The following is a 115,343-nucleotide window of genomic DNA, read 5'->3' as shown; positions in this document are numbered from 1 at the left end:
AGAAAAATTTGGAACAGCGGCTCTCAATAAACCGCTGTAAGTGGATATCTAGAAAGCTGCGCGTGGCATATTTTGCCAGTGGGCTGCTCTAAACTTTTGGTTGTGAGTGCGAACCAGGATTTAGAGGCCCAGTTGGCCGCCGCCCGCGCGGAGGCGGCAGCGGCGAAGGCTAAGGCGGAGGCAGCTGCGGCAAGGCTAGCCGCGCTGGAAGCTCAGGCAAAGAACGCCGAAAAAGGCTCGTCTGACGTCGAGGCGTCAAAACAAGAGGCGCCAGCAGAAGCGCAGAACCCGGCAAAACCCGCCGAGGACGTCAGAGAGTTCGCCTCGCAGATTGCCTCGGCATACGAATTCGATGGTGCTTCGATACCATTCGGAACTCTCTTGGAAGACGGCAAACAGGTGCCTGGTGTAAACGCGAAGATCCCGCTGGCCACGCTGAATCGTCACATGCTGGTTGCCGGCGCAACCGGCAGCGGTAAGACCCGCACGCTGCAGCTGCTGGCAGAGGGGCTTTCCGCGGTTGGCACGCCGACCGTGCTGGTGGACGTCAAGGGCGATCTGACTGGCCTGGCCGAGTCGGGGCCGTCGTCAGAAAAGCTACTCAAGCGCACGAGCGCGAACGGCCAGAATTGGCAGCCAGGGCAGTTTCCGGTCGAGTTGCTCACTCCGGCGGGCGCCGACGCCCCCGTCCCTGGCGCATTCGTGCGAACCAGGATTTCGAGTTTCGGGCCGCTGCTTTTGGCCCGCGCATTGGGGCTCAACTCGACGCAGGAGCAGGCTCTGCAGCTGATCTTCTCATGGGCGGATAAGAACGGGCTCGAATTGGTCGACCTAGGCGATCTGCGTTCCGTGGTTGCCTTTTTGACCTCACCTGAGGGCAAGTCCGAATTGGCGACGCTGGGCGGCGTCGGCCCGGCGACAGCTGGGGTAATCCAGCGGGCGTTGACCGCACTCGAATCGCAGGGCGCCGACAAGTTCTTCGGCGAGCCGAGCTTCGAGACCGCGCAGTTCCTGCGCACGGCACCGGACGGCAAGGGCGTCATCTCCCTGCTTGAGGTGGGCGACATGTCCAGCCGTCCCGCGCTCATTTCCGCGCTGATCATGTGGCTGTTGGCCGAGCTCTTCCAAGATCTGCCGGAGGTAGGCGATCTGGAGCAGCCGAAACTGGCGTTCGTCTTCGACGAGGCCCACCTGCTCTTCACCGACGCCACGAAGGAGTTCGTGCGCCAGGTCGTGCACACCGTCCGGCTGATCCGCTCGAAGGGCGTGAGCGTAATCTTCGTCACCCAGACGCCGAACGACATTCCATCCGAGGTGCTCGCTCAATTGGGCGGCCGCATCCAGCACGCGCTTCGCGCAGTAACACCGCAGGATCAACGGAACCTGAAGGAGGCCGTCAAGACGTTCCCTGCCACCGACCTCGACTTGGCTGAGATACTGACGAACCTAGGCACTGGCGAGGCGGTCATCACCGTGTTGGGTAAGAAGGACCGTCCCACTCCGGTAGCGCCCTTCAGTATCTGGGCGCCCGCATCGGTGATGGGTGCCGCTGACTCGGCGAAAATCGACCAACTCATCAATTCTTCCCAGCTGTACGCCCGCTTCAAAGATCCGGTAGACCCGCGTTCGGCGACGGAGGTGCTCGCGGAACGGGCAGAACAGGCGAAGGCGCAGGCCGAAGCGGCGGAGCGTGCTGCCCAGGAAGCCAAGGAGGCTGAGAAGGCGGCGAAGGAGCAGGCTGCCGAAGAGGCGAGGCTTCGCAAAGAGGCAGAGCGTGCTCAAAAGCGCGAACAGGCGGAGAAGGAACGTCGCGCAAGGCAGGCCGAATCCGTCGTCACGAACGTGTTGCGTTCTGCCGGCAGGACGCTAGGCCGCGAGATCACTCGCTCGCTGTTCGGCACGCGCAGGCGATAGTCCCGCCAGTTTGGAAGCTGAATTTTTTGTCAGTGGGGCTAGCTAAGCTCTAAGCATGACTTCGAAAAACACTGACCATATTCAGACCACCCACGTCGGTTCGCTGCCGCGTTCCGAGCACCTGCTTGAGCTGAACAAGCGTCAGCAGGACGGCAAGATTGCCTGGGACGATTTCGTCTCCCAGTTGCACGACGAGGTGCGCGACGTCGTCAAGAGGCAGATCGATCTTGGCATCGACATCGTCAACGACGGTGAATATGGCCACGTCATGACCCAAAGCGTCGACTACGGCGGCTGGTGGAACTACTCCTTCTGCAGGCTTTCCGGACTGACCGCGGGCGATTCAGACAGCCGTTGGGGCGCCGAGGAGCCTCTCATCGAGTCGAAGCCCGGGCAGATCAGGCTGGCGTCGTTCGCGCATCGGCGCGATCGCGCCCGCTTCAAAGACGCCTACGAAAACCCGGTAAACGGCGTTCTTGTCGCCCGCAACCCCGTCAAGCAGCCATCTATTACCGGCGAAATCACCTACACCGGTGCCGACGCCGTCAAGGCCGACACCGATGGCCTGCGCACCGCGCTCGACGAGCTTAACGCAAACAACGAGGGCTTCGTCGCTGCGCTCTCTCCGGGGTCCGCGGCAAGGCTGACCAACGAGTTCTACGACAGCGACGAGGACGTGGTCTGGGCCTGCGCCGAGTCGCTCAAGAACGAGTACAAGGCCATCGTCGATGCCGGCTTCGTCGTGCAGATCGACGACCCGTCCATCGCAGAGTCTTGGGACCAGATCGTGCCCGAGCCCAGCGTGGCCGACTACCAGAAGTTCATCCAGATCCGCATCGACGCGCTCAACCACGCGCTCGAAGGGCTGCCGGAGGACAAGGTTCGGTTCCACCTGTGCTGGGGTTCTTGGCACGGCCCGCACACCACAGACCTCGAGTTCAAGTACCTGGTGGATCAGATGCTTACCATCAACGCAGGCAGCTACTCGTTCGAGGCGGGCAACGTGCGTCACGCCCACGAATGGGAGATTTGGGAAGACACCAAGCTGCCCGAAGGCAAGCTGATCGTGCCTGGCGTGGTCTCACACTCCACCAACGTCGTCGAACACCCGGAGCTGGTGGCCCAGCGCATCGAGCGCTTCGCCGGTCTGGTTGGGCGTGAAAACGTCATCGCGTCCACGGACTGCGGTTTCGGCGGGCGAATCCACCCGGATATTGCCTGGGCGAAGCTCGAATCCCTTACCGCCGGCGCGAAGCTGGCAAGCCAGAGGCTGTTTTAACTAGCCGAGGGTCTCGACAGGCGAAGCTCTTGCTCGTCGACGTCGAGGCCCTCAAGCCTCAGTAGCCCCACTTTGTGTTCGACGCCGCTTGCGTACCCGGTGAGCGAACCATCCGAACCGACGACTCGGTGGCAGGGGACGATGATGCTGATCGGGTTGCGCCCGACCGCCCCGCCGACGGCCTGCGCGGACATCGTGGCGCGCCCTGTTTCGGCGCAATAATCCTTCGCGAGCTGGCCGTACGTGATGGTTTCGCCGTACGGAATTTTCCGCAGCAATCTCCACACGGCTAGCTGAAAATCGCTGCCCTTAGGTGCCAGTGGAGGAGCGTCCTGAGGACGTTCGCCGCGAAAGTATTGGTCGAGCCAGTTTGCGGTATGCGCAAAGATATCTAAATCCCGCAGGCCCACGGCATCGTAGTGTGCCTCAGCCCTTTTCTTGGCGGTAGCGCCGTGCGACTTCGTGTGGGTGCCGACCGCGAAATCGAGCTCGGTGAGACAGTGCCCGTCGCTAGCCAAGAAGAGCTCGCCGAGCGAAGAAGAATAACTGGTGGCGTATATCACTGGTTTCTCCCGATCGTCTTTGAAAGGTATCTGCCGGTTATCGAATCCGGGTTCCGCGCCACCTCGTCCGGAGTCCCGGTTGCGACGACCCGGCCGCCCCTTGCGCCGCCGCCTGGGCCCATGTCTATGACGTAGTCGCAGTTTGCAATCAGGTCTAGATCGTGCTCGATGACCACCACCGTCGCGTCATTCTCGATCAGGCGCTGCAGCACCCCGACCAGCACCCGCACGTCCAACGGGTGAAGGCCGACGGACGGCTCGTCCAGGACGAACAGCGTGCCGGCCTGACGCTTAGTGATTTCGCCGGCCAGCTTCAGTCGCTGTGCCTCCCCGCCAGATAGCGCGGGCGTGTCCTCGCCGAGTTTCAGGTAACCGAGCCCGAGCTCGACAAGGTTTTTCAGTTTGCGTTCCATCTTTGTACCGGCGAACGCTGCTGCCGCTTCAGAAACGCTCAGTTCGAGAGCTTGGGGAAGAGAAATCTGGCTGTCGGCAGTCTCAATCGTTATCTCGTTGGCCTCGGGAACGAACCTGCTGCCGTTACAAGAGGGGCAGGAAATAGTGACGTCCGGCAAAAACTGCACGTCGAGGCTGATCTGTCCGGTGCCGTCGCATTCGGGGCAGCGCAGCTTGCCTGTGTTGTAAGAGAACGCACCCGCCTTAAGCCTGCGGCGCTTAGCCTCGTCGGTCTTTGCGTATGCCTTTCGCAGCTCGTCCATCGCGCCCGAATATGTGGCGACGGTGGAACGAACGTTAACGCCGATAGGGGTGGCGTCGACGATGCGAACCTTATTTATAGAACCCGGCTCGATTCCGCTCACGTGGCTGGGTTTGTTGCCATTAATCGCGGGCACCAGTGAATCCAAAATGAGTGTCGTCTTGCCCGAACCGCTGACCCCGGTGACCGCCGTCATCGCCCCGAGGGGGATTCTCACGTCTAGGGCGTGAACGGTGTGGATGGGCTGCGTTTCTAGCCGAAGCCACTCGTCGAATTCGGTGCGCTGGGCCCTGGTGACGATCTCCGCTTCGCCGTTTAAAAACGGCGAAAGTAGGGAATTTTCGTTGGTCGTCACCTGCTCGATGCTACCTTGAGAAACTATGTTGCCGCCCAGGCTTCCCGCCCCCGGCCCGAGCTCGATCAGGTGGTCGGCGGCGCGTAAAATCTGCACGTCGTGGTCGACGAAAACCACCGAGTTTCCGCCCGACTGCAGGTCGCGCATCACACCGATCAGCCCCTCGATGTTCGCCGGGTGCATCCCGATCGACGGCTCGTCAAGTACGTAAAGCACGCCGGTGGTCTCGTTGCGCACTGCTCTGGCAAGCTGCGCGCGCTGGCGCTCGCCGGTGGAAAGCGTAGTGGCGGCTCGATCTAGGCTCAGGTAGCCCAGGCCGAGCTGTATCAGCCGTTTGCCCATCGAGACGAAGGTAGCCGCCAGCGCGTCCGCCATTTGATGCATCTCGTCTGGCAGCGTTGCCGAGACGGTCGGTACCCAATCCATCAGGTCGGCGAGCGTCATGGCTGTGGCATCGGCGAGATTCCTCTCGCCAATTTTCGGCGCCCGGGCCTCCGCGCTGAGCCTGCTGCCGGCGCATGATGGGCAGACCCGCTCGGTCAAAAATCTCGAAACCCTGTTGAGTCGCTTCTCGTCGGTTGCCCGATCGAGCTCCTTGGTGACGGTCAGCCTGGCGTTTCTAAACGTGAAGTCGAGCTCGTGGACGCCTTTCACGCTCGTCACCGTGATGTGCTTCTTTTCTTCGGGGCCAGCGAAAACGATCTCGCGTTCTTCCTGCGTCAACTCGCTGAACGGGACGTCCGTGCGCACCCCGAACTCGCGCACGATATCCGGCTGCACACTCCAACCGAACATCCGCCATGGCACGACTGCGCCCTCGTCGATGCTCAGGCTTTGGTCGGGCACGATGGCGTCGTCGTTCACCTCGCGGACGATCGCCGTTCCCGAACACCTCGGGCACGCGCCGGCGGAATTAAACGCTAGCGATTCCGCGCCCGGCGGCGTCACGGTGCTTCCGCAATCCGGACACTTCATCTCAACTTCGGCGGCCACCTTCATCGACGGCTTCAAATAGTGCCCGTTAGGGCAGCGATGACTAGCCAGCCTGGAAAACATCAGGCGCAAGACATTCAGCAGCTCGGTCATCGTGCCGAACGTCGAACGCACTCCCGGAACTCCCGGCCTCTGACGCAGCGCGAGAGCCGGCGGAATGTGTGTGACTTCGGCTTTCGCCTTCTGAGCTTGAGACATCCGGCGGCGGGTGTACGTCGAGAGCGCCTCCAAATATCTTCTGGAACCCTCCGCGTAAAGCACGCCCAAAGCAAGCGACGACTTGCCAGAACCGGACACACCCGCGATCGCCACCAGGCGGTCGAGCGGGACGTCGACGTCGAGTCCCCGCAGGTTGTTTACCCGTGCCCCACGGACCTCGATCTGCTGCGGATGGTAAGACTCCATGGCCCCAAGTTTAGGCGTTGGCTATCTCGCTAGATGTCGCCTGATGTTTGCGCGGCCCAACGCCTATTAATCTGCCTCTTAGCCAATTAGGAGAAGGTATGAGCGAACGCACAGGTTTAGTACGCCGCCTAACCAGCGGACAGGTAGCCATGATCGGGCTTTCCGGCGCGCTCGGCACCGGGCTGTTTCTCGGCTCGGGTGCGACGATCGCGCTCGCCGGCCCCGCCACGATCATCAGCTATATCCTCGCCGGTTCGCTCGCCCTGGTAATCGTATGGGCGCTCGCCGAAATGGTTTCGGTGCACCCGGTTCCGGGCGGGCACGGTGCTGTCGCGGGCGCTTATCTTGGCCGGCTGGGCGGCTACGTCGGACGCTGGAATTTTGCCATTCAGTCGTTCATTGCGGTCGGCGCGGAGGTGGTCGCCGGTGCAACATATCTGCAGCATTGGTTCCCCGGCCTGAATCTGGGCGTCGGCACGGTGTGCTGTTCGCTGTTCGTCATCGGCCTAAACTTGGCGACGGTGCGTCTCTACGGAACCAGCGAATACTGGTTCTCGATGATCAAAGTGGTAGCCATCTGCGCATTCATTTTGCTCGGGCTCTCGCTGATCTTTTTCGGCTGGCCGAGCCCGAACCCGCCGACGGGGCTGTCCAACCTTACCAGCCACCGCGGTTTCGCCCCCTACGGCTTTGGCGGCATTCTGCTGGCCGCCTGCATGGCTGTGTTCTCGTTCGGCGGCATCGAGAACTCGTCCGCTGGAGCGGCGGAATCCGAGCACCCCGAGCGCGACATCCCGCGCGCAGCACGCGCGATGATCTGGCGCCTACTGATCTTCTACATCCTGGCGGTTGGTGTCATCGTCACCATGCAGCCCTGGACAGAGACGGCCGCAGCCAATGGAACTATAGAGAGTTCGCCGTTCGTGAAGGCCCTCGACGCCGCGGGAATTTCTGCCGCCGGACACATCATGAACTTCGTGTTGATCGTTGCCGCGCTGTCTGCAGCGAACGGTTGCCTGTACGCGTCGAGCCGGATGATTCACTCGCTGGCAATCGACGGCATGGCACCGAAGGCTGCTGCCAAGACGTCGCACAACGGCGCGCCGCGCGGGGCCGTCATGATTGCCGCCATCGGCATGGTCATCGCCAGCCTGCTCTCCATTTTTGCCGCCGAAAGCGCCTTCCAGTACCTGATGGGTGCCGCGATCTTGGGCATCCTGGTGACGTGGACCATCGTCCTTCTCACGCACCTGCGGTTCCGTTCCGTGCGCAAGAAGTTGGGCAAGCCGGCCGCGCCAGCCCGCGTCTTGGGTGCGCCATACGTCAACTACCTCGGAATCGCCGCCTGCGTCTGCGTGTTCATCGCGCTGTGGTGGCAGATCCACGCGGCTTGGGTTGCCGGTATCCCGTACCTGATCTGTCTGTTCGGTTCATACTTTGTGCTCAAACACTTCCGTGATCTCCCCGAGCCGAAGGAACTTCCCGAAGGCCACTGATAATCACATAATCTAAATAAAGCGATGGGTGCCGAGGGTTTATACCTTGGTGCCCATTGTTTTTGCTTGGCTAGTGGTTTCGCCGGTTGCTTCTTGTCTGTGGTTTCTTTGGACGGGTACCGGTCGGTTGTGGGATTCAGGTCTTTGCGTCACTGGCTACGTGTCTCCGCTCCTGATTCAAACGCTTTCGCGTTTGAATGTCGTCGCTCTCGCCACGCCTTGATGTTCCTTCAAAGACCCGAACTCCCACAACCTCAGCTAAATAGGTGCCCACCTTGGCTCATCTGGAGATAGCGAGGAGAAAAAGATTCGACGTCGGACTTTTTCTTCCGCGATGATTTCTGAGGATTTAACGGGAACGATAAGGCTCGACGTCGAACAATTTCCTCCACGTTGATTCGCCAAGATTTAACGGGAACCAAAAAGCTCGACTACGAACATTTTCTTCCTCACTAATCTCGACGACGCCCAACTCGGTGCCCACTTTTAACAGCGAGGATGCTGGGCTGGGTTGGTTTGGAGAGCATCGAGGCGTGGCGAGAGTGAAATCTCGATATCGCGCAAGCGATAAGAGATTAACGTAGACACGGCGACTCGCTCGACAAACTAAGCCAGACCAGCAGCCGCCCAGAAGCAGCCGAACCAGAAACAGAACGATCGGTGAGGAATACGTCGGGTGAAATTGTCAGTGCGCCCTGCAATGATGGAAGGCATGGAAAACATGGCACCATTGGCTAAGCTGCTCGACGATTTGGGGCCCAAGCCTGAAACTGACGCGGTATTCGACGCGTTCAGTAAGTATGCCGAGAGCAAGGGCACGCCGATGTATCAGCATCAGGCGGATGCGCTTCTGGCGACGCTGATGGATGCCAACACCATCATCACCACGCCGACGGGTTCGGGTAAGTCGATGATCGCCACCGCGGCGATGGTCGCAACGCTGGCGGAGCGCGGTCGCGTCTACTACACGGCACCCATCAAGGCGCTGGTGAGCGAGAAGTTCTTCTCTTGGTGCGACGATTTCGGGGCGGACCTGGTTGGCATGGTGACGGGCGACGCGTCCGTCAATCCCGATGCGCCGATCATCTGCTGCACGGCCGAGATCCTGGCGAATATCGCGCTGCGCGAGGGCGAGGACGCCGACATCGACTGCGTCATCATGGACGAGTTCCACTTCATCGCAGACCCAGACAGGGGCTGGGCGTGGCAGGTGGCGCTGACGGAGCTGCCAGCAGCGCAGTTCGTCATCATGAGCGCCACGCTGGGGGACGTGACGGATCTGGCTAAGAAGCTGGAGGAGGTTACGGATTATCCGGTCGAGGTGATTAGCGGCGTCGAGCGTCCGGTTCCGCTGCAATACGAGTGGTCCATGACGCCGCTGCCGGAGAAGCTGGAGGAGCTCGTCGCCACCGGGCAGGCGCCGGTTTACCTGGTTCACCCCAGCCAAAAGATGGCCACTGAGGCGGCCAGCAAGCTGCACACCACAAAGCTAATTTCGACGCAGCAGCGCCGGCAGATCGCCGATGCCATCCGGGACTTCCGCTTCGCTCCCGGTTTCGGCAAGACTCTTCGTTCCATGATTTTGAGCGGGGTCGGCGTCCACCACGCGGGTCTACTGCCTAAGTATCGCAGGCTCGTGGAGAACCTGGCCCAGGCCGGGCTGCTGAAGGTGATCTGCGGCACGGACACGCTCGGCGTCGGCGTGAACGTGCCTATCCGAACTGTGGTTTTCACGCAGTTGAGCAAGTTCGACGGCCGTCGCGATCGGGTGCTTCGCAGCCGCGAATTTCACCAGATTGCCGGCCGAGCGGGACGGGCTGGCTTCGACACCATTGGTTATGTCGTCGCGCAGGCCCCCGAGCATCAGATTGAGAACGCGAAGATCGAGGCGAAGTTTGCTGATAACCCGAAGAAACTGAAGTCCGTGCGCAAGAAGAAGGCGCCCGATGGCTTCATCAACTACACCGAGGACACCTTCAACAAACTGATCAATTCCACCCCGGAAACGCTGCACGCGCGGATGAAGATCACGTACTCGATGCTCATCAATCTGCTGTCGCGCGATCAAGACACGGCCGAGGCCGTCGTCAACCTGGTCAACGACTCCACCGAGAGCATCCAGCATCGCCACCGCTTGTATCGGCGGGCAATCCAGTTGGGTCGTTCGCTCATTCGTGACGGCGTGGTGGTGCAGCGTGACGAGCCGACTCCCGGCGGCAGGAAGTACGATCTGGCTCCGGACTTGCAGGACGATTTCGCGCTCAATCAGCCGCTAGCCGGTTTTGCTATCAACTTCATTGACGCCTTGGACGTCGAAAGCCCGGACTACGCTCTCGATGTGGTGAGCGTGATGGAGGCTACTCTCGAAGACCCTATGCAGATTCTCTACGCCCAGCAGTCCTTCGAGCGTGGCAAGGCGGTCGCCGAAATGAAGGCCGATGGGCTGGATTATTTGGATAGGCAGAAGGAGGCCGAGGAGATCACCTGGCCCCAGCCGCTGGCCGAGGAGCTGGAGGAGGCGCTCATGCCGATTCTGGCTAGGCAGCCTTGGCTGGGCGCTGCGCCGCTTTCGCCGAAGTCGATCGTCAGGGACATGTTTGAGCGCGCGATGACGTTCGGCGAGTTCGTCGCCCATTACAAGATCACCCGCAGCGAGGGACTTCTGCTTCGCTACCTATCGGATGCTTGGCGCGCTCTTCGTCAGACTGTTCCGCCAGAGTCCCGCACCCCCGAACTCGAGGAGATCATCGACTGGTTGGGCGAGACCATCAAGATGACCGACTCCAGCCTGGTGGATGAGTGGGAGGCCATGAATGACCCGACCCGGACTGTCGAGGAGGTGCGCAAGGCCGCCGAGGCGCCGGAGCGCCCGCTCACTGGCAACAAGACCGCGTTCAGGCGGCTAGTGCGAAACGCGATGTTCCGTCGGGTGTTGCTGATGGCGGACGACGACGTCGAGGCGCTGGCAGATCTTGATGGTGAGGATTCGGAGTGGACAATCGACGACTGGGACGACGCCTTGGGCGACTACTGGGACGAGCACGAGGAGATGGGCGCCGGTGCCGAGGCGCGTGGCCCGTCGCTGTTTATCGTCGAGAATCCGGAGGATCGGGTCTGGAAGGTGCGTCAGATCATCGACGACCCGGAGGGCAATCACGACTGGCAGGTGTCTGCGGAGGTCGATCTCGATGCCAGCGACGAAGCGGGCGAGCTGGTTCTAGAAATTTCGGAGTTCGATAGGAAAGATTAGGCGAACAGGTTCTTTCTCGGGCTGCGGGTCATTCCGGACGGGCTAGCTGCTGTTTTTGCCACTTAACTCTTGCGATTTTTATTTTTTATCGCTGCTGTGTAATATCGATCCAGTCGCTTCGCGCGAGTGGCGGAATGGTAGACGCGCTGGCTTCAGGTGCCAGTGCCCTTTACGGGCGTGGAGGTTCAACTCCTCTCTCGCGCACAACAAAACCCCTAGTCAACTGGATGTTTGGCTGGGGGTGTTGCATTTCAGGAGGAGAATAGGAGGATTGCTCTCCTCAACTCATCGCCTATGACAGAGGCATTGATGGCCTTGATAGGCTGGTTTCACCTCTGCCGGAAGTGCTCAATGGTGAAAACCGTCCAAGAAACTGCCCCACGCCCATGATCGAATTCAAGTCCGTCGAGAAGAGATATGGCTCCACCCTCGCGGTGGAGAATTTCTCTCTGCAACTGCCCTCGCATAAAACCACTGTTTTTGTTGGTCCATCCGGCTGCGGAAAGACCACGCTGCTGAGGATGATCAACAGGATGGTCGAGCCCACAAAGGGGGACGTCGAGATCGACGGCACCCCCGTCTCAAGCGGTTCGCCGGTGCAGCTTCGTCGTTCCATCGGTTACGTCCTGCAAAATGGCGGTCTGCTGCCGCACCTGAAAGTCATCGACAACGTAACTTCTGTGTTGCGCCTGCAGAAAACCCCGCGCTCCGGGGCAGCAGAGCGCGCCCGTCAGATGATGGAGCTGGTTGGGTTGGACCCATCGGTGGGCGATCGCTATCCGGCGCAGCTTTCCGGCGGTCAGCAGCAGCGCGTCGGTGTCGCCAGGGCGCTGGCCCCCGACCCGAACATTCTTCTGATGGACGAGCCGTTCGCGGCCGTCGATCCGGTGGTGCGGGCCGAGCTGCAGGCCGAGGTTATCCGGCTGCAGTCGGAACTCTCCAAGACGGTGGTTTTCGTCACCCACGACATCGACGAGGCATTCAAACTGGGCGATCAGATCGTCATCCTGGGTGAGGGAGCCAAGATTCACCAGGCCGGAACCGCCGACGAGATAATCGCCAGTCCTGCAGACAACTTCGTGCGAGACTTCGTCGGCCTTACCAACGGCTCCAGAGAGTTCCGGCTGGAGGGCGGAATCGTCAAGGACGCCACAGGGCGCACCCGCGGAGTGGTCCTCGAATGAATTGGATAACGAACAACCTGAGCTTGATCTTCGAGCTCGCGCTCGCTCATCTGGGGCAGTGCCTGCCTCCGATTGCTGCAGCCCTGCTCGTCTCGATCCCGCTCGGCTGGCTGGCCAACCGCATGAAGGTGGCAGGCGGGGCGCTGCTCAGCTTCATCGGGCTGTTCTACGTCATCCCGTCCCTGGCCCTTTTTGCGCTGCTGCCGCCGCTGCTCGGCATCAGCTTCCTGTCGCCGATCAACCTGATGATCGCGTTGTGCCTGTATGCTTCGGCGCTGCTCACCAGGTATGCGGCCGATGGCTTTCGTTCCATAGACGCCTTGACGCTGAGCGCAGCCAAGGCGGTTGGCTACGGCACGTTTGCCCGGTTCTGGCGGGTCGAGCTGCCGCTGGCCGGCCCGGTCATCCTGGCGGGGTTGCGGGTTGCCACCATGACCACCGTCTCGCTGGCGACGGTCGGTGCCCTGATCGGGGCTACGAACCTGGGCTACCTATTTACTAACGGCTACCAGCGCCAGATACCTGAAGAGATTCTCGCGGGCGTCGTCGCCTGTTTAGTGCTGGCTTTGACGCTCGACCGCCTGCTGGCACTTGCCGGACGCATGTTTTTGCCATGGACGGTGGTCAAATGAATCTTTTTGAGCAGGCATTCCACTGGATGTTCTCTGATCAGCTGGCGCAGAGCGTGCTGCCGATGGGCAAAGCAATATCTACGCATCTCGGATTCTCCCTTCTTTCTCTGCTGATAGCGGCGGCCATCGCCGTCCCGCTGGGCTGGTTCATCGGTCACACTGGACGCGCTCGAAACCTGGTGATTTCGGCGACGGGAGCGGCTCGCGCGCTGCCGTCGTTCGGTCTGGTGCTGTTTTTGGTCGTGCTATTCGGGGTTGACGGCAAAGCCTTAGCCGTCTACGCCGCGTTGACGCTGCTTGCCGTGCCGCCGATCTTGGCTGGCGCCTACTCGGGTGTCGAGGCGGCACCCAAAACGACTGTCGACGGGGCTCGCGCGATAGGCATGTCCGAGGCACAGGTCTTGTTCAAGGTTGAGGCCCCGCTCGGGCTGCCTCTGCTGTTCAACGGGCTGCGCACGGCGTTGCTGCAAATCATCGCTTCGGTAACAATCGCGGGATACGTCGGTGCCTGGGGGCTCGGCTTTTATATCGTTCAGGGCATTGCGTTGCGGCGCTTCGACCAGGTGCTCGGGGCGTCGCTCGTGACGGTCGCGCTGGCGGTCATCGCCGACGTGGCGATGGCGCTGGTCAGGCGCCTGGCTATCCCGAAAGGTGTCCGGCTGCAGCCGGCTAATGAATAGGAAAAAACAATGAAGATCTTTCGCAAACTGGCCGTTTTGGCGTCTGTCGCGGCGCTGTTGCTTACTGGCTGCGGCGCAAACGACGACCCCTTCGAATCGGGTTCCAGCACCGACGCCATAACCGTTGGCTCGTCCGCCTACTATTCCAACGAGATCCTGGCGGAAATTTTTTCCCAGGCGCTTGAGGCTGAGGGATTCGAGGTGAACAGGCGCTTCAACATCGGCAAGCGCGACGCCTACTTGCCGTCACTGCAGAACGGTGACATCACGCTTTTCGCCGAATACACCGGTAACCTGCTGCAGGCCCTCGAGCCGGACACCACGGTGACGGAGCCTCAGGCCGTCTACGATGAATTGGTCAAGGCGCTGCCCGACAACCTCGTGGCCTACGACCGCGCTCCGGCCGCCGATCAGGATTCGTACAACGTCACGGCTGAGTTCGCAGAGAAAAATCAGGTGAAGACAATTGCTGATCTTGCGAAGATCGGCAAGGTGCGTGTTGGCGGCAAGCCGGAGCTGGAGGGGCGCCCCTATGGGCCCCAAGGCTTAAGAAGCGTCTATGGCCTTGATGTCGAGTTCGTCGCAACAGGCGAAACCACCCCCGAGGAACTCGCCGCAGGAAATGTGGACGTCGCCAACATTTTCAGCGCCGAACCGCGTATCAAGACCTACAACCTGGTGACCCTGGAGGATCCCAAGGGCATGTTCCTAGCCTCTAACGTGGTGCCGATCGTGCAGGCAGAAAAGGCCGACGAGCTTCGCGGGATTATCGAACCGATAGTTAAGAAGCTGACCACCGAGGACTTGGTGAACATGAATCTTGCCTCCACCAGAGACAAGCGCTCCAGCGCAGACATTGCCAAAGAGTGGCTGCGAAGCATCAATAAATAGTCTCTGATTGGGGCATATATAAAAAGGTAGGGTAGTGTCTTTCGTGGTAACCGATCACCCACCCCTTCGGTTTGCTAAGAAAGAAATGTAAAAAATTCTTAGAAAAGTTGCCAAAGTTTGAAATTTTCTCAGGATTGCTCTTATATTTATCTCAGCTTCCACTTCGAAGCTGAACTTTCTTAAGTCTTATTCGTACAGGAGAACCAAGTGACCGCACGCCGCGCCCTTATCGACGAAGCCGTTAACGACTTCGATACTTTGCCGGCCCGTGCCGCACGTCGGGCAGCTGCCGACGATAGCGTGCTGAACGTAATGAGCATTGATCTTTCCTCCGTCGAAACCGCACGCCGCGCGGTTGACATGACGGTTCCTGCAGTAGAGCAGACCCTCACCGACCCGATCCGCCTGAGCGCCGACAATACCGGCCTTAGCGGACGCGCCCGCAAGCTGATGGCCACCGCGGCCACCATGGCTGCCGCCGCCGTATTCGTCGTTCCGGGTGCCCTGCAGGTTTCCTCCGCGGCCGATCGCCCCCAGGCGACCACCGCAACCCTTACCGGCGACCGCACCGCCAACAAGGTAACCCGTGCAACCGAGCGCACGCTGTTGGATGTAACCGAGACCACTAGCGACCGCGCAGTTGACGACGACACCGAGACCCGCGTCACCGCGGCTTTCGAGAAGAAGGCGGCAGACGACAAGGCTGCCGAGGAAAAAGCTGCTGAAGAGGCTGCAGCTCAGGATCGCGCTCGCGAAGAGGCCGACGCCCGACGTGCAGAGGCCACCAACAACGCTGCAGCTCCTGCAGCGGCCAGGCCCGTCACCTACTCCTCGGCTCCGGCTAGCGGTGCGGCAGGCGCAGCCGTCGCATTCGCACTGGCCCAGTCCGGCAAGCCCTACATCTGGGGCAGCACCGGTCCTGCCGGATACGACTGCTCCGGTTTGATTTACGCCGCCTATGCCTCCGCTGGTGTCTCCCTGCCCCGCACCTCATTCGGCATGGCGACCGCAGGTGTTGCGGTTTCCACCTCCGATCTGCAGCCCGGTGACATCATCATTTCCTACGGTGGTGGCCACGCGGCTCTGTACATCGGCAACGGTCAGGTTGTAGAGGCTTCGGCCCCTGGCATCCCGATCGGCGTTAACGCTCTGGCAGGCGGCATCACCGCAGCCCGTCGCGTTATCTAGATTCATACTTTTTAACTGATGCCCCCCCTAGACACTAGGGGGCATCAGTTTTTATTTGGCAACTTTGTTCCGCGTCGCTCGTTCTCCTACTACTCTGTTGGCTATGCAGACACCTGTTGACCCGACGACGACATCGGCTTGGAGCGATCTTTCCCGCACCGCTGAAAGCTTCTACGTAGATTTCCGCAAGTGGTTCGAAGAGGACCCGGAGCGGGCCAAGCGTTTCTCGCGTGAGGCCGCCGATTTATACGTCGACTTTTCGAAGAATTATCTGACTGACGAAGTCCTCGAGATGCTGGTCAGGCTGGCCAAAGAAGTTCAGCTTGAGGAACGTCGCGACGCAATGTTCGCCGGCGAGATCATCAACACCTCGGAGCAGCGTTCAGTGCTGCACACCGCTCTGCGTCGTCCCAAGGGCGACGAGCTGATGGTGGACGGCGTGAACGTCGTCGACCAAGTGCACGAGACCCTGGAGCGCGTCTACGACTTCGCCGAGCAGGTGCGCTCGGGTTCCTGGGTGGGCGTCACCGGCAGGCAGATTAAGACGATCATCAATATTGGGATCGGCGGCTCCGACCTCGGCCCGGTTATGGTCTACGAGGCGTTGAAGCCGTACAAACTCAACGACATCGAGTGCCGCTTCATCAGCAACATTGACCCGGCCGACATGTACGAGAAGACGCACGACGTTGACCCGGAGACGACGCTGTTCATCGTCGCTTCAAAGACCTTCACCACGCTCGAGACGATGACCAACGCCCGCATGGCGAAGAACTGGCTCATCAACTCGCTGCGCGCGGTGAACGCCATCAGCGACAGCGAGAAACAGCGTGCGGAGGCCGTCGCCAAGCACTTCGTTGCGGTGTCCACCGCCCTGGACAAGGTTGAGGAATTCGGCATCAAGCGTGAGAACGCGTTCGGCTTCTGGGATTGGGTCGGTGGACGCTACTCCGTCGATTCGGCCGTCGGCCTGGCCGATGTGATCGCGTTAGGCAAGGACAACTGGCAGGAGTTCCTGGCCGGCTTCCACGCCATGGACGAGCACTTCCGCACTGCACCGCTGGAGCAGAACGTTCCGGCGCTGATGGCGATGCTGAACGTCTGGTACAACAACTTCTTTGACGCCCAGACTCACGCCGTGCTGCCGTATTCGCAGTATCTGCACCGCTTCCCGGCATACCTGCAGCAGCTGACGATGGAATCGAACGGCAAGCGCGTCCGCTGGGACGGTTCACCTGTCACCACGCAGACCGGCGAAGTCTTCTGGGGCGAGCCTGGCACCAACGGCCAGCACGCCTTCTATCAGATGATCCACCAGGGTACGAAGGTGATCCCGGCGGACTTCATCGCGCCGATCAACCCGGCACACGCACTGAGCGAGTCCGGCACCGACGTGCACGGCCTGTTCTTGTCCAACTTCTTCGCGCAGACGTCCGCGCTGTCGTTCGGCAAGACTGCCGACGAGGTCCGTGCGGAGGGCACCGCGGAAGAGATCGTCTCTGCCCGCGTGTTCCCGGGCAACAAGCCAACGACGAGCATCCTCGTCCCGGAGATTTCTCCGCGAGTTCTCGGCGAGTTGATCGCACTCTACGAGCACATCACGTTCGTCGAAGGCGTGGTGTGGAGCATCAACTCGTTCGACCAGTGGGGCGTCGAGCTTGGCAAGGTGCTCGCCAAGCAGATCGCGCCAGCCATCGACGGCGACCGCGAGGTGCTTGCCCAGCAGGACGGTTCCACGCAGAACCTGATCGAGCATTATCTAGATAATCGAAACTAACACGGTAGCGGCGGGAGGAGACCAAATGGTCTCCTCCCGCTTTTCATTGTTTGACGTTTCTGTCCGGCGATTAAACTGTTCGCATGGCGAAAAAGACTGGTGGTTGCGGCTTCGGGCTGCTGCGCGTGATCTTGGCCGTGCTGATCATCGCCGCGCTGGTCTTCATCGTTCCGCTCGCCGTCGTGCTGGCGGAGTCCAGTGGTCGGATCTATTACTCGGTTGAGGAGACGCCGTCCAGGGACGTGGCGATGGTGATGGGCGCTTCCGTGTGGGGCGACAGGCCCTCGCCATATCTGAAGGGTCGCCTCGACGTCGCCGCCGATCTCTACCACTCGGGCAAGGCGAAGGTGTTGATCGTTTCGGGCTCGATCAGTGACAACGAGCCGAAGACCATGCGCTCGTATCTGATGGAGCAGGGAGTCGATTACCGCGACATCGTGCTTGACGAGGGCGGCGACAATTCCTACACGTCGTGTGCGGTGGCCAAGCGGCGCTTCGGCGTCGAACAGCTAACCGTGGTCAGCCAGGACTACCACCTGCCCAGGACGGTTGCTGCCTGCCAGTTGCAGGGTGTTGACGCCATCGGGTCGGCGGACATCATCAAGATCAAAAATGACGCCTACAACAGGTATCAGCGCCGAGAGCTTGGGGCGAACGTCAAGCTGATGATCAACGCCATCTTCGACCACACCCCGGACGTCGGCGAGCCCAGCTCGGAGGTTGCCGACGCGCTGGCCAGGCCTCGCTAGCGGCGTCCGATTCCGCGGTAGTTCCACCCGGCGGCCTGCCACGCCGCAGCATCCAGGACGTTTCTGCCGTCGAGGATATTCGGCTGGCGCACCCAGATTTTTGCCTCGGCAGGATCTAATTCGACATATTCGCGCCACTCGGTGCCGAGCACGGTGACATCGGCGTTGCGCATAGCCTCTTCTGCCGTGTCTACTACGCAGAGGTTCGGGCGCTTGGCTCGCAGCCCGTCGGTTGCTTGCGGGTCGGTGATCACCATGTCGGCGCCCCTGGCCGAAATCTGCTGGGCGATGTCCAGGGCGGGGGAGTCGCGCAGGTCGTCGCTGTTGGGCTTGAACGCGGCACCCAGAACGGCCACCCGACGTCCGACGAAAGTGCCGCCGGCCATCTCTTTGGCTATTTCGACGGCACGCTGGCGGGAGCGCAAGTTGACGGTGTCCACCTCGCGTAGGAAGGTGAGCGCCTGCTCGACTCCCAGTTCGCCAGCCCTGGCCATGAACGCCCGAATGTCCTTAGGCAGGCAGCCACCGCCGAAGCCGAGCCCCGCGCGCAGAAATTTTTTGCCGATTCGATCGTCGTAGCCGATGGCCTCCGCCAGCTTGGTGACGTCTGCACCGGACGCGTCGCACAGCTCTGCCATCGCGTTGATGAAGCTGATCTTTGTGGCGAGGAAACTGTTGGCGGCCACCTTGACGAGTTCTGCTGTTGCATAGTCGGTCAACAGACGGGGGATACCCTCAGCCAGCAGTCGGGAGTAGCACTCGTCCAGGAGCCCCTGGGCGGTTTTTGCGTCGTCTGGGTCAGCGGGTAGCCCATAGACGATCCTGTCCGGGTGCAAGGTGTCGTCGACGGCGAAGCCCTCGCGCAGAAACTCCGGATTCCACACCAGCAGGCTCTTTCCTGCTAGGCGGCGTGAGATTGCCTCTGCTGTGCCGACCGGCACCGTCGATTTGCCCACGATCAGTTTCGGTTCGTCGCCGGTCAAGTTCGTCAGCAGCCCGTCGAGCGCGGACTCGACGTAGCTCATGTCCGCAGCGTTTCGTGACGAAGACTGCGGGGTGCCGACCGCGATGAAGCTGATCTGGGCATCTGCCGCGTCCGCGTACTCGCAAGTGAAGGCGAGACGTCCGGACTTCACCTGTTCGGAAAGTATTTCCTTGAAGCCCGGCTCGAAGAACGGCGGCTCGCCCGCGTTGAGCTTGGCGACCTTGGCGGCGTTCACGTCGACGCCGATCACCTCATGGCCCAGGCTGGCCATGCAAGCAGCGTGCACCGCGCCCAGATAGCCGCATCCGATGACAGAAATTCGCATATTTTTCCTCGCCTAGAAACTCCTACTAGAAGCTTAATGGCCTCAACCTTGTCAGTCGTGGAACAATAACTCTATGACTTCTTTGCCCGCACTACTTTCCGAGCGCGTCGAGGCCGTCGCAGGCGTCGACCCTGAACTCCGGCCTGCCACCAAGCCGCAGTTCGGCCACTTCCAGTCCAACGTCGCATTGCGGCTGGCCAAGACCGAGGGCGTGCCGCCCCGAGAAATAGCGCAGCGCATCGTGGATAAGCTCGAAATCGACGACCTGTGCGAGACCCCAGACATCGCGGGCCCCGGTTTCATCAACTTCAGGCTGAAGACCTCGGTGCTGGCAGCCGCCGTCAATAAGCTTGCCGCCGACGAGAATCTCGGCATCTCCCAGGTAGCCGAGCCGGAGCGCGTCGTGATCGACTACTCCAGCCCTAACGTCGCCAAGCAGATGCACGTCGGCCACCTGCGCTCGACGATCATCGGCGACTGCTTCAACCGGGTGCTTTCCGCCACCGGCGAGGATGTCATCGCCCAGAACCACATCGGCGATTGGGGACGCCAGTTCGGCATGCTCATCGAGCGGATCATCGACGAAGATCTCGATCTGGGTTCGCTAGACCTAGCCGGCGCCGAGGAGCTCTACAAGCGCGCTAATGAGTCGTTGAACTCCAGCGAGGAGTTTGCCGACCGCGCCCGCGCTCGCGTCGTCAAGCTGCAGGGCGGCGACGAGGACACCCGGAAGATCTGGGAACGCCTTATCGAGATCAGCAAGGCCGGCTTCAACAACACCTATCGCCGCTTGAACGTGCTGCTGGACGACGGCGATCTGGCCGGCGAGTCCACATACAACGAGTTTCTCAACCAGGTTGCCGAGGATCTGCAGAGCCGTGGCATTGCCGTCGAGGATCAGGGTGCTCTCGTAGTCTTCGTTGACGGTTTCGACGCTCCGGCCATCATTCGTAACTCTGCGGGCGGCTACGGCTATGACGTCACGGACATCGCTGCCATCCGCTACCGCGTCAACGAGTTGAAAGCCGATCGCATCATCTACGTCACGGACGCCCGCCAGGCCAACCACTTCGCGCTAGCCTTCGCCGTGGCCCGAAAGGCCGGCTATCTGCCCGATTCCGTCAAGGCCGAACACGTCGGCTTCGGCATGGTGCTCGGCCCCGACGGCAAGCCGTTCAAGACCCGCGAAGGCACTGCGGTTCACCTTGACGATCTGCTTGACGACGCCGAGAAGAACGCCACCCCGGAGGTGGCGCTTGCGGCGATCAAATACGCCGACCTCAGCTCCGGTCTTCAGAAGGACTACGTCTTCGACGTCGAGCGCATGACGGCCACCAGTGGCGACACCGGCCCTTACCTGCAGTACGCGCACGCCCGCTGCGCGAACATTCTGCGCGAGGCCGAGGCCCGCGGCTTCCAGCCCAGCGAGGTCGGGCAGCTCGCGGAACCGGCAGAGCAGGATCTGGCTCTGCAGCTGAGCGGCTTCGGTAACGCCGTCCACGTCGTCGCCGCCGATCTGACTCCGCACAAGCTATGCGGCTACCTCTACGAGCTGGCCGACAAGTTCTCGAAGTTCTACGAGAAGTGTCCGGTGCTAAAGAGCGCCGACGAGGTTCGTGCCAGCCGTCTCGGCCTGGTGGCCGCCACAAAGCAGGTGCTGGCCGCGGGCCTGGGCCTGCTTGGCATCGTCGCGCCGGAAAGAATGTGACAAATCACACTCGCTAATCCCTGATTCGGGGAGCCGTTTTGCAACACCCCTAGTCAGGGAACTTCGGTCTTTCCGTGGGTGGGTTAGCGAGTTGGATTTGGCAGATATTCGGGCACGAAAAAGCGGCACCCGCCTGCTTATGCTTAATCTGCGGAGTTATACCATTCGTTGTTCGTCATCGAAGGCAGCGAGTAGCCAGGCATACGCTCTGCGGCGAGGGCAGCGGCGCCAACGATTCCCGCCTGGTTCTCCAGCTTCGCGGCGACGATGCGTGGCCTAAGCTTCAGCAGCGGCAGGAACTTGTCGGCCTGCTTACTGATGCCGCCGCCAACGACGATCAGGTCGGGAGAGAATAGCTTCTCGAGCTCGTCGTAGTAGCGCTGTAGGCACTTCGACCATTCTTTGTAGCTCAACTTTTTCTTCGTCTTATACCCCGAAGAGGCGCGGGTTTCGGCGTCGTGGCCGTCGATCTCGAGGTGGCCCAGCTCCGTGTTGGGAATCAGGTGGCCCTTGTAGATGATCGCCGAACCGATGCCGGTGCCCAGCGTCGTCACAATGACGAGGTCGTTGACGCCCTTCGCCGCGCCATAGCGGGCCTCAGCGAAGCCTGCCGCGTCGGCGTCGTTGCACAGGTAGACGGGGCGCTTGAGCTTCTTGCTGAACAGATCGTCGGCGTTGGCGCCAACCCAGCTCTTGTGCAGGTTGGCCATGAACATGACGGTGCCGTGCACGATGGGGCCGGGGATGGCGATTCCGATGGGGGCCTCCGGGTCGAGGCGCTTTCGGAATTTGTGGACCATCTTCGCGACCACATCCGCGCAATTCTTTGGTGTGGAGTTCTTTGGAGTCAGGATGCGGATGCGCTCGCTGGTGAGCTCGCCGCGATCCAGATCGACGAGGGCACCCTTGATGCCGGTGCCGCCGATATCGATGCCAAGAATTTCAGTCATGCCAGCATTGTAGTGGTCGAAAGGGCATCCTTTAATAGCGGTAGCGCACTATTTCCAAGGACACCCCCTCTGACTACGCCGTTATCGGCTCGATTTGCGGGTTGGCCAACATTTCGCTGCGCGCGGTTCGCATCATCTGCGGCTCGGCGAGCGCCAGTTTTCTGGCATCTTTGGCGTCCAGCAGCTTCGCGCACAGGTCGACGGGCCCGGACGTGTTTTCCGCTTTGACGTCCGCCAACCCTAGTAAGCGCCGCAGGATGCCCTGGCTCAAGCGAACCTCTTGGACGCGGGCGTGAGGTACGATATCCACCTTGTGCGTAAGAATGTGGCCGGTGGCCACGATCGCCTTGTCGTTGAAGCCCCAGGTGAAGGTCTGGGCGTCGAACCAGCGGATCCAACGGGCCTTTTTGCCCGCGGGCCGCATCTGGATCGTCTCCAGCTCGAGCTGGGGAATGGCGACGTCGAGCACGCGTTTTACCTCGTCGTCGCTGCCGACGGGCAGCAGCAGGATCCCGCCGCCCGCGTCGTCGCTACTGATGCCGTGGCCGAGGACGTCGATGCGTACCCGTTTCCAACCCAGCAGGCGCCAAAGCAGCGGCTGGCTGATCTGGACGCCCTGGATGCGGTGGACGGGCACGGAACGGGAAATCAGTTCGGTCAGGCCGTGCGTGGTCTTCAACCCCGAGCTAGTCCAGGTGAGGGAGTAGTTGAAGCCCTCCTTGAGTTCCTTGAGTAGCCAGCCGATGTAGCCGAAAGCAGCCGGGAGCAGGCCGATCAAGGAAAGCCCAGCGGCGTCGCCGGGGATCAGGAGCCCCAGCGCGACGAAGATGGCGATGAACGCGATACCCCAGATCGTGCCCGTCGAAAGCACGAGAGAGCCGATCAGGCGCCCGACGGGAACCCGCACGATCACCTGGTCGTAGCCCAGAACGTCCTCGAGCACGCCCGGTTTGCTCAGCGCGCTGGCCTGGGCGGCTGGAGCGGCACCCGCTGCCTGCGGAGGCGGGGCGACGAAGCCCCTCGTAGAGGTCTGAGCACGGTTCGCCCTGGCCATCAGGAAGTCGCGCATCTTGTATGCGCGGTTGCGCTTCAGGTACTGGATCTTCTTGGACGCGTTGGCGCCGACGTCGATGTTCAGCGCGGCCAGGCCGAGGAGCCGGGCAACCAGCGGCTGCTTGATGTCCACGGACTGGATCTTGCTGAACGCGATTCTCTGGGACTGGTGCGCGATGAACGTGCGTTCGATGCGCACCTCATCGTCGTCGATCACGAAACGGGTGAACCACCAGTTCGCGAAGGCGAAGCCGATTGCCAGCACCAAAACGCCGAGAGTGATGAGAGCGGGGATCCAGAAATCCTTGCCAAGCACGCCGATCTCGGACAGCTTAATGTCGCCACTCAGCAGAGATTGAAAAGCGTCCTGGCCGAAGTAGATGACGACCGCCACCAGGAAAAGCCAGCCGTCGACGATCGGGCTGAGCGGGTGCGGGCGCTCTGCAACCTTTGCTTCGGGACTAGCCGCTGCCTGCTCGATGTCCACCACTTCCTCGTCTGGGGTGGGTGGCGGGAAATCGGTGGTGCTCATAGACCGGCCGCCTGCAACTCGCCCTTGGCCAGCAGACGTTCGCGTAGCCGCTGCGCCTCTTCCTTGTTAACTCCGGGAATCGTCCCGCCGGAGACGGTGGCTGCCGTGACAAGTTCGACGTTTGCCAGCCCGAGCCACCTGGAGATCGGCCCCGCGGTGATCTCGATGGCCTGCATCCTGCCGTAGGGAACTATCGAGAGGTTGCGCCAGAAAATGCCGTGCTTGATGTAGAGGTCGGAGTCGCGCTCCGCATAGCCCCATGCCTGGTAGAGGGCCTTCTGGCGCCAGACGCGGTAGCCCAAGAAGATCAGCGCGGCGAGCAAAACTGCCGCTGCCAGCCAGGTGGGGGTAAAAATGAAGCAGACCACCACTATTGGCACCAGGAGGAGAGGCCATTGCGTGAGCACGTCGATTCTGCGTTTGGTCAGGTATCGCGCATCGAGCGCAATCCAATTTTCGCCGGGCGGCGCAAAAAGATCGTCGGTTTTATCGGACACGGAATCCTCCGTCGTTGGTAGATGTTCGTGGGCAAAAAGCTTAGCGTTTTATCGAGTTTTTATATACCTAGCCGCTAAAAAATAAGTGGACCGCGGCTGCCGATTTTTTTCGAAGTGGGTATATGTTTTAGATATGGCTAAAAGGTACGCAATCACAAAGTGGCAGCGAAACCTGCCGAACGCCGATTCGAGCAAGGCGGCACTTTTCCTGCCTGGCAAACGTTACGCTTTCCCGCTTCCTGGGCTGATCTTCCCGGCGCTGGCTCTAAGGGACGCCGGCTGGACCATCTGGTATGCCGACATCGACATGATGGGCCTCGAGGATGAGGAAATTCGTTCCCTGGTGAACGAGGCGCTAGCTGAGATGTCCGCGCAGGCCGGCGCGAAGCAGCAGCTGGTCGTCGCCAAGTCCATCGGTTCGATGGGCGCCAAGTGGACAGCTGAGAATTCGGTGCCTGCGGTCTGGTTTACCCCTGTCCTGAACGACGCCCAGGTGGTCGATGACATCAAGGCATCCACGGCTCCCCGGCTGCTGATCGGGGGCACGAGCGACAGCTATTGGGACACAGACGCGGCCCGTTCCACCGGCGGCGAGATCGTCGAGGTTGAGGGCAGGGATCACTCCTTCCTGGTCCGCGACTGGCGGAGCGTCTTGGAGGATACCGGCCTGGTGACCGAAAAGATCGAGGAATTCGTCTCGAAAAACTGCTAAAAAATTGCCCGGTCTCCCGGGCAATTTTTATGTGCGCTTAGGCCTGTTTGATGGCCTTTATCGCCTCGTCGTAGTTGGGTTCGGTGCCGATCTCGGGTACCTGCTGGGTGTAGAGCACTACCCCGTCGCTGTCCAGCACGACTACCGCGCGGGAAAGCAGACCCATGAGTGGGCCGTCGGCCATGGTTACGCCGTAATCCTCGCCGATGCTGGAACGGAAGGCGGAGGCTGTCACAACTTTGTCGATGCCCTCTGCCGCGCAGAAGTTAGCGAATGCGAAAGGTAGGTCCTTGCTGACGTTGATGACGACGGCATTGTCTAGCTCGGAAGCGGCCTTGTTGAAGTTGCGCAGCGCGATGGCGCAGACGCCGGTCTGGACGCTGGGGAAGATGCTCAGCAGGACGCGCTTGCCTGCGTAATCGGAGAGCTTGATTTCGTTGAGGTCGTTGTCAACAAGCGCGAAGTCGGGGGCTTTGGTGCCTATGGTAGGCAGTTCGCCCACGGTGGTAACGGGTTTGGAATCAAAAGTAATATTAGCCATGTCCACATTATTTCGAATAATTCAAAATAATGCAGGCTTTTGGGTGGATTGATCCTAAGGCCAGCGCCCGTCGTTCGAAAATGTCACCAGGGCATGTGAACCGACTTGGGCTTCGAGGCGCCCCGACACAATGATTGGCAACATCGGGTTTTAGGTCCTTGGTCTGGTTAGCCTTAAAACACAAACTAGATCTTAAGGAGAGTCATGGTTGATCTTTCCGCCAAGCCCTTTAACCTCGCCGACGAGGACATCAAGTGGGTGCGCGAAACCATCGAAAATATGCCGATCGAAGAGAAAATCGGCCAGCTCTTTGTGAACATGGGTGCCGAGAGGACAGAAGAATACCTCACCGGCGTCCTGGATGACTATCACATCGGCGCGGTCCGCTATAACCCCGGCACGGCCGAGGAAGTGTGGGAGCAAAACTACATCCTGCAGACCAAGAGCAAGATTCCGCTACTCATCGCCGCCAATACCGAGGCGGGCGGAAACGGCGCCTGCACCGACGGCACGTACGTCGGCTTCGAGATCAAGGTTGGCGCATCCAACGACTCAAAATGGGCCTATGAAATGGGTCGTGTCTCAGGCGTAGAGGCCAGCGCCATCGGCTGCAACTGGTCTTTCGCGCCCATCGTCGACATCATGCGCAACTGGCGCAACCCGATCATCAGCAACAGGACCTTCGGTGCCGACCCGGACTACGTCCTCGAATGCTCCCGCGCCTACATGAAGGGCATCATGGAGTCCGGCATCATGCCTGCTGCGAAGCACTTCCCCGGCGACGGAATCGACGATCGCGACCAGCACCTTTCGGCGTCCATCAACTCGTATTCGACCCAAGAGTGGGATGCCACGTTCGGCAAGGTGTACCGGGGCCTGATCGACGACGGGCTGCCGTCCATCATGGCCGGCCACATCATGCTGCCTAGCTACCAGAAGCACTTCAATCCGGACGTGCGTGATGAAGATCTGCTGCCGGCGACGCTGAGCCACGAACTGCTCACCGATCTGCTGCGCGGCAAGATGGGGTTCAACGGCGTGGTCGTCACGGACGCATCGCACATGGTTGGACTGACGGGCGCGATGGCCCGTCGCGATCTGCTGCCGCACGCCATCGCCGCCGGCTGCGACCTCTTCCTGTTCTTCAACGATCCGGACGAGGACTTCGAGTGGATGATGCAGGGCTACAAGGATGGCGTCATCACCGAGGAACGTCTGCAGGAGGCCCTCGAGCGCATTCTTGGCCTGAAGGCCCGCCTCGGTCTGCACAAGACCCCGCGCGAGCAGATCTTGCCGCCAAAGGAAGAGGCGATGGCGAAGATTGGTCTGCCCGAAAATAAGCAGCTGGCCGTCGACCTGGCCGATCAGGCCATCACGCTGGTCAAGAACGCCCAGCCCGAGAACCTGCCGATCACGCAGTTCAAGCGGGTGCTGGTTGTTCCGGTCTCTAGCGCGCCCAACCCGATCTCCCGCGGCTTCGGCGGCGGTGGGGCGGTCGAGCACCCGGCGAATAAGGTCGGCAAGCTGCTGGAAGAGCGCGGCTACGACGTCACAATTCACGAGTCGTTATTCGACAAGCTCGCCGAGATGAGCCCCGAGAAGCAGGCCGAGGCGGTCAAGAACATTTACGCGTCTAAGGCCCCGATCGCCGCGCTGACAGACAAATACGACCTGGTGCTGTGCATCGCCAAAATCGACGGCATGATGCAGCCGTTCGAGCGCGTTATGTGGCCGGCGACGAAGGGAACCGTCGACATCCCGTGGTACATCCACGAGCTGCCGACGATCTACGCCTCCGTCTCCACGCCGTTCGCGCTGGTCGACGTCCCGCAGGTGAAGACCTACATTAACGCCTATGACGACAAGGACTTCACACTCGAAGCGCTGGTCGACAAACTAGAAGGCAAGAGCGAGTTCAAGGGTGTCTCCAGCGTCGACGCTTTCTGCGGCACGCCCGACACAAAGATCTAGGTCTAGACAAAAATGTGGGGACAGCACGCACACGAGCCGTCCCCACATTTTTGTCTCTAAGATTTTCGGCCTTTGGCCTCGTGTAGGTCCTTGGACTCGGGCTCGTCGGACTGCGGCTCAACCAGAATCGCCCGCGCAACGTTGTGGTAGCCGTACTGGTCGAGGAGCATGGCGGCGTCCTCGAGCTTCAGATCGTAGGCGTGCGCGAGCATCCGAACCTGTTCGGTGTAGAAGCCGTGCAGCTTGGTCACGCCGTTCAAAAAATCGAGTCGATCAGCCATGCTCTTCCAATCTTTGGTTAAACGCGTCCGACGCGAAGCCAGGCTTCCATGTTTGCAGGTTGTCAGGGTCTTGGCTAGCCATGTCGCCAATTCGTCATCGGTTGTTCACCCACGGTTAGCCGGTTAGCCGCCTTTTCTTAATTCGAAAGAGCCATCGCACCTGGTCATCGATGGTTTGGGATAGGGGACGGGTCTGGTGACCCAACTCCTCGCTGGCCAGTTCGTGGCTGGCATGCTGAGATTGCCACACGACGTTATTGCCCAGGAAACCCTCTGTCCCAGTGACTACCCAAAGTGTTGATTTTTTCGCCGCGCCCATGCTTCTAGGCTAGGCATTTTGCCTAGCAGTCGCGCTCTCTAACCCAGATTGTTATCGCGCTGCCAGGTGGCGATGAACCTGCCGCTGCCGACCTTCCGCCAGGTGCAGCCGGGCAGACCGCTGGCCACGACCTCGCGGGACTTCGCCCAGCCCAGGTCGGGCTTGATGGTGTCGGCGGGTTTGGGCGTCTTGCCGCGTCCAACCCATGCCCGCCGAATGCCGGTAGAAAGCGCGCCCAGTGGGTTCAGCTTCACCGAATCCGCGATCACGATGAGACCGTCTGGTTTTAGCACCTTGCGCATCTCACCGATGGCGAGCGCCGCATTCGTCTCGTGCAACATGGAGACGGAAACCACCGCGTCGAAAGAGTCGTACCCGAACGGCAGATTGGTGGCGTCGGCTAGCAAAAAGTGCGCCCGGTCGCTTTCTTCCGGCAGGTCCTCCGGGCTCCCGATGAAATAGTTGTCGACGCCGATCACCTCGTGACCAAGACCCGCCAAGTAGTAAGCCAGAGAGCCGTCACCGCAGCCGGCGTCGAGAATGGTCCGCCGTCCCTCGACGAGCTCGGCAATCTGCGGGTAAAGCTCGGTGTCGTCGTTCCAGAGATCAGAAAACGGATGGGTCATGAGCCAATCTTAGCTACACAAACGCGCGCCAACCCCTACACATAAGTGCCACCCGAGCCGTAGGGGTGCCGATTGACGCCGTTGCACGATATTCTGAAGCGGAACCCACTTTTTAATTGAAAGGCGTTGTATGTCTAAGCCCATTCTCGTACTCAACTGCGGCTCCAGCTCGATCAAGTACCAGATGATCGACACCGAGACCGAGGAGGTGCTCGCCAAGGGCCTGGTGCAGCGAATCGCTACCGGCACCACCGGCACCGTAGACCACGAGGTGCTCAGTGGTGAGACCGGCGAGTTCCATGTTGACCAGGATCTGCCCAACCACGAGGTTGCGCTGGCCACCGTTTTCAAGCTGTTCGACGAGCACGGCCCTGACCTGTCGGCAACCGTGGCAGTGGCACACCGCACCGTTCACGGCGGCGAAAAGTTCAGCGCCCCCGTTCTAATCGACGAAGAAGTCGTGAACGCCATGAAGGATCTGTCGCCGCTGGCTCCGCTGCACAACCCGGCGGGCATCGAGGGCATCAACGCCGCCCGAAAGCTGCTCACCGACGTGCCGCATGTCGGCATCTTTGACACCGCGTTCTTTGCCGACCTGCCCGCAGAGGCGCACACCTACGCCATCGACACCGAGCTGGCCAAGAAGCTGCAGATCCGCAAGTATGGCTTCCACGGCACCAGCCACCAGTTCGTCTCCGGCGAGGCCGCTAAGCTGCTCGGCCGCGACGATCTGAAGCAGATCGTCTGCCACCTGGGTAACGGCGCATCCATCTCCGCGGTGGACGCCGGCCACGCCGTCGAGACCTCCATGGGCCTTACCCCGCTTGCCGGCTTGGTTATGGGCACCCGCTCCGGCGACATCGACCCGGGTGTTGTCGCATACCTGAGCCGTGAGCTCGGCTGGGACGCTCAGCGCATCGACACCGAGCTGAACAAGAAGTCCGGCATGCTTGGTCTGACCGGTCACACCGACATGCGTGACGTCCAGGAGGCCGCTGACTCCGGCGACGAGCGCACCAAGGTTGGCCTCGACGTCTACATCCACCGCCTGGTATTCTACATCGGCGCCTACGCCACCCTCATGGGCGGCCTCGACGCCATCACCTTCACCGCGGGCGTCGGCGAGAATTCCGCCGAGATACGTGAGATGGCCTGTGAGCGCCTCGGCCTGTTCGGCGTGGAGCTGGACAAGGAGGCCAACGCGCAGCGCAGCAAGTCCCCACGTGTAATCAGCACCCCGAACTCCAAGGTTAAGGTCTGCGTCATCCCCACCAACGAGGAACTTGCCATGGCGCGTCAGGCCCTGGCACTGATCAGCAAGTAATCAAAAAATAAGTGTCTAGGAGGGGCCCGTAGGGCTCCCCCTGGGCGAAGCAACAAAGCGCCTAGACCTCAAAGTCGGGCGCTTTTTGTTTATGGTCAAGTCTGGTTTAAGAGTGTCGAATTAAGAGAGAAGCAGTTAGTGTCCAGACGCCAATCAACTCAGATGTTGAATGAGATCAACGAGCTAAGGCACAAGCCCAGGGTGAAGAAGCAGTCGGGCATTGACAGGAAAGTTTTCGGTGGGGCCGTCGTGCTGGAGGAGACCGTAACCGAGGGCGTGAAGCGCCACGATTCGACGTTCACCCTGCGCACTGCAGCCGTCGTCCCCGACCAAGATCTGCGCGACGACCCGGAGAAACTAGCGAAGGCTGAAGCCGAGACGAAGTTGCCTGGCGAATAAAAAACAAGTAAAAAAAGAGTTTGAGGCCGGGTTGGCGTGGATGACGCCCACCCGGCCTTTACGTACCGAACCAAATGCACGCTAGTCCCCTTAGGCAGGTAGATTTAGACGTATGGCAAGAGCACTGATCACCGGAGCAACTTCGGGCATCGGACACGCGTTCGCGGTCGAACTGGCCAGCGAAGGCTACGACCTGGTGCTCGTCGCCAGAGACGAAAACCGGCTCAAGGAAGTGGCTGGCGACTTGCATGGTCGCTATCGGGTGGAGGCTCAGGTGCTGCCCGGGGATCTCGGGGTTCGCGGGGACGTCGATAAAATTCAAGAATTTTTGCGGGAAAATCCCGTCGAGGTGCTGGTCAACAACGCGGGGTTCAGCCTCAACGAGCCGCTGATCGGCGGCGACACCGACCTCCAGCGGCGAGCAATGGACGTCATGGCCACGTCCGTGCTGCTGCTCACCGACGCAGCCGGCCGCTCGATGGTCGAGAACGGCAAGGGAACCATCATCAACATCGGGTCTGTCTCCGCGTGGATCATCAAGGGGAATTATTCCGCCATCAAACGCTGGGTCGTCACATATACCCAGGCGCTCGCCGACGAGCTGGCGGATACTGGCGTGCAGGCCACCGTCGTCTGCCCCGGCTGGGTGAAGACCGAGCTGCACGCACGAGCGGGGGTTAAACGCCCCAATCTGCCCGGTTGGGCCTGGAATGAGCCACGGGACGTTGCCCGGGCTGCGTTAAAGGGTGCAAAGGCGGGTAAAGTATTAGTGGTGCCTAAGCTGCAGTGGCGGTTGGCCGTCTGGTTCCTGAACCACGGCCCAGCGGCTCTGCCAAGGTTTGTGTCAAGGAAAATACGTTCTTCGCGAAAGGCTAAGTAGATGGGCGACTACGGTGGCGGCAGACGCCGATTCAAGTCGCCCCTGAAACGATTGGCCTCGATGGGTGCACAGCGGGGGTTGCTGAAGCCCGCGTTGAACACGGCCATCAGCGTGCACGTTTCCGGCACCGAACTGTTGAAGGGCGTCGAAGAGCCCTTCTTGTTGGTGGCGAACCACTCATCGCACTTTGACGGGCCGTTGCTGATGACGTCGCTGCCTGCCCGGCTCTCCAAGAAGATAGCCACAGGCGCGGCCGCCGACTACTTCTTCACGAACAGGTTTAGTGCGGCAACCGTCGAGCTTTTCATGAACGCATACCCGGTGAACCGAGGCGCGACCCGCAGCCACCGGGGAATGTCCAAGCAGCTTCTGAACGACGGCATCCCCCTGATGATTTTTCCTGAGGGAACCAGATCCCGCACAGGTGCCATGGGGCCGTTCTCTCCGGGCACCGCGGCTCTGGCCATATCGTTTAACTGTCAGGTGGTCCCTGCCGCGCTAGTCGGCGCGTTCGCGGCCTGGCCGGCGAAGAACAAACGCTGGAAATCGGGCCGTCCTGACGTATACGTCACATACGGTAACCCGCTTCGTCCGCAGCCCGGCGAGGTGGCGCACGCCTTCAGCGAGCGAATCCGGCGTAAGGTTATTGAGCTGCACGATTCCACCGCGCGCGCATACAACATGCCCACCCAACTGGAGATGGCCAACCTGGCCGCGCTCGAGGCGGGGCCCAAGGGCAAAAAGCGGGCCGCGGAGAAAAAGAAGAAGCGCACATAGACGAGCCCCAAAAGCAGGTTCGGCAAACTTATAACCGTTAATGTGTAGCTATGAGTGTTAGGGTTGCCGCCGTTGTGGTGGCGTGGAATCGGGCTGACATCTTGCGTGACACCGTTGCGGCTCTTGGTTGTCAGGAGCGCAAGGTTGACGACATCATCGTCGTCGATAACGCCTCCACAGACTCCACCCCCGAGTTTCTTGCCCAAAGCGAGATCGTCGACGACGTCATCATCATGCCGGAGAATCTCGGCGGCGCGGGTGGCTTCGCGGCGGGTATCGCCAGGGCGATCAACAGGGGAGCCGACTACGTCTGGATCATGGATGACGACACCGTCCCCACACCCAAAGCGCTTTCGGAGTTGTTGGCCAGCCTCGCGAAATACCCCGGCGAACCCGCCATTATGGCCTGCAGAGCCGACTGGTTTGACGGACGCGAACACCCAATGAACAAGCCGCGCACTCGGTTCGGAATGCCCAAGCGGATGCACACCGAAGCCAAAAAAGCCGGCGCGCGGCAGATCCGCACGGCCTCTTTCGTTGCGATCATGATCGACGCCCAGGCAGTGCGCGAAGAGGGCCTACCCATTGCCGACTATTTCCTCTGGAACGATGATTTTGAATACACCGCCCGGTTGCTACGCAAGAGAATCGGGCTTTACGTCGACGCCGCCCGTGTCGAGCACCGCACGAAGGTCTTCGGTAATTCCACCGCAGACCCGGGCCCAAGATTCTTCAATGAGGTGCGCAACAAGATCTGGGTCTTCGGTTTTTCTCACGGTTTATCCCCGCTTGAGAAGCTGCTCTTCGGCGGTAAGACGCTGCTGCGCTGGACGAAAATGATTCTTAAATCCGGCGATCGCAAGGCGATGCTCGGATATCTGCGCTATGGAATCGCCGCCGGCTGCAAGTGTCCGCGGAGGAATTCCGAGGTGCTGGCGGGCACGCCCGTCGCCGACGAGGTCACCCAGATCGAGCGGGGTGCGGGCAATGAGTGAATTGCCCGAATTCAGCGTCCTGCTGCCGGTATATATCGGTGACCCGGTCGACTTTTTCGCCCGCTCGCTGAAGTCGGTGAGCGTCGAGCAGACGCTGAAACCTGCCGAGGTCGTCGTGGTTTGCGACGGGCCAGTGAAACCCGAGGTGGACGAGTTCTTAGCCGAGGTTACCGCGGGTAGCCGCGATGATCTGGTGGCTGATGTTCCCGTGCGGGTGGCGCGGTTGGAACAAAACCAGGGCCTGGCCACCGCGTTGAACTTTGGCCTTGGTGAATGCGCCCACGACGTCGTCGCCAGGGCCGACGCGGACGACATCTCGTTGCCCGAGCGATTCGCCGTCCAAATCCGGATGGTCGCCCACGGTCACGACCTGGTGGGCTCAGCTGTCGAAGAATTCGAAAGCGACGAAACTGAACCTGGCATGATCCGGTCGATGCCGGTGAGCCAAGACGAAATCCGCGAGGTCGTCACATACCGCGACCCGTTCAACCACCCGAGCGTGGTCTACCGCAAATCTAAGGTTCTGGAGTTTGGCGGCTATCGCCACCTAGAACGCATGGAGGACTACTGGTTGTTCGCCCGGCTCGTGCACGACGGGGTATCGTGCGCGAACAGCCCGAAGGTGCTGGTCAAATATCGAGTCGGAGCTGGCGCCTACGACCGCCGAGGTGGTTTGGAGATGCTCGCCTCGGAGTGGCGGTTGCAGAAAGCCCTGCTCGGCGAGGGCATAGTGACTTACCCGCAGTTTTTCAGGAACCTCTTGGTTCGTGGCCTCTACCGGCTAATTCCTTCCAACGTTCGCCAGGCACTGTATCGCGGCGTTGGCGCTAAACGCTGGTTTTCCAACGGCTAGTCGATCGTCTTGAAACGTCCGGTAGCCGTGGAATGAGACTCGCCGGTGGCGACGATCTGGCGGGCCTTCGCGATAGCGCTGGGCAGATCAGCGAACAGGTATTCGTCGAGGCTCACCTGCTCCAGCTCCATGCGCTTGGCCATCTCATGAACCTGCTTCGGCATTCCTTTCAGAAGGACGGTGTTGCCCGCGTCTACTAGCTTGCCGACAATTTGGGCCAGCACGCGCACGCCGGTCGCATCGACGATGCCCACGCGAGACAGTCGCAGGATAACGACGTCGACGCCGGCAAGGCGAGGGAGCTCTCGCTCGATTCGGTCGCCCACGCCGAAGAACATTGTGCCGTCGATGCGCAGGATGGCGATCTTGGGATCGGATGGCAGATCCTCGCGGAAGATACCCGAGCGGTTAGCCATTCGTCTCAGCACCAGCACGCCCGAGACGACGATGCCAGCGGCGATCGCCCAGATAATGTCCAAGCCGACGGTGATGATGGCGGTGACGACGAATACCAGCGCGTCGGAGCGGTTGGAGCGCATCACCTGACGGATGGTGTCTGGGTCGACCATGCGGAAACAGGTCACCGCCAGCACGCCGGCCAGCACCGAAAGCGGGATGACGGAAACCACGGTCGAGGCCAGGTAGACCACACCGATCAGCAGCAGTGAATGAACGATCGATGACAGTCTCGAGCGGCCACCCGAGCGTACGTTGACGGCCGTGCGGACGATGGCTCCCGTCGCGGGCATGCCCCCGAACATTCCGCTGGCCACGCTGGCCAGGCCTTGCCCGACCAGCTCACGGTCGGGGCTGTAGCTGCCGCCGCGAACCATGCCGGCGGCGATCCGAGCGGAAATCAACGATTCGATTCCGGCCAGGGCTGCGACGGCAAGCGAGCCCTGCAGCAGCGAGGTTGCCAGCGGAATCGAAAACTCCGGCATTATGGGTGCGGGCAGCAAGTTGGGGATCATGCCGAGCGTCGGTATCGATATGCCCATCGCCCAGACGGTTAGCGTCACTACGACGACTGCGATCAGCGAACCCGGCAGTTTTCTAGAAATCTTTGAACAGACGGCGATAACGACGATTGACGCCAGGCAGGTCAACCCGGTTTTCGTCGCCGTTGTCGGGTCGATGCGGGTGATCGCCTCGAACGCGGCCGGCAGCGTGCTAAGCCCAGATTTCGCCTCGACGCCGATTATGTTCGGCACCTGCTGGAAGAACAAAATGGCCGCAATGCCCAGCGTGAAGCCTTCGATGACCGGCCAGGGAATCAGCGAGACCGCCCGGCCGAGCCCAAGAAGTCCGCCGAGCACGATGAACGTCCCAGCCATCACGCACAGTAGGGGCACTACGTGCACCCCGTGAGCTGCGACGATCGGCGCGAGGATCACGGCCATAGCGCCCGTCGGGCCCGAAATTTGGTAGTTCGAACCGCCGAAGACGGCAGCGATGATTCCGGCAATGATCGCAGTGATCAGTCCGGCCTCGGCGCTCAGCCCGCTAGAGATAGCGAATGCTAGGGCGAGCGGAAGCGCGACGATCCCGACCGTGATTCCGGCGGGGATGTCCTGGCGCCAATATTTTTTGACGGCACTGAGGTCGTCGACGTTAGGCAGCAGAGAGCGCAGATGGTTCAGAACTGCAGGCACGTAAACCTCTCGAGGTTGGGGCACGGCTGTCGATACGGCGGTATTAACGCGCGGGTGTGGAATAAAGATCTTGTGCCGAGCCAGATCCGACGGCTCGACCATATCACAAGGTGTTTCAAAATATGAGACGGGATGATTTTCGGCGTTTACCAGCTGAGGTCGTCCTATCCCTGTATCCGGCTGAGCCTCGGTTATTATTGGGCTGTAGTTGTTCTCGTAAGAAATCTTTAAGTTTCAGGCGGTTATCGAAGCGCGGAAACAAAAAGGAGCTTTGATGGTCGATCGAGCAGAGGCTGTATCCGATCCGGCGGCAACGAAGCCGTCGCGTCGCACATTCCTAAAGTGGTCTGGCGTTGCGGGCGTTGGCGCAGGCCTGGTCGCCTGCAGTGCCCCCGCGGAGTACCCGGCCGATCAAAAGGCTGCCCGGTCTACGGCAGGAATGCTGGATGCCGATAAAACCGTGTGGTCGGCTTGCATGGTCAACTGCGGTGCGCGTTGTCCGCTGCGCCTGCAGGTCAAGGACGGTCAGGTGGTGCGCGTACTGCCGGACAACACCGGCGTCGAAAAGTTAGACGGCACCCCGTGGCGAATCCCTGCGTGCCCTCGCGGGCGCTCAATCAGGCAGCGAATTTACAACCCTGATCGCCTAAAAACCCCGCTGAAGCGCAAGCCCGGCACTAAGCGCGGCGAGGGCCAGTGGGAGAAGATCAGCTGGGAGCAGGCGTTCGACGAAATCGCAAAGAAATACGACGAGATCCTCGGCAAATACGGGCCCGAGTCGTCGTTCATTGCATACGGCACCGGCGTCATCGGCTGCAGCGTTTCGCAGTCGTACTCGCCGTCGGGTGGCCCGCTCGCCAAACTGCTTAGCTTGAAGGGCGGCTTCCTTACCTACTACGGCGACTACTCCACGGGCGGCATCACGGAGGCCATGCGCGTTTGCTACGGCGGGTACTTCGATACCAACTCCACCGACGACCTGGTGAATACCAAGCTGTACGTCATGTGGGGTCACTCGCCGATGGAGACCAAGATGTCTGGCGGTTCCGAGGCTTTCTACCTGCCCAAGTTCCTTCACAAGGCCGGGGTCAAGGTCGTCGCAATCGACCCGCGCTACTCGGACTCCGTTCAGCTGCTGGCCGACGAGTGGCTCGCGCCGAAGCCCGGCACCGACGCCGCGCTGGCGGCAGGGCTCGCATGGGTGCTGCTTGACGAAGGGCTACACGATCAGGCGTTCCTAGATAAATACTGCCTGGGTTTCGACGACGCCCACCTGCCGGAGGGTGCGAAGCCGGGCTCGTCCTATCGCGCTTACCTCGAGGGTAAGGGCCCCGACGGCACGCCGAAGACTCCGCAGTGGGCTGAGGGAATCACTGGCGTTCCCGCCGAGAAGATCATTAACCTGGCCCGCGAGCTGGGCAACAATAAGCCGTCGATGATCGTGCAGGGCTGGGCGCCTCAGCGTCAGGCCAACGGCGAGAATTCGGCGCGTGCCATCATCACGCTCAACGCAATGCTTGGCAACGTCGGACTCAAGGGCGGCGGCACCGGCACGTTCGTCGGTAGTTCCGGGATCGCGCTCGACGCTAGCTCGTACAACTCCGTGGAGAACCCCGTCACCAAGAAGATTTCGCATTTCTCGTGGATGGATGCCATGGAGCGCGGTCCCGAAATGCGTGGCCAGGACGGTGTGCGCGATTGGGACGCCGACGGCAACCCAATCGAGGATCCGCGCCTGAACGTGCCCATCAAGTCGCTGTGGGTCTACGGCTCCAACGTGCTGATCAATCAGCACTCCGAGGTCAACAACTCCAGGCGTGTGCTAGCCGACGATTCGCTGGCCGAACTCATCGTGGTTTGCGAAAACCAGCTGACCGCGTCTGCCGCCTATGCCGATTATCTGCTGCCCGGCACGATGACAACAGAGGAAGACGACGTCGTTCCTCAGGGTCTGGCCGCGAACATGGGCTACCTTGCGGTCAGCTCCAAGGCAACCGAGCCGCTCTACGATTCAAAACCGATCTACGAGATCTGCACGGAACTCGCGAAGCGCTGGGGAATCGAGGACAAGTTCACCGAGGGCAAAACGCAGCTGGAATGGGCCCGCCAGATCTTCGAGGACTCCCGCAAAGAGAACCCGGACATTCCCGGCTACGACCAGATGCGCGAACAGGGCGTCTACAAGCGGATGAACCCGTCGGCGATCGGGCTTGAGGATTTCCGTAAGGATCCGGTGTCCAACCCGCTCGACACACCCAGTGGCCTCATCGAGATCTATTCGCCCGAGGTTGCGCACAAAGCCGAAACCTGGCAACTGCCCGAGGGGGACGTCGTCACTGCCGTACCCGAGTTCATCCACACCTGGGAGGACGCCGAGGCGGCCAAGAACAACGAAAAGTATCCGCTGCAGATGACCGGCTATCACTTCAAGGGCCGCACGCACTCTTCGTACGGAAACGTGGCGTGGCTCAAGGAGGCCCACAATCAGGTGGTCTGGATCAACCCTGCCGACGCCAAGGCGAGGGGCATCGAAAACAACGACAAGGTGCAGGTGTTCAACGACCGCGGCTGCATCGAGTTGCAGGCTAAGGTGACGCCCAGAATCATCCGCGGGGTTTGCTCGGTTCCGGAGGGCGCCTGGTACAAGCCGGACGCCGAACGCACCGACGACAACGATTTTCCGATCGACCGCAACGGCTGCGCGAATGTGCTGACCAGGCACCACCCGAGTGCTCTTGCAAAGTCGAACCCGCAGTACACAAACAACGTCCAGATCAGAAAAGCCAAGTAGGTCACCATGTCAGATGAAGTGAATTTCACTGCTAAAGACGGACGATTCGGTTTCTATTTTGACCAGACGCTTTGCAACGGCTGCCGCGCCTGCCAGATTTCCTGCAAGGACAAGCACGATCTGCCGCTCGGTGTGAACTGGCGAAAGGTAGTGGAATACGTTGGCGGAGACTTGGACGGCGAGTCCGAATCCCCGAACGTCTTCTCCTATTACACGTCCATTTCGTGTAACCACTGTGAGGACCCGATCTGTGTGGAGGTCTGCCCGACCACCGCGATGACCATCCGCGAAGACGGCACCGTTTACGTCGATCAGACCAAATGCATCGGCTGCCGATACTGCCAGTGGGCCTGCCCGTACGGCGCTCCACAGCTCAACTCCGACACAGGACGCATGAGTAAGTGTGACCTGTGCTACGACTACCGCGCCAGCGGCCAGAACCCCGCCTGCGTCGACGCCTGCCCAACCAGGGCGCTGCACTGGGGACCGATCGACGAGCTGCGGGCCGAACACGGTGACGTCGCCGGCATCGCGCCGCTACCTGACCCGTCAATCACGAAGCCGCACTTGGTGATCACGCCGCACAAGGACGCCCAGACCTGGGACGAGGCAACCGGCGAAATAGCAAACAGCAAGGAGATCTAGAGATGCATCTCGAAGAGCTGCCAATGATCATCTTCACCACCGTCGGGCAGATGTCCGTGGGTGCGTTCTGGATGCTCGGCATCATTCACCTGCTCGGCTACGCGCGCAAGATGTCGGCGTCCACCATCGACCGTCTGACGAACGCGGCGCTTTACGCCTGCGGCCCGCTGCTGATCCTCGGCTTCGGTGCCGCATCTTTTCACCTGAGCTACCCGTTGAACGCGCTCAACTCGATGCGCCACGCGGGTTCGTCCTGGCTGACCAACGAGATTTTGTTCGGCGTCGCCTATGGCACACTTGGCCTGATCTTCTCGCTTTGCCAGTGGTTCGGCTGGCTCTCGCGCAGCGCCCGCCAGGTGCTCGCCGGACTGACGGCTCTGGCTGGCCTGGGCCTGGTCTGCGCGATGGTCGGCGTCTACTTCTTCCCCGGCACCATCACAACGTGGTCGACGTGGTTCAGGTGGGTGCTTTTCTTCGGTTCCGCGCTGGTGACGGGTCCGCTCGCCGTCGCGATCACGATCGCGCTGTCTTGGCGCGCCCAGACCCGCAACGCGGCCAACTATCGCTACAACCAGGAAAATCCACTCGCGGTTCACTGGGATTCCTCCCTTTCCGAGGACCTCGGCAGGCTGCGCGAGGCGTGGCAGGAGGCGCGTTTCCCAGGTGCCTGGAAGTGGTTCAAGGGTTGGATTGCCTCCCGATTCATCACAAAGGACGGCGTTAACGACGAGCTGACCGCCTTGACGCTTTCCGCCACAAAACTGTCGTGTCGTATCTCCGCTTTCGCTGGCATCGTTTTGTTGATTGCGTACCCCATTCACGCCATGCAGATGACCTCCGGCGACGTCGCTCAGCGCTATGTTGCCGACAAGGTGTTGGCAATGCCGTGGCTGTATGTTCGTTGGGTGCTGTTGGCCCTCGGCGTCGTCTTGATCAGCGTCTTCATGCACATGTTGATGCGCAAGGTCAAGCGGCCCACCCAGAAGATGCTCGCAGTTGTCACCGTGGCTTTCTTGCTGATCTTCGGCTCGGAGTTGCTGGGCCGTGGCCTGCACTACGAGGGACTCTGGCATGTCGGCATCAACACCAGCCAAAACTGGCTTGGCAGCGATGTAGAAGAAATCATCTTCCATGACGGGAACCCCACCGAAGATTAAATATCGCGAACTTTGATTTAGTGGGTGCATAAACCTGGCGTCTGCTCGGTTCTATGCACCCGATATTTTTATCCTCTGGAAATCTGGCAGATGGTAGGACAAGAACTTGGCAAACAGTATGATAGGCGCCCGCAAAGAGCACGACTTACGCCTACCGCGAGGTGCTTACAAAAATCTGGATTTTAGACCCGATCCCGGCTTGGACTACCTCTCAGGCTTCACTTCGGAGATTGACTTCTCAAGTTAAACATCACCTCATGGACCCTGCCATTGCGGCAACGGTGTTGAACGTTTCTGAAAGTGCACTTCTTTCTGCCCAGCCTGGAACAGGGGAATTGTTCGGCCAGCTTTTTGATTCTCTTGCGTCCCTGACCGTTCGCTCGGCGGGCCAATTGTCTGAAGCTAGGACGTACCATCTTCGTACGCGTGGCGGGGATCATGAGGTTGATCTTTTACTCGAACGCTACGACGGAAAAATCATCGCTTTCGAAGTGAAAATGGCTTCAGCAATAGATGATCGAGATGTCCGGCATCTTCTCTGGCTGAAAGAACAAATCGGCGATCGGTTGGTTGGGTCTGTTGTGATCAATACCGGATCTTATGCGTACAGACGCAAAGACGGCGTAGCAGTAGTGCCGCTGGCTCTGTTGGGTTGAGTGCGCATACGTGTTTTTAGTTTTTCACTAAGACCTCTCGTTAAAGCTGGGCTGCTTTAATTATCGGGTGCATCGAACCGGTCAGATACCAGATTAACGAACCCGATAATTTCGGTATTTGACGCTTGTATAGAGTTGTCTGCGAGTTCGTTATTGGGGACCGTTGAGCAGGATTTTAGGTAGCTGAAAAGCGAAGAACTGCGAAAAATTGAAAAACAAATTTTGTGCTGCGTTCTTATTTGTGAGCTGGTAAATTTGGTATCATTAACACAAAGGAGTGGAAAATGAGAAATGTTGTTACAATTATTGCTTCTATGTTGCTGATTGTTTTAGGGCTGACTCCACAATCTTCGGCTTCACCTATAAATGATCCAAGTAATTCAGCCTATTCGACGCCACAGGTTTTAGCCACAGTTACTGATTTAAGCACAGGGGAAATTGTTGAATTGGAAACTAGGCAAGAAGTTGTTTTGAATGAGGACGGTAGTTTTGTGTTATCTGCTGTTACGGAGAATACAGAGCAGCCAGAAAATGGGTTAAGGAGCGTGGCTTCGGCCACGAGAGGTACTGATGTTCATGCGTACCTCAGTATCGACTATGACATGAGGGGCAAAAATAACTCTGAAATTAGACTTAATCGAGTCTGGGGTAAGTGGGTGTCCCAAGTTGGAAACGTCGCAATATGGGGTAGGGAAGTGCATTACTCTGATGACGGTACGCCATGGGGAGGGAATAAAGGCAATAAGTACCCCAAGGGAAATTCTTTTAACTATGTCACAGGTTGGGGCTGGATGACTAGGTATCCACATACCCAATATTCTGGGGCGAGAGCTTTTTCGTCAGCTACGTATCAAAAATCTGGTATGGGAGGTCCATTCAAAGTCGAAGTTACGGTTCTGGCATGAAAATTTTTAAAATAATAGAAGCTGCTCTTTCGGGTCTATTGCTTGCGGCGATTGTGCCAGCGTATTTCATGTATTTTGAATTTTCAGCTTCTAAATTTTTAGCTGAAAGCGATAAAGCAATTTGGCTTTATTGTGTTGGCATAATTCTCGCGGTGCTTTTAGGGCTGTTATTCAACGTAGAAATGAAGAAAACTGCGCTTATTTTAGCTACCTGTGTATTTGTGGTTTCTCTGGTTTTGATAAACATTGCGAGTCCAGTAATTAAATTTTTTCCAAGCAGCCTCGTCTGTTGGGGAATCGGATTTGGCTTTTACGTTAGAACTTTCATAAGGCTCAAAAATTCTTAAAACATAAGAATTGCAGAAACAACCAGTTTTTCGTTTGGCATAGGCTTTAGTTATGGTTTCCCCGTTTAGGTGCGTGCTGCCCGGCTCAGTCAGCCTGCCGACGCTCGGTGGTGTCGCCGGCTACGCGGCTAGCTTCACCGCGAGCCTGCTGCCAAGGCCCTGGTACTTTCAGGGGCTGATCTCGGGTATAGGTGCGCTTGGCGGGTTTCAGCTCGGCAAGTGGGCAAGCTACATTCTCAACAGCCTGGCCAAGCGCGCCGGGCTAGCGACTCGCGTCAGCCCGAAAATGAAGCTGACCGCGCAGATCGCTGGGGGAGCGGTTGCTGCGGTCGGGCTGATCGGGGTGCCGCTGCTGAGCATCCGCTGGCAACGGCGGGCTGCCAAAAAGGCGAAAGTGAAAGGCCCAAATCTCAGTTGGGCGTTTGGTTCGTCCGGGGCTGCAGCGGGAGCCTTCGCGATACTTTATGGCCAGTGGCGGGCAACCATGTGCGCCATCAATTTCATCTCCCGACAGTTCCCGCAGCGTCACGTCTGGCGGCTGCTTTCCAGGCTGACGGCCACCGCCGTCACGCTAGCCACGATCATGGTGATCCTCGACCAGGTGATCATGCGCGCTGTGCCCAGCGTGGCTAAAACGGCATCCGCCGCCGTCGACCTGCGCGCGCCGGAAGAGCTAAAACAGCCTTTGACGCGCTTATGCTCAGGAAGCCCGTTTTCCCTGGAGTCCTGGGATCAACTCGGACTGCAGGGCAAGCGTTTTGTATGCGGCAAAACCACCGCGGAAAAGATCGAGCGAGTGATGGGAGAGGCCGTCGACGAGCCGATCCGCGCGTATGCATCCCTTAACGGCCGCTCGCTCGACGAAGCCGTCGATGCCGTGCTGTCCGAGGTGGATCGCATGGACGGCTGGAGCCGTGCAAACCTGCTGCTGGTCACCACCACCGGCCGCGGCAACGTCAACGAGTGGGCAGCGTCCGCGTTCGAATATCTCACCCGCGGCGACTGCACACTGATCGCAATGCAGTATTCCGGTCTGCCGTCCGCGGTGACGACGCTCACCTCGAAGTCTTCGCCGGTCGAGGCGTCGAAACTGCTCTTCGAGGCCGTCGAGAAGCGTCTGGCCGATATTCCGAATCCGCCAAAGGTCTACCTTAACGGCGAATCGTTAGGCGCATACGGTTCCTGCGGAATCTTCGATGGCTACGATGACCTGCTTGCCCGTGCAGACGGTGGCCTGTGGCTCGGCTGCCCAGAGTTTACGCCCCTGGCTAAGGGTTTCATCGAAGCACGCGATAGCGGTTCAGACGTCGTCGTGCCCGTCTACGACGGTGGGCGGCACGTGCGCTTCGCAGCCAAATCCGCCGACCTGCAAATGTCTAACGAGTGGGAATCGCCGCGTTTCTGCTTTCTGCAAAATGACACCGACCCGGTTGTCTACTGGAATTCGCGGCTGCTCTACGAGAAACCGTCTTGGCTAGCCAAGCCTAGGCCTGGCTCCGCGATGGCCGACATGACGTGGATGCCGTTCATCACCTTCTGGCAGGTAGCCGCCGATATGACGTCGTGCCGTAGCGTCGGCCCCGGCTACGGGCACAAGTATTACGCCCACCAGGTTGTTCCCGCGTGGGTCGGAATCCTCGGCCTTGACGAGCACGCCGACTATCGTCCCCTCTACGAAACTCTGAACGCCGACGTGCCGATCGTCAGCGGCGATTTAAAATTCGCGTCCCCGATAGATCTGTAGTGCTCTTGCATAAGTGACGGGTTTATTTGCCGGGTTTCTTGTTCCGAAGCGGTCGGCCTGTTCAGGTTAGGTCGGTTGCTGGTCTGGTTACTTTTCGACGGTTGTGGGATTCGGGTCTTTGCGTCACTGGCTACGTGTCTTCGCTCCTGATTCAAACGCGTTCGCGTTTGAATGTCGTCGCTCTCGCCACGCCTTGATGTTCCTTCAAAGACCCGAACTCCCACAACCTCATTCCTTTAGGTGGTCATCCGAATTATTGCGTCAAAAAGGGCTCGTCTACGAGCCAAATCTGCCGCAGTAATGTTGAGACCACTTAATAAGCCAACCCAGGCCAGCAGCCGTGTGCGCTTAAACCGATCAGCACGTCGCCGAAACATCGGGAACCGAAAAATCCGTACTCGAGCTTTTCTGCACTCGTTGATTCCTGACGAATTAACAAGAACCAAAAAGTCCGACTATGAACTTTTTCATCCCCGCTAACACGTCAAAATTTAACGGGAACCAAAAAGCTCAACTACGAACTTTCCGGTTCCCGATAATCGCGTCTGCTCAGATGAATCTAAGAAAAGGATTAGTCGATTTTTAGCTCGCCCATTTCGTCCCAGCCTTCGCCTTCGACCTGGCGGCTGACGATCTTCGGGGTGGCGACGATCACAGGGCGCATGTCTTCCATAGCCTTCTTGAAATAGGCGCTGTTGACGTGCGGGCCGGCTCCTTGCGGGTTGCTTCGGTGAAGTCGTGGACGATGCCCATCCACTTGTCTGCGTACTCGGGCTTGGTCTCAAACGACGATGAAATACAAAAATTAATTTTAAAGGTCGGGAATAACTCTGAGCGGGTCGGAGTTGAGTCTAGTGAACTCAAGTTGTAAGTTGAGTCAAACAGGCTCAGCTTGAATAACAGACTTTTAGCTTTTGACTTATATAGGAGGAAACATGGCTCGTGCAGTAGGTATTGACCTTGGCACTACAAACTCGGTGGTAGCTGTCCTTGAGGGCGGCGAGCCCACCGTCATCCCGAACGCGGAGGGCGCTCGCACCACCCCGTCCATCGTCGCTTTCACCAAGAACGCCGACGACGTCCTGGTTGGTGAGGTCGCTAAGCGTCAGGCGGTGACGAACCCGGATCGCACCATTCGCTCGGTTAAGCGTCACATGGGCACCGACTGGACGGTGAAGATCGACGACAAGGAGTACCGTCCGCAGCAGATCAGCGCATATGTGCTGCAGAAGCTGAAGAGGGACGCGGAGGCTTACCTGGGTGAGCCCGTCACCAACGCCGTCATCACGGTTCCGGCTTACTTCGGCGACGCAGAGCGTCAGGCAACTAAGGAGGCCGGCGAGGTAGCGGGTCTGGTGGTTGACCGCATTATTAACGAGCCCACGGCCGCGGCTCTTGCATACGGCCTGGATAAGGGCGACAAGGAACACACCGTTTTGGTCTTCGACCTCGGTGGTGGCACCTTCGACGTCTCGCTGCTGGACATCTCCGATGGCGTCTTCGAGGTTCGCGCAACCAAGGGTGACCCGAAGCTGGGTGGCGACGACTGGGACGCTCGCATCGTTGATTTCCTGGTCAAGCAGTTCAAAACCAAGCATGGCATCGATCTGTCTAAGGACAAGATGGCCCGCCAGCGTCTGCAGGACGCCGCGGAGCGCGCAAAGATCGAGCTTTCGCAGCTGCAGGAGACCGAGATCAACCTGCCGTACATTACGGCTGGCGCCGACGGCCCGCTGCACCTGGAAGAGAAGCTGACTCGCACCGAGTTCCAGCGCCTAACCAACGATTTGCTCGAGCGCACCCGTGCACCGTTCCAGTCGGTTCTTTCCGACGCGGGCATATCGGTTTCCGACATCGACGAGGTCATCCTGGTTGGTGGCTCCACCCGTATGCCGGCCGTCGCAGAGCTTGTTAAGGAGCTGTCGGGCGGCAAGGAACCGCACAAGGGCGTCAACCCGGACGAGGTTGTTGCCATGGGCGCTTCGCTGCAGGCAGGTGTGCTGAAGGGCGAGCTGAAGGACGTGCTGCTGCTGGACGTCACCCCGCTGAGTCTTGGTATCGAGACCAAGGGTGGCCTGATGACGAAGATCATCGAGCGCAACACCACCATCCCGACCAAGCGTTCCGAGCGCTTCACCACGGCAGAGGACAATCAGCCTTCCGTGATGATTCAGGTGTACCAGGGCGAGCGCGAGTTCGCTCGCGACAACAAGTCACTGGGCAACTTCGAGCTGACCGGCATTATGCCCGCACCGCGTGGCATCCCGCAGATCGAGGTCACCTTCGACATCGACGCCAACGGCATCGTGCACGTCTATGCCAAGGACACCGGCACCGGCAAGGAGCAGTCCATGACTGTCACCGGCGGCACCGCCCTGGGTAAGGACGAGATCGATCGCATGGTTAAGGAAGCGCAGGCCAACGAGGAGAACGACCGCAAGCGTCGCGAGTCCGTCGAGATGCGCAACCAGGCCGATGCTGTCGCTCTGCGCACAGAGAAGCTGCTGGCTGACGCTGGCGACAAGCTGACCGACGAGCAGAAGGCTCCCGTCACCGAGGCCTTGACTAAGTTGCAGGAGGCCCTGAAGGGCACCGACAACGACGAAGAGGTCAAGGCCGCCATGGAGGAGCTTGACCAGAAGGCCGCCGCAATGGGCCAGGCTTTCTACGAGGCCGCACAGCAGGCCGAGCAGCAGAACGCTGCGGGCGCCAGTGAGGCTTCTGGCGAGGGTGCTGCCTCCGATGACGACGTGGTTGACGCCGAGGTCGTTGACGACGAGAACGACGAAAACAAGTAACCATTAGGGGCTAGACCCCATTGGTTAGTGGGGCCGGCCGAATCCCGGCCGGCCCCGTTTCCGTTGCCCCTATGGGGTTCAATTACAAGACTTTAGGAATAGATATGAGTGAGGTAGACAAGACAGTCGCCGACCAGGCCCCGGATCCCGAGGCTCAGGCAGGGGAGGCGGCGCAACAGGCTTCGCCAGATGCTGACGCGAGCGTCGACGAGGTCGCCGAGTTGAAGAAGCAGCTTGCCGAACGCACGGAGGACCTGCAGCGTTTGCAGGCCGAGTACGTCAACTACAAGAAGCGCGTCGACCGCGACCGCCCGCTTGCCAGGCAGTCCGGAATTGATGCTGTGCTTCGCGACTTGATGCCTGCCTTCGACTCGATCGTTGCGGCCCAGAACATGGGGCACCTGAGCGATGGCTTCAAACTGACCGCGGACGAGTTCATCAAGGTTGCCCGTCAGTACGGCATGGTTAAGGTTGGCGAGGTCGGCGAAGAGTTCAATCCGTTGATCCACGAGGCTCTGATGCAGCAGCCCGTCGCCGGCACCGGCGAGCCGACAATTCACGAGGTCATGCAGGTTGGCTACCAGATCAACGGTCAGACGGTTCGTCCGGCCAGGGTTGTTGTTGCCATGCCAACCGGCGAAGCGGAAGAGGATAAGGCTGAGGAATCGCAGGCTGAAGAGCCGAAGACCGAGGCTGACAAGCAAGAAGGAACCGAGGACAACTGAATTCTCGGAAAAGATATAGCGCTTTAGTTAGGAGGGCACGATGAGCGCAGAAAAAGACTATTACAAGGTGCTTGGCGTGCCTAAGAACGCCAAGCAGGAACAGATCAAGAAGGCGTTCCGAAAGATCGCCAGGGATAATCACCCCGATCAGCATCCTGGAGACAAGGCTGCCGAGCAGCGGTTCAAGGAGGCCTCCGAGGCCCATGACGTCCTTAGCGACCCTAAGAAGCGCAAAAAGTACGACGCCGAGAGGGCGATGCCGCCCGGTGGCTTCCACTTCCCGGGTGGAGGCTCGCGCACCACGACGTTCACCGGCAACATCGACGATGTCCTGAAGGGATTCGGCGGCGCTGACGGCCTGGGCGACATCTTCGGCGGGTTGTTCAACGCGGGCGGCCGCAAGCCGACCACTCCGCAGAAGGGCGCGGACGTTGAGGGCACGGTGACGATCGACTTCATGGACGCCGTCAAGGGTGCCACGGTTTCGGTTAAGGTTTCCGACCAGCACGCCTGCAGCACTTGCAGAGGTACCGGCACTAAGGCCGGCACCCAGCCCAAGGTTTGCCCGTCCTGCCAGGGCGCTGGCATGAAGAACCAGGGCGGTATGCGCATGACTTGCACCGAGTGTGGTGGGCGTGGCCTCGTCGTCGACGAGCCCTGCCCAGATTGCCGAGGCACCGGACGTTCGAACTCGCACCGCAACGTGAATGTGCGCCTGCCCGAGGGCGTTTCCGACGGCCAACGCGTGCGAATCCGCGAGCGCGGTGGCTCCGGCAGCAACGGTGGCCCGAACGGCGACCTGTACGTGAAGGTGAAGGTGCGGGAGCATCCCGTCTTCGGACGCGATGGAAAAAACCTGACCATCACCGTCCCCGTGACGTTCAGCGAGGCTGCTTTGGGTGCGGAGATCGACGTCCCGACGCTCGAGGGTGGCACCGTGAAGCTGCGTCTACCGGCCGGCACCCCGAATGGTCGGGTGCTTCGGGTCCGCGGTCGCGGCATCAAACCTGCCAAGAAATCGGCGGGCGACCTGCTGGTCAAGATCGAGGTGCAGGTGCCGAGCTTCCTCGACGACAATGCCAAGGAGAAGCTGCGCGAGTTTGACCGTGCCGCAAATCAGCTGAATCCGCGCACCAGGCTGCTGGGTGATAACTAATGGCTAAGTTACCCGAGCGGCTAGACCCGGACGCCCCGATTTTTGCGGTGTCCGTGGCCGCAGAGCTGGCCGGGATGCACGCCCAGACGCTGCGGCAATACGACCGCATCGGGCTGGTCGTGCCGAACCGCACTAGGAGCGGGCGACGCCGCTACAGCCCCAGGGATGTCAGTAAACTGAGGCTGATTCAGCACCTGAGTCAGGAGGAGGGCGTCAACCTGAATGGCATTCGACGCATCATCGAGATGAGCAATCAGATCGATTCGTTGAAGAAGCGCAACGAGGAACTTTCCGAGCTGCTCGAACAGGTTTTGGCTAGGGGAGACGAACACAGGGTGTTCACGGCCACCGTCGGCGGAAGTATTTATCATGGCAGAATCCGACGCGATCTGCTGGCGATAGATCGATAATCCTCAATATCTAACCTGGATCTGGTGGACATTCACCGGGTCCAGGTTTTTAATGCAGGATGGCCACTGAGTCTTTGCCGAGCCTCAGTCTGCCGTCGTCGTAAGAAACCTCGCCCCAACTGGCCAGAATCTCACTGGGGTTTTGGCCAATCAGGTCTGGTTCGCCGTCGCTATTGACCACTACGGTCAACCCGCCGCTTTTCATTCTGAACCAGCCATTGCCCCAATCGCACTTGATCTGCTCGTCGGTCAACTCGCCGCGAAGCAGGATCAGTTCCTTGTACCACTGAAGCATCTCAGCGTGCCGACCACGCCCGCTTTCATCCCAGTCCAGTGTGCTGGCTTCGAAAGTCTCGGGGCTCTGCGGGTCGGGCACCCACGGGTTTTCGCCGTAGATTTCCTCCCAGCCGTGCGCGCCGAACTCCTCCATCCGGCCCTCGCTGACGTCTTTTCCTAGGCTGGCGTCATGGTCGGTGAAGAACTGGAACCTGCCTTTTGTTGCCCATTCCTGGCCCTGGAAGATCATCGGGGTGAACGGCGAAAGCAGCAGGATTGCTGCGCTTGCGGCCTGTAGGCCTTGGGGCAGGCGCTCCTCGGGGCGGTCGCCCTGGCCGCGGTTACCCACCTGGTCGTGGTTTTGCGTCGAGATGACGAATCTTTTTCGGCTCAGGGTTTCGGGAACCGGAGCTCCCCAGTCCTGCTTACGGAAAGTTGAGTAGCAGCCGTCGTGGACGAATACCTGTTCAAGCGCTTTGGCGAGTGTTTCCGGCGCGCCGAAGTCGATGTAGTAGCCGAAGGTTTCGCCGGTCAGGTACGAGTGTAGCGCGTGGTGGACGTCGTCGTCCCACTGCCCGTCGATGCCTAGCCCGCCATCAGCAACCGGCAGCACCATGCGCGGCTGGTTCATGTCCGATTCGGCGATGAGAGTCTTTTTCAGGCACAGCTCGGCCTCGAGCTCATCGACCTTCTCGGAAAGTTCCGCGAGGATGTGGACGGGCGAATCGTCGATCAGCGCGTGAACCGCGTCCAGGCGTAGCGCGTCGATGCGGAAATCGCGCAGCCAGCGCAACGCTGCCTCGACGATGAACTTGCGAACTCCCTCGCAACCTTCGTCGTCGAGGTTGATGGCGTCTCCCCAAGGGGTGGTGTGCTTCTTGGTGAAGAACGGTGCGAAAGTTGTCGCGTAGTTGCCGGCCGGGCCGAAGTGGTTGTAGACGACGTCCAGGCAGACTGCAAGATCCTGCGCGTGGGCCGCGTCGACGAATCGCTGCAGGGCCTCCGGGCCACCGTAAGATTCCTGGACCCCATACCAATAGACGCCGTCGTAGCCCCAGCCGCGCTTGCCGGGGAACGGCGAGACCGGCATCAGCTCGATGGTCTTAACACCGAGATCTTTGAGGTGGCCGAGACGCTCGATGGCCGATTCCAGCGTTCCTTCAGATGTGAACGTGCCGATGTGCAGCTCGTAGATGACGTCGCCAAGTACACTGTGGCTCGCCTGCGGGGTGCGCCACCGGTAGGCGCCTGCGTCGAATGTTCTCGACGGCCCATGCACACCCCAAGGCTGGGCCGCAGAACGCGGGTCGGGACGCGGGGAGCCGTCGTCGATAGACAGCAGGTAATTGGTGTCGGCCGGAAGCGAAATGGTGAAGTTCTCGCCGCTCTTGTGCATCTCCAACCGCTGGCAACCTGCCAACGCCTCGTCGCTCAGCGGCTGATCGAGGCGCCCGGAAAGCTGCTCCGGTAGCGGGTCGACGATTACGGCGTGCGCGGTCTTCGCTGACGGCGCCCAAAGCTTTATTTCAACCATTTTTCACTCCAAATGTGGGGTTCCGCCCGGCACAGCGAGCGAAACCCCACAGATTTATTCGTCGTTTTTCTTGCTGAATCGGCGCACGAGCCAGCTCAACATGTCCGGTTTCTCGACCGTTTTCTCGGCCGGTTCGGGGATCGCCGCGATGGTCTCGGTGCCGGGATTATCGTCAAGGTTTTCGAGCACAGCGCATGGGAATCTTTCCAGCAGATCACGCACCTTGGCCTCGCCACCGGGGAATTCCTTCTGGGTGAGAACGTCGATCCACTGCCCAGGCGGCAGCACGACGGTGTGGTCTGTGAACCCTTCGGACTTTTGGATGCCACGGTAGAGGCGTGCTGCGATCGTCACCACTTGCGCCTCTGCTCCGCGTGCGTAGGCGACGACGTGACCCGTTGAACAAGCCAACGGGCGGTAGCTGGCGTTCGGCCCGACGAAAACTTCCGGGCGACGTCTACGCAGCCGCAGGATCCTGGCTGTCAAGAACATTTTCTGTTCAGCTAGCGTCCGGGGCGAATGCTCGGTGACGTGGTCGAGCATCGCTGAAAGCTCTTCGAAGTTCGCTGGACGCCTGTTGTCCGGGTCAACCAGATAATTCTGTGTTGTCTCGCAAGTGTTGAATGTGTCGGCGACTCCCGGGCAGGTCAACTGCAGCGCCTTGCGCGAAAGAATCGCGACGCGCGCTGCCGGGTTGGTGAGCTTGTACCAGTCGGCGAGCGTGCCCATGACGTCTTCGTTGGCGTAGATCGCGTCGATGACGTCCAGCATGGTCTGCTCGACTTCGGTGTTTTGCTCGGTCCAGGTCGTCCACAACTGTTGCTCGCGGGACGCCTTGATCATGTACTGCTTTAGGCGCTCGATTTCGATCGGGCCGTCGTCGGTCCAGGTGCCGGCAAGGGTTTGCCAGAGGAAGTTTTCGGTCTCCGGTTCGACGCCTTCCGCGAATGGGTGCAGCTGGGTGATCAGCCCACGCCACTGCGGGGCAAATTGGCTGAGCACGCCGATGCGTTCGCGGACGTCCTCTGAACGCTTGTTGTCGTGTGTAGAGCCGGCGGACATGGCGGCCGGCCAATATGCGGCCTGGTGCGCTGCCCAGGAGTGGAAGTCGTCGGGGGCGAGGCTCCAGGTGGCGGGTGAACCGCCCACCTCGTTCAGCGCGATGAGCGTTGAACTGCGGTAGTAGGCGGTGTCCTCTACGCCCTTCGCGGTGGTCGCGCCGCAGGTTTGCTGGAAGCGCACGACCAATTCGTCTCGGATGTCCTGTTGGGCGCGGGACGCGGAACCAACTTCGCGGCCGAGAACCAGGTTGACGACGACGTCGAGGGTGTCTAGCAACTGCGGGTCGAGTCTGGTGGCGGCCACCTTCGCGGCTTCCTCCACCAGCCTGATGGCCTCTTTGTCTGCCGGCTCGCCCGGCACCACGTAGGCGCGGTAGCGGGGGAAGGCGATCACCAGCTCGGTGATGCACTGCTGAATCCACGAATGCGTGTGGTCGCGAAGCATGATGTCGTCGTGGCAGATCTGGTACGCCAGGTCCGCAATCCGGTAAACCTCCGCGTGCAGCGACTCAGTCGCGATCTCGCGCTTGGATTTTTCGATGGTGACGGACAGCGGCTCCGGAACAGCCCCGATGTCTGGCAAAACAGCGGCCATCTCGTTGTGCCCGGATGGGTCGATCTGCAGCTGCGAGATCCGCCAGGACGCGTCGTATCCGGTCGTGCCCGCAGTCGGCCAATCTTGGGGGAGTTCTTCGTCGGGCTCCAGGATTTTCTCGACGGTAACCCATGCGCCGCCCGTCGCCAGGGACAGGTTGCGCAGGTAGCCGCGCGGGTCGGCCAGGCCATCGATGTGGTCGATGCGGAAGCCGTCGATTTTTCCGTCGGCGTAAAGATCGAAGAGAAGTGCGTGGGTGGCCTGGAAAACCTCTGGGTCCTCAACGCGGACGGCGAGCAGGGTGTCGACGTCGAAGAAGCGACGGAAGTTGAGCTCCTCGTTTGCCACCTTCCAGTAGGCAAGGCGGTAGTACTGCTTGGCGACGCACATCGGCAGCGGCAGCGATTCGGTTCCGGCGCGAACCGGGAACACGTGGTCGTAGTACTTCAGCACGGGGGCGGGGCCTTCATCTTCTAAGCCCGGCACCACCATTTCTTCGCGGGTGATTTTGCCTTCCGCGAGTGCAGTGCCGATCCGCTCGCCCAGGAACGGCATGAGGATGCCGTCGGAGTCTTCGGTGCCGTCGAACCATTCGGCGTATTCGGAGTTCGGGCCTTCGCGAAGCACCGACCACAGCGCCTTGTTGTGGTAGATCGGCGTGGGCACGCCCATGTGGTTTGGCACGAGGTCAACGATGACGCCTATGTTTCGGTTGTGCGCGTCGTCGGCTAGGCGTTCGAAGCCTTCGCGTCCGCCGAGGCTCTCGCTGATCCGGGTTGGGTCTACGACGTCGTAGCCGTGGGTGGAGCCAGGTGCTGCCTGCAGAATCGGACTTAGGTAGATATCTGTTACGCCCAGCCGCTCGAGGTAGTCGAGCGAGTCCCTGGCGTCGTCGAAGGTCATTTCGGGGCCCAACTGAATTCTGTATGTTGAAACCGGCGTGCGGTGGCCGCTAGACGACAGGTGGCTAGCCGCAATCGGCTGGCCCGCTGCCTTCTGCTCTGCGGAGGTGGTCACGCCTTCTTTTTCGCTGTTCATAACTCCTCCAGGCTACCCAATAGCCTGATCAGGTTGCCGCTGCGGCGAAAAATAGCGCTCAGTTTGCATGTTTTGGCTGAAGGCCTCGTGATAAAACCTGGCGGCTCTGACAGGTTCGCACCGCAACTTTTGCAACAAAATCCTCTGACTTGGGGAATTGCAATAGCGCAACTCCAGCGGGTCTAAGGACGACCCTCATTTGTCACGCTCTTTTGTTTAGAAGGGTGTGCGCTCACTGCGGAAAAGGTGTCGTGTATATAAATAGGTAACAAGTAAGGGGTAAAAATGAAGAAAGTTTTTTGTGCGCTGTTCACTACGTTGGCACTGTTGCTGACGGCGTGTTCCAGCGTTTTACCGTCGTCCGTGACAAATCCTGACGGCTCTCAGAAGCCCGCCGCGAAGAAGAACAATAAGAAAGCATGCGGTCTAAGTCTCGAAGAGGTCGCGAAAGATGCTTTAGAAAAGGCGCCTTATAAATCAGCGGAGACCAGCTGGACGCAGAGTCCCTGGGCCTGGCAGGAAGACGGCGTCAACACTTCCGTCTACGACCCCTGCGCTCCGCTATCTGTGATCTCCATTCCTGTCAGTGGGGCTACTGTTGATTCGCCTGAAATCCAGTTGCTCTACAGCTACGGAGAATACCTGTATCCAGCGACCAAGTGGTTGTTTGGTGGGACCCCTGCAATCCAGCGAATCAGTCCCGAAGAGGTGGAGGTTAGCTACCGCTTCATGAAGCCAGGCGACTTAGCTCCTGCCGAAAGCACCGGTTGGGCAGAGTCAAAATTCAAGTATGACGTTGACCAGGACGAAGTCGTACGTACGGGCGAATTGCCGATTAATCGAATAGAACTGGAGGATCCGGGTATCGAATCATCCGGTAAGCCTGCATACAAGGACGAGGGGAGGGCCCCTGGTATCCCTGCCGAGGCGTACGAAGGTGCAGGTGGCCCGATTCCTGAAGGCGCAAAAGAGATTCCTATCACTGGCGTCTCTATCCAGGGAGGTGAAACCTTCAGGTCGATTCAAACCCCAGATAAGAATATTGGCTGCGAATTTCCAGCCTCGGGGGAGGGGTTGGCTTATTGCGGAGTCATGTCGTACTTGAAGGAAAACAAGTATCCGGAAGAGATGGGAGGAAGTTTCTCGGACGGCTATTCAACGATTCCCGCGTGGGCTTTCAGCCTGAACAGCGATAAGGCGATATCGGCACATCCGGAAACGTCTGCGCCGGCTTTCTTTGATGACCGCAGCAAGCACACGATCATCCAACCGGGCGAGGTCATGTACACCAGCAACTATGTGTGCGCGAGTTCCGGGTCAGCGCTTACCTGCTGGAACACCTCGACCGGCCACGGCGTATACATGGCTCCTGAAGGGTATCAGGGCTGGTAGCTGGTGCTTCGAGGGTGGGCGGCGATTGCCGTCCGCCCTTGTTTTTCCCTAAACGCCGTGACAAAGCGTGGTCGGTGAATGGGTGATCTAAGGCAACTCGTAGTGTTTACCCTAGTCAGCAGGTTTTGCTGCAATGGTTGCGGCTTCCCGTCGCTCTGTCTAGGAAGTTTTGTCACGGATTTTACAAATGACTTTACAAAATGTCGCGCGCCCTGGAATAAACCAGCCACTAAGCAAGTTGAGTTAAGTAGACTCAACTTTGTGTAGAGGTTGGGGTAATACCTAGCAAAAGAGGAAATTATGGATACCGAAAAGCTAACTTCATTAGCAACAGACGGTGTCACCACTGCGGTTCGGCTAGCGCTGAGCGCCGGCAACCCGCAGGCCGAGCCCGTCCACTTGTTGCGAGCGCTGCTGCTGACACCGAATAGCAGCTGCGAAAAACTACTTAACGCTGCAGGCATAGACGCCAAGGTGATCAGCCAGGAGGCGGAGTCTGCAATCAAGCAACTGCCGAGCACTTCAGGCTCGTCCGTGGCTCAGCCGCAGCTGTCCGGTTCGCTTGCCAGGGTGCTTGCGGAAGCCGAAACGCGCGCCCAGGCTCTTGGCGACCAATACGTGGCGACGGAGCACCTGCTGATTTCGCTCGCCGAGGTCGATTCCCAGGCGAAGACGATCTTGACGCGCACCGGGCTTACCGCCAGCAAGCTCGAAGAGATCTTCAATTCCGAGCGCGGTGACAAGCGCGTCACCAACCCCGAGGCTGAGGGCGGCGAATCCGCGCTGGAGAAGTACTCGATCGACCTGACGATGCAGGCCCGTGAAGGCAAGCTCGACCCGGTCATCGGGCGCGACTCTGAGATTCGTCGTGTCGCCCAGGTGCTGAGCCGCCGGACCAAGAACAACCCTGTTCTAATCGGTGAGCCTGGCGTCGGTAAGACCGCAGTCGTCGAGGGACTAGCCCAGCGCGTTGTCGCCGGGGACGTGCCCGATTCGCTGAAGGGCAGGCGAGTGGTCTCGCTGGACCTTGGCTCGATGGTCGCCGGTGCTAAATATCGCGGCGAGTTTGAGGAGCGCCTGAAGGCCGTCTTGAACGAAATCAAGGAGGCCGAGGGCCAGATCATCACCTTCATTGACGAGCTGCACACGGTTGTCGGTGCTGGCGCGTCGGAAGGCTCGATGGACGCTTCTAACATGCTCAAGCCGATGTTGGCCCGTGGTGAACTGCGAATGATTGGCGCCACCACGCTCGACGAATACCGCGAGCACATCGAAAAGGATGCCGCGCTGGAGCGCAGGTTCCAGACAGTTTTCGTTGGTGAGCCGAGCGTCGAGGACACGGTCGCGATTTTGCGTGGCCTGCGCGAACGCTACGAAGCCCACCACAAGGTGCGCATCACCGACGGTGCTCTGGTGGCGGCCGCTCAGCTGTCCAACCGTTACATCACCAACCGTCAGCTGCCGGATAAAGCCATCGACCTGATCGACGAATCCGCCAGCCGGCTGCGCATGGAGATCGACTCTTCGCCGATCGAGATCGACCAGCTGCGTCGCGCCGTCGACCGCCTGACTATGGAACAGTTCGCACTCAGCAAAGAGGACGACGACGCTTCCAAGCAGCGCCTTGCTGCGCTCGATCAAGAGCTGGCCGACGAGAAGGAGAAGCTGCGCACTCTCGAAGCTCAGTGGCAGGAGGAGAAACGCAGCCTGAACAGGGTTGGCGATCTGAAGACGCAGATCGACGCCCTGCGCACTGACGCCGAGAAGTATCAGCGCGAGGGCAACCTCGAGAAGAGCTCGCAGATTTTGTACGCGGAACTGCCAGCCCTGGAACGCGAGCTTGGGCAGGCCACCGAGGCCGAGAACACTTCGATGGTTTCGGAGGAGGTACGAGCCGAGGATATCGCGGATGTTGTTAGCGCGTGGACCGGCGTTCCCGTCGGCAAGATGCTGGAGGGCGAGTCCGAGAAGCTGCTGCACATGGAGGAGCGCCTCGGCAAGCGTCTGATCGGCCAGGAAGAGGCCGTGCAGGCCGTCTCCGACGCGGTTCGTCGTAGCCGTGCGGGCATCGCCGACCCGAACAAACCGATCGGTTCGTTCCTGTTCCTTGGCCCCACGGGCGTCGGCAAGACGGAGTTGGCCAAGTCTCTGGCTGACTTTCTCTTCGACGACGAGCAGGCGATGGTCCGCATCGACATGAGCGAGTACATGGAGAAGCACTCCGTTTCTCGTCTGGTCGGCGCGCCTCCGGGCTACGTCGGCTACGAAGAAGGCGGCCAGCTGACCGAGGCAGTGCGTCGTCATCCGTACTCGGTCGTTTTGCTGGACGAGGTTGAGAAGGCCCACGCCGACGTCTTCAACATCTTGCTGCAGGTGCTCGACGACGGCCGCCTGACCGATGGCCAGGGTCGTACGGTGGATTTCCGCAACACGATTCTGATCATGACCAGTAACTTGGGTTCTCACGCTTTGGCCGATCAGAGCATGGACGAGAAGGCCAAGCACGAAGCCGTCATGAACGTCGTTCGCGCCCAGTTCAGGCCAGAGTTCTTGAACCGTCTAGACGAGATTGTCATGTTCACCCCGCTGACTCGCGAGAACCTGGCGAAGATCGTCGACATCAACCTGGCCAGGGTCAACAAGAGGCTGGCGGATCGCCGCATCTCGATCGAGATGAGTGACAACGCGAAGGCGTGGCTGGCAAACACCGGCTACGACCCAACGTACGGTGCCCGCCCGCTGCGCAGGTTGATCCAGACGAGCGTCGAGGACCAGCTGGCTCGCAAGCTGCTTGCCGGTCAGGTGCCGGACGGCTCGGTCGTCCACATGGGCGTCGCATCAGACAACAATGGTCTAGAGATCACGGACGTCGAATAGGCGTAAATTTGGGGGCTACTAACTAGTAGCCCCCAAAAAAGGTTAGTTATTTGGTTAGAACCGCGATTGGATTCTCATAAAGTAGCTTGTGAAGGTCTTCTTCTCCTACTCCCTCTGCTTTGAGAAGATCTATGAATACTGTAGGCACGAAGGCAAACCCATTTCCGCCATTCTTCGTCCACATCTGTTTAAGAAACAGATCGTGGCTAAGTAATAACTGTTCCGTGTAGCCCTCTTTAATTAAGCTGGAAACGCACTTAACTGTTTCGTTTACCGAAGGAGAGACACCTTCTTTAGGGAAGGTTATATCCAGGCCAATCATGTCAAACTCCAACCAAATGCCTTTGTCGAGCATTCTGTGCTGGTATTCGACGTCGCATCCGGATGGATCAGAGTGTGCTAACGATACTTTCTCTGGTTTGACTCCTTCTTTGAAGACGATATCCAATACCTCGTCGCCTCTACGCTGCCAGCCAGGCATGTGGATATTTAGAGCCACTGTTGGGTTATTAGTCTGAGCGACGGCTGCTGCTGTTAGAGAAGCTTTTTCACCATCGGTGAAGAATGGGGACACGCCGATCTCACCGATCATTCCCGCTTTGATCTCTGTTCCTTGAACGCCAGAATTGATGTCGTTGTCTATGCCTTCGGCAATTTTGTCGATACTTTGTGCAGTTATTCGCTTTCCTTCAAACTTTTCTAAATAGTGCCCGCTGGACATAACTACGTTCAGACCAGTTTGGTTAGCCACTTCGAGAAGTTTCTTGGGGTTACGGCCTATAGCCTCAGTCCCGGTGGCATCGACGATAGTTTTGCCTCCGAGCTCTGCATAGTGATTTACCTCGAAGACAACATCAGATGTATCTTTTTCCGACATGTTATCTGCGTTGCAGTAAGGGTCTTGTCTAAGGCCATACATGAGAGATGGCTCGACTTTTTTGCCTACCAGTTCATTGGAAAACTTGAAATAGGGCTCATCTACTACAGACGACAAGTCATTAAAGAGATGCTCATGAACAAGCGTCATACCCATCTCTTCGGCTTGGATGATTCCTGTAACAGTCTGTAGCTGTCCTGATGATAATTTCTGGTTCATCATTGATCCTAAAAATCGTTGCTTTTAATCTTTTTTGTTGGCGCCATTGCAATTCCCGCTGCAACCAGGGCAACGCATGCGCCGATTACCGTCGCCGTGTAGATGACGTGTCCTGACTGAGGGAAGAACACATCAATCAAGATGGAGCCGATGAGCTGTCCGGCTGTAGATGCAAGAGCAAGCAGTAAGAGGCCTAGCTTGCGCACTAGCAACGCCATCAAGGCGATTGAAAGTAGCCCAAGAGGCCCTCCCAAAAACATCCACCATTGAGTAGGTAGATGGAAAGTGGCCTTACCAATAGCCATCCGAACCAAAAAGGCGAGCGTAAGTACTGAAAATCCTACGATGAAGTTCCAGGTAATAGAAACAAGCATAGAATCGGCCAGGTACCCGATTTTTGAGTTGCCTGCTGGCTGCCATCCAGCAAGGAGACCGCCACAAAAAGGCAACACTGCTAGCCCTATCATGTGCGGGGCAGTGAAGTTTGGTGACACGACAAGGACCGTTGCTGCGATCGCAAGCAAGGCCCCTAGGATACGCGGAATATTTAGTGCTTGCTTAAACTCAACACCAATTCCTAAACGGTCACAAACAATTCCTGAGATAACCATTCCTGCAATCAGCGAAGTCTGAAATGTGGCAACGCCAAGCATGCCTACTGAAACTCCCTCTGAAAGCACGATAACTGCACCGCAGCAACCGGCGAAGAAGTAAGGCCAGGGGAGGGCCCTGTTCTTTAGATGTCCTGGAAGCGACAATAGAGATTTACGCAGTTTTTTCTGAGATAGGACAATGATCAACATTACGACCAGTCCGCTGAAGAATGAGATGCAAGCGGCAAGATGTCCGTCTTCTACGACGACGCCGAGCCTGCCGTTCACCGAGCTCTGAAGAGGTCCTAGCATTCCAGCTAGAACCGTTAAGAAGGTGAATATTGCTACCGTTAGACTGCCGGAACTGTTTGTTTTCTGATCTTTATTTTTGGAGTCAACGCTTGAATTTGAAGACATCGTTGTCACACTTTCTTAGCTGAGCCAGTTGATAATGTTGTTAAATAATTTCCCGTAGCCGTTCCAGGCCATGAACTCTTCCGGAGCCCAATGAGGAGAGATATCTGAAGCGAATGCGACCGAACGTCCTTCTCCGAAATCCGTTGTAATGAGTAGAGGATCGTCGTTAATAGTGGCCAAGACTTCCGAGCCATCTTTAGGTGTTAATAGCTGGTATCCCAGTAAGTCAGGCCAGTATTCGTCCAGATCTTCGGTGATTGTGTGTGCAGTTGCTGAAAGCTGTGGTTTGGCACCTTCAGGCGTCTCAACGCGGTCGTCCCAGTGAAATATAGATACCGGTAGAGCTTCTTCAACAGGGGTGCCTGCGTAGTTTGCTTTTGCTTGGAAGCCTTGAAAGCTCAAGTAGCCTCCCGCCATTAGCAGGCCTCCGCCTTGCCTAACCCAGTCACGGATAACTTTAAGCCGATTCGGTGTTTTTTTACCCTCCTCAAAAACTTGTGGGGGAAGAAGAAGGCTGTTCGCTCCAACATCAGAAAGAATCACAACATCGTATTCATTCAGTTCGTCGATAGAGAACGGGAAGTCCGTGCTGACATCGTGAGATTTTAAATGAGTAACTTCATGGCCATTGTTGCGCAACACTTCTAGAAGTTTTTCGCATCCAATGTGAACTTGAGTGTGAGGGAAAGGATCGAAACCCTTGTGGTCGGTTACGTCACTTACCCAAGATTCGCCTGCCAATAATACTTTTGACACATCGTCTCCTTTGACAATGTTGCGCAACGTTACGCAACGAATAAAGGTATGATATATGTTTGGTATTGCAAATGCAAGGTTTTTAAGGATTGGATCTCTATGGGGGCGTCACTGCGCGAGGTAGCGAGAAAGGCAGGAGTTTCCACTTCTACCGTGTCTAGGTATGTCAAGGGCGAGCTGAATGTCACGGTAGATACCTCAAGAAAAATTCAAGATGCGATGTCTGAAGTGGGTTGGAGTCCTCGTCTTAAAAAAGATCCGAGTTTAAATTCAATTGCATTATTGGTTCCATCCCTGACTAATCCTTTTTTTGCGTCTTTAGCTGATGAGATAGTTGTCGCTGCAAAATTTGAAAATAAGCAGATATCGGTTCATCTTACCGGTGGTGGTTTGGCTAGTGAAATATCTACATTAAAAGCGGTTTTAAAAAATGATTCAATTCATGGCATATTGTATGTGGGAAACAATATGCTGGATGAGGTTATCGACGTAACTAGCTTTAATAAGCCATTCGTTATGGTTGATGAAATAGTTTTAAGTTCGGAATCTCTTAATAAAGTTCCTTATGTTGTTTCTGGAAATCTTAATGGTGCTTATCAGGCTACAAGTCACCTAATAGTAAACGGGCACGAAAATATTGCTTTAGTAGGAGGTCCTGTAGGCTTATCCTCGGCGGAGCAGAGAGAGCTTGGTTTCCGTAAAGCTATGAAGGCTCATGGGCTTGCGTGTTCGGAAGATCTTGTATTCAGGGGGCCTTACAGCGAAGCCTTTGGTGCATCCATCCTTCCTGCTTTGGTAAATAAGAAAATTTCTGTTTCTGCTGTTTTTGCATGTTCCGATATCATTGCGGTTGGATTAATCAGGGCAGCAAAAGAATCTAACTTGGATATTCCAAAAGATCTTTCAATTATAGGTTTCGATAATATACCTCTATGTGATTGGCTTTCGCCTAGATTGACGACTGTGAGTCAACCAGTTAGTGAAATGGCGACTGCTGCTTTACAAGCTCTAATTTCTCAATCTCATCAACGTTCTTTCGAGAATGCCGTGTTGCCTATGCGACTAGTTACTAGAGCGTCAGTTGAAAAAATAAATAATCAAAAATAGAAACTCAAAGAGGAGTGTTTTGTGGAAGCTAAAGGTTTTTCTAAAAATATTGATTTGCTAAAATCTCTCGGCGCGCCCGTCGCCGTGGTTGGCTCCATTAATGCTGACCTGACGGTCGAGACCGAGCGTCTTCCTGAGCCGGGGGAGACCGTTGTTGGTGGTCCGTTAGCCATTCTGCCTGGAGGAAAATCGGCTAACCAGGCGGTGACCTGTGCGCTGCTTGGCGCCGACGTCAATTTGATCGGTGCGGTTGGGCTGGACGGCCATGGCGATCTGCTGCTCGCCTCGTTGCAGAAGGCCGGCGTCAACACGCTGGGCATTAGACGCGTCGAGCATCCCTCAGGATCCACTCTGATCACCGTTGATAAGGTGGGGGAGAACACCATCGTTTATTCGGCGGGCGCGAACAACGCCGTAGACGCCAAAATGGTCCATTCGAAGCGCCGGTTGATTCGCGAGGCAAATGTTTTGGGGCTGTGCCTGGAAGCCCCGATCGAGGCGGTCCAAGAGGCCGCCAGAATAGCCCACAAGGCTGGAAAGACGGTCGTGTTGAATTATTCGCCGATCGTCGAGGTGCCGGATTCGCTGCTAGAACAGGTAGACGTGCTGATCGTCAACGAACACGAGCTAGCGGTGCTCAGCGGTCGCAAAATAGACGCCGAATCCAGCGAGGACCTGGAGAAAGCCATGCGCGAACTTGATTGCGATCGCGTGGTGCTGACCCTCGGGGCAAATGGCTCAAAGGTTATGGAGGACGGCGAAATCTTCGACGTTCCGGCGGTTCGGGTCGAAACCGTAGACACCACTGGTGCCGGAGACTCCTTCATGGGCACTCTACTTTGCACCCTCTCGGCTGGTCACAGCCTGGTTGACGGAGCCAAACTCGCTGCGGTGGTTTCTGCGCTTGCCACGAAAAAGGTAGGCGCGCAGGCCTCGTACAGAAATGCAGACGAAGTGAAGGAATTCCTGAAGGCTCAGGCCTGAGACGAGGCGGCCTGCAAGTTCATCCCGGAACGCACGCAATTGATCAGGGCGATCTGACCCAGGAATGCGCTGCCACCGAAAAGATCGGCGTCGCTCGCTGGCGCAGATACGAGAACTTCGTCGACGACATTTGCTAGCGGTGAATTGTAGGACGTGGTGAACGCGATTGCCTTAGCGCCTGCATTCTTGGCGCAGCGGATGGAGTTAACCAGGTTGTCGACGTTGTCGGTGCCTGTCATGCCGATGGCGACGTCGCTGTCCATCAGACTGGAAGCCGCGGCTAGCCCAGACTTGTAGTCGTTATAGACGACGCAAATGACCCCGGCGTCGGAGAGAACCTGCGATAGAAAAAAGCCAACCACGGCCGAATCTGCTGGAGCGTAGATCTGGACGCGTTTGGCTTCCGCTAAGATCTTGATCGCGCGTTCAAGCGACTTGGTGTCCAACATGTTGAAGGTGTCGCGAATGTTCTCGAGTTGCAGCTTGGCCAACCGTTTGGCGTCTATAGATAGTGCGTCAGCCCCTTTATCCGTCAGCTCCCAGTCGTGCCCCGAACGCTTACCGGCCTCAATAGCGAGCAGGTAACGCATCTGAGAGTATCCGGAAAGCCCGATTCTTTGGGCGAAACGCATTACTGTTGTTTTTGATGTGAAAGCGGCTTTGGCGAGCTCGGATATCGTGCTGGCGGCAGCTTTAGTTGGATTATGCAGAATCAATTCGGCGACAGAACGCTCGGAAGGGCGTAACTTAGGAAGAATGTTCGATATGCGTTCTGTTATAGGTATCATCTGCTGGCCGATCTACTAATGAAATCTAAGACTCCAAGATTTTCTGGGGGGGTGAAAAGTAGGCGTCTGTGATTCGTAAAATAACAGGAACTAAAGAAAAATGGAATAGTTATTCCAGTTGGTGAAATAACTGGATCAATTCTCCCTAGTCAGAGGCTCGTCGGTAGCTGATATGTGGCGGCATAGCGAATGAAAATTCTCCGCGTTATCTCCAACAAATTACAGCTTTTTAGGGCTAAAGACGCTGAAGAATCGCTTGGAACGGAGATTAGGAAAATAAGTTACCTAAATCAGGAAAAATTTTGTAACTTATTTACACAGGTAAAAAGAAAAAGTGAATGAGCTAACAATATGAATGCAAATACTGTCAGATTCATCGAAGAAGATGACGGGGTAATAGTTGAGATCAATGGCGTCCCACAGTCTTATGTGGACGTCGAAGATCCGACGAAACTCATTTTTCCGTACATGGAAAGAATGGCCGATTTTCTAGATCAGATAGTTCCCTCAGGCCAGCGCCATCGCGTCGTTCACGTGGGTGGGGCAGGAATGTCTTTGGCTAGATACGTAAGCGTGACGCGTCCGACTTCCCCGCAGATCGTTCTGGAACCTGACGAGGCCTTGACCGCGGCAGTGCGAGAAAAATTGCCGCTTCCGCTCAGGTCTGGAATCAAGGTTCGTCCACTGGACGGCAGAGCCGGCATTGCTGGCATGAGAGACGATTTCGCTCAAGTAATAATCGTCAACGCCTTTTCCTCGGCGAGCGTGCCCAAGGAACTTGTCAGCGTCGAGTTCTTTGCCGAAATTAAACGGGTCTTAACGCCTGACGGTCTGTTGCTAATGAATGTCATAGACCAGCGCCCATTCGACTGGACGAGACGGGTGGTTGCGGGGTTGGCTTGGCTCTTTAAGGAGGTCGTGGTTGGCGCCGAACCCAGGATCTTTAACCAGCCCAGGTTTGGCAACCTGCTGCTCGGAGCTAGCCAGGCTGATATTCCCCTAGACGACATCAAAAAGGAAGCCACCAAAGCCATCTGGCCGTATAGATACATCGGCTCGGAAAAGATCGGCCGGTTCATTGCAGGAGCCGAAGCGTTCACGGATGCTGACGCCGAGCCGTCCCCGGTGGCCAGCAAACACGGCATCCTGCGGTTTAGTTAATCCGGATATTCTTAGTTTTGTGGCAGAGAAGAAATCGAAGTCTTGGGTTCTGCGCTTGGCGTGGGTTGGGCTCGTGGCCGTCGTGGTTGCGGTGGCGGCTTTTGTTGCCTGGCAGTTGATTGGCAGTAATCAACTGAGCCGAAATAAAATCGCGCAGAATCTCGCCGAGTTCGATGATGCCTGCGCTGCAGGAACCCAGCCGAGTGTCGTCGGAGTGTTGAAGATCGGCGACCAGCGCTATCCGATTCTGGAGGGTGTCGGACGAGACCAGCTCTCCGCGGGAGTCGGGCTCTACCCGGACTCCGTAGCTCCCGGACAGGTAGGTAACACAGCTATCGCCGGCTATCGCCTGACGAACGGCGAGCCGTTCCGGAATCTTCTCGACTTAAAGGTCGGCGATGCGATTCAGCTTGAGACCTGCAAAGAGGTTTTTGAGTACGAGGTAGTGGTTTCGCCGGATCAGCTAACGGTCGACTCCGACGACGATTGGGTTCTGGATGAGGTGCCTGGAGAGCAAGGCAAGCGCGCCACCATGCCCATGCTGACCTTGACGACTAGCCAGGATCTGCTGCCCACTGGGGATCGCTCAGTGTGTTTCGCGAAGTATTTGGGTAAGCGCGCTAGATAGCGTGTTAAAAATTGCCGGCCCTGGCGACTATGCTTCTTGGTATGACTGATCGGGAAACACTTCTTAAAGCCATCAATGAATTAGCCGTAGTCCGAGGCAAGGTGACGCTGGCTAGCGGTCGCGAAGCCGACTACTACGTAGACATGCGCAGGGTTACGCTGGACGGCTCGGCCGCACCTCTAGTCGGACGCGTTCTGCGTGATCTCACTAAAGACCTAAATTTCGATGCCGTCGGTGGCCTGACGATGGGTGCTGACCCGGTCGCCTTCTCCATGCTCGCGGCCGCAGCAGCCGAAGGCGAGCGGCTGGACGCTTTCGTCGTCCGTAAGGAAGCCAAGTCGCACGGCCTGCACAAACGCATCGAAGGCCCGGACGTCAAGGGTCGTCGTGTTTTGGTTGTGGAAGACACCTCCACCACAGGCGGTTCTGCCCTGACTGCCGTAGAAGCCGTTCGTGAGGCAGGCGGCGAACCGGTCGCGGTTGTCGTCGTGGTTGATCGCAGCACGGGAGCAGAAGAAAGAGTTCGCGAGGCTGGTCTGGAATACCGCTACGCGTACGGAGTCGAAGAGCTCGATATTTAATTTTGCGTCGCGACTTTTTGTCAGTGGCGGCGGTTAAAGTTTTTGTAGCTGGAATTTTCGTCTGCTTTAAGGAGAGTTCCGATGTCCTCGGTTCTAATAATTGTGATCGTACTTATCGTCTTGGTCGTAGGCATCATCGGCTGGGGCGTTGGCGCCTACAACGGCTTGGTGAAGCTGCGTAACCAGGTTGAGCAGGCCTGGCGTCAGATCGACGTCGAATTGAATCGCCGTTACGATCTGATCCCGAATCTGGTCGAGACGGTTAAGGGGTACGCGAGCCACGAATCCCAGACTCTCGAGCGCGTGATCGCGATGCGCAACAACGCATACCAGTCAGCACAGGCGGGAGCCAGTGGCGAGCAGCGTGCTGCGGCAGAGAATCAGCTGACCGGCGTCCTGCACCAGTTGATCGCTACCGCCGAGGCCTATCCGGAGCTGCGTGCGGATGCTGGCTTCCGTCAGCTCGCTAGCCAGCTGGAGGAGACTGAAGACCGCATCGCTAACGGCAGGCGCTACTACAACGCTGTCGTCAGCAGCTACAACACCAAGATCCAGTCTTTCCCGAATAACATCCTGGCCAACATGGGTGGGTTTAAGGAGGCCGGCTACTTCGAAGTTCGCGACACCAACGTTCGCCAGGCCCCGACGGTCGACTTCGGCAATCGCTCCGTGCAAGACCACGCCGTTACCGACGAATCCAGGAACTCTGGCGAGCTGCCCAGCTACACCGGCCAAGACCGCAGCACCATGAGCAAGGAACAGGGTTTCAGCTTCCCAGGCGCTAATTCGTCACTTACAATCGATCAAGGCGCCAAGTCGCAGGCCGGCTATAGCGCTGATCAGTTCGGCTCTCAGGCTCCCGCTCCTGGTTCGGTCGAATACAAGCAGCCACCGGCCAGCGGCACCAACCCGTACGGGCAGGTCGACCCTGAAAAGTGAGCTCTGAAGAAGACAAGAAGCCAATTGACCCGACCGCACCCACGGTCGGGGTGGGCCCGTACGAGGGTCCATGGCCCGACGACGAGCGGCTTGACCCGGAGCTGCTAGCAGAGGGCGACCACCGGAACGTAATCGATCGGTTCCGCTATTGGAAGATGGACGCCATCGTCGCCGAGTTGGACGCCCAACGCGATAAGTGGGCGCCCGCCGAGCTGCATATCGCCATTCAGAACTGGCAGCACGACTTCAATATCGGTTCCATCGTGCGAACTGCCAATGCGTTCAACGTCTCCAGCGTGCACGTGGTTGGCAAGCGCCGCTGGAACAAGCGCGGGGCAATGGTTACCGACAGATATATCCATGTTCATCACGCTCCTGACGAGAACGCGCTCGTGGAGTTCTGCAAACAGAATTCTCTGACCCTAATCGGCGTCGACAATCTGCCGGGGTACGTGCCGCTCGAAGAATCGCAACTTCCCGAGCGCTGCTGTCTGGTCTTCGGCTCGGAAGGTCCTGGGCTCACCGACGAGATGCTCGCCGCCTGCGAGCGTCTCGTGGCAATTACCCAGTACGGTTCCACCCGTTCGATGAATGCGGGCGCCGCGGCCGCCGTAGCCATGTACGAATGGTCGAAACAGTGGCAGTACGGAAAATAAAGGGAAGTCATGACTAAGAATTTTGTGCCGGTTAGCCAGCGTCCAGGAACATTCGCCGAGCGCGCGGATGCCAGGGACGCCCAAGAACTTCAAGAGGCGGGCAGCCTGAAGTGGACGGCGTTCCAGCCAGCTGACGGCGCTTGGGTGGCCGAGTCTGATTTCGGTCTGGCCGCGCCGGTGCGTAAGGCGGTCGTGGATTTCATCGATAAAGAGATGACCGGTTACGCGCCGATGAACATGCGCAAAGAACTCAAAGTGGCCACCGCGCAATGGCTGGATAAGCGGTACGGCTGGAGCGTGCCTGCCGAGCGTGTGCATTGGCTGCCCGATGTGCTGACCGGCTTGACCATGACGCTCAGTTATCTGGTGCCCGACGGCAAAGTCATCGTCCCGACGCCCTGTTACATGCCGTTCGTCGACATCCCCGGTGTCTGCGGACGCGAGCTGATTCAGGTCCCGATGATCCAAACCGAAGATTCATGGGAATTTGATTTCGAGGCCATCGATCAGGCATTCAAAGACGGCGGTAACGTGCTGATCCTATGTAACCCGCACAACCCCATCGGCAAGGTCGTCACGGCTGGAGAGATGGATAAGATCACGAAGATCGTCGACGCCCACAACGGTTGGGTATTCAGCGACGAGATCCACGCACCCCTGGTGCTCGACGGCAATCATGTGCCGTACGCGTCCACCAGCCAGAGCGCAGCCCAGCACACCGTCACTGCGCTGTCCGCCTCCAAAGCGTTCAACACTGCGGGGCTCAAATGCGCCCAGCTGGTCGTCACCAACGACGAGCAGCAGAGGTGGATGACCAGCCAGGGTCACGGCATAATCCACGAGTCCGCGCCAATCGGTGTCGTAGCGGCGATCTCCGCATATCGCGACGGCGAAGAGTGGCTCGACGATCTAGTCGACTACCTTCGTGGAAATCGTGACTATCTGGTTGAAGCGGTGGAGAAGAAGCTGCCCGGCGTGAAGATGATCGCTCCGCAATCCACATTCCTAGCCTGGCTCGACGTCCGCGGCCTTGGCCTGGAAGATCCGCGCCAACACTTCTTGAAGGCGGGTGTCGCGCTTACCGATGGCGCAGAATGCGGAGACGTCGGCAAGGGCTGGCTAAGGCTTTGCTTCGGCACTCCGCGTCCGGTGTTGGAGCAAATCATTGAAAAGATGGCTGCGGCGCTCGCGTAGGCAACCTGCCTCTCGGTGCAAACGTCAAACAGGGTAAGCTAGGTGACATGAGCCAGACATTGATGCGTGAGCGCTTGGCGCAGCCCGCCCAAATGCCTGGTTTTTCGGTTAGTTTCACGCAGAAAAACATGGCCGAGCGGGCAGCTGATATGCGCTCGAAAATGAACAGCAGACTAATCTCGCTGGCCGTCAGCATCGTGTTGACTATCGTCTTCTATTTCATTTGGAAGCCGAAATCGGACGAACTGTTTTTCTGGATTCTCATCGCGGGGCTTTGCTACTCGATGGTGATGGCGCTTGTGTCGGTCATGAAAATGGCGAGGGCGCGAAGCGTGGCCAAGTCCATCATCCCCGGGCCAGCCTTCCTGCTGGACAACGAGGGCGTCGCGTTTCCAAGCGGTGAGAAAATCCGATTTTCATCGATCAAATTGGTGAAAGCCGTCGATAAGCGATTCAACCCGGGCCCGAACCTTGTTTTCGAATGGCAAGACGGGCGACGCAGCTTTCCGATCATCTTTTTGGATGCAAACCCCGAGATTATCGACGGCATCCTCCGCGCCAACTCTAGGGGCCGTTTTGGTATGGATCTCAGTCAAGTGGACGAACTCTGGTGAGGGACACGGTGTTTGAGAGACTTACAACAAAATAGATCCTGATGAATGATTGCTGCATGCAGCTAGCATTTGATTAGAAAACAACTAGTAGAAAGAAGAAGCAATGGGTATTGCTACTCCTGAAGTTTATGAAGAGATGATTGACCGTGCGAAGGAAAAAGGCTTCGCATACCCGGCGATCAACATTACATCTTCGCAGACTCTGAACGCGGCCATCCGCGGTTTCGCCGAGGCAGAGTCTGACGGCATCATCCAGATTTCGACTGGCGGCGCTGAATATGCTTCCGGCTCGAACATCAAGGACATGGTCACCGGCGCTGTTGCTCTTGCCGAATACGCCCGCGTTGTAGCCAAGCACTACAACGTCAACATCGCCCTGCACACCGACCACTGCCAGAAAGAGAAGCTGGACAAGTACGTCAACCCGCTGATCGCCATCTCGCAGGAGCGCGTCGACCGCGGCGAGGACCCGCTATTCAACTCCCACATGTGGGACGGCTCCGCCATTCCGCTAAAGGAGAACCTGGAAATCGCCCGTGAGCTGTTGGCCCGAACCTCCAAGGCCAAGCAGATCCTCGAGATCGAGGTTGGCGCTGTTGGTGGCGAGGAAGACGGCGTTGTTGGCGAGATCAACGACAAGCTGTACACCTCTCCGCAGGATGGCTTCGACACCATCGACGCGCTGGGTCTTGGCGAGCACGGCCGCTATATCACCGCTCTGACCTTCGGTAACGTTCACGGCGTTTACAAGCCGGGCAACGTTAAGCTGCGCCCGTCCATCTTGAAGGAGATCCAGGACGCCTGCGCGAAGAAGTACGGCAAGGATCGTCCGTTCGACCTGGTCTTCCACGGTGGCTCCGGCTCCACCGACCAGGAGATCGCAGAGGCTGTTAGCTACGGCGTCATCAAGATGAACGTCGACACCGACACCCAGTACGCCTTCACCCGTCCGGTTGTTGAGCACATGTTCAAGAACTACGACGGTGTTCTGAAGATCGACGGCGAGGTCGGCAACAAGAAGATGTACGACCCGCGTTCGTGGGGCCGTGCAGCTGAGAAGGGCATGGTCGATCGCGTTATCGAGTCCTGCCAGCAGCTGGGTTCCGCTGGCACCAGCGTTAAGTAAATAATTCGCTAAAAGGCGAGGTTCGTTTCGCGGGCCTCGCCTTTTGCGTATCTAATTGTTTTTACGGCTCACTGGCTTTCGGGCTCGAGCAGATTTTTTAGCGAGGAAAAATGTCTAATGCGTTGATTGTTGTGGACGTCCAGGTCGATTTTTGTGAGGGCGGTTCGCTGGGAGTGGACGGCGGCAATGATGTGGCAGAGAAGATAGCGAAGATGCTTGAGTCTCAGGACTACGATCACGTGCTGGCAACCCGCGATCACCACATCGATCCTGGTTCGCACTTCTCCGACAACCCGGATTTTGTCGATAGCTGGCCCCCGCACTGCGTCGTGGGTACCGACGGTCAGCAGCTACACGAGGCCATCCGCGGTTTCGGTTTCGAGGCGATTTTTGACAAGGGATCGTACGAAGCCGCGTATTCCGGCTTCGAGGGAACAATCGGCGGCACGTCAGAGGGACAGGGCCTGGAAGATTGGTTGAGGGAGCACGGCGTCGAGGACGTCGACGTTTGTGGAATCGCGACGGATTACTGCGTTCGCCAAACCGCACTGGATGCGGCAAAGGCTGGCTTCACCACGTCGGTTCTGGGTAGCCTTTCTGCACCCATTCATCCGGAGAATCTGGCCGAGCTTGCCGACGAATTCGTCGAGGCAGGCGTCGCCTACAACGGCTAGCTTGCCTCTAGGGCGGCAGCGATCTGGTTGAGCACGGATTGTCCCTGCCCGAAATCTGCCGCGCGAACTGCGAATGCGATGGGAACGCGTCCTTCTGCGCCGGTGTACCAACCGAGCTGCCGCACGACGTAGCCGTATTGGTCGGGACCCCAACCGCCCTTGAAAACGGCATCTGGCAGCGTGCCCAGTCCCCAGCGCTGACCAGGAGATACGTTCGACATGTCCTCGATCACTTGTCCCGAGCCGGTCAGGCAGGGCATCTTTTTCAAAAAATCCACCTGGTTGTGGACGTCCCACTCGGTCTGGCCGAAAACACTGAATCCGGCCCGGATACGATAGCTGGGAACCGTTGTGTCGTCGCCAGTTGTCCTAAAAACCTGTGTAACCGCGTTGGCTCGTTCAGCGTCGGTTGTTCCTAGGTTGTTCCAGACCGCGTTCGCAGCCTCGTTGTCGGACTCCCGCAGCGCCAAAGAGATTTGGGCCGAGAGCTGACCTCCTAGCCCCGCATCCGTAGCCGCTAACGCGAGTGGCACCTTAGCCGTTGACCAGGCAGGGAGAGTTTCCTGGCCGCCGATCCGCTCGACGGAACCATCCTCTCGAAGCCAGGCAGCTTCGATCATCACATCCCGGTCTGCGGCGATGCTTTGGATGGCGGACGTCAGGTTCTTGTTCGACGGTGAGTGCAGCGGCGTCGAATCGCACGCGATCACCTGGGCCGGATCAGGTTCTTTAGTTTGCGCAGAAGCGGTTTCGTAGCGAGAAGCGGGCGTCGGCTCAACCCGTTCTGGTTTTATATGCTTCGAGGACACGAAAAGCAGCAACCCCAAAAGGGCCACCAATAGCAGGACAAGCACAGCCAGTAGCTTTGATTTATCGCGCATGGATATCCTGGTGTCGGGTTGCTTTTGTTACCATACGGAACAGATTATCGGCATCGGGAGTTTGGAGATAACCATGGCCAACGAACAACAGAATTTTCCGCAGGGAAATGGAAATAAAGGCCAGTACAACCAACCGATGCCCCCGCAGTTTCAGAATCAGCCAAACCCTTACTTGCCCCCAAACCAGCCTTACCCTCAGCAGGGTCAGCCGCAACAATACGACCCCTATTACGGCCAGCCCCAGGGACAGTTTCGGGGGCAACCGCAGGGTCAGTACCCGCCGCAAAACCAACAGTTCCAGGCTGGCCAGTATCCTCCGCAGTATCCAGGGCAGTACGGCCCAGGCAGCGGCCAGAAGAAGAAGGGTGGCAACGGCATTCTGATCGCTCTGATCGTGATCGTCTCTATTGCCATCATTGCCCTGCTGGCGTTCATGGCATTCGGATTCTTCGGCTCCGACCAGAAGTCCTCACCGGCGAACGTGCCCTCGGCTAGCGCAAAAACCACTGTGACGGTGGATCCGGAGCCGACAGTGACCGTCACTCGCCACATTGATTGGCCACCGACGGGCGCCACCAAATCTTGCAGTAGCAGCATCATGGTAAATGACTTCACCAGCTGCCCGTTCGCCGACAACGTGTTCAGCGAATTCGATCGTCACGGTGACGGCGAGATAGAGGTTTACAGCCCAACCACTGAGAAGAACTACACGATGTCGTGCAGCACATCCGATGGGGTGGCGATCTGCACGGGCGGTAACAACGCCGTCGTGTGGATTAAGCGTTAAATTCCTTAACCATCTCGGTTATCGCATCTTGCCCGCTCGCCTGATCGGGTGAGGTGGTCGCGATCGCGAGGATTACGCGTTCGCCGTTTTCCTTAGTGAACCAGCCCATCTGGCGGACGGTATGTACGCCGTTAGCGTCGCCCCAGCCGCCTTTGAACGACGGATTTGGGGCTTTGCCGATGCCCCAACGCTGGCCTTCAGTGATGTTGGACATTTCCTCGATCACCTGGTCTGAGCTATCGACGCAGGGCATCTTAGACAAGAATTGCACCTGATCTGCGACGTCCCAGAGCGTCATGCCGAACGCCTCGCCGTTCAGTTTGGTGGTTTCGTCGCCGCAAGACTGCAGCGTTTCGTCCACCAGCTGTAGGCGTTCGAAGTGTGATGGCGCTAAGGCCTCGAAGATGGCTGTGGCCGTGTCGTTGTCGGAAACCCGAATTGCCGTGGATATCGGTTGGGTTAGCTCCTCGCCCTTGCCCATTCTCGTGGCGGTTAGGGCAATCGGAACTTTAATCGTCGACCAGGCGGGCAGGTTGTCCTCAGATCCGATCCTTACAACGCCCTTCTCCGGATCCAGCCAGGCAGCCTCCAGGGTGACATTGTGGTCCTTCGCGATCTTTTCGAGTTTCTCCTCGATATCTTTGGGGGCTGCAGCAATCGTCTTGCCGTGGCATACCTTAGGGGCTGACGAGATCTTCGCCACCGGAGTCGGGAAGAGATTAAGACCATTCTCGGGCGTCGAGTCGACCTCGACGGTTTTGAAAATTGTCGACGAAAAAAGAACTGCCAGCACAATGGCGCCCACTAGGACGCCACTGGTCAGCAGTGTCTTTTTATTTATCCAACTTCTCTTGAGCATTCGCCCACCCCTCGACTTATCGCCGCATTCAAATTCAATGCTACCGATTAAGCCGCCGAATTTGCTGTTAAGCCCGCTCTAGAGCAGTGGATCAACCGAGCGAACCTTCTCAACCTCATCCATGCGTGGAGCGTAGGCGCCGGCTCGGCTGACGGTTATCCCAGAGGTGATGACCGCACGGTGTAGCGCGCCGCGGATGTCGGAAAGCCTGGCGTTGCGCAGGCGTTCCTTAGCGTCGGCACCGCCCAGCAGTCCCGCATCGAGCAGGCCAGAAATCAGGCCAGCCATGAAGGAGTCTCCGGCCCCAACCGTGTCGCCGATATCGACAGTTAACGGGTCGACGACCAACATGTCTCGGTCGCTGGCGATCTTCGCGTATGCGCCCCACGGTCCGCGGGTTGCGACGACCATGCTCGCACCAAGCGAGAGCCAACGCCTCATGACCTCCTCGATGGGGGTCTCTTTGCCATAGAACCAGGCGATGTCCTCGTCGGACGCCTTCACCAGGTCTGATTCGCTGATCAACTCTTCTACCAGCGGCACGACGTCTTCTGGGCTGCCCATAATGGAAGGGCGGGCGTTCGGGTCGTAGCTGACGGTGCCGGTGGAGTTATCGACGGCCTTCTTGACGTCAGCAGCGCCCGGGGCAAGAGTCGCCGAGAAGCTGCCGATATGTAGGTGCGAGACCTCGTCGGCACTTGGTAGCGCGGGTACTTGCCAGTCCAGATCGAACTCGTAGGTGGCCTGACCGTTCTCGTCGACCTGGGCGTCGGCGATTGGGGTCTTTTTGGCCTTGTTGCTGCCCTCGACAACCGAAACATTGGCGTTAACGAGGTGTCTTTCGATCATGCGTCCACGCTCGTCCTCGCCAAACCACGAGCCCATCAAAGTGGGGTGGCCGAGCTGCGCGATTCCGCACGCCACGTTAAGGGGGCTACCGCCGACATGCTCCTCGACCTCCGCGTCCTTGCGCGAGATGACGTCGATCAGCGCCTCGCCGAGACAGAGAACAGGTTGGGTGCTATTAGTCATAATTTTCAAAACCTTACTTTTCGATGCCGAGTTTGTCGGCCATCTCTTCTAGAGGAACGCCCTTGGTCTCAGGCATGATCTTCAAAACCCAAATTAGCTGGCAAGCCATGCACGCGAAGAAGACGAGGAAGCTGAATCCACCGCCGAGCAATTCGATCATAGACGGGAACGCGAACGAGGTGATAGCCGCGAAAATCCAGTGGGTGGTGGAGCCCAGCGACTGGCCTCGACCGCGAACCTGATTCGGGAAAATCTCCGAGATGAACACCCAGATGACGGAACCCTGGCCGAAAGCGTGGGCGGCGATGAACACCATCAGACCAACCAGAACCAGAATGGACGACGTGGAAGTGAAGTTGCCCTCGTAGACGAACATGACGCCAGCTAGGAACCCGAGGCTGATGAGGTAGCCGATGGAGCCCACGAACATCAGTGTGCGGCGACCGAGCTTGTCGATGACGGTCAGAGCGGTCATGGTGGCGATCAGGTTCATGAAACCGACGGCAATAGACATCAGATAAGAGATGTCCTCGCCGGCGCCGGCCTGCTGCATGACCATCGGTGCGTAGTACAGAATCGCGTTGATTCCGGAGAGCTGGTTGAAAGCGGCGATGGCGATCGCGAGCAGAATTACTTTGCGGTAGCGCTTGGTGAAGAAGGGTACCTTCTTGTTCTTGGAGTCGGCGACGAGCTGAACCTTGATGTCCTGGATCTCTGCGTCGGATTCCTCCTCGGTGCGGCACAGGCGACGACTGATCTCGATTGCCTCGTCTTCGCGGTTTTGGCTCATCAGCCAGCGTGGCGTCTCGGGGACGCCGAACAGCAAAATCAGGAAGATTGCCGACGGGGCGGCCATTACGCCTAGCATCCAACGCCACGCGTCCGGGTTATTGACGATCGCGCGAATGATTGAGTTGGAGGCGTAAGCAACGAGGATGCCCAGCACGATGTTGAATTGGACGAGGCCAACGAGACGACCTCGCTGGGCGGCCGGGGCGATCTCTGCGGTGTAGATCGGTGCGCAGACGCTAGACATGCCGACGCCAATGCCGCCGAGCACTCGACAAAGGAGGAAAAACCAGTAAGCAGATGCCGGGGTCAGTGCGGTGCCGAGCGCACCGATCATGAAAAGTGCGCCGATCGCGAACAGCATCTTTTTGCGTCCGAAGCGGTCGGCTAGCGAGCCGGCGAAAACCGCCCCGAAGATAGTTCCGATAGTTGCGCTGGATACGGCAATGCCGAGCCCGAAGCTGTCCAGGGTAAAGACGCGTTCCAGCGCTTTCGTTGTGCCAGAGATAACAGCGGTGTCGAAGCCGAAGATCAGGCCGCCGATGGAGGCGACAAGTGCGCTACGGATGACTATTGCGGTCGCACCTGTCTTTGCAGGTTGTTGTACTTCACTCGTCATTATTCGCCTTTCGCGGTGAGCATTTTCTGCAGATAAGTGGATTTGAGTTCGATGACGGTGCCGCTTGACAACGTTGTCTACAAACAGGACATTATTGGACAAGATGGCGCTGTGCAATGGAGTTGCAAAGGTTGCCAAAAAAATCTGGCATACTTGATCACATGAAAAACAAGCGGGTGACGATGAGGGAAGTTGCCGCTTTGGCTGGTGTCAGTCTCAAGACAGTCTCACGAGTGGTCAATGGCGAACCGGGCGTTGCTGAGCAAACTGCCGAGGCAGTGAAGGACGCGATAAACAAAACCGGCTACCGCGTCGACCCCCAAGCGCAGGCGTTGCGCAGGACGGACAGGCGTTCCAGGACGGTCGGGCTATTGGTTTCTTCGGTGGCCAACCCGTTCGACGCAAAGATCCACGCGGCACTAGAAGAGGTCGCCGCCGAGCATTCGTCGACGGTGCTGGCGCTAAGTTCAAACGACGACCCGAATCTGACGAAACAGAGGGCTCAGGTGCTGGTTAACCGGCAAATCGATGGGCTGGTTTTTTCGCCGCTAGGCAAGAGTCAAAAGTGGCTGGCCGACCTGATGGGTGACCGTCCCGTCGTTGCCTTCGACCGCCAACCGCACGGGCTAGACGTTGACGCTGTCGTCTCCGACAACTTCCAGGGTGCCCTACGCGCCACCAGACATCTGATCAGCGGCGGGCATCGTCGCATCGCTTTTCTTGGTGACAGGGACATTATCGAAACCGCGCAGATTCGCCGCGCGGGGTTCGAACGGGCGATGGGGGAGTCGGGCGTCGAGATAGCGCCAGGACTGGTCAGGTCAAACCTGCCCGGCGAGGAGGCCGCCCGAATGTAGGCACACGAGCTGTTGACCGGTCCAGAGCCGCCCACCGCGATTTTCTCTGCGCAGAACAATCTGACCGCAGGCGTGCTGCGGGCGCTAAAAGACCTGAACATGGCCGAACAAATCGCGGTCGTCTCTTTCGACGATCTGCCACACGCCGAACTGTTCAAGATCGGGCTAACCGCCATCACACAAGACCCCGAGCGAATCGGACGGATTGCTGCAGAGCGTCTCTTTGCAAGGCTACGCGGCGATATTTATCGCCCAGCGGAGACGATAACCGTGCCAACCGGGTTCCAGATCAGAGGCTCTGGTGAGATCAAACCTGCGTAAAAAACACTTCAATGCGAAGCTTTTGGTTTTCGCTGATTGAAAAGATTTAGCGGGAACCTTCGAGTCGGAAGTTTTCGGTTCCCGCTAAGTTTCTTGCTTAATCTAGCTGGCGACGAGCCGCACCCTTGTCGGCGCTTTGGGCGAGCAGCGCGAATACCTTCAGCGAATTGCTGACGACGCGGTCGCGCTTGGCGGGCTTCCAGCCAATCTTGTCCTGTTCGGCTCGACGCTTAGCGAGCTCCTCGTCGGATACCTCGACGTTGATCGAACGATCGGGGATATTGATCGTGATGATATCGCCGTCGCGAACAAGGCCAATGTTACCGCCCGAGGCGGCCTCCGGGCTGATGTGGCCAAGCGAAAGGCCGCTGGAGCCGCCGGAGAATCGTCCGTCGGTGATCAGCGCGCACTTCGGGCCGAGCCCAACGCCCTTCAGGTAACTGGTGGGGTAGAGCATCTCCTGCATACCCGGGCCGCCCTTCGGACCTTCGTAGCGCACGACGACGACGTCGCCGGCCTCGATACGGCCGTTGAGGATGGCGTCAACAGCTTCCTCTTGAGACTCCGTAACCTTGGCCGGGCCAGAGAACACCCACTGATGCCCTGGCACGCCCGCGGTCTTCACGACGCAGCCGTCGACAGCCAGGTTGCCCTTCAGCACTGCGAGGCCACCATCCTTCGTGTAGGCGTGCTCGACGGACCGGATGCAGCCGTTTTCGGAGTCGGTGTCCAGCGTCTCCCAGGTGTTCTCGGTGGAGAACATCTCGGTGGTGCGGACGCCACCGGGCGCCGCGTGGAACAGCCTGTTGGCGGCGTCGATTGCCTTGCCGCCGCGAATGTCCCAATCGTCAAGGAACGACTGCAGGCTGTCGTGGTGGACGGAGTGGACGTTCTTCTTCAGCAATCCTGCGCGGTTTAGCTCGCCGAGGATCGCAGGAATGCCGCCTGCGCGGTGGACGTCCTCGATCCAGTATTGCTTGGAGTTAGGTGCAACCTTGCAGAGGCACGGGACGTGCAGGCTGAGTTCGTCGATGTTGTCCTGCGTGAAGTCGACGCGGGCCTCCTGGGCAGTGGCCAGCAGGTGGAGAATCGTGTTCGTCGAACCGCCCATCGCGATGTCCATGGTCATGGCGTTCGTGAAATCCTCAAAGGTGGCGATGGATCGTGGCAGCACCGATTCGTCATCTTCGTCGTAGTAGCGCTTGCACATCGAAACGATCCGTTTACCAGCTTCGATGAACAGTTCCTTGCGCCAAGCGTGAGTGGCCAGCGTGGTGCCATTGCCCGGCAGCGAGAGACCGAGGGCCTCAGTCAGACAGTTCATCGAGTTGGCGGTGAACATGCCCGAGCAGGAACCGCAGGTGGGGCAAGCGAGCCTCTCCATGCGGGCGATTTCGTCGTCAGAAATATCGTTGCTAACCGATGCCATCATTGGGTCGATGAGGTCGAGGCCCTTGTTGGTAGAGCCGTCGTCATAGGTCATCGGCTTGCCGGCCTCCATGGCGCCGCCAGAGACGAAGATGGTTGGAATGTTCAGGCGCATCGCGGCAATCAGCATTCCGGGGGTGATCTTGTCACAGTTGCTGATGCAGACCAGGGCATCCGCTTTGTGCGCATTGACCATGTATTCGACGCTGTCTGCGATGATCTCGCGGCTGGGCAGCGAGTAAAGCATGCCGTCGTGGCCCATTGCGATGCCGTCGTCGATGGCGATGGTGTTGAACTCTCGCGCAACACCGCCGGCCTCTGCGACCGCGTCTGCCACTATTTTGCCGACGTCGCGTAGGCCGACGTGGCCAGGTACGAACTGGGTGAAGGAGTTAGCGATCGCAATAATCGGCTTGCCAAAGTCATCGTCGGTCATTCCGGTGGCACGCCAAAGAGCCCTGGCGCCTGCCATCAGACGGCCCTCCATTGTGGTTTGCGAACGCAGTTTAGGCATCAATTCCTCCTAAGAAACTTGTCGTTTCAGACTAACCTTCGGGCACAGGCCCACCCCGCGATGTCCGCCTGGTGACTAGTTAGGATTACCTATATAAAGCGGCCTCGGGCAGGCCCGGATTGGCCATTCGGATCTTCTCTGTGACGTCGACCGCCCGGCCATTTTCATCGAACACGCCCGATGCTCCGCGCCTGGGCGAATCGGCCGGGTGATCGTCAACCATGCCTATGGCCTGCATCAGCGCGTATGCCGTGCTCGGTCCGACGAACTTAAATCCCTCCTTCTTCAATCGTTTGCTGAGTGCGACGGATTCAGGCGTTTGAGTCGGAACGTCTTCGCTGGTGGAGGGCGCCTTCGTTTCTTCGGGGCGAAAAGACCAGACGAGGTAGGGCAGCGGCTGGCTCTTGCGCAAGGCCAAGGTTGCCTGCGCGTTGGCTATTGCGGCGTTGATTTTCGGTCGGTTGCGAATGATTTCTGGGTCCGCCATCATCTGCGCAATTTCTGGCTCGCCGAATTCGGCGACGATCTCCGGGTTGAAGTTATTGAAGTGCTTTCTGAACGCCGGTCTCTTCTTTAGGACGGTCAGCCAAGACAAGCCTGCCTGGAAAGACTCCAGACAAATTCGCTCATAAATGCCACGTTCGTCGAAAATGGGATTGCCCCATTCCGTGTCGTAATAGTCGCTGAGCAGCGCGTTCGTGTTTGCCCAGTTTGGTCGTCTAATTTGTTCGCTCACGAGGCAATCGTGTCATCGAAACTCGATTGCTCGAGAAGTTATCCACAGCTTTTGTTTTTAATCGGAGAGGTAGAACTATTGCTTGAGTCAAACGTGCGGGAAAATTTTCCCTGAATGAGAAAAAGCGCGAGCCGCTCGCTTGGTTAGATTGTTGTGATGGTCCGCAGGGCAGGAGAAAACTGGTTTGTCAGCAGTTAAATCTTGAGCTACTAAGAGCGGGAAATGGTTCAATCGGTGTAGTCTTCCATGCATTAGTTGACGGGTTCGATTTATCGAAAGGCCTGGTGGTGACGAAGTTGCCGTGATCGAACACTTGCTGGCGGCGCGTGCACATTTGTTAATCGCTGACCCCGGCTAGGGGATTCGGTGTGGGCTACGAAAACAGAGCTCGCGGAATCGCTCATGTTTGTTCTTTTTATCAACCGGTATGTTAATTTTAACATTGCATGTGTTGCTTGATGGATCCATGGAAGGTTCTGTAAAGCGGTCAAAGACGACGCAAGTTGGCTGAGCCCGCGAAGCAAACACCTGTTACCTAGTTGAAAACCGAGTCGGACAATCAAGAGTTAAAGACCAAGTTTGCTTTGGGAATTCGGGTTGCGAAACGTAAACCCCGGATTATTAAGGGCAGTAACCAGACATAGAAGTCGAAAAACATCTCGATGTCCCCGATCAGCTAGCGACAACTAAATATGTAGTAGTTGAGCACTAAAAACTGAGGTGCTCAAAAAATTCTTGAAAGCGCGGTCGCCAACGTTGGTGGCTGCCCTCGGAATAGGTGGAAAAATGACTCCAGATCTTGTAGTCCAATTCGTGGAGAACATCACGGTATTTGGGCTGATCGCCTCTATCGCTGGTGGCTTCTTTGGTGCAGCAATCGGCGGTAACAACGCGTTCGGCTTCACCGGCGTGATGATTCTTCTCGCCTTCGGTATCACTTTTGCAACCGGCTCGACCATGGGCTTCGACTACCTGGCCTTCGGCCCGCTGTTCGGCCCCCACGTCGCATTCGCTGGTGGTGCCGCTGCATCTGCATACGCGGCGAAGAAGAAATTCCTCACAGCCGACACCGGCTACGGACGAGATGTTAACCAGCCACTAGCCGGCCTCGGACATCCCGACGTTCTTCTCGTCGGTGCCGTGTTTGGCGTTTGCGGCTATCTGCTGCAGAAGGCGATTACCTTCATCCCGTGGTTCGGTACTCACACTGACTCGGTAGCGCTGACCGTTATGACTTCGGGCATTGTTGCTCGTCTGCTCTTCTCCAAGCAGCCTGTATTCCACTGGGTTAGCAAGCTCGACGACAAGAAGTGCTGGTTGGGCTGGCAGGAGAAGCCGAGCCAGTACCTCACCCTCGGCGCTTTCTCTGGTCTGATGGCTGCTGGCGCTGCTCTGGCTTTGACGCACTACGCTTACCAGGCTGTTCCGGGTGAGGCCGCTGACCACGTAATGGCTAACGCTCAGGCTCTGCCGTTCGCGATCTCCGCTCTGTGCATCTTCTTCCTGCCTCTAGGCTCGAAGTTCCCGGTTACTCACCACATGACCATCACGGCTGCTCTCGCAGCAGTGAAGTTCCTGCCGGTTGTTGGTAACAACGTTTGGGCCGCACTGGTCATCGGCGTCGTGGCTGGCATGCTTGCCGCGTTCCTGGGTGAAGTTGCCCAGCGTCTGGTTTACGCCAATGGCGACACCCACATTGACCCCCCGGCAAGCGCAATTTGGCCGATGAACACCCTGATCTGCCTGGGCGTTCTGGCTCTCGCATAACAAAATAAAAAGTTAGAAACACGCCACTAGGAGAAAAATGACTCAGCAACAGGCGCCTTTGAAGTTCCCTACCGAGTTCTACGATGCCTACATCTTCGACATGGATGGCACCATCTACCTCGGTGACCACCTCCTCCCCGGAGTGACGCGCATGGTTGAGGAGTTGCGCAGGCGTGACATACCGATCCGGTATCTGTCTAACAACCCAACAAAGGACCCGCAGCTGTACCTCGAAAAGCTCGAGCGCCTCGGTCTACCGACTGACATATCCGAGATCGCGAACACCGTCGTCACTATGACGAACTGGCTGAAGGAACACCATCCCGACGCAGTCGTGTTCCCGATCGCGGAGGAGCCACTCATCAATGCCTTCAAGGATGCTGGCATCAAGTTGAGCGACAACCCCGAGGAAATCGACATCGTGGTCGCCTCCTACGACCGCACTTTCGACTACAGGAAGCTCCAGATCGCTTTCGACGCAATCTGGTTCCACAAGCGGGCCATCCTTGTGGCGACGAACCCCGACCGCTACTGCCCGTTCCCGGGCGGTCGGGGTGAGCCCGACTGCGCCTCGATCATTGCTGCTATCGAGGCGTGTACACAGACCAAGTGCCAGATCGTCGTCGGTAAGCCGAACCCCGAGATGCTCTACGAGTGCCTCGTCGGTCTTGACGTCGATCTGAAGCACTGCGTGATGGTGGGCGACAGGCTCGGCACCGACATTCAGATGGCCGTGCGCGCCGGAATGGTGTCCGCGATGCCGCTAACGGGTGACTCCACATGGCAGGAAGCCGTTGCCCTACCCGAAAAAGATCAGCCCACCTACCTGCTGGACCGCGTAGACAGGCTGATCCCCCAGAGTGCCTGGGAAGAACTCGGCTGGACCGAGGACAACTAAAAACTTCAAGGTTTTGCAAAACATTTTTGAAAGGATGAAGCATCATGGCTTTACCTGGTTACGAAGGTCCCTTCCTTCTAGGCGTTGATTTCGGTACGGAATCTTGCCGCGCTGCGATTTTCGACCTTCGTGGTAATCCGCTGGGTTTCGCAGGCACTCCATACAAGACGAACTTCCCTCGTCCTGGTCAGGCAGAGCAGTCTCCTACTGACTGGTGGGAGGCCTTGAAGGCCTCCGTTAGCCGCGTCCTCGACCAGACCGGTATCCCGGCTCGTCAGATCGCGGGAATCTCCTACGACGCAACCACGATGACCGTCGTTGCTCTCGACAAGGAGGGGAACGCCCTTCGCGACGCCATTATGTGGATGGACGTTCGAGCCATTAAGCAGGCCAAGCGAGGCGACGAGGCCGAGAGCTGGGCGAAGCTGTATAACGGTGGTGACACCATGCCGGTTACTGCTGAGTGGTACCCATTCAAGGCAGCCTGGCTGAAGGAAAACGAGCCGGAAATCTACAAGAAGGCATACCGCATTGTCGACGCTCCGGACTGGCTGACCTTTAAGCTGACCGGCCGCTGGACTGTGAACCTGAACACTGCGGCAGTCCGTGGTTACTACAACCGTGACTTCGGCGGTTGGCCGGTTGAGTTCTTCGAACAAATTGGTTGTGGCGACGTCTTCGAAAAGCTTCCTGAGGACGTTCTGCCGCTGGGTCAGCCCGTCGAGGGCCTGTCCGTCAAGGCAGCTAGCGACCTCGGTTTGACCCCTGGCATCCCCGTCGTCCAGGGTGGCGGAGACGCCTGGCACGGCCAGATTGGCCTTGGCGTGGTAAACCCGGGCTCGCTGGCAGTTATCACCGGCTCCTCGCAGGTTATGAGCGGCCAGAGTAAAGACAAGATCTACGGCAAGGGCTTCATGGGCGGCTACACCGACGCCGTCATGGAAGGCCAGTACACCGTTGAGGGTTCGCTGGTTTCGTCCGGCTCCGTGCTGAAGTGGTTCCGCGACAACTTCGCTCGCGAGATTGCTTCCACCACCGAGCGTCTAGGCATGAACGTCTACGAGGTTCTCGACAAGAACTGTGCAAACATTGCCCCTGGTTCCGACGGCCTGATCGTCAACCAGGACTTCCAGGGCAACCGCACCCCGTACACCGACTCTAAGGCACGCGGTGTCATCTGGGGTCTGTCGCTGTCGCACACTGCCGACCACATGTACCACGCCATCATGGAAGGTGTCTGCTACGGCACCGCTCACAACCTGAAGGTGATGGAGGCCGGCGGCTTCAACCCCGAGAAGCTGGTTTACTGTGGCGGCGCCACCAAGTCGAAGGTTTGGATGCAGATGTACGCCGACGTTACCGGCAAGCCTGTCACCCTGACCAAGGTTGGCGACGCTGTGGTTCTCGGCTCCTGCATGCTGGCAGCTGTCGGCGTTGGCCTCTACGAGTCGCTGCCGGACGCTGCCCGCTACATGGTGCACGAGTCCGACGTGATCGAGCCCAACATGGAACGTCACGAGCAGTACAAGTTCTTCGTTGATCAGTACATGAACGCTTGGCCGCAGATGGCAGAGCTGACCCACAAGACTGTTGACCACATTTCGTAAGGAAAACATGTCTGAACTAATTGATAAGGCCCTGAGCACGGCGACGCAGACCCGGGACATAGCCTTCGGCAAGGGCGCCAACAAGAAGACCGGTGAACTGTTCAAGAAGAACTTCCCCGGCAAGAAGGTTATCGTCGTAGCAGACGAGAACACCTTCGGCGCCTGCGGTGACGAGGTAGTGGCCTCCCTCAAGGAGGCCGGCGTCGAGTTCGCTGCAGATCCGTACATCTTCCCCGGAAAGCCGACTCTCTACGCCGGCTACGAGAATGTGGAGAAGCTGCGCGAGATCCTGCGTCCGATGGGCGACGATGTCGTCTGCTGCTCCTTGGCTTCCGGCACGCTGAACGACCTGGCCAAGCTGGCCAGCAGCGAGCTGAACCGCGAGTACATGAACGTCTGCACCGCTCCGTCGGTGGATGGTTTCGCCGCCTTTGGTGCGTCCATCTCCGAGGATGGTTTCAAGTCGACGCACAGCTGCCCGGCCCCGGCCGCGCTGGTCGCCGACCTGGACACCATGGTTGCCTCTCCGATGCGCTTGATCGAAACCGGTTATGGCGACCTGATCGAGAAGATCCCGGCAGGTGCAGACTGGATTCTGGCGGATGCGCTTGGCGTCGAGCCGATCGACGACTACGTGTGGAGCCTGGCTCAGTCGACGCTTCGCGATTCGCTGTCTGACCCTGCCGGTTGCACAAACCGCGATCCGGAGGCCATCGAGAAGCTGGCCGAGGCCAACATCATCTCTGGCTTTGCTATGCAGGCCGCGAACTCGTCGCGTCCGGCATCTGGCGCTGGGCACCAGTTCAGCCACGTGTGGGAGATGGAGGGTCACGGCACCGACTGGGATCCGCCGCTGTCTCACGGCATGAAGGTTGGTGTTGGCACTGTCGCTTCCTGCGCAATTTGGGAAGAGGCCCTCAAGATCGACGTCGATAACCTCGATATCGAGGCCATCGTCGCAGCCACTCCTAGTGCCGCGGAGGTCGAAAAGCGCGTCCGCTCGAGGCACATCGATCGGATTGTCGACGCAGCCGTTGAGAACACCCTGGTCAAGCACCTCGAGGGCGACGCACTGCGCGAGCGGCTGACCAAGATCAAGGAAGTCTGGCCGGAGCTTCGCGAGAAGGCTAAAAAGCAGCTCTACACACCGGACGAGATCCAAGAGATGCTCAAGACTGCCGGTGCACCGTACCACCCGGAGATGATCAAGATTGATTGGGACCGCTTCCGCGAAACCCACTTCAAGGCTCAGAACATCCGCAACAGGTACACGATTCTAGACCTCTTGGTAGACCTGAATAAGACCGAAGAGGTTGTAGACAAGCTGTTCAGCCCAGAAGGCTTCTGGGGCAAACACCGTCATCCCGAAAACAACTAGACAGTTAGGTAAGAATTATGAAGATTGCATTTGGATGCGACCCGAACGCAACGGCCCTCAAGAAGGCCCTGATCGCCAAGGCTGAAGAGCTCGGCCACGAGACCAAGGACTTCGGCTCCGACGACCCGATCTACGCAAACGTTGCAGTTGACGTTGCCGAGGCCGTCGCAGCAGGCGAGTACGACCGTGGCATCGTCGTTTGCGGTACCGGCATCGGCGTTTCGATCGCCGCGAACAAGGTCAAGGGTGCCTACTGCGCCTGCGTCACCGACATCTACCAGGCCCAGCGCGCCGTGCTGAGCAACAACGCCAACATGATCGCCATCGGCGAGCAGGTTGTCGGCATCAAGTCCGCTGAGATGTTCCTCGAGGAATACCTCAAGTACGAGTTCGACCCGAACTCGCGCTCCGGCGAGAAGGTTGCTGCCATCTGCTCCTACGAAGGCAAGAACAACTAAGTAGTAACCCTTTTTGGAGACTGCCCCGAAGCCACACCAGGCGTCGGGGCAGTTGCTCGTTATCGAGAAAATATTTACCCAAAAAGATGCATGTTTTCTCACAATCTGAACGCGTTAATCAGCTGGTAAGGCAGAATCTGACGGCGAAGGTGAAATAACTTGCATTAATGCCGCAGAACCGTTTTACATCAGCCCCCAGTCGCACTTTTGCGAGTAAGTCGTGAGATGATTGGAGACATGAGCTACCGAGAAATTGAGATCGCAGCGCCGCGCAAGGTGGGAATCACCGAGCTCGCGCTTCGCGACGCCCATCAGAGCCTGATGGCTACCCGAATGGCAATGGAAGACATGGTCGACGCTTGCGCCGACATCGACGCAGCCGGCTACTGGTCGGCAGAGTGCTGGGGCGGAGCAACCTTCGACTCCTGCATTCGCTTCCTCAACGAGGATCCGTGGGAGCGCCTGCGCACTTTCCGCAAGCTGCTGCCGAACACCCGTCTCCAGATGCTGCTTCGTGGCCAGAACCTGCTAGGCTACCGTCACTACAACGATGAAGTTGTTGACCGCTTCGTCGAAAAAGCCGCCGAAAACGGCATGGACGTTTTCCGTGTCTTCGACGCACTGAACGACCCCCGCAACCTTGAGCACGCTATGAAGGCCGTCAAAAAGTCCGGCAAGCACGCTCAAGGCACCATCTGCTACACCGTCTCCCCGGTTCACACCGTTGAGAACTACGTCAAGCTGGCAGGCCGCCTGCTCGACATGGGTGCAGACTCAATCTGCCTGAAGGACATGGCCGCACTGCTGAAGCCGCAGCCGGCATACGACATCGTCAAGGGCATCAAGGACACTTACGGCGAGGACGTTCAGATCAACGTCCACTGCCACTCCACCACCGGCGTTACCCAGGTTTCGCTGATGAAGGCCATCGAGGCCGGCGCTGACGTCGTCGACGCAGCAGTTAGCTCGATGTCGCTTGGTCCGGGCCACAACCCGACCGAGTCCGTCGTCGAGATGCTAGAGGGTACCGGTTACGAGACCGACGTCGACATCGACCGCGTCAAGAAGGTCCGCGACCACTTCAAGAAGGTTCGTCCCAAGTACCAGAACTTCGAGTCCAAGACGCTGGTTAACACCAACATCTTCAGCTCCCAGATTCCTGGCGGCATGCTCTCCAACATGGAGTCGCAGCTGCGCGCTCAGGGTGCCGAGGACCGCCTCGACGAGGTTATGGAAATGGTTCCGGTTGTCCGCAAGGACGCTGGCTACCCGCCGCTGGTTACCCCTTCCTCCCAGATCGTTGGTACCCAGGCCGTGTTCAACGTCCTGATGGGCGAATACAAGAACATGACCGCAGAGTTCGCCGACCTGATGCTCGGCTACTACGGCGAGTCTCCCGCTCCGCGTAACGAGGAACTGGCCAAGAAGGCTCAGGAAGTTAACAAGAAAGAGCCGATCACCTGCCGTCCGGCCGATCTGCTGGAGCCCGAATGGGAAAAGCAGGTCGAGGAGGCTAGCAAGCTCGAGGGCTACAACGGCACCGAGGAAGACGTCCTCACCTACGCCATGTTCCCGGGCGTTGCACCGACCTTCTTCGAGCACCGCGACGAGGGCCCCAAGTCGGTTGCTCTCTCTGAGGCTGCGCTGAAGGCCGCCCAGGAAGGCCAGGCGAACGCACTATCCGGTCCTGTCACCTACAACGTCAAGGTAGGCGGCAACGAGCACACTGTTTCCGTCGAGCCCGCGTAAGAGGCGAAGTAAATGGCTAAAGAAAAAAGCATGGAGCAGCGCATCGACGAGCTCACCGAAGCACGTGCAACCGTGCAGGCGGGCGGCGGCGAAAAGCGCATTGAGAAGCAGCACGCCAAGGGCAAACTGACGGCTCGCGAACGCATCGACCAGTTCGTCGATCCGGGCTCGTTCACCGAGACCGGCGCGTTCCGTCGTAACCGCACCACGGCTTTCGGCATGGATAAGGCAGATATGCCTGCTGACGGTGTCGTAACCGGCGCCGGCTCGCTGATGGGCCGTCCGGTGTTCCTGGCTAGCCAGGACTTCACCGTCGTTGGTGGTTCCGCTGGCGAGACGCACAACATCAAGGTTACCGAGACCATGGAGAACGCTCTGGAGGCTGGCGCCCCGTTCGTCTTCATTAACGACTCGGGTGGCGCTCGTGTTCAGGAGGGCATCGACTCGCTGTCCGGCTACGGCAAGGTGTTCTACGCCAACGTCAAGCTGTCAGGGGTTGTCCCGCAGATCTCGATCATCGCCGGCCCGTGTGCCGGTGGTGCGGTCTACAGCCCGGCACTGACCGACTTCATCATTCAGACCCGTAAGGCACACATGTTCATTACGGGCCCTGGTGTGATCAAGCAGGTCACCGGCGAGGAAGTTACCCAAGACGCGCTCGGTGGCGCTGACGCCCACCAGCAGGTTTCTGGTGTTAACGACTTCGTTGTGGACACCGACGAGCAGGCGTTGCTGGTTGCCCAGAAGATTCTGAGCTTCCTGCCCAGCAACAACCGTGAAGAGGCCCCGATCGTCAACCCCGATTACTCGGCTGACCCGGACGAGTCGCTGCGCGATATCGTTCCCGTCGAGGGCAACAAGGGCTACGACGTTCGTGACGTCATCTCTAAGATCGTTGACCACGGCGACTTCCTCGAGGTGAAGGCCGGCTACGCGGGCAACATCGTCACCGGTTTCGGCCGTGTCGGTGGCCGCTCCGTTGGCTTCATCTGCAACCAGCCGAAGGTGATGTCGGGTGTTCTCGACATCAACGCCTCCGACAAGGGCGCTCGCTTTATCAACATCTGCAACGCGTTCAACATCCCGATCGTCAACCTGGTCGATGTTCCTGGCTTCCTGCCTGGTGTCGCTCAGGAGCACGGCGGCATTATTCGCCACGGGGCGAAGATGCTGTACGCGTACTCCGAGGCAACCGTCCCGAAGATCACCATCGTCCTGCGCAAGGCGTACGGCGGTTCCTACCTGGCCATGTGCTCGAAGGAACTTGGTGCCGACCGCGTGTTCGCTTGGCCGAGCGCCGAGATAGCGGTTATGGGTGCCGACGGCGCTGCCGCGGTTGTTTTCCGCAAGGAAATCGCCGCTGCCGAAGATCCGGAGGCCAAGCGTGCAGAGGTAGTGCAGGCGTACCGCGACGAGTTCGCGACTCCGTTTGCCTCCGCAGCACACGGTTACGTGGACGACATCATCGATCCGGCTGACACCCGTCGTGAGATTCTCGTCGCGCTCGAACTTCTTGCTAAGAAGAGGATTCAGCGCCCCGAGAAGAAGCACGGCATCATGCCGGTATAGGAGTGCTGATGAGCAAAAAAGATGACGAGCTTCTCGAGCTCGTAAAGCAAATGCAAGAAAAGATCGCCTCTCTTGAGACTGAGCTCGCCGATTCCAAGGCTGCACAGCCGATCCCGGAGGAGGACCTAGCGGTCATCGCGGCTTCCGCCGCAGCCTTCCTGGGCATCAAGGGCAAGGTGAAGGCCATCCAGTTCGCTGGCCGTTCCGGCACTAATTCGCTGGCGTCGGCATAAGAGATTTGAAAGAGGAAAATTATGCGTCTCAAGATGACCGTTAACGGCAACGAATATGTCGTCGACGTAGAGCAGGAGCCGGAAGTTCGTCCGGTTCCGGGCCCGATCGTGATCGGTGGCGGTGCCGCTCCGGCGGCTGCCGCTCCCGCAGCTGCCGCCGCTGGCGGCGCTGGCCCGAACGACGTAACCGCTCCGCTGGCCGGTTCGGTTGCCCGTTTCGAGGTTGCCGAGGGTGACAAGGTCGAGGCCGGCCAGGTTGTGGTCGTGCTCGAGGCTATGAAGATGGAGACCGAGATCGCAGCCCCCAAGGCTGGCACTGTCACCAAGCTTCTCGCCGAGGTACGCCAGGCCGTCCAGGGTGGACAGCCGCTGCTGACCATCGAGTGATCGATTAGACAATAAGGTTTAGGGCATCGGGATTCGTCCCGGTGCCCTAAATTTTGTGGTTTCGCAGTTTGTATCATGTGCGGAACCTGTTGGGGACAACTGGAACGGAAAAGCTCGTAGTCGAACTTTTCGGTTCCTACTATTTATTTTTCAATTAGTGAGAACCAAAACATTCGACTACGAGCTTTTTGGTTTCTGCTGATCTTGGTGGTGTTTGTGGGCGATTTGGTTTAGCACTCGGCAAGGCTTACGGCCAGGCCGCCCGTCGACGTCTCCTTGTATTTGCTCATCATGTCGGAGCCGGTCGCCATCATCGTCTCCATCACCTGATCGAGGCTGACCAGCTGACGCCCGTCGCCAGCCAAGGCGAGACGGGCTGCGGTGATCGCCGTGACCGCGCCCACGGCGTTGCGCTCGATGCAGGGCACCTGGACGAGTCCGCCAACAGGGTCGCAAGTTAGGCCGAGGTGATGTTCCAGGCCGATCTCCGCGGCGTTGCAGACCTGTTCTGGGCTGCCACCCCTTACCTGGGCAAGCCCCGCAGCAGCCATTGAACTAGCGACGCCCACCTCGCCCTGGCAGCCGACCTCGGCGCCGGAAATGGACGCGGTTTGCTGGTAGATGGTGCCGATGGCGCCGGCGGTGAGCAGGAAATCGCGGATCGGGTCGTCGCAGACGCTCAAGACAGCCTTAGCTTGGCGGGAGTAGTTCAGCACCGCAGGGATGATTCCGGCTGCTCCATTGGTTGGTGCCGTCACCACCCGGCCGCCTGCAGCGTTCTCCTCGTTGACCGCAATCGCCCACACAGACACTCGATCCATCACCGATAGCGGATCAGCCTCCTCAGATTGCAGATCCTTAGCTAGCAAGGGAGCGCGTCTGCGAACCTTTAGCCCGCCGGGAAGCACTCCTTCCGTGCTGCAGCCCCTCTCTATAGCCGAGTGCATGACGTCCCAGATTCGGTGCATCCTGCGCGTAACCTCGGCTTCGTCGCGTCCGATCGCGGCCTCATTAGCCAAAACGAGCTGGGCGATGGAAAGCTGCGTAGCCGAACAATGCCCCAGCAGCTCGGACGCCGTTCGGAACGGGTAGGGGATCTTCGCTGCGACGGTTGCGGTCGCCGTCTTTTTGTCGACGGTTTCGTCGGTTGCGATGAATCCACCACCGATCGAATAGAAATTTTTGCGCGCTAGCTCGGTTCCGGTCTCATCGAACGCCCAAAGCGTCATCGCGTTTGGGTGTGGGTCGCGGATTTGGCAGTTGTAAGAGGCGAATTCGAGGTCTCCGTCGTAGTCGAAGGGGATAGTCTTAGACACGCTTCCGGAGGTGTTTGCCAAAACCAGAGTCTTACTTTCCTTAGTCTGTGCGACGATGCCCGTCACCCATGTTGGGTCAACCGTTTCTGGCCAGCCGCCGCCCAGGCCGGCAAGCACTGCGGCGTCGGTACCGTGGCCTTTTCCGGTTGCGCTAAGCGACCCGCGAAGCTGCACACTTACTGCCTTAACTGAGGCAAATAGCCCTAGATCAACGAGCCCGTCGATGAACCTCGTCGCCGCGACCATCGGCCCAACCGTGTGAGAACTGGAGGGCCCGATGCCGACCTTGAACATATCGAAAACGCTGATGGCCATGAGGCAATTGTGCGCTTACAGGTCAAGTTATTTCCACTCTTCGATTGTGGGCTTATTGGGTGGGCACGACTGCTCTGGGTAGAGTTTTGCGCGTGAGTGAAGAAAAACCCAAGCGTGCCGCCGACAAGGCTATCGAGTACCAAGCCCCGGAGGACTCCGATGAGATAACTCGTGAGGCTTTCGAAATCCGGGTTGACGATGCCGTCACTGAACAGCGCGAGGCAACCTCGACAGAAAACGTAGAGGGTGCCGAACCAGAACGCGAATGGTGGGACGACCCGTCGCTGCCTTGGCGTCATAAGCCGTCCAGGTCTGACTGGGCTTGCATGGGTTGGATTGCCTTTCTGGGTATTTTTTCGCTTTGCATGCTGCCGTTGCGGGCATGGCTGCTCGGGTCACCGGATAGGTTGCCTTGGCTGGTGGCCTTGATGGGTAGCCGCTCCGGCACGGCCGCTCTCGGTTCCGTCGTAAGCACTGGCGGCAGCCAGCCCTGGGTCTGGCCTATCCTGCTCGGCACACTGATGTCCATCAAGCTCGACTGGGTCTACTGGTGGGCAGGCAAGCTTTGGGGGCGGGGCATGATCGAGGTTTGGGCCGGGCAGTCCGAACGCTCACGAAAAAACTACGCGCGCGCCGAGCGCTGGGCCCAAAAGCTGGGATGGCTCGGCATGTTCGTCGCATACGTGCCCATTCCGCTGCCAATCATGCCGGTGGTTTTTGTGCTTGCCGGCGCCAGCGGAATGAACTGGAAGAAGTTCATGATCCTCGACTTTTTCGCAGCTGGGATTTGGCTATTGGCATACTTCGGTTTCGGTCTACTGGTTGGCGAACCGGCTGTAGCCGTCCTGAAGTGGTACGGCAAATTGGCTAACTACGTCGCTATCGCACTGGTGGTAGGCATCGTATTCTTGGCCTTTCGACGCGGTTCTAAGAAGGCAAAGCAAACCGCCTAAACGCTGCGCGCCCAGGCGGTTTGCTTCTGCAACTATTAGTGGTCGATGTGGAACTTTTCGTGCAGCTTGCGCAACGGTTTCGGTGCCCACCAGTTCCACTTGCCTATGATGGTCATGGTGGCTGGCACCAGCAGCAGCCGCACCAGCGTGGCGTCAGCGATGACCGTGATGGCCAGCGCGACGCCGATCTGTTTGATGGCCAACATGTCGCCCGCGACGAAGCCGAGGAATACAGCGACGATGATGGCTGCAGCGGACGTGATTATTCGCCCGGAGCGCTGCAGGCCGCGTTCCACCGCCGTGTCGTTGTCGTAGCCGGCGTCCCAGTACTCCTTGATCCGGGCAATCAGGAACACTTCATAGTCCATCGCGAGGCCGAAGCCGAATGCGATCATCACCGCCACGATATACGTCTCTAGACCATTGACTTGTGGCATTCCGAAGTGCCCGCCGTGGAAGATCCATACGGTTGCGCCAAGCGATGCGACGAGCGAGAACGAGTTAACGATCAGAGCCTTGAGTGGCACGATCACGGAGCCCGTCATCAGGAACAGGAGGATCATTACAGCAGCGACGACGATCAGGCCGGCCCATAGCGCTCGATCGCCCAGGGAGTCGACGAAGTCCGTCTGCATCGCTGCTCCACCGCCAATTAACACGGGATCCTCGAAGTCGGTGTTTCTCATGTCCTTGACGATGTCAACTACGCGGTCGCCGACGGGGTCGTCGACGTCTAAGTGCACGGCCAGCTTCGTCATGTTGGAATCGTTGATGGCGGACGGCACGATGTAGCTAACCTCGGGGTAGCGATTGGTGATCTGATCGCTGACCGTCTGAACCGCCGGATCCTCGGGGGCTGCCTCAACGACCACTTCGATTTCGGGCGTGGCGAGGGCCGGGTAGTTATCGTTCATGGTTTGGTAGGCAATCCTTGAGGCGGAATCCTCCGGCAGATATTCCATGAACGACGAGCGCATGCGCAGGTCGCCGATGGGGGAGGCCATTAGGCTCAAAATTGCTACGACAATGATGAGGATAGGAATCGGCCACTTGTGAACGAACTCAGCCAGCTTGCTGAACGCGCCGTGGTCGCTTGAGCTGTCGCCGAACAGCTTGATGAGCTGTTTGATGCCAGGAAACTTTGAAACCATGGACGGCCTCACCAAGCGGTTTCCGAGCAGAACGATTATTGCCGGCACCATGGTGATCGCCGTGAAAACTGCGAACAGTGTGACGACGATGCCGCTGATGCCGATGGTCCGCAGAATGTTGGAGCTGAACACCAACAGGCCGGCGATTGAGAAGGCGATTGTCATTGCGGAGAAGAAGACTGTGCGTCCGGCGGTCTTGATCGTAGTGAATGTTGCCTTTTTGACCAGGTCGTTAACCACCGAGCGTTCCGGCAGGGTGGTGCCGTCGCTGGGGTATCCCGCCTTCTCGAGTTCCTCGGCTATTTCTTCCCGGTACCGGCTGACCACCAGCAGGCCGTAGTCGATGGACAGCGCCAGGCCGATCAAAGAAACCACATTCAGGATGAAGCTTGAGATGTCCATGCTGAACGTCAGCGCCCACACGATGCCCATGCCGATGCCGATGGCTGTTAGCGCCCCGACGAGCGGCAGGCCCGCGGCTACCAAGCCACCGAAAATGACGACGAGCAGAATCAGCGCCACAGGCAGGCCGATAGATTCTCCCTTAATCAGATCTGATTGGACCTGTCCCATGATCGTGGACTCGATCTCGCTCTGCGCGACTACCTGGACTTTTGCTTCAGGAGACTTTTCTTGGAGCGCCGACTGCAGGTCGTCGCTGTACGAGATCACTTGCGAATCGGCCTTCACGGTCGCGTCGTCGCTGAGGCCTTTCTCAAGTGTGATTGCGACGACGAAACCGTCGCCCTTTTTGCTGAGCAGGGCTTGGTTCTCAGGGGAGTGCAGGTCTGGCATGCCGGGTATGACCGTGCCCTCGGGAAGCTGCGACGGATCCAACTGGCTCGGGTCGACGCCGGCAGGCAGCTGGGAAGGATCGACGCCGGCTGGCAACTGGGACGAGTCTAGCTGACTTGGGTCAACACCCGCAGGTAGTTGCGGTGTTTGAGGCTGAGCGGGTTTCTCTGGAACGACTAGGGGATCCTTCACCTCCGCCACGCCGTTGATGTCGGCAATCTTTTCGCGTTGGGTAGCCATGACTTCGACGAGGCCAGGGAGATCATTTTTGAGGTCTATCCCACTTATGACGTAAGTGATTGCCTGTTGGCTGTCTTCGCCCGAAATTAGGTGATTGACTTTCTCAGACTCGGAGCCGGGAGTCAGCACCTGGGTGGTTGCCATGCGGTCGAAAAGGCCGCCTTGGCCAAAGCCCCAGAAGGTGCCAAGCAGGCCGAGCACGGCCAGCAGCAGCCAAGACACTATGACCGTTATCGGGCGGCGGATTACGCTTCTTCCCAGCCAATTGAACATCTCAACAACCTCTATCTGAGTGCGGCATTGCTTACTTATTAGATGCTACTCGGGGACACTGACAATTTCTGATGGTCGTACCCTGCCATCTTTTGAAAGTGGGGTTGGACAGACGCGCTGCCGCAAGTCATCTTGATCTGACGACAGTTTTAAGCGAGAATTAAACCTCGCAAATGCGTTTGCCTCCTTAGCTCAGTTGGTAGAGCACCGCTCTTGTAAAGCGAAGGTCGTCAGTTCGAGTCTGACAGGGGGCTCCACTTAGACGTCGGATTTGATAAGTACCCTTTTGCGTTAGCGAGTATCGCTTAGGGGGGGGGTGTGAAAAATCGCTTGCGTTAGCGGGTTTGGGTTTTGCGTTACCCAGTATCGTGTTTTCCCTGTTCGCACAGGATTTTGGGGTTTAACTCGCTAACGGAGATGAAAAATGCGTCTTTCTGACTCGCAAATAACGCTGTTCTAGCGGTGTCGGTATGAGTTCTTTTTTAGCTCACCCTCAAGGCCAATCTTCAAGCCAAAAGACGAATCAGCCATGGGTGTTTACCTTTCTTTTCGGTAACGACAGTTATGGGATAATCAATGAACGAACACGTAAAATTGAAAGGGCATATATGGGAAAGAACAGTGCGCGAGTGCGTAACTGGTTAATGTTGGTAGCCGTTGGGCTATTAATTGCAGCTATCTGTTTTGCTGTTTTCGGGTTCACGCACGTGATTTCACCGGTCACCGCTATCGGAAATGCTGCTGGTTTTCTGATAACTAGCCTGGTCGTAGGTTTTTTCGCGCTGCGTAAATGAACGATGCCCAAAAGGTAGTGTTTCTGCACGGGTTGGGCGAAACCTGTGGTGTTTGGAACCCGGTAATAAAGCAGCTGCGACAAACCGAGTGCATAGCTCTAGACGTTTTGAGAATGAAACCGCCGCTGGCGTGCTGGTCGCTTGAAGACGTATGTACCCAGATTGCTGACTCGCTGACCGAACCAGTTCACTTGGTCGGGCTATCGTTGGGTGCAGTGATTGCTTTAAATATCGCGATCACCCATCCAGATAAGGTGTCTTCACTGTTTGTTTCAGCTCCGCAAGCTAAACTCCCAAAAATGTTGATGAATCTGCAAAAGACACTAATGCGAGTTTTACCAACAAAATGGGTCTGTCCGCCGCTGCTAAGCAAACCTGAGCTACTGAACATTCTCGATAGTTTGAAAGATTTAGACCTCACCGCGCAGCTAGCAGCTTTATCGATGCCCGTAACTGTGGTTTGCGGTAGCAAGGATAAAGCAAATCTGCCTGCCGCCCGCAGAATCTCAAGCCTTATCCCCACGGCTCACCTAGAGGTTATCCAAGGTGTAGGGCACCAGTGGCACGCCGCCCATCCTCAGCTATTCGCCTGTTATCTCACTAAACATTTAGCCCGCTAAACCCCTGCGGGGATAATATCATCGATAAACCAGATGCGTTTCGGTACGGCTCTGCCTGTTTTGATATGTCAACAATCAACCAGATCCATTGGCTCACCCATGGTGTTTCCTTTCTTTTGGATCCTCGTATTGAGGGGTGATCTGTTTATCTCGGTTATTCTTGAGGTTAGGTGCGTGTGAACGAGGGGCGTGGTTGTGATGGCGCGTGGTAAAGCGGTGGAGCTTTTTCTGGTTGATGGAACCCCGGGAGGGATGGCTACTGCGGGTATAGCGGATTGGACGGGTATTCTCACCTCTGCACGCCGCGATCAACTTTCCCAGCTTTATAAGCGAGAGGAAGACAATAGTGGAAGATTTCGTCGGCTTCTTTCTTCACGTTGATGTTCGTTGAAGAGGTAAGCCAGAAGTCGAGATGGAGGTTTCCTCTTCGTCGATACGTAATAGGGTGGGCTCAGTCTTCAATATAGGCTGCGGATTCCTGGGAGAGGCCTGTGTACTGTGAAGGGCGATAGCTAGTTCATTGGTAGTGCAGTATTTGATGTAGTCGTACTAGTTGTTTGGGAAGCTCTGGATATAGTGGATTTTCTTGTATTTATTGGAAAATCGCAGGAAATAGAGGGAGAGGCCGAAAAGGGTCTGCTCTTAGCTGGATGCCTTGCGATTTTGGGTAATATTTTATGCGTATTGATGAGTTTTCTTGTTCATGGGGTCGTTAGGCGTTTTCGCGAGGCAAGATCGCTATCTCTAAACCGGCGAGTACGACTTCTGTGATGATTTCAAAGTATTCCTGACTCATGCGGTCTTCGTTTTTCGGGTTGGCTAGCGGAATTAAGTAGCCTTGGATGATGTCAGCGAGCGTTGTGGAGCAGGTAGCTAGGGGCTGAAGTTGGGTAATCATTTGGCCTAGGTCGTGGCGCTGTTCCTGCTTGGTTGGGCTGCGCAAGTTGCGAGCAGTAATGCTCCACAGTATCGTGTTGATGATAATTGAGTATGCGATGTGAATGTACTGGCTAAAACCAGCATCCCGTAGTTTTTCGTAAGCCACCTCCAAGATTGGTATAAACGCGGCGTTCATATGTCCATACATCAGTTTGTCGGTGACTCCGGGGAATTCAAGAAAGACGGGCCTGACATTTTTTGCTAGGGAGATGAACCAATCTTTCCATTCCAGCTGCTCGTCCGGTAGCTCGATGGTGCTAGTGATCTCGCCTATTACAGAAGCGGTAATGGCGTCACGGTTTTGGTAATGGTGGTAGATGACAGAGGGAACTACTCCCAGACGCTGCGCAAGGTCGCGAATCGACCATTTTTCTAGACCGCACTCTCGGGTCAGTTCCATTGCGGTGTACATGATCTTTTCCTGCGTCAGCCAGGCTCGTCTACCCGTGTTTACCCGTTTGTCTTTATTTCCCACGAAAACAGCATACCCTCAACCTCGACAATACTAGAACATTGTTCTAGTATTGTTTCAGCTTGATTGGCTGCTCACTTTGGAAAGGATGTTTTAATGTGCGCCACTAATGAACGAAACCAGAAAGTCGAATCAAGAATAACGGGACTGTTTCCCCTGTTTTTGACGGTGTTACTGGCATATATGGGGCAAATGATTCTTAATCCAATTCTGGCTCCGCTATCGCGCGAAATCGGGCTGAAGGAATGGCACATTGGCGCCACCATTTCGTTAGCAGCCATAATGTTTTCTCTTACCTCCACCAGGTGGGGACGGGTCTCATTGCGATGGGGATCTCGGCGTATCTTGCTTATTGGCATGCTTGCCGGAATCCTGGCTCTAAGCGGATTCGCTATGGTGGTGTGGCTAGGATTTAAGGGTCTGCTCACCGGCATAGCGTTGATCATAGGAGTAGTTATAACTAGGGGCGTGCTGTACGGCGGTGCCATCGCATCAGTTTCCCCAGCCGCGCAAACCTACGTTGTGACTCATACCTACAATGAGACGCAACGGGTAAAAGGTCTGGGAGTCTTGGGCGCTGCACAAGGATTCTCGTCTATTCTTGGAGCCTTATTGGGCGGCAGCCTTGCAGCTATAGGAGGTTTCATGATGCCCTTGCTGGTGATGCCTCTGGTCATGCTTTTTGGCGTTGCCGTTTTGCTGCTAACATTCAAACCCACAGGTGGCGAAGAAAAAGTCGCTCAACCGGCAAAAGTTTCCTATTTTGATTCAAGAGTATTCGTGTTCCTGGCTTGCGGTTTCCTAATGTTTACTGCTTTTTCTACCGTGGCTACACTTTTCGGCTTTTTACTGCAGGATGTTTTGAAGCTAGCGGCCGGCGCAACAGCAGGGCTCACCGCTTTGTGCATGTCAATAATGGGTGTGGTGATGATACTGGCGCAGGCCTTGGTGGCTCCAAGGTTAGACTGGGGTGCTAAAAAACTCTTTAGAAGAGGATTAATAATCGTTCTTCTCGGGTTACTACTCTTGGTTTATCCACTAAATCTTGGACTGTTCATCGTGGCCAGCATCTTGACAGGCTTTGGTCTAGGCCTGGCGATGCCTGGCTACAACACGGCGCCTACTTTGCAAATGAAGCCCGAAGAACAAGGTGGGCTGGCCGGGTTGATTAATGCTAACAATGGTGCAGCCTATGTAGTGGCACCGATAGCCTCCACCGCACTTTACGGACTCTCTCCGTGGCTACCAATGACATGTTGCACAGTCCTGATAGCTGCGGCAATTTTGCTGAGTTTTTACCATCCCGAGTTCCGCAAATAATCTCTTTATGATTAGAAGCAAAAACCATAAAAATTACTGCTAAAGCGGTGTTGACTTCAGCAGAACTATGATGTCTAGTCGCTACGAGATTCAAACAAACTCAAACGTCTCAAAAACCCCATGCAAACACGAGGTCATTCAGCTCAATCGCTTGTAATGGTGTGTATATTCTTCTTGGTAATGACCCTGAAGCTATTGAGAACACGTGGTGCTATATAGGTAAGACAGAAAACTTTGTAGAGAGTTACGCGATCATGATAAAAAACCACAGTGGGAAAAGGTCGTTATTGTCGCTAGCTTGCAACGATCTTTTAATGAGGGACATTGGGGCTATTTAGAAGCCCGTCTGGTTGAAATCGCCAAGAATGCCGAGCGCTGTTCTATGCCAGATAACAAACAAACCCCTCGGGTTAGGAAGCTTTCTGAAGCGCAACGAGCATCAGCCGAGTCCTTCTTAGATAATGTGAAGCTGATTTTGCCGATCCTGGGAGTCAACGTTTTGCGTTCCCCAGAAAATACTGTGCAACCAGATAACGCTCAGATAGCTTCTTCACCTGTTTTCCATCTACATAGACAAAAAGATGGGGTAGACGCCTCGATGCAGCTTATCGATGGCGAGTTTTTCCTCCTCAAGGGATCAATCGTGGTTGCTAGCTGGAAAACCAGCAAAGCCAGAAGCCAATCAACGGTTAACTCCTATACGGCTATCGCTAGTCGTCACCAAAAGCTAGTTAGTGATGGGTCAATACGCATAGAAAATAATCTCGGCGTAGTCACCAGGGATATTGCTTTTACTTCTCCTTCTGCAGCAGCGGCCATAGTGTTAGGTACCTCCGCCAATGGCAGAGCGCGTTGGGTGAATGATGAAGGGCAACAATATGGAGTCTGGGAGGAAAGCAACAACTCCTAGAAAATATCCGGCAAATAATCTGCGATGTCGATTGAATAATGGTGGTAGCCGGTATCATCCTCGGAATCGAGAAATAACCAAAGCTCCCGTCAAAACCTAGCCCCGAGATAAGAATCCGCAGGTAGATGAGATGTCGGTCATCTGCGTCGCGTTACGTTCGGGCACCGGACTCCAGAAGACATAGGCACAAGCAAAACGATTAGGACGAGAATATCTGGTGGCTTTTAGCAATATAAGGTTTGGAGCGTAGTCGGTTTCTAAGACCCGTGGTTTTTCCTTTCTGCTCATGGAAAAATGAATGCATGCGAAGGTGGAAAAGACGCGGCACGTGGGCGCGAGTTGGCGCGCTTTTCGCCTGCTATCTTTTACTGCCTGCTCTTACTAGAGCTGCCATCGGATTAGGCAATGCCTCCGATTTAGGAATGATGGCGTTTATCTTGCTGCTTTTCATAGCGTTTCCACTCGCCACTATTGCGCTAGCCGCCTGGGATGGAATCGCGGAGGGGTTCACTGTTTTATGGATAGTGATGCCGATAGTGTTTTTCATGGTGCCCATGCTGATCTTTTTCAACGAATCCGCGCTGATCTACGGGGTCGCTTATTCACTGCTAGCAGTAATAGCTAACAAGATCGGCAGCTGGTTATATTCAAAACCTCACAGCACCAACATTCCCCGCAAATCATAAATTGCGCTCGACTCTGGGGTATTGCGGTACCTAGTATCGTAGTTACAGTTTTGGGGGTTTAACTCGCTAACGGAGATGAAAAATGCGCCTCTGTGACCCGGCGTTAACGGTGGATCAGTGGTGTTGGTTCTAGGTCAGTAAACTTAGAATGATATTTGCTAGGACGTCAGGTCTGATAAGTACCCTTTTGTGTTAGCGGATTGTGGTTTTGCGTTACCTAGTACCGTGTTCAGGGCACGAGGTTAGAGATTGACCGTGATTTCTTTCCCGGTTCTGAAGACGAACCGGATCTCGTTGGCTCCGATAACGGCGTGGTCGATGAGCGCTGTCCATTGGGATGGCTGGAAGTGCTGGATAGGCTGGTCGGCTAGCTGGATGTAGGCGGTTTTGATCGCGGTGGCTTTGGCCTGTTTGGCTGCGATGTCGGCATCAATGGCTTGTTTGTGCCCTAGCGTTTTCTGGTATTTAGCTTCTAACTGGGTGTATTTGGCGAGGTATTGGTCTTGGTCTTGCGCTACCCGCTGATTTTCTGCAACCAATGCTTCAATCTCGCTGGCAAGAGCACGAATCTTCTTGTCTAATCTCGCAGATTCTGCCTCAAGTTGGTCGGTGTTGAACATGGCCTCGATAACCTCAAGTAGGTGGCTTTGTCCGCGATATTGTTCAGCCAGCTGGTTTAGCGCAGCGAGGAACGCAGTCTGGATTTGCTCGTCACGCAAGGTGGTGGTCTGGCATGGCTGGGCGTGATCGTATTTTTGGTTGCATCGCCAGATGGTGTGTTTGTATTTAGTGTTGGATGCCCAGGTTTTTCGTCCGTACCAGGCACCGCAGTCGGCGCATTTTAGGCGGCTGGCAAACAGCCCGATCTTGGCGGTGTTGGCCGCGTGGCGGGTGGCGAGTTCGTATTGAACCTGGTCCCACACGGCTGGGTCAATGATCGGCTCGTGGTTTCCGGTGACGTAATACTGCGGGACTTCACCTTCGTTTACTTCGATACGTTTGGTTAGAAAGTCAGCGGTGAACGTCTTCTGAAGCAAAGCGTCGCCTTTGTATTTCTCGTTGGACAAGATCGAGCGCACGGTTGAGGTGGACCAGTTGGTTTTACCTCGCGGAGTCAAAATACCGCGACGCTGTAGCTCGGCACGGATTTCGGTGATCGATGAGCCGTCTAGAAACAGCTGATAGATCAAACGCACGGTCGGGGCTTGGGTCTCGTCGATGGCGAGGTTACCGTCAGCGCCTTTCTTGTATCCCAGTAGTGAGGAGTACGGGACCATGACTTTGCCATCAGAGAAGCGCCTGCGGTGCCCCCAAGTGACGTTCTCAGATATGGAGCGGGATTCTTCCTGAGCAAGACTGGACATGATCGTAATGAGCAACTCGCCTTTAGAATCCAAGGTCCAAATGTTTTCTTTCTCGAAATACACCTCTACACCGGCTTCTTTTAGCTGGCGCACGGTGGTCAGCGAGTCGACAGTGTTACGGGCAAAACGCGACACAGACTTGGTGAGGATCAGGTCGATTTTGCCAGCCAACGCGTCGGCGATCATGGACTGGAAACCTTCACGGTGTTTGGTGGAAGTACCGCTAATGCCTTCGTCGGCATACATGCCAGCAAACACCCAATCAGCACGCGATTGGATGTAGGTGGTGTAGTAGTCGATTTGGGTCTGATAGCTGCTAGCTTGTTCTTCCATATCAGTGGACACCCTTGCGTAGGCCGCCACCCGACGCTTGGGGCTAAAACCTGAAAGCGCGCTGTCATGGATGCGTGTCTTGGTTGCTGGTATCGCGGTAATCGTAGCCACTGTTATTCTCCTTCCAGCCGGGCCAGCGCAATGACTGTCTGGCGGTGATTGTCGTGGGTGAGTGTCAGCTGGTCTTTTGTGACGGTGATACAAGATAGGCGGGACATGATTTCTTCCTCATCCCACTTAGCCAGCGCGAGAATCTTGATGACTGCTTGTTTAAGGTGGGTTTCTTTGAGGTCTGGCCCGCAAGTATTACCTTTCCCGAGGCAGGCTCCCCAGCAACGCCAAATCTTGTAAGCACCAGCCTTTCGGTAGCGGGTTTTACGCTGATAATTCCTGCCACACGACGCACACTTGATCCTGGAAGTAAAACAGCCCGTGGTAAGCGACGGCGTGGCAGCAAGACCAAGCCTGCGGCGACGCGCTAACTCTGCTTGCACTTGCTGAAAGGTTTCCATATCGATAATGGCCGGGTGGCTGTCTTCAACCCAGTAGCGCTCCAACTCGCCAGTGTTCTTTACTTCCCGTTTGGCGCCGATAGCGGGGATGAAGGTTTTCTGTAGCATCTGGTTTCCGGTATAGCGCTCGTTTTCAAGGATGCGGCGAGCAAGATTCGGCTCCAGAGGCTTACCTGTTAGAGAACGGAACCCTTCAGCATTGAGTTGGTCCACGATTTTCTCAGGTGACGTCCCTGCTAGGAAGCCGGTATATATGCGCCGGATGGCTTCGGCCTCACGCTCGTGGATATGGAAGCGTTGTCCGTCCCAGCGGTAGCCGTAGAGCACGAATGAGTTCGTTTTGCCTTGTTTGAAGCCTTGCCTGATAGCCCACTTCACATTCGCTGACAGTGAGGCGGATTCTTCTTGGGCAAACGAGACCAGCAGCGTCAACAACAGCTCACCATCAGCAGTGGCAGTGTCAATGTTTTCACGCTCAAAACGGATAGAAACATCTAGGTTTTTGAGTTCACGCACGATGCGCAAAAGGTCGAGCGTATTGCGGGCGAGTCTGGAGATCGACTTACACAACACAATATCCACCCCGCCTTCTCGGGCGAGGTTCATCAAATCTGCTAGGCCTTGTCGGCCGCCGGTCGTAGTGCCGGTAATACCCTCGTCGGTGAACACGCCGGCGTAGGTCCAGCCGGGAGTTGATTGGATGAGCCGCGAATAATAAGACACCTGGGTAGCGATAGAGGACAGTTGCCGCTGGCTAGCTGTAGATACCCGAGCGTATGCCGCGACATTCACGAGCTTCACTCTGACCGGCCTTACCGGTGTTACCTGCTCGATCTTCGCCACTGTCCCTCCTCACTTCTAAGCTGACTAGTGCTTGTGTCTATACACGCTCTAAACGCGCCATTTATCCAGTCAAAACCGATAATTTTCGCCGCTGATAAACCGGCCTGCACATCTCCGCCAACCGGGTGTAGAAAGCCTCGTGCTCGCTAGCAGTAATCACCCCGCTCGCCGCAAGGGCGGCAAGCATGTCGACATCTTGGATAAACCCGAGCTCACGAGCAAATACCGCGCCGTCTGCCAACTGATCAACAAAAGCAGCGGGCGGGGTCATTTGCGTCCGCCTCTGGTGCCAAAACGTGAACGTACATAGCAAGCGTGCGAGCAATACTGCTGGCCCGGCTTATCGAGCGCGTTGAAGGTTTGTCCGCAGGCTTGGCAGGTTTTCGGACGGTGTAGGCCTGCCCTCCAGGATTGATGCCGACACGCGCTACTACAGAATCTCGCACGAGGATCAACACTCGTTAGTTCTCGTCCACACCATTCGCACACCCGCTCCTGAGTCTCACCCTCAGCCGACAGGTTGTGTTTGGTGCAGTAGGCGCGCACCTGGTCGCGAGATATGCCACAGAAGTCTGCGATCTTCTTATACCCCCACCCGTTGGCGCGCAGATTGGTGATGCGTAATCGGTCTAGTTGGTTCAAAGAAACTCACCATCCTCTCAACCAACTGCCGACCAGCCCACATTTGTTAAATCCAAGCTGGCCATAAAACAAAAAAGGCCCCGCCACCACCTCCCAAACAGGGAGACGGCAGCGGGGCCAAAGAGAAAAACGTGCAGATGCTGTTAGCTGAGTTTCTGGTTTACACGGCGTTGAACAGCGTCATAAAGATTTCCGAGTCTGCGACGGCGCTCGTCGCCGTTGCCGTATTCGCCACGGATCACTGCGTCAGCCAGAGCATCAATATTCGGGCCAAAGCTAGATCCTGCACCTAGCTTTTCATTCACCCTGCGCTGGACAGCGTCATATAAACCACCGAGGCGAGCACGGCGGGTATCCCCGTTACCATATTCACCTCGAATCACTGCATCAGCCAATGCGTCAAGGTTCGGTGCAGTAGTTGCAGGAGTTGGTGTCGCTACGGGCTTGTTTCCGGTCATTTGGTCATACCAGTACCCAGCTCGTGCCATGTACTCAGCTCGCTGGTTGCCTGCGATGGATGCTGGGCATTCGGTCGGGCTGAAGTGGTTGTGTCCGTAGACGTTTCGTCCCCATTCGGGTCGCCCGAGCTTGTAGTAGACGCAGAGTGCTGCGACCAAGTGTGCACCGTTTTCTAAACACACGTCTGATATCCGCCACGGGCTATTGGAGGCGTCTGCGTGTTCGATGCCAATGCTGGTGAGGTTGGCGTCCCAATTGCCAGCGTGCCAGGCAGTATCACCATCCCACACGAGCTGCCCAATAATGCCGGTACTTTCTACCTGGTAGTGTGCGCTGGCTTGGCGGGTTTGCCAGGTGTCGAAGCAGCCACGCACAGAGAGGTTTCCGGCGTTGTGGTGCAAGATGATCTTGTCGATCTGGCGGCCTTGGCGGCCTTTCGAGTAGTGCTTGTCGAGTAGCAGGTTGATGTCAGCATCTAAGGTGTTCCAATTCTTCATAAGGGGGTTCCTCCAGTTTTCTGTTGTTTATGGAATCGTGTAAATGATGAGTGCCAGCAGGTAGATCAGCGGGGCCAACATCCAAGAGAGGATGAGACCAAGTAGCAGCCACACCCCAGCAATAAAAAGCGCTAATACACAGATAAGAATGAGCGCTTTGACGAATGCAGTCAGCCGGGGTTTCACTACTGCTCCAGCTCGTCTGGTTCGGCACGACGCGGCTGGTAATTTGGCTTGGTGGTGTCGGTGCGGGGTGTGGGTACCGGATAGTTCACGCCAGTCCCACTACCTGCCGGATCAGTAGACTTACTGCCAGCAACACCAGTAGTTTTTTCCTCTGGCTGAGTCTCGCCGCGTTGTTTGATTACATCCAAAGCCTGGCGCAAACCGCCCGGGATCGGCAGGCCCAGTAGCCCTGCGTTTTCGAGGATGGAGATGCCCTCGTTGGATAGGTAGAAGAAGATGGTGGCGGTGCGTAGCACTCCGGGTGTGCCAAGAACATGGACATCGAGCAGGTGGGCGAGTCCGATGAGGGCGAAGATTAGGATTTTGCGGGCGATACCGCGAAACCCTACCGAGCTGGATAGTTTGTGGGCGTTGATCGCGGCGAGCATGCCGGTTAGATAGTCGATAACAGTGAATGCGACTATCGCGTATAGCAGGGAGTCAGTTCCACCGAGGAATGCTCCTATCCAAGCACCTATAGCGGTGATGACGCCTTGGATAGTGACCCAGATAGATTTAATGGACATGTCGAGTGGTTCCTTTCAAAAGACAAAGAAAAACGCCCGACACAGGGTGTAGGGCGCATAAAAAATACCCACCAAAACTGGCAGGCGTAAGTAGCTGGAGACTATAACCTTTGAGGTTATAGGTCCGGCAGGTTGGGGTTGGTAAGCACTTCTAAAATCGGCATTCTTAGATCGAGGTGTGCTTCACGCGGGCGAGCCGCCTCATCTGATTTCTCGTTGGTAGGTTGTGCTGGTGGTGCTGGTGTGGGATCAGAGGGAATAGAAATAATCGGTTCTTCACTCATCGTCAGTCTCCTTGGCTAGTGCGTCAGCGACGGCGTCGTAAAGCACGTCGAAGGCCTCCGCCGCTGCTCCCGATAGTTCACCGTCATAGCCATCAAGCAGAGTTTTAATATCGGCTAGGTGACGGCCGTATGTGGGCCCGGAAACCTCGGCAGCACTATCGAATAATTCCTGGCGTAGGGCAAAAAATTCTTGCGCCTTTTCCGGGGTTGCGAGACTGAATGTTCCATCGGTATTGATGATGGGCTTGCCAGCATCGTCGAGGGTTGCGTATTGGCTGATTAGTTCGTATTCGTCGACCCCGAAGCGCGTAGATGCTTCACGTACCAAATGCAGTAGTTTGGTGCGCGCACGTGAGGCGGCTGGCTTCAGCGACATGCCAGCCAGCAGTTCGGTGACCGCGGCGAGCTGATCATTGGGAAGAAGAATTTTCATGTTGGTTTCCTTTCATGCGAGATTGGTGGACATTTTCTGGTAGCCGGTGTTGTCGAAATAAGTCCAAGAGATGGAGCCATCAGCGCGGGAGGTGATTTTAGAAATCCAGCCTTGGTTCAATAGCCCAAGTATTCCGTTAACGCGGTTCATCAAATCCCCAACCCGGTCGAATAATCTCGTCATGTTGTAGAACGAGCCGTTGGTAACAACCATGACGTCGTAGGTATGAAACACAACCTTCGACAAAGCGGTTGGCCCCACCCAGCCCGGATGCGTACCACGCCCCTGCAAAGACACGTCCTGCAAGGTGACATAGCGGTTTCCATTGGTGTAGAACTTGTAACCGTTTGTGCGCAGATCAGAACCTAAATGGATGCCGGCTGAACCGTAGAACTTGCCTTTAGGATCCAGCGTCAAGCACGTGTAGAAGGTACCGTTCGCTTGTGTTTGGTATGTCCATGCCACGTAGTCGCCTTGGTTGGCTAGTGACATAGAGATGCCTTGAATGTTTTCGTTGTTCTTTTTGCCACCACGCGACAGCTCACCGACGTAACGCTCGCCATACCAAAACTGCATACCCCGAGAACTAATTGTTCCCTCCAACCGGGAACCGTTATACCAAGAGATTTGAGTGGGGCTGATGCGAATATTCTGATTCCACCCCGCCAATCCAACCTGGATCGCGTTAGCCGCGAGTTTATCGGCGCTAATAGAGCCTGCCTGAATCCTGGCAGCGTTCAAATACCCAGTGGTGATCTTGCTGGCATCTATGTAAGCAATCTTCGCCGAGGTTATAGCCGCATCACGGATCATCACTGTTTGGATAAACCCATTGCTGATGGTCAACTTGTCGGAGGTGATGGAGCCTGCGGCGATCCTGGCTGCTGCTAGGGTGCCGGTGGTTATTTTATCTGCGGACAGCTGAGAGATTTTAGCGTTTGTGATCGCCGCATCGGCAATCATCGCCGTGCCGATAATTCCGTTGTCGATAGTGGTCTGCCCAGTGATATGCACCCGTTTGCCGTCGATGAGGATGGTTTCAGGTGAAATGTTGATTTGGTTGATGACATCGCCTTTAGTCACACGCAGGTTGATGTTGTTGCTCATCATGGCGATAGATCCCCACACGTTTTGCAGGTTATCGCTCAGCGTAATCTTCAAACCCTCAACGCCCTCACTAGCCTGGCTAGCAGTCTTGACCGCCTGGTCGGCTTGTTTGCGCGCCGCCGCAACATCACTGGCTGCTTTCGCTACGCTAGCTTGGGCTTGCCCAGCCAAATCGCCAGCTTGTTTAGCGGCTTGTTTAGCTTGGGCAACCTCGGTTTTTGCTTGCTCTAACTCAGCACTCACCAGCGCGTGGTTAAGGTCGGTGGCAAGACTGACCCATCCGGGCTGACCAGTATCGGTGGCCTTATAGATCCAGATTCCTACTTGCTCACCATTGTCTTTAAACCACACATCGCCCAGCCTGGCTGATACCGGTTGGGTGGTGCCATAGTGGTTGGTGTTCTTCCCATCAGCTGACGCCAGCGCCACACCTGCCACCTGGCTAGCTTCAGCAGCCTCAGTGCGAGCGGTATTAATAGCGTGGGTGATGTCGGTGAACTTACCCGCCACGCTGCCCAGCTCAATGCTGATGTATTCGCCAGCCAGCGGATTGTAATCGTAGGCAACGACCCTGGCGGTGAGTGCCACGTTGAGGTCATCATGGCGGACGGTTACTGTGTCGCCTAGGGTCACGGTTTCTAGGTCACGAAAACCCTCATATTCGCGAGTGCTAGCCAGATCGACGAATGACACCTTGTATGAGCACGCCGGCTGATCGACATGACAACTAGAGAACTCTGCTTTAGCTAGTTCACGCAATCTCGCGTGAGCTTGCTCTAGGGGCAGTTCGTCCTCACGTGGCTTGTCTGGGTCTTTGATGGCTTTGACCTGCCCATAACGGATGACCTTGATACGCGGCGCAACATAATCACCTATGCGCGGAGAATCCACGTACAGTTCAGGCAACAGCAGCCCGTCGTAACCAACCGGCAAAATCCGGGTAACTATGGTGGTGTATTCCAGGCTCGATTCATATCCGCACAGGTTTTTACGATCTCTGATCACCACGCCGTTATCGTTGCCGCGCCTGGGCGCGTGGTGGATATGCCAGTTATCGAAGGCTAGTTCACCACCCCACCTAGAGACGAAGGAGTTGTCGGCTTTGGAGTCTAGGATCGCGGCGGCTAGCGGTTGGCGCACGATTCGAGCTGAAGCTCGCGACACATTATCGGAGCTAGTGGCGGTAAAGCCGTGTGTGTTGTTGGCGGCATTGAGTAAGTGCTTGAGTGCATCAGCGGCGGTTTTGTTGACCACGTAGGTGTCGGCGATCAGGTTTGCTGCTAGGTCATAAAATACGTGATGAGCTGTCACCTCGAGCATTCCACCGAGCGTGGTGACCACCTCAGTAATGCGGAAACCCTGACGATCCTCCACGCCAGCTACGGGTGCTGCGACGATGTTCTCAAGACGCAGGTGCTTGGCTGCTGAACCATCAGCTGGGTAACTAAACGACAACATGAAGTGGCTGCCTAGTTCCTCGCTCACGACCGGGTCAATGATCTCGCGGTCGAGAACAGCCAAACCATTAGTGGTGAAGGTTTTAGCAACACGGTTGTGAACCGAAATCATAGGTTTTACTCCTTACTAGAGGGTGCGCCAGTTCCCAGTAACCGCTACCTTCGCTAGGCCCGCACCGAGTTCTATGTGATTCTCACCGATGGCAAGCTGCGGAAAAGACCCGCTTAAAGCATCGGTTTGGGTTTTTCCGCACACGTGAGTGATCATGCGAGCCGAATCGAGCGTGATCTGATCTACTGGTGAGGAGACTTTGTAGCGCTGTCCATTGATCGTCAGCACCAGCTGCCCAGTGCCGAACAAGGTTATTTCTGGATCGGATGGCAGCAGGCCAGGGTTGATGATCGTTGCCGTGCTGGTGAGGGTGATCGGTTTTAGCCCTGTGGCGAGATAGGTGAACGGCTGGCAGGTGAGGTTGGCTTGGAACATGCCCCAGCCAGCCATCTCCTGGGCAAGCGGCGAAACCTCTACATGTTTTATGTATCGGAATAGACCAGGCTCACCACTAAACGAGATCGTTGAAGCCTCCATCAAGGCAAGGCATGCTTGCCGATAAGCTTCCACGCCTCCATGCACAGCTAACGGCAGGCTGATTTCCGTGTCTTTCCAGCCGGTGAACCAGGTTAAAGAACCTGCTCTGCCACTCACTTCTATATCGTCTACCCGCCGTGCAGCAGCTGGAATCTCAACTGGAGCAGTGAACCGCAAACCAAGATCCCGAGAGGAGGTTTCGTGGTCGAGAGTAAACCTATACATCGCTTTACACTCCTGCCGTGATTAGGTTACTGCGCCTTGATAGTCGTGAGAGTTGAGTGTCGATGCGGGGTGCGAGTTTGCCTACCAGTGTTCCGTCATTGAGCACGACTTGGACATCCAGGCTGCTTAGAATTCTGCGGGCAGCTGTATCCACGACCGATTCGACGTCTACCGGCTGGCGGTCTTTCAGCGTTGCAGCAACGTCAGCTCGAAGCGCGGTGGCGGGTTCGAGATTAATACTCGGTAGCGACAAATCCGCGTCACTGATACTGACGGGCACGTCAACGCCTTCTGCCAGTGCGTCCATGGCGCTCAACGTGTCGGCGGCCATGTCTGCGGCTGCATCAGCTGCCTTGTACCCCTCGGATGTGATCGCTCCGGCGAGGCCTGCTACGAGCATGTCACCAACCCACGCCATTTGTTTGGAAGGACTGTGGATACCAAAGAACCCGAGAATCCCATCCCAAATTGAAGATACCCAGCCAGATACCTTGTTCCACAACCAACCCGCCAGTGATTGGATGCCCTGCCACAAACCAGAAACCAGGGACGCACCAGCTGAGATCATCTGACCAACCCCACCCAACACCGCGCTAACGATACCGCTAATAATTTGCGGGATAGCCGAAACAATCGTGCCAATAATTTGCGGTAGCGCACCAATAAGCGCCGTCAGTAGCTGGATGCCAGCTTGCACTAACTGCGGTATGGCTCCACCGATAGCCGAGACCACTGCAGAAATAATCTGCGGCAGTGCGTTGACTATCGTTGTAATGATTTGTGGCAATGCACCAATCAAAGCCACAAACAACTGGACACCAGATTGAATCAACTGTGGAATCGCACCCAACACACCGTTAATTACCGCCGTAATAATCTGTGGCAAAGCCGCAACAATTGCAGTAATAATCTCAGGCAGAGCGCTCACTAAAGAGGTGAGTAGTTGGATGCCGGTTTGAATGATCTGCGGAATAGCACTTATCAGGAAATCCACCAGCCCCTGAATAATCTGCGGCAAAGCCTCAACAAGCACCGGGATAGCCGCAATCAAACCCTGGGCAAGACCAATAATTAACTGCAGGGCTGCATCCAAAATAAGTGGCAAATTATCGATGAGCCCCTGGATCATGGTCATCAGCATTTCTACCGCCGCCGGGATCAGCTCCGGTAGAGCCTCGCCGATACCAGCAACCAAGGTGGCGATAATCTGAACCGCTGCCTCCAACAGGCTCGGAAGTGCCTCAATAATCGCTTCCACCAATGCCACAATCAACGTCACGGCAGTCTCTGCCAAGGAAGGCAGAACAGCAATAATGCCTTCAAGGAGACTGGTCAGGATTGTCATGCCGGTTTCGACAACTTGTGGGAGTTGCTCAGCAATGAACGCCAGCGCCTCCTGCAAGATTTGCCCGAAGGTATCAATCAGTGCTGGTGCCCCGCCGGTTTCGAAGGCTTCGGTGAGTTCATCGACCCAACCATTAACCATCGGCATCACCGTGCCAGCCAAAGCCGTGGTCAAACCTCCAGCCAATAAGCCTTTAAGGTTATCGACCCCGTCTTTTAGCGTAGCTAGTTGGCCAGAGAAGGTTTTGGATTGGGCATCCATCGCCCCATAAAACCGGCCGCCCTCACTTGTGGCACTAGCAAACGCATCCGCAACCATATCCGCACTGATCGCGCCCTTAGCCATTTCTTCTTTGAGCTCACCGATACTTTTACCGGTCTTACGGGAAATCTCCTCTAAAGGGTTGAACCCCGCGTTAATCATCTGGTTCAAATCCTGACCCGTCAGCTTGCCAGTAGAGCTCATTTGAGCAAACGCCAACGTGAGGGATTCGAACTTTCCAGCATCCCCCTGGCTGATATCACCTAACTGTTTGAGGCGTACCTGGGATTCTTCAGCGCTCATGCCGAACCCCATCAACGTTTGGGTGGCCTTGGCTAGATCCTCCATCCCAAACGGAGTACGGGCGGCTTCCAACTTGAGGTTATTAACCAGTTTCTGAGCCTTGGCTTGATCACCCAGCATCGTGGTAAACGAGGTGGTGTATTGCTCCATCCGGGCGTTATAGTCCAAACCATCCTTCATCGCTGAGCCAAAGCCTTTAGCGATACCCGCGATGGCGTGCCCGATAGCCTTAACCCCACCAACAACAGCTTCCGCTGCCAGGCTGGCTTTAAGCACGTCACCAAAAATGCGGGTCTTCGAACTGGTACCGTCCATCTGAGAGCCCAGCTCATCTACAGCATTTTCTAGGTGTCCGGTGTCCTTAGCGGCAGTTTTCGCATCATCACCCGCACCGTCAGCCTCATCGGCAAACTTGGAAAGAGCAGAATTATTCTCTTTAAGCTCACCCTCAAGACCATTCAAAGTCGCCTGAGCGTTATTGAGCTGAATCTGCCAATTCTTCGTCCGAGAATCATTTTCCCCAAAACTGGTAGCAGAGTTATCAAGAGCACTCTTAAGGGTCTGGATCTTGGATTTTTGTGCCTCAATCTCTTTGCCCAAAACCTGGTTACGAGAAGTCAACGCTGAAGCAGACTTATCGTTCTTATCGAACTGAGAAGCGACCAACTTCATCTCGGATCCCAAAACCCGCATTTCACGGTTGATGTCGGTGATCGCGCGTTTAAACTCCCGCTCACCCTCCAAACCAATCTTGAGACCAAAAGACGAGTCGGCCATGAGAGGTGTTTCCCTTCTTGACTCATGTAGCTTTTAGGCTACACTTAGGTGTGTGGAGATTATTTCCAGTAGCTTGTTTGACGCTTGGTTAGGTGAGCTGAAAGACAAACATGCTCAGCGGCGCATTTTGCATGCAATAGCCCGATGCGAAGCACACGGAACAATGGTTGGAGACATCAAACCCGTTGGCGAGAAAGTTAACGAGATGAGATTTCATTTCGGGCCCGGCTACCGGGTGTACTACACCCAACTAGGTGCAGTAACGGTTTTCCTGCTGGCCGGAGGAGATAAATCCAGCCAGGCTAAAGACATTCGAACCGCTCAAAAGCTCGCACAACAGGTAAGGAAGGAACAGTCATGAAGGAAGTAACATTTTCAGCGTTCGACGCAAGCAAATATCTCGATAGCCAAGAAGCAATGAACGATTACCTAGCTATCGCACTCGAAGACGGCGATACGAAAACCGTACAGGTGGTTTTGCGTGACATTGCAAGGGCACACGGCATGAGCCAGCTAGCTAAAGAAACTCAACTCAACCGTGAATCCCTCTACAAGTCACTATCAAAAGACGGCAACCCGTCCTTTGCGGCTATCACGAAAATCATGAAAGCCCTAGGACTCAAAATAACTCTCGCTACACAAAATGCCTAGATACCTGCTGGAATCACATCATCAATAAACCAAACACGCCTCTGCTCAGCGCGGCCGGTCTCGATGCGCCAGCAGTCCACGAGGTCGAGTAATTCACCAAACACGCACAGCTCAACCTCGACGCGACTCAGGTTTAGGTGGGCTAAACCGATATAGATAAGCCTGGTGAAGGCTGCCTCGTCGCTATCTAGGACTCGTCCTTGACATGGTCTTTTGGGGCCGGTGCTTCGGTGGCGATAGCTCGTCTTGTTCCTCTTTGTAGTGCTTCGCTGATTGCTGCCCGGTAGTCGGTCAGATCAGCTGGAACTGTGAGCAGTTCCACTGCATCCTCAGTTAGTTCAGTGTGTTGATCGTCTGGATGTGTGAGGTTGTGAATCTGCACTGACTGGTTAGCCAGAAGGGTGATGAGCCAGATTACCTCACCCAAGGATTTGCCTACGTCCTCGGAGGTTTCCAGAGCATCACCTAGATGTTCGAGACCGCCATATCGCTTGGCGATCAAACGAGTAGCACGCGTCGTTAAGACCAGTTCGTATTCTTGCCCGCCGATACTAATGACCGCACTACGAGACGAATCAACACTTGCAACTACAGTTTTCTTTCCCATGATCACTGTCTCCCTTTTTCTTTTAGTGGCTGGCGGCACGACTTGGATTGGTGGCTGCGGCGGGTTCGTAAACGCGGCTGTACCAGCTGGTAATGGTTTCAGCTTTCACGCCGGTGGCTCCTTCGGTGACTTCGGCTTTCCACGGGTGCTTGCCGGTAGCGTCTGGTTTGTTGCGGCGCAGGATCGTGCCCTCAATAGAAGGCGTAGAAAACGTGATCGAGTCTGCCTTGGTCGCCAAGGTCGTGGTCGGTAAAGCAAACTTCACTCGGTAGAGCCAAAAATACTGGTACTTCCCGTTAGAGCGTGTAGCTCTAAAACCGATAGCCACGGGTGCGCCACCATCCTCAGAAGTGCTGATAAGTACCCCGTTCGCGTCCAGTCTCGCACCAGTTAAGGCAGCTGCAGCCTCAGCCCCGAGATCATCAACCCCAAGAGTGAGTGTTCCAGATTTGAATTCCTTGACAATCTCGGATGCCCCGTCATCGGCATACAAAATTGCCTCAGCCACCTCCACAGACAATTCTGCAGATATTGCTTTAGCGAGCGGTTTAGGAACGGCATAAGTTTCCTCACCGCTAGTGGGATCTTCGCTAATGCTCGCGTAGTAGAGCTTGTCTAAACCAATAGTTGCCATGATGTTTCTCCTTTTGGGTAGTAATTTTCGTTAGATGTCATCGAGAGATAGAATTGGGGCATGAGGGAGAAAACGCGATGCTTGACCTATGCGGTGTTCGGGATTTATCTGCTCTTGTTGTTGTGGATGGTGCTGTTCAAATTCGCCACCAGCGTTGACGACATACTGAGCATGCGGCATGCGCGCTACTTAAATCTGATCCCATTTACAGATTCTGCGAATCTTTACGGGTCGAACTTCTTTGATGAGATCGTGGTCAACTTCCTTATTTTCATCCCGTTTGGCTTGTACATGAGGATGTTGTTGAAACGGCGCTCATGGTTAATTCAATTGCTCCCACCGTTTTTAGCAAGTGTGGCATTCGAGGTCGTTCAGTACGTTTTCGCTATTGGGATCAGCGATATCACCGATGTCATAATGAACACTGCTGGAGCCGCTACTGGCTTAGTAGTTTTTGCTCTGCTAGCCAGATTCTGGCCTGAAAAGAGCGAAAAAGTCATTAACGTCATCGGGTTAGTCCTGGAGATCTTGTTCATCGGATTTTTGGCTTTCCTGATCATTGCAAACTCTTAAGGACAGGCTCTAAAACTCGAAACATCGATGGAATAGTGGTGAAAACCGGTATCCGCCTCGTATCCGATATAGCGGCGGGCGGTCACCGTCAGCCCTGCATCAATTAGGGCTCGGGTGAGCTGGTTACGCAGCCCCAGGTAGTTGGTCTTCGTGAACAGTGCGATGCGGAC

The 115,343-nt window shown here is 57.4% G+C and carries 101 protein-coding genes, 2 tRNA genes and 2 pseudogenes; 66 read left to right on the top strand and 39 right to left on the bottom strand.

Going from position 1 to position 115,343, the window contains the following annotated elements; translation table 11 throughout:
- Nucleotides 1–102: 102 nt before the first annotated feature.
- Nucleotides 103–1,914: a helicase HerA-like domain-containing protein gene (locus G556_RS0103940; RefSeq protein ID WP_028821836.1), complete on the top strand. Its 1,812-nt coding sequence runs from the start codon at nucleotides 103–105 to the stop codon at nucleotides 1,912–1,914.
- A 55-nt stretch (nucleotides 1,915–1,969) separates the two neighbouring features.
- On the top strand, nucleotides 1,970–3,193 hold the full coding sequence (locus G556_RS0103935) for a cobalamin-independent methionine synthase II family protein (RefSeq protein WP_028821835.1): 1,224 nt from the start codon (nucleotides 1,970–1,972) through the stop codon (nucleotides 3,191–3,193).
- Here the strand turns inward: G556_RS0103935 and G556_RS0103930 are convergent.
- The gene (locus tag G556_RS0103930; RefSeq protein ID WP_028821834.1) at nucleotides 3,190–3,756 is read right to left on the bottom strand and encodes a methylated-DNA--[protein]-cysteine S-methyltransferase; all 567 of its coding nucleotides are present in this window, start codon (nucleotides 3,754–3,756) and stop codon (nucleotides 3,190–3,192) included. The two genes, G556_RS0103935 and G556_RS0103930, sit on opposite strands and share 4 nt — an antisense overlap.
- Nucleotides 3,753–6,224, bottom strand: coding sequence for an excinuclease ABC subunit UvrA (locus tag G556_RS0103925; RefSeq protein WP_016455137.1), 2,472 nt, complete (start codon nucleotides 6,222–6,224; stop codon nucleotides 3,753–3,755). Before G556_RS0103925 ends, G556_RS0103930 begins: the two co-directional genes overlap by 4 nt.
- A gap of 47 nt (nucleotides 6,225–6,271) precedes the next feature.
- On the opposite strand from G556_RS0103925, the gene G556_RS0103920 reads away from it, so the two are divergent.
- From G556_RS0103920 to G556_RS0103875, 10 genes are all read left to right on the top strand, one after another.
- Nucleotides 6,272–7,720, top strand: a complete 1,449-nt coding sequence (locus G556_RS0103920; protein WP_233418175.1) for an amino acid permease — start codon at nucleotides 6,272–6,274, stop codon at nucleotides 7,718–7,720.
- Nucleotides 7,721–8,420: 700 nt separating this feature from the next.
- Nucleotides 8,421–10,970, top strand: a complete 2,550-nt coding sequence (locus tag G556_RS0103915) for a DEAD/DEAH box helicase (protein ID WP_028821833.1) — start codon at nucleotides 8,421–8,423, stop codon at nucleotides 10,968–10,970.
- Nucleotides 10,971–11,090: 120 nt separating this feature from the next.
- A tRNA-Leu gene (locus tag G556_RS0103910) sits at nucleotides 11,091–11,174 on the top strand.
- A 182-nt stretch (nucleotides 11,175–11,356) separates the two neighbouring features.
- A complete protein-coding gene (locus G556_RS0103905; RefSeq protein ID WP_016455140.1) occupies nucleotides 11,357–12,154 on the top strand; it encodes an ABC transporter ATP-binding protein in 798 nt (265 codons plus the stop codon).
- Nucleotides 12,151–12,786 (top strand): ABC transporter permease, encoded by a 636-nt coding sequence (locus G556_RS0103900; RefSeq protein ID WP_028821832.1) that lies wholly within the window; start codon nucleotides 12,151–12,153, stop codon nucleotides 12,784–12,786. Before G556_RS0103905 ends, G556_RS0103900 begins: the two co-directional genes overlap by 4 nt.
- Nucleotides 12,783–13,466 carry an ABC transporter permease gene (locus G556_RS0103895; protein ID WP_028821831.1) on the top strand — a complete coding sequence of 228 codons (684 nt, stop codon included), beginning with the start codon at nucleotides 12,783–12,785 and terminating at the stop codon, nucleotides 13,464–13,466. The genes G556_RS0103900 and G556_RS0103895 overlap by 4 nt, the downstream gene beginning before the upstream one ends.
- A 9-nt stretch (nucleotides 13,467–13,475) precedes the next feature.
- Entirely contained in the window at nucleotides 13,476–14,357 is an 882-nt protein-coding gene (locus G556_RS0103890) for an ABC transporter substrate-binding protein (RefSeq protein WP_028821830.1), read from the top strand.
- A 207-nt stretch (nucleotides 14,358–14,564) separates the two neighbouring features.
- Nucleotides 14,565–15,545: a C40 family peptidase gene (locus tag G556_RS11020; protein WP_051176649.1), complete on the top strand. Its 981-nt coding sequence runs from the start codon at nucleotides 14,565–14,567 to the stop codon at nucleotides 15,543–15,545.
- 103 nt (nucleotides 15,546–15,648) lie between these two features.
- Entirely contained in the window at nucleotides 15,649–17,322 is a 1,674-nt protein-coding gene (gene pgi, locus G556_RS0103880; protein ID WP_028821829.1) for a glucose-6-phosphate isomerase, read from the top strand.
- 83 nt (nucleotides 17,323–17,405) lie between these two features.
- Entirely contained in the window at nucleotides 17,406–18,071 is a 666-nt protein-coding gene (locus tag G556_RS0103875; RefSeq protein ID WP_051176647.1) for a SanA/YdcF family protein, read from the top strand.
- Here G556_RS0103875 and G556_RS0103870 read toward each other — a convergent pair.
- On the bottom strand, nucleotides 18,068–19,381 hold the full coding sequence (locus G556_RS0103870; RefSeq protein WP_028821827.1) for a UDP-glucose dehydrogenase family protein: 1,314 nt from the start codon (nucleotides 19,379–19,381) through the stop codon (nucleotides 18,068–18,070). The genes G556_RS0103875 and G556_RS0103870 overlap by 4 nt on opposite strands.
- Before the next feature lie 73 nt (nucleotides 19,382–19,454).
- Between G556_RS0103870 and argS the strand changes: the two genes are divergently transcribed.
- A complete protein-coding gene (argS, locus tag G556_RS0103865; protein WP_028821826.1) occupies nucleotides 19,455–21,089 on the top strand; it encodes an arginine--tRNA ligase in 1,635 nt (544 codons plus the stop codon).
- 143 nt (nucleotides 21,090–21,232) lie between these two features.
- On the opposite strand, the gene ppgK is transcribed toward argS, so the two are convergent.
- The 3 genes from ppgK to G556_RS0103850 all read right to left on the bottom strand — a co-directional run bounded on the left by ppgK (nucleotide 21,233) and on the right by G556_RS0103850 (nucleotide 24,121).
- Entirely contained in the window at nucleotides 21,233–22,039 is an 807-nt protein-coding gene (gene ppgK, locus G556_RS0103860; protein WP_028821825.1) for a polyphosphate--glucose phosphotransferase, read from the bottom strand.
- Nucleotides 22,040–22,112: 73 nt separating this feature from the next.
- Nucleotides 22,113–23,624 carry a PH domain-containing protein gene (locus G556_RS0103855; protein ID WP_028821824.1) on the bottom strand — a complete coding sequence of 504 codons (1,512 nt, stop codon included), beginning with the start codon at nucleotides 23,622–23,624 and terminating at the stop codon, nucleotides 22,113–22,115.
- Complete coding sequence (locus G556_RS0103850; protein ID WP_028821823.1) at nucleotides 23,621–24,121, bottom strand: PH domain-containing protein; 501 nt, start codon at nucleotides 24,119–24,121, stop codon at nucleotides 23,621–23,623. The genes G556_RS0103855 and G556_RS0103850 overlap by 4 nt, the downstream gene beginning before the upstream one ends.
- Before the next feature lie 133 nt (nucleotides 24,122–24,254).
- Between G556_RS0103850 and G556_RS11015 the strand changes: the two genes are divergently transcribed.
- A complete protein-coding gene (locus G556_RS11015; protein ID WP_051176645.1) occupies nucleotides 24,255–24,833 on the top strand; it encodes a hypothetical protein in 579 nt (192 codons plus the stop codon).
- Between the two features lie 37 nt (nucleotides 24,834–24,870).
- Here the strand turns inward: G556_RS11015 and tpx are convergent, their stop codons facing one another.
- Nucleotides 24,871–25,374, bottom strand: coding sequence for a thiol peroxidase (gene tpx, locus G556_RS0103840; protein ID WP_028821822.1), 504 nt, complete (start codon nucleotides 25,372–25,374; stop codon nucleotides 24,871–24,873).
- Between the two features lie 204 nt (nucleotides 25,375–25,578).
- Here tpx and G556_RS0103835 point away from each other — a divergent pair, with 204 nt between their 5' ends.
- Nucleotides 25,579–27,345, top strand: coding sequence for a glycoside hydrolase family 3 protein (locus G556_RS0103835; protein ID WP_028821821.1), 1,767 nt, complete (start codon nucleotides 25,579–25,581; stop codon nucleotides 27,343–27,345).
- Between the two features lie 56 nt (nucleotides 27,346–27,401).
- Here the strand turns inward: G556_RS0103835 and G556_RS0103830 are convergent, their stop codons facing one another.
- Both G556_RS0103830 and G556_RS11010 read right to left on the bottom strand, forming a co-directional pair.
- Nucleotides 27,402–27,626 carry a hypothetical protein gene (locus G556_RS0103830; protein WP_016455165.1) on the bottom strand — a complete coding sequence of 75 codons (225 nt, stop codon included), beginning with the start codon at nucleotides 27,624–27,626 and terminating at the stop codon, nucleotides 27,402–27,404.
- 357 nt (nucleotides 27,627–27,983) lie between these two features.
- On the bottom strand, nucleotides 27,984–28,571 hold the full coding sequence (locus tag G556_RS11010) for a class I SAM-dependent methyltransferase (protein ID WP_028821819.1): 588 nt from the start codon (nucleotides 28,569–28,571) through the stop codon (nucleotides 27,984–27,986).
- 130 nt (nucleotides 28,572–28,701) lie between these two features.
- Here G556_RS11010 and G556_RS0103815 point away from each other — a divergent pair, with 130 nt between their 5' ends.
- The 6 genes from G556_RS0103815 (at nucleotide 28,702) to G556_RS0103790 (ending at nucleotide 33,799) form a co-directional block, all read left to right on the top strand.
- The gene (locus tag G556_RS0103815; RefSeq protein WP_028821818.1) at nucleotides 28,702–29,895 is read left to right on the top strand and encodes an acetate/propionate family kinase; all 1,194 of its coding nucleotides are present in this window, start codon (nucleotides 28,702–28,704) and stop codon (nucleotides 29,893–29,895) included.
- A gap of 138 nt (nucleotides 29,896–30,033) precedes the next feature.
- Nucleotides 30,034–30,294, top strand: coding sequence for a hypothetical protein (locus tag G556_RS0103810; RefSeq protein WP_155941735.1), 261 nt, complete (start codon nucleotides 30,034–30,036; stop codon nucleotides 30,292–30,294).
- A 112-nt stretch (nucleotides 30,295–30,406) separates the two neighbouring features.
- Entirely contained in the window at nucleotides 30,407–31,174 is a 768-nt protein-coding gene (locus G556_RS0103805; RefSeq protein WP_028821816.1) for an SDR family NAD(P)-dependent oxidoreductase, read from the top strand.
- Complete coding sequence (locus tag G556_RS0103800) at nucleotides 31,175–31,951, top strand: lysophospholipid acyltransferase family protein (RefSeq protein ID WP_016455170.1); 777 nt, start codon at nucleotides 31,175–31,177, stop codon at nucleotides 31,949–31,951.
- A gap of 50 nt (nucleotides 31,952–32,001) precedes the next feature.
- Nucleotides 32,002–32,946: a glycosyltransferase gene (locus G556_RS0103795; protein ID WP_028821815.1), complete on the top strand. Its 945-nt coding sequence runs from the start codon at nucleotides 32,002–32,004 to the stop codon at nucleotides 32,944–32,946.
- A complete protein-coding gene (locus G556_RS0103790; RefSeq protein WP_028821814.1) occupies nucleotides 32,939–33,799 on the top strand; it encodes a glycosyltransferase in 861 nt (286 codons plus the stop codon). Before G556_RS0103795 ends, G556_RS0103790 begins: the two co-directional genes overlap by 8 nt.
- Here G556_RS0103790 and G556_RS0103785 read toward each other — a convergent pair.
- A complete protein-coding gene (locus G556_RS0103785; protein WP_028821813.1) occupies nucleotides 33,796–35,553 on the bottom strand; it encodes a SulP family inorganic anion transporter in 1,758 nt (585 codons plus the stop codon). The two genes, G556_RS0103790 and G556_RS0103785, sit on opposite strands and share 4 nt — an antisense overlap.
- Before the next feature lie 172 nt (nucleotides 35,554–35,725).
- Between G556_RS0103785 and G556_RS0103780 the strand changes: the two genes are divergently transcribed.
- From G556_RS0103780 to G556_RS10150, 7 genes and pseudogenes are all read left to right on the top strand, one after another.
- Nucleotides 35,726–38,242 (top strand): DMSO/selenate family reductase complex A subunit, encoded by a 2,517-nt coding sequence (locus G556_RS0103780; RefSeq protein ID WP_028821812.1) that lies wholly within the window; start codon nucleotides 35,726–35,728, stop codon nucleotides 38,240–38,242.
- A gap of 6 nt (nucleotides 38,243–38,248) precedes the next feature.
- Nucleotides 38,249–38,887, top strand: a complete 639-nt coding sequence (locus G556_RS0103775; protein WP_016455175.1) for a DMSO/selenate family reductase complex B subunit — start codon at nucleotides 38,249–38,251, stop codon at nucleotides 38,885–38,887.
- A 2-nt stretch (nucleotides 38,888–38,889) separates the two neighbouring features.
- Complete coding sequence (locus G556_RS10160; protein ID WP_051176643.1) at nucleotides 38,890–40,044, top strand: dimethyl sulfoxide reductase anchor subunit family protein; 1,155 nt, start codon at nucleotides 38,890–38,892, stop codon at nucleotides 40,042–40,044.
- Between the two features lie 146 nt (nucleotides 40,045–40,190).
- Nucleotides 40,191–40,700: pseudogene (locus G556_RS10155) on the top strand (DUF4143 domain-containing protein); the annotation flags it as partial.
- 284 nt (nucleotides 40,701–40,984) lie between these two features.
- Complete coding sequence (locus tag G556_RS11390) at nucleotides 40,985–41,605, top strand: hypothetical protein (protein ID WP_155941734.1); 621 nt, start codon at nucleotides 40,985–40,987, stop codon at nucleotides 41,603–41,605.
- The gene (locus G556_RS0103760) at nucleotides 41,602–41,952 is read left to right on the top strand and encodes a hypothetical protein (RefSeq protein WP_028821810.1); all 351 of its coding nucleotides are present in this window, start codon (nucleotides 41,602–41,604) and stop codon (nucleotides 41,950–41,952) included. Before G556_RS11390 ends, G556_RS0103760 begins: the two co-directional genes overlap by 4 nt.
- A gap of 52 nt (nucleotides 41,953–42,004) precedes the next feature.
- Nucleotides 42,005–43,696, top strand: a complete 1,692-nt coding sequence (locus G556_RS10150) for an alpha/beta-hydrolase family protein (RefSeq protein ID WP_051176642.1) — start codon at nucleotides 42,005–42,007, stop codon at nucleotides 43,694–43,696.
- Between the two features lie 571 nt (nucleotides 43,697–44,267).
- On the opposite strand, the gene G556_RS11255 is transcribed toward G556_RS10150, so the two are convergent.
- Nucleotides 44,268–44,453, bottom strand: a complete 186-nt coding sequence (locus G556_RS11255; protein WP_233418173.1) for a hypothetical protein — start codon at nucleotides 44,451–44,453, stop codon at nucleotides 44,268–44,270.
- Between the two features lie 178 nt (nucleotides 44,454–44,631).
- Here G556_RS11255 and dnaK point away from each other — a divergent pair, with 178 nt between their 5' ends.
- The 4 genes from dnaK (at nucleotide 44,632) to G556_RS0103730 (ending at nucleotide 48,785) form a co-directional block, all read left to right on the top strand.
- Nucleotides 44,632–46,494, top strand: coding sequence for a molecular chaperone DnaK (dnaK, locus tag G556_RS0103745; RefSeq protein ID WP_028821809.1), 1,863 nt, complete (start codon nucleotides 44,632–44,634; stop codon nucleotides 46,492–46,494).
- 104 nt (nucleotides 46,495–46,598) lie between these two features.
- Nucleotides 46,599–47,219, top strand: coding sequence for a nucleotide exchange factor GrpE (locus G556_RS0103740; RefSeq protein WP_028821808.1), 621 nt, complete (start codon nucleotides 46,599–46,601; stop codon nucleotides 47,217–47,219).
- Between the two features lie 40 nt (nucleotides 47,220–47,259).
- The gene (gene dnaJ, locus G556_RS0103735) at nucleotides 47,260–48,375 is read left to right on the top strand and encodes a molecular chaperone DnaJ (RefSeq protein ID WP_028821807.1); all 1,116 of its coding nucleotides are present in this window, start codon (nucleotides 47,260–47,262) and stop codon (nucleotides 48,373–48,375) included.
- A complete protein-coding gene (locus G556_RS0103730) occupies nucleotides 48,375–48,785 on the top strand; it encodes a heat shock protein transcriptional repressor HspR (RefSeq protein WP_028821806.1) in 411 nt (136 codons plus the stop codon). The genes dnaJ and G556_RS0103730 overlap by 1 nt, the downstream gene beginning before the upstream one ends.
- A 49-nt stretch (nucleotides 48,786–48,834) precedes the next feature.
- Here the strand turns inward: G556_RS0103730 and treZ are convergent, their stop codons facing one another.
- Together treZ and treY are read right to left on the bottom strand one after the other, a co-directional pair.
- Nucleotides 48,835–50,595: a malto-oligosyltrehalose trehalohydrolase gene (gene treZ / locus G556_RS0103725; RefSeq protein WP_028821805.1), complete on the bottom strand. Its 1,761-nt coding sequence runs from the start codon at nucleotides 50,593–50,595 to the stop codon at nucleotides 48,835–48,837.
- Between the two features lie 54 nt (nucleotides 50,596–50,649).
- The gene (treY, locus tag G556_RS10140) at nucleotides 50,650–53,289 is read right to left on the bottom strand and encodes a malto-oligosyltrehalose synthase (RefSeq protein ID WP_036915894.1); all 2,640 of its coding nucleotides are present in this window, start codon (nucleotides 53,287–53,289) and stop codon (nucleotides 50,650–50,652) included.
- A 285-nt stretch (nucleotides 53,290–53,574) separates the two neighbouring features.
- Between treY and G556_RS11005 the strand changes: the two genes are divergently transcribed.
- Both G556_RS11005 and clpB read left to right on the top strand, forming a co-directional pair.
- On the top strand, nucleotides 53,575–54,681 hold the full coding sequence (locus G556_RS11005) for an LppP/LprE family lipoprotein (protein WP_081675504.1): 1,107 nt from the start codon (nucleotides 53,575–53,577) through the stop codon (nucleotides 54,679–54,681).
- Nucleotides 54,682–54,981: 300 nt separating this feature from the next.
- Complete coding sequence (gene clpB / locus G556_RS0103710; RefSeq protein ID WP_028821804.1) at nucleotides 54,982–57,558, top strand: ATP-dependent chaperone ClpB; 2,577 nt, start codon at nucleotides 54,982–54,984, stop codon at nucleotides 57,556–57,558.
- A gap of 46 nt (nucleotides 57,559–57,604) precedes the next feature.
- On the opposite strand, the gene G556_RS0103705 is transcribed toward clpB, so the two are convergent.
- The 3 genes from G556_RS0103705 to G556_RS0103695 are packed head-to-tail and all read right to left on the bottom strand — an operon-like array spanning nucleotide 57,605 to nucleotide 60,420.
- Nucleotides 57,605–58,654, bottom strand: coding sequence for a phosphotriesterase family protein (locus G556_RS0103705; RefSeq protein WP_028821803.1), 1,050 nt, complete (start codon nucleotides 58,652–58,654; stop codon nucleotides 57,605–57,607).
- An 8-nt stretch (nucleotides 58,655–58,662) separates the two neighbouring features.
- Entirely contained in the window at nucleotides 58,663–59,664 is a 1,002-nt protein-coding gene (locus tag G556_RS0103700; RefSeq protein WP_028821802.1) for a DMT family transporter, read from the bottom strand.
- Between the two features lie 15 nt (nucleotides 59,665–59,679).
- Nucleotides 59,680–60,420 (bottom strand): glutamine amidotransferase, encoded by a 741-nt coding sequence (locus G556_RS0103695; protein ID WP_024111230.1) that lies wholly within the window; start codon nucleotides 60,418–60,420, stop codon nucleotides 59,680–59,682.
- 99 nt (nucleotides 60,421–60,519) lie between these two features.
- Between G556_RS0103695 and G556_RS0103690 the strand changes: the two genes are divergently transcribed.
- Both G556_RS0103690 and G556_RS0103685 read left to right on the top strand, forming a co-directional pair.
- Complete coding sequence (locus G556_RS0103690; RefSeq protein ID WP_016455190.1) at nucleotides 60,520–61,527, top strand: LacI family DNA-binding transcriptional regulator; 1,008 nt, start codon at nucleotides 60,520–60,522, stop codon at nucleotides 61,525–61,527.
- Between the two features lie 21 nt (nucleotides 61,528–61,548).
- Nucleotides 61,549–62,511, top strand: coding sequence for a ribokinase (locus G556_RS0103685; RefSeq protein WP_028821800.1), 963 nt, complete (start codon nucleotides 61,549–61,551; stop codon nucleotides 62,509–62,511).
- Here G556_RS0103685 and G556_RS0103680 read toward each other — a convergent pair.
- Complete coding sequence (locus tag G556_RS0103680; RefSeq protein ID WP_036915891.1) at nucleotides 62,502–63,299, bottom strand: MurR/RpiR family transcriptional regulator; 798 nt, start codon at nucleotides 63,297–63,299, stop codon at nucleotides 62,502–62,504. The two genes, G556_RS0103685 and G556_RS0103680, sit on opposite strands and share 10 nt — an antisense overlap.
- A 351-nt stretch (nucleotides 63,300–63,650) precedes the next feature.
- Between G556_RS0103680 and G556_RS0103675 the strand changes: the two genes are divergently transcribed.
- From G556_RS0103675 to G556_RS0103635, 9 genes are all read left to right on the top strand, one after another.
- Nucleotides 63,651–64,460 (top strand): spermidine synthase, encoded by an 810-nt coding sequence (locus tag G556_RS0103675; protein ID WP_051176638.1) that lies wholly within the window; start codon nucleotides 63,651–63,653, stop codon nucleotides 64,458–64,460.
- 19 nt (nucleotides 64,461–64,479) lie between these two features.
- The gene (locus G556_RS11000; RefSeq protein WP_051176637.1) at nucleotides 64,480–65,088 is read left to right on the top strand and encodes a class E sortase; all 609 of its coding nucleotides are present in this window, start codon (nucleotides 64,480–64,482) and stop codon (nucleotides 65,086–65,088) included.
- A 41-nt stretch (nucleotides 65,089–65,129) separates the two neighbouring features.
- Nucleotides 65,130–65,669, top strand: coding sequence for an orotate phosphoribosyltransferase (pyrE, locus tag G556_RS0103665; RefSeq protein WP_028821797.1), 540 nt, complete (start codon nucleotides 65,130–65,132; stop codon nucleotides 65,667–65,669).
- Nucleotides 65,670–65,750: 81 nt separating this feature from the next.
- Nucleotides 65,751–66,608 carry a LemA family protein gene (locus G556_RS10125; RefSeq protein WP_081675502.1) on the top strand — a complete coding sequence of 286 codons (858 nt, stop codon included), beginning with the start codon at nucleotides 65,751–65,753 and terminating at the stop codon, nucleotides 66,606–66,608.
- Nucleotides 66,609–66,631: 23 nt separating this feature from the next.
- Nucleotides 66,632–67,264 (top strand): TrmH family RNA methyltransferase, encoded by a 633-nt coding sequence (locus G556_RS0103655; RefSeq protein ID WP_051176660.1) that lies wholly within the window; start codon nucleotides 66,632–66,634, stop codon nucleotides 67,262–67,264.
- Between the two features lie 9 nt (nucleotides 67,265–67,273).
- Complete coding sequence (locus tag G556_RS0103650; RefSeq protein ID WP_028821795.1) at nucleotides 67,274–68,458, top strand: MalY/PatB family protein; 1,185 nt, start codon at nucleotides 67,274–67,276, stop codon at nucleotides 68,456–68,458.
- A 47-nt stretch (nucleotides 68,459–68,505) separates the two neighbouring features.
- Nucleotides 68,506–69,072, top strand: a complete 567-nt coding sequence (locus tag G556_RS0103645) for a phosphatase PAP2 family protein (RefSeq protein ID WP_036915885.1) — start codon at nucleotides 68,506–68,508, stop codon at nucleotides 69,070–69,072.
- A 103-nt stretch (nucleotides 69,073–69,175) separates the two neighbouring features.
- A complete protein-coding gene (gene fbaA, locus G556_RS0103640; protein ID WP_024111277.1) occupies nucleotides 69,176–70,198 on the top strand; it encodes a class II fructose-bisphosphate aldolase in 1,023 nt (340 codons plus the stop codon).
- Nucleotides 70,199–70,308: 110 nt separating this feature from the next.
- A complete protein-coding gene (locus G556_RS0103635) occupies nucleotides 70,309–70,872 on the top strand; it encodes an isochorismatase family protein (RefSeq protein WP_028821793.1) in 564 nt (187 codons plus the stop codon).
- On the opposite strand, the gene G556_RS10120 is transcribed toward G556_RS0103635, so the two are convergent.
- On the bottom strand, nucleotides 70,869–71,753 hold the full coding sequence (locus G556_RS10120; RefSeq protein ID WP_051176635.1) for a serine hydrolase: 885 nt from the start codon (nucleotides 71,751–71,753) through the stop codon (nucleotides 70,869–70,871). The genes G556_RS0103635 and G556_RS10120 overlap by 4 nt on opposite strands.
- A 73-nt stretch (nucleotides 71,754–71,826) precedes the next feature.
- On the opposite strand from G556_RS10120, the gene G556_RS10995 reads away from it, so the two are divergent.
- On the top strand, nucleotides 71,827–72,540 hold the full coding sequence (locus G556_RS10995) for a hypothetical protein (RefSeq protein WP_051176634.1): 714 nt from the start codon (nucleotides 71,827–71,829) through the stop codon (nucleotides 72,538–72,540).
- Here G556_RS10995 and G556_RS10990 read toward each other — a convergent pair.
- From G556_RS10990 to G556_RS0103610, 3 genes are all read right to left on the bottom strand, one after another.
- Nucleotides 72,530–73,399 carry a serine hydrolase gene (locus tag G556_RS10990; RefSeq protein ID WP_051176633.1) on the bottom strand — a complete coding sequence of 290 codons (870 nt, stop codon included), beginning with the start codon at nucleotides 73,397–73,399 and terminating at the stop codon, nucleotides 72,530–72,532. The genes G556_RS10995 and G556_RS10990 overlap by 11 nt on opposite strands.
- A 78-nt stretch (nucleotides 73,400–73,477) precedes the next feature.
- Nucleotides 73,478–74,431, bottom strand: coding sequence for a carbohydrate kinase family protein (locus G556_RS0103615; protein WP_028821792.1), 954 nt, complete (start codon nucleotides 74,429–74,431; stop codon nucleotides 73,478–73,480).
- Nucleotides 74,432–74,444: 13 nt separating this feature from the next.
- Complete coding sequence (locus G556_RS0103610; RefSeq protein WP_028821791.1) at nucleotides 74,445–75,839, bottom strand: sugar porter family MFS transporter; 1,395 nt, start codon at nucleotides 75,837–75,839, stop codon at nucleotides 74,445–74,447.
- A gap of 116 nt (nucleotides 75,840–75,955) precedes the next feature.
- Here G556_RS0103610 and G556_RS10105 point away from each other — a divergent pair.
- Nucleotides 75,956–77,017 (top strand): annotated as a pseudogene (locus tag G556_RS10105) (LacI family DNA-binding transcriptional regulator).
- 97 nt (nucleotides 77,018–77,114) lie between these two features.
- On the opposite strand, the gene ilvD reads toward G556_RS10105, so the two are convergent.
- Together ilvD and G556_RS10100 are read right to left on the bottom strand one after the other, a co-directional pair.
- On the bottom strand, nucleotides 77,115–78,959 hold the full coding sequence (gene ilvD / locus G556_RS0103600) for a dihydroxy-acid dehydratase (protein WP_028821790.1): 1,845 nt from the start codon (nucleotides 78,957–78,959) through the stop codon (nucleotides 77,115–77,117).
- Between the two features lie 85 nt (nucleotides 78,960–79,044).
- Nucleotides 79,045–79,695 carry a DNA-3-methyladenine glycosylase I gene (locus G556_RS10100; RefSeq protein WP_036915883.1) on the bottom strand — a complete coding sequence of 217 codons (651 nt, stop codon included), beginning with the start codon at nucleotides 79,693–79,695 and terminating at the stop codon, nucleotides 79,045–79,047.
- Between the two features lie 786 nt (nucleotides 79,696–80,481).
- Here G556_RS10100 and G556_RS0103590 point away from each other — a divergent pair.
- The 9 genes from G556_RS0103590 (at nucleotide 80,482) to G556_RS0103550 (ending at nucleotide 89,741) form a co-directional block, all read left to right on the top strand.
- Entirely contained in the window at nucleotides 80,482–81,462 is a 981-nt protein-coding gene (locus G556_RS0103590) for a DUF7973 family transport facilitator (protein WP_028821789.1), read from the top strand.
- Nucleotides 81,463–81,499: 37 nt separating this feature from the next.
- A complete protein-coding gene (locus G556_RS0103585; RefSeq protein ID WP_028821788.1) occupies nucleotides 81,500–82,360 on the top strand; it encodes an HAD-IIA family hydrolase in 861 nt (286 codons plus the stop codon).
- Nucleotides 82,361–82,404: 44 nt separating this feature from the next.
- A complete protein-coding gene (locus G556_RS0103580) occupies nucleotides 82,405–83,967 on the top strand; it encodes an FGGY-family carbohydrate kinase (RefSeq protein ID WP_028821787.1) in 1,563 nt (520 codons plus the stop codon).
- A gap of 7 nt (nucleotides 83,968–83,974) precedes the next feature.
- Nucleotides 83,975–85,345: a sn-glycerol-1-phosphate dehydrogenase gene (locus tag G556_RS0103575; RefSeq protein WP_028821786.1), complete on the top strand. Its 1,371-nt coding sequence runs from the start codon at nucleotides 83,975–83,977 to the stop codon at nucleotides 85,343–85,345.
- A 17-nt stretch (nucleotides 85,346–85,362) separates the two neighbouring features.
- The gene (locus G556_RS0103570; RefSeq protein ID WP_016455214.1) at nucleotides 85,363–85,803 is read left to right on the top strand and encodes an RpiB/LacA/LacB family sugar-phosphate isomerase; all 441 of its coding nucleotides are present in this window, start codon (nucleotides 85,363–85,365) and stop codon (nucleotides 85,801–85,803) included.
- Between the two features lie 237 nt (nucleotides 85,804–86,040).
- On the top strand, nucleotides 86,041–87,552 hold the full coding sequence (locus G556_RS0103565) for a methylmalonyl-CoA carboxytransferase subunit 5S (protein ID WP_028821785.1): 1,512 nt from the start codon (nucleotides 86,041–86,043) through the stop codon (nucleotides 87,550–87,552).
- Between the two features lie 12 nt (nucleotides 87,553–87,564).
- Nucleotides 87,565–89,121 carry an acyl-CoA carboxylase subunit beta gene (locus tag G556_RS0103560; protein WP_016455216.1) on the top strand — a complete coding sequence of 519 codons (1,557 nt, stop codon included), beginning with the start codon at nucleotides 87,565–87,567 and terminating at the stop codon, nucleotides 89,119–89,121.
- Nucleotides 89,122–89,129: 8 nt separating this feature from the next.
- Nucleotides 89,130–89,354 (top strand): hypothetical protein, encoded by a 225-nt coding sequence (locus tag G556_RS0103555; protein ID WP_016455217.1) that lies wholly within the window; start codon nucleotides 89,130–89,132, stop codon nucleotides 89,352–89,354.
- 21 nt (nucleotides 89,355–89,375) lie between these two features.
- Entirely contained in the window at nucleotides 89,376–89,741 is a 366-nt protein-coding gene (locus tag G556_RS0103550; protein WP_016455218.1) for a biotin/lipoyl-containing protein, read from the top strand.
- Between the two features lie 230 nt (nucleotides 89,742–89,971).
- On the opposite strand, the gene G556_RS0103545 is transcribed toward G556_RS0103550, so the two are convergent.
- A complete protein-coding gene (locus G556_RS0103545) occupies nucleotides 89,972–91,372 on the bottom strand; it encodes an L-serine ammonia-lyase (RefSeq protein ID WP_028821784.1) in 1,401 nt (466 codons plus the stop codon).
- 164 nt (nucleotides 91,373–91,536) lie between these two features.
- Between G556_RS0103545 and G556_RS0103540 the strand changes: the two genes are divergently transcribed.
- Nucleotides 91,537–92,325: a DedA family protein gene (locus tag G556_RS0103540; RefSeq protein ID WP_051176659.1), complete on the top strand. Its 789-nt coding sequence runs from the start codon at nucleotides 91,537–91,539 to the stop codon at nucleotides 92,323–92,325.
- Nucleotides 92,326–92,360: 35 nt separating this feature from the next.
- On the opposite strand, the gene G556_RS0103535 is transcribed toward G556_RS0103540, so the two are convergent.
- Nucleotides 92,361–94,784 (bottom strand): MMPL family transporter, encoded by a 2,424-nt coding sequence (locus G556_RS0103535; protein WP_036915879.1) that lies wholly within the window; start codon nucleotides 94,782–94,784, stop codon nucleotides 92,361–92,363.
- A 181-nt stretch (nucleotides 94,785–94,965) separates the two neighbouring features.
- Between G556_RS0103535 and G556_RS0103530 the strand changes: the two genes are divergently transcribed.
- From G556_RS0103530 to G556_RS0103520, 3 genes are all read left to right on the top strand, one after another.
- Nucleotides 94,966–95,041, top strand: a tRNA-Thr gene (locus G556_RS0103530).
- Nucleotides 95,042–95,254: 213 nt separating this feature from the next.
- Nucleotides 95,255–95,578, top strand: coding sequence for a hypothetical protein (locus tag G556_RS11590; protein ID WP_211219432.1), 324 nt, complete (start codon nucleotides 95,255–95,257; stop codon nucleotides 95,576–95,578).
- Nucleotides 95,575–96,198 (top strand): alpha/beta fold hydrolase, encoded by a 624-nt coding sequence (locus G556_RS0103520; RefSeq protein WP_028821780.1) that lies wholly within the window; start codon nucleotides 95,575–95,577, stop codon nucleotides 96,196–96,198. The genes G556_RS11590 and G556_RS0103520 overlap by 4 nt, the downstream gene beginning before the upstream one ends.
- A gap of 712 nt (nucleotides 96,199–96,910) precedes the next feature.
- Here the strand turns inward: G556_RS0103520 and G556_RS0103515 are convergent.
- The gene (locus G556_RS0103515) at nucleotides 96,911–97,612 is read right to left on the bottom strand and encodes a TetR/AcrR family transcriptional regulator (RefSeq protein ID WP_028821779.1); all 702 of its coding nucleotides are present in this window, start codon (nucleotides 97,610–97,612) and stop codon (nucleotides 96,911–96,913) included.
- A gap of 93 nt (nucleotides 97,613–97,705) precedes the next feature.
- Here G556_RS0103515 and G556_RS0103510 point away from each other — a divergent pair, with 93 nt between their 5' ends.
- The 3 genes from G556_RS0103510 to G556_RS0103500 all read left to right on the top strand — a co-directional run bounded on the left by G556_RS0103510 (nucleotide 97,706) and on the right by G556_RS0103500 (nucleotide 100,525).
- Nucleotides 97,706–98,929: an MFS transporter gene (locus tag G556_RS0103510; protein WP_028821778.1), complete on the top strand. Its 1,224-nt coding sequence runs from the start codon at nucleotides 97,706–97,708 to the stop codon at nucleotides 98,927–98,929.
- Nucleotides 98,930–99,227: 298 nt separating this feature from the next.
- Nucleotides 99,228–99,839 (top strand): DUF4357 domain-containing protein, encoded by a 612-nt coding sequence (locus tag G556_RS10095; RefSeq protein WP_155941732.1) that lies wholly within the window; start codon nucleotides 99,228–99,230, stop codon nucleotides 99,837–99,839.
- A gap of 302 nt (nucleotides 99,840–100,141) precedes the next feature.
- Nucleotides 100,142–100,525, top strand: a complete 384-nt coding sequence (locus G556_RS0103500) for a hypothetical protein (protein ID WP_028821777.1) — start codon at nucleotides 100,142–100,144, stop codon at nucleotides 100,523–100,525.
- A gap of 242 nt (nucleotides 100,526–100,767) precedes the next feature.
- Here the strand turns inward: G556_RS0103500 and G556_RS0103495 are convergent, their stop codons facing one another.
- From G556_RS0103495 to G556_RS0103450, 11 genes are all read right to left on the bottom strand, one after another.
- On the bottom strand, nucleotides 100,768–102,333 hold the full coding sequence (locus G556_RS0103495; RefSeq protein ID WP_028821776.1) for a recombinase family protein: 1,566 nt from the start codon (nucleotides 102,331–102,333) through the stop codon (nucleotides 100,768–100,770).
- A gap of 2 nt (nucleotides 102,334–102,335) precedes the next feature.
- A complete protein-coding gene (locus G556_RS0103490) occupies nucleotides 102,336–103,577 on the bottom strand; it encodes a recombinase family protein (protein ID WP_028821775.1) in 1,242 nt (413 codons plus the stop codon).
- Nucleotides 103,578–103,638: 61 nt separating this feature from the next.
- Nucleotides 103,639–103,848, bottom strand: coding sequence for a hypothetical protein (locus G556_RS0103485; RefSeq protein ID WP_028821774.1), 210 nt, complete (start codon nucleotides 103,846–103,848; stop codon nucleotides 103,639–103,641).
- The gene (locus G556_RS11835; protein ID WP_420806056.1) at nucleotides 103,845–104,219 is read right to left on the bottom strand and encodes a helix-turn-helix domain-containing protein; all 375 of its coding nucleotides are present in this window, start codon (nucleotides 104,217–104,219) and stop codon (nucleotides 103,845–103,847) included. Before G556_RS11835 ends, G556_RS0103485 begins: the two co-directional genes overlap by 4 nt.
- A 143-nt stretch (nucleotides 104,220–104,362) precedes the next feature.
- Nucleotides 104,363–105,175: an N-acetylmuramoyl-L-alanine amidase gene (locus G556_RS0103480; protein ID WP_028821773.1), complete on the bottom strand. Its 813-nt coding sequence runs from the start codon at nucleotides 105,173–105,175 to the stop codon at nucleotides 104,363–104,365.
- A gap of 185 nt (nucleotides 105,176–105,360) precedes the next feature.
- Nucleotides 105,361–105,927 carry a phage holin family protein gene (locus G556_RS0103470; RefSeq protein WP_028821772.1) on the bottom strand — a complete coding sequence of 189 codons (567 nt, stop codon included), beginning with the start codon at nucleotides 105,925–105,927 and terminating at the stop codon, nucleotides 105,361–105,363.
- A 116-nt stretch (nucleotides 105,928–106,043) separates the two neighbouring features.
- Nucleotides 106,044–106,211 (bottom strand): hypothetical protein, encoded by a 168-nt coding sequence (locus G556_RS11545; RefSeq protein WP_169337624.1) that lies wholly within the window; start codon nucleotides 106,209–106,211, stop codon nucleotides 106,044–106,046.
- On the bottom strand, nucleotides 106,204–106,644 hold the full coding sequence (locus tag G556_RS0103465; protein WP_028821771.1) for a DUF1617 family protein: 441 nt from the start codon (nucleotides 106,642–106,644) through the stop codon (nucleotides 106,204–106,206). The genes G556_RS11545 and G556_RS0103465 overlap by 8 nt, the downstream gene beginning before the upstream one ends.
- A gap of 12 nt (nucleotides 106,645–106,656) precedes the next feature.
- Nucleotides 106,657–109,320, bottom strand: a complete 2,664-nt coding sequence (locus G556_RS0103460) for a phage tail spike protein (RefSeq protein ID WP_028821770.1) — start codon at nucleotides 109,318–109,320, stop codon at nucleotides 106,657–106,659.
- Nucleotides 109,321–109,335: 15 nt separating this feature from the next.
- Nucleotides 109,336–109,914: a hypothetical protein gene (locus G556_RS0103455; RefSeq protein ID WP_233418172.1), complete on the bottom strand. Its 579-nt coding sequence runs from the start codon at nucleotides 109,912–109,914 to the stop codon at nucleotides 109,336–109,338.
- A 112-nt stretch (nucleotides 109,915–110,026) separates the two neighbouring features.
- Entirely contained in the window at nucleotides 110,027–112,708 is a 2,682-nt protein-coding gene (locus G556_RS0103450; RefSeq protein ID WP_028821768.1) for a tape measure protein, read from the bottom strand.
- A gap of 52 nt (nucleotides 112,709–112,760) precedes the next feature.
- On the opposite strand from G556_RS0103450, the gene G556_RS0103445 reads away from it, so the two are divergent.
- Together G556_RS0103445 and G556_RS0103440 are read left to right on the top strand one after the other, a co-directional pair.
- Complete coding sequence (locus G556_RS0103445; protein WP_013189226.1) at nucleotides 112,761–113,069, top strand: type II toxin-antitoxin system RelE/ParE family toxin; 309 nt, start codon at nucleotides 112,761–112,763, stop codon at nucleotides 113,067–113,069.
- On the top strand, nucleotides 113,066–113,359 hold the full coding sequence (locus G556_RS0103440) for an addiction module antidote protein (protein ID WP_004009166.1): 294 nt from the start codon (nucleotides 113,066–113,068) through the stop codon (nucleotides 113,357–113,359). The genes G556_RS0103445 and G556_RS0103440 overlap by 4 nt, the downstream gene beginning before the upstream one ends.
- Before the next feature lie 187 nt (nucleotides 113,360–113,546).
- Here G556_RS0103440 and G556_RS0103435 read toward each other — a convergent pair whose 3' ends face one another.
- On the bottom strand, nucleotides 113,547–113,966 hold the full coding sequence (locus G556_RS0103435) for a hypothetical protein (protein WP_004009167.1): 420 nt from the start codon (nucleotides 113,964–113,966) through the stop codon (nucleotides 113,547–113,549).
- Nucleotides 113,967–113,988: 22 nt separating this feature from the next.
- Entirely contained in the window at nucleotides 113,989–114,600 is a 612-nt protein-coding gene (locus G556_RS0103430) for a major tail protein (protein ID WP_028821767.1), read from the bottom strand.
- Between the two features lie 60 nt (nucleotides 114,601–114,660).
- Here G556_RS0103430 and G556_RS0103425 point away from each other — a divergent pair, with 60 nt between their 5' ends.
- Nucleotides 114,661–115,173, top strand: coding sequence for a VanZ family protein (locus G556_RS0103425; RefSeq protein ID WP_028821766.1), 513 nt, complete (start codon nucleotides 114,661–114,663; stop codon nucleotides 115,171–115,173).
- The last annotated feature ends 170 nt before the right edge of the window (nucleotides 115,174–115,343 follow it).

The organism is Propionimicrobium lymphophilum DSM 4903 (assembly GCF_000423485.1).
In the GTDB taxonomy this organism is placed as follows: domain Bacteria; phylum Actinomycetota; class Actinomycetes; order Propionibacteriales; family Propionibacteriaceae; genus Propionimicrobium; species Propionimicrobium lymphophilum.
Note: the sequence above shows the minus strand (reverse complement) of the source record. Positions and strands in the feature narration are given on the sequence as shown.

What these genes read in the sequence shown, in the direction of transcription:
- G556_RS0103935 (WP_028821835.1), top strand. Translation starts at nt 1,970, where the DNA reads ATGACTTCGAAAAACACTGACCATATTCAGACCACCCACGTCGGTTCG.
- G556_RS0103925 (WP_016455137.1), bottom strand. Translation starts at nt 6,224, where the DNA reads ATGGAGTCTTACCATCCGCAGCAGATCGAGGTCCGTGGGGCACGGGTA.
- G556_RS0103915 (WP_028821833.1), top strand. Translation starts at nt 8,421, where the DNA reads ATGATGGAAGGCATGGAAAACATGGCACCATTGGCTAAGCTGCTCGAC.
- G556_RS0103905 (WP_016455140.1), top strand. Translation starts at nt 11,357, where the DNA reads ATGATCGAATTCAAGTCCGTCGAGAAGAGATATGGCTCCACCCTCGCG.
- G556_RS0103900 (WP_028821832.1), top strand. Translation starts at nt 12,151, where the DNA reads ATGAATTGGATAACGAACAACCTGAGCTTGATCTTCGAGCTCGCGCTC.
- G556_RS0103895 (WP_028821831.1), top strand. Translation starts at nt 12,783, where the DNA reads ATGAATCTTTTTGAGCAGGCATTCCACTGGATGTTCTCTGATCAGCTG.
- G556_RS0103890 (WP_028821830.1), top strand. Translation starts at nt 13,476, where the DNA reads ATGAAGATCTTTCGCAAACTGGCCGTTTTGGCGTCTGTCGCGGCGCTG.
- pgi (WP_028821829.1), top strand. Translation starts at nt 15,649, where the DNA reads ATGCAGACACCTGTTGACCCGACGACGACATCGGCTTGGAGCGATCTT.
- G556_RS0103875 (WP_051176647.1), top strand. Translation starts at nt 17,406, where the DNA reads ATGGCGAAAAAGACTGGTGGTTGCGGCTTCGGGCTGCTGCGCGTGATC.
- G556_RS0103870 (WP_028821827.1), bottom strand. Translation starts at nt 19,381, where the DNA reads ATGCGAATTTCTGTCATCGGATGCGGCTATCTGGGCGCGGTGCACGCT.
- argS (WP_028821826.1), top strand. Translation starts at nt 19,455, where the DNA reads ATGACTTCTTTGCCCGCACTACTTTCCGAGCGCGTCGAGGCCGTCGCA.
- ppgK (WP_028821825.1), bottom strand. Translation starts at nt 22,039, where the DNA reads ATGACTGAAATTCTTGGCATCGATATCGGCGGCACCGGCATCAAGGGT.
- G556_RS0103855 (WP_028821824.1), bottom strand. Translation starts at nt 23,624, where the DNA reads ATGAGCACCACCGATTTCCCGCCACCCACCCCAGACGAGGAAGTGGTG.
- G556_RS11015 (WP_051176645.1), top strand. Translation starts at nt 24,255, where the DNA reads ATGGCTAAAAGGTACGCAATCACAAAGTGGCAGCGAAACCTGCCGAAC.
- tpx (WP_028821822.1), bottom strand. Translation starts at nt 25,374, where the DNA reads ATGGCTAATATTACTTTTGATTCCAAACCCGTTACCACCGTGGGCGAA.
- G556_RS0103835 (WP_028821821.1), top strand. Translation starts at nt 25,579, where the DNA reads ATGGTTGATCTTTCCGCCAAGCCCTTTAACCTCGCCGACGAGGACATC.
- G556_RS0103830 (WP_016455165.1), bottom strand. Translation starts at nt 27,626, where the DNA reads ATGGCTGATCGACTCGATTTTTTGAACGGCGTGACCAAGCTGCACGGC.
- G556_RS11010 (WP_028821819.1), bottom strand. Translation starts at nt 28,571, where the DNA reads ATGACCCATCCGTTTTCTGATCTCTGGAACGACGACACCGAGCTTTAC.
- G556_RS0103815 (WP_028821818.1), top strand. Translation starts at nt 28,702, where the DNA reads ATGTCTAAGCCCATTCTCGTACTCAACTGCGGCTCCAGCTCGATCAAG.
- G556_RS0103805 (WP_028821816.1), top strand. Translation starts at nt 30,407, where the DNA reads ATGGCAAGAGCACTGATCACCGGAGCAACTTCGGGCATCGGACACGCG.
- G556_RS0103800 (WP_016455170.1), top strand. Translation starts at nt 31,175, where the DNA reads ATGGGCGACTACGGTGGCGGCAGACGCCGATTCAAGTCGCCCCTGAAA.
- G556_RS0103795 (WP_028821815.1), top strand. Translation starts at nt 32,002, where the DNA reads ATGAGTGTTAGGGTTGCCGCCGTTGTGGTGGCGTGGAATCGGGCTGAC.
- G556_RS0103790 (WP_028821814.1), top strand. Translation starts at nt 32,939, where the DNA reads ATGAGTGAATTGCCCGAATTCAGCGTCCTGCTGCCGGTATATATCGGT.
- G556_RS0103785 (WP_028821813.1), bottom strand. Translation starts at nt 35,553, where the DNA reads ATGGTCGAGCCGTCGGATCTGGCTCGGCACAAGATCTTTATTCCACAC.
- G556_RS0103780 (WP_028821812.1), top strand. Translation starts at nt 35,726, where the DNA reads ATGGTCGATCGAGCAGAGGCTGTATCCGATCCGGCGGCAACGAAGCCG.
- G556_RS0103775 (WP_016455175.1), top strand. Translation starts at nt 38,249, where the DNA reads ATGTCAGATGAAGTGAATTTCACTGCTAAAGACGGACGATTCGGTTTC.
- G556_RS10160 (WP_051176643.1), top strand. Translation starts at nt 38,890, where the DNA reads ATGCATCTCGAAGAGCTGCCAATGATCATCTTCACCACCGTCGGGCAG.
- G556_RS11390 (WP_155941734.1), top strand. Translation starts at nt 40,985, where the DNA reads ATGAGAAATGTTGTTACAATTATTGCTTCTATGTTGCTGATTGTTTTA.
- G556_RS0103760 (WP_028821810.1), top strand. Translation starts at nt 41,602, where the DNA reads ATGAAAATTTTTAAAATAATAGAAGCTGCTCTTTCGGGTCTATTGCTT.
- G556_RS10150 (WP_051176642.1), top strand. Translation starts at nt 42,005, where the DNA reads ATGGTTTCCCCGTTTAGGTGCGTGCTGCCCGGCTCAGTCAGCCTGCCG.
- dnaK (WP_028821809.1), top strand. Translation starts at nt 44,632, where the DNA reads ATGGCTCGTGCAGTAGGTATTGACCTTGGCACTACAAACTCGGTGGTA.
- G556_RS0103740 (WP_028821808.1), top strand. Translation starts at nt 46,599, where the DNA reads ATGAGTGAGGTAGACAAGACAGTCGCCGACCAGGCCCCGGATCCCGAG.
- dnaJ (WP_028821807.1), top strand. Translation starts at nt 47,260, where the DNA reads ATGAGCGCAGAAAAAGACTATTACAAGGTGCTTGGCGTGCCTAAGAAC.
- G556_RS0103730 (WP_028821806.1), top strand. Translation starts at nt 48,375, where the DNA reads ATGGCTAAGTTACCCGAGCGGCTAGACCCGGACGCCCCGATTTTTGCG.
- treZ (WP_028821805.1), bottom strand. Translation starts at nt 50,595, where the DNA reads ATGGTTGAAATAAAGCTTTGGGCGCCGTCAGCGAAGACCGCGCACGCC.
- treY (WP_036915894.1), bottom strand. Translation starts at nt 53,289, where the DNA reads ATGAACAGCGAAAAAGAAGGCGTGACCACCTCCGCAGAGCAGAAGGCA.
- G556_RS11005 (WP_081675504.1), top strand. Translation starts at nt 53,575, where the DNA reads ATGAAGAAAGTTTTTTGTGCGCTGTTCACTACGTTGGCACTGTTGCTG.
- clpB (WP_028821804.1), top strand. Translation starts at nt 54,982, where the DNA reads ATGGATACCGAAAAGCTAACTTCATTAGCAACAGACGGTGTCACCACT.
- G556_RS0103705 (WP_028821803.1), bottom strand. Translation starts at nt 58,654, where the DNA reads ATGAACCAGAAATTATCATCAGGACAGCTACAGACTGTTACAGGAATC.
- G556_RS0103700 (WP_028821802.1), bottom strand. Translation starts at nt 59,664, where the DNA reads ATGTCTTCAAATTCAAGCGTTGACTCCAAAAATAAAGATCAGAAAACA.
- G556_RS0103690 (WP_016455190.1), top strand. Translation starts at nt 60,520, where the DNA reads ATGGGGGCGTCACTGCGCGAGGTAGCGAGAAAGGCAGGAGTTTCCACT.
- G556_RS0103680 (WP_036915891.1), bottom strand. Translation starts at nt 63,299, where the DNA reads ATGATACCTATAACAGAACGCATATCGAACATTCTTCCTAAGTTACGC.
- G556_RS0103675 (WP_051176638.1), top strand. Translation starts at nt 63,651, where the DNA reads ATGAATGCAAATACTGTCAGATTCATCGAAGAAGATGACGGGGTAATA.
- pyrE (WP_028821797.1), top strand. Translation starts at nt 65,130, where the DNA reads ATGACTGATCGGGAAACACTTCTTAAAGCCATCAATGAATTAGCCGTA.
- G556_RS10125 (WP_081675502.1), top strand. Translation starts at nt 65,751, where the DNA reads ATGTCCTCGGTTCTAATAATTGTGATCGTACTTATCGTCTTGGTCGTA.
- G556_RS0103650 (WP_028821795.1), top strand. Translation starts at nt 67,274, where the DNA reads ATGACTAAGAATTTTGTGCCGGTTAGCCAGCGTCCAGGAACATTCGCC.
- G556_RS0103645 (WP_036915885.1), top strand. Translation starts at nt 68,506, where the DNA reads ATGAGCCAGACATTGATGCGTGAGCGCTTGGCGCAGCCCGCCCAAATG.
- fbaA (WP_024111277.1), top strand. Translation starts at nt 69,176, where the DNA reads ATGGGTATTGCTACTCCTGAAGTTTATGAAGAGATGATTGACCGTGCG.
- G556_RS0103635 (WP_028821793.1), top strand. Translation starts at nt 70,309, where the DNA reads ATGTCTAATGCGTTGATTGTTGTGGACGTCCAGGTCGATTTTTGTGAG.
- G556_RS10120 (WP_051176635.1), bottom strand. Translation starts at nt 71,753, where the DNA reads ATGCGCGATAAATCAAAGCTACTGGCTGTGCTTGTCCTGCTATTGGTG.
- G556_RS10995 (WP_051176634.1), top strand. Translation starts at nt 71,827, where the DNA reads ATGGCCAACGAACAACAGAATTTTCCGCAGGGAAATGGAAATAAAGGC.
- G556_RS10990 (WP_051176633.1), bottom strand. Translation starts at nt 73,399, where the DNA reads ATGCTCAAGAGAAGTTGGATAAATAAAAAGACACTGCTGACCAGTGGC.
- G556_RS0103615 (WP_028821792.1), bottom strand. Translation starts at nt 74,431, where the DNA reads ATGACTAATAGCACCCAACCTGTTCTCTGTCTCGGCGAGGCGCTGATC.
- G556_RS0103610 (WP_028821791.1), bottom strand. Translation starts at nt 75,839, where the DNA reads ATGACGAGTGAAGTACAACAACCTGCAAAGACAGGTGCGACCGCAATA.
- ilvD (WP_028821790.1), bottom strand. Translation starts at nt 78,959, where the DNA reads ATGCCTAAACTGCGTTCGCAAACCACAATGGAGGGCCGTCTGATGGCA.
- G556_RS0103590 (WP_028821789.1), top strand. Translation starts at nt 80,482, where the DNA reads ATGACTCCAGATCTTGTAGTCCAATTCGTGGAGAACATCACGGTATTT.
- G556_RS0103585 (WP_028821788.1), top strand. Translation starts at nt 81,500, where the DNA reads ATGACTCAGCAACAGGCGCCTTTGAAGTTCCCTACCGAGTTCTACGAT.
- G556_RS0103580 (WP_028821787.1), top strand. Translation starts at nt 82,405, where the DNA reads ATGGCTTTACCTGGTTACGAAGGTCCCTTCCTTCTAGGCGTTGATTTC.
- G556_RS0103575 (WP_028821786.1), top strand. Translation starts at nt 83,975, where the DNA reads ATGTCTGAACTAATTGATAAGGCCCTGAGCACGGCGACGCAGACCCGG.
- G556_RS0103570 (WP_016455214.1), top strand. Translation starts at nt 85,363, where the DNA reads ATGAAGATTGCATTTGGATGCGACCCGAACGCAACGGCCCTCAAGAAG.
- G556_RS0103565 (WP_028821785.1), top strand. Translation starts at nt 86,041, where the DNA reads ATGAGCTACCGAGAAATTGAGATCGCAGCGCCGCGCAAGGTGGGAATC.
- G556_RS0103560 (WP_016455216.1), top strand. Translation starts at nt 87,565, where the DNA reads ATGGCTAAAGAAAAAAGCATGGAGCAGCGCATCGACGAGCTCACCGAA.
- G556_RS0103555 (WP_016455217.1), top strand. Translation starts at nt 89,130, where the DNA reads ATGAGCAAAAAAGATGACGAGCTTCTCGAGCTCGTAAAGCAAATGCAA.
- G556_RS0103550 (WP_016455218.1), top strand. Translation starts at nt 89,376, where the DNA reads ATGCGTCTCAAGATGACCGTTAACGGCAACGAATATGTCGTCGACGTA.
- G556_RS0103545 (WP_028821784.1), bottom strand. Translation starts at nt 91,372, where the DNA reads ATGGCCATCAGCGTTTTCGATATGTTCAAGGTCGGCATCGGGCCCTCC.
- G556_RS0103535 (WP_036915879.1), bottom strand. Translation starts at nt 94,784, where the DNA reads ATGTTCAATTGGCTGGGAAGAAGCGTAATCCGCCGCCCGATAACGGTC.
- G556_RS11590 (WP_211219432.1), top strand. Translation starts at nt 95,255, where the DNA reads ATGAGTTCTTTTTTAGCTCACCCTCAAGGCCAATCTTCAAGCCAAAAG.
- G556_RS0103520 (WP_028821780.1), top strand. Translation starts at nt 95,575, where the DNA reads ATGAACGATGCCCAAAAGGTAGTGTTTCTGCACGGGTTGGGCGAAACC.
- G556_RS0103510 (WP_028821778.1), top strand. Translation starts at nt 97,706, where the DNA reads ATGTGCGCCACTAATGAACGAAACCAGAAAGTCGAATCAAGAATAACG.
- G556_RS0103500 (WP_028821777.1), top strand. Translation starts at nt 100,142, where the DNA reads ATGCGAAGGTGGAAAAGACGCGGCACGTGGGCGCGAGTTGGCGCGCTT.
- G556_RS0103485 (WP_028821774.1), bottom strand. Translation starts at nt 103,848, where the DNA reads ATGACCCCGCCCGCTGCTTTTGTTGATCAGTTGGCAGACGGCGCGGTA.
- G556_RS0103480 (WP_028821773.1), bottom strand. Translation starts at nt 105,175, where the DNA reads ATGAAGAATTGGAACACCTTAGATGCTGACATCAACCTGCTACTCGAC.
- G556_RS0103470 (WP_028821772.1), bottom strand. Translation starts at nt 105,927, where the DNA reads ATGTCCATTAAATCTATCTGGGTCACTATCCAAGGCGTCATCACCGCT.
- G556_RS11545 (WP_169337624.1), bottom strand. Translation starts at nt 106,211, where the DNA reads ATGAGTGAAGAACCGATTATTTCTATTCCCTCTGATCCCACACCAGCA.
- G556_RS0103465 (WP_028821771.1), bottom strand. Translation starts at nt 106,644, where the DNA reads ATGAAAATTCTTCTTCCCAATGATCAGCTCGCCGCGGTCACCGAACTG.
- G556_RS0103460 (WP_028821770.1), bottom strand. Translation starts at nt 109,320, where the DNA reads ATGATTTCGGTTCACAACCGTGTTGCTAAAACCTTCACCACTAATGGT.
- G556_RS0103450 (WP_028821768.1), bottom strand. Translation starts at nt 112,708, where the DNA reads ATGGCCGACTCGTCTTTTGGTCTCAAGATTGGTTTGGAGGGTGAGCGG.
- G556_RS0103440 (WP_004009166.1), top strand. Translation starts at nt 113,066, where the DNA reads ATGAAGGAAGTAACATTTTCAGCGTTCGACGCAAGCAAATATCTCGAT.
- G556_RS0103435 (WP_004009167.1), bottom strand. Translation starts at nt 113,966, where the DNA reads ATGGGAAAGAAAACTGTAGTTGCAAGTGTTGATTCGTCTCGTAGTGCG.
- G556_RS0103430 (WP_028821767.1), bottom strand. Translation starts at nt 114,600, where the DNA reads ATGGCAACTATTGGTTTAGACAAGCTCTACTACGCGAGCATTAGCGAA.
- G556_RS0103425 (WP_028821766.1), top strand. Translation starts at nt 114,661, where the DNA reads ATGAGGGAGAAAACGCGATGCTTGACCTATGCGGTGTTCGGGATTTAT.